The organism is Galbibacter sp. L-19 (genome assembly GCF_056857615.1).
In genome coordinates, this window is the sequence record NZ_JBSXNL010000047.1 from 1 (window position 1) to 115,343 (window position 115,343).

The window sequence follows — 115,343 nt, forward strand, 5'->3', positions numbered from 1 at the left end:
TATATTGAATTCTATAACACCAAAAGAAGGCATACTGAAATAGGAAAAGTACCACCTGATCAAATTTATAATACAAAAAGAATAGCATCATAAATAATTAGATATATATTTAAACTGTCTTACAGATGGGGAGTAGTGTAGAGGTCTTATATATTTACTCGTAGATTACTATTAAATTTATTACAATACAGTTTGTAATGTTCCTTCACGTACACATAACCAGAAATAATTAAAAAACGATTTTTGCTTATCTCTTTCTACTTTTATTTCTACTTTTTTATTATCATTTTTATCATTCTTCATAAAAAGATTAGCAACGTTTGTAAAGAATTTATTAACTACATTTTTGTTTTTCTTTTTAATAGTTATTTTAAAATCATCATATTTTAATTCAAAGGATCCATTTGCAACATTTTCATTTGCATTTACATTAAAAACAATGCTTTTTATTTCCCCGCTTGTTTCTACATTCATGTTTGGCTCCACAAAATCATTTATCTGATGTGCACTTAAATTTTTCATATTTCCATGTAGTGTAAAGAAGTCAGCTTTGTTATTAATATTAAAATTCCATAATAATTTAAAATCTGCATTATCCATAAATTTGGAATTTATTTCGATTTTTGTTTCACCATTTCCTTCCATGGAATTTATATTTTCAATGGTACTATTCACTTCTGTAAATACTATATTTCCAGGCTCCTCGTAATTTTTTACTCTTTCAGCATATTTTATCCTACTGTTTATAATTTCTAAATGCTCAATATTTAGTTTAAATGGTAAATTTCTAAGTGCTTTACTATATAAAGGTTTGTATTTTGTAGGTTCTGGGAGTAATTTATTCTTATATATTTCTATATTTCCTTTATATATTTTTAAATTATTAGCCTCATATAAAGCACTATCTCTATATGTATTATGTTGGTATTTATCTATTAAGATGGAATCAATATCTAGGTTAATCCAGTCTGTTTGTACTGTTACATGCTTTTGTAGTTCCTTTTTTGAATATAGCGTCTTTATACCTACGTTGCTAGCTTTTATATACTGTTTATCTGCCTTTATTTTGCCTATCTTGAAATTTAAATGATTGTTTATTGGTAGTTCTATATTCTCTGCAGTTAATAGGATTTTTTCATATTTAAAAACTTGTTTAAGATTATGGTTTGTATTTATAATCACTTCATTTAAAATTACGCCTATATTTTCCACTTTTATAGGTTCTTTTTCTACTGCTGTATTATAACTTAGATTGGTATTTTTTACTTCAATTTCGTTAATCTTTATTTTGAAGTTCTTCTGTTCATTATTTTTTTTAGCTGAATTTTTCTTACTAAAATACCCGTCACCATTTTCAACATATATTTTTTCTATTTCAAAATTATTTTTGCTGAAAAGATTATTAATTGATATTCCAGAAATTTCTACTTTTTTAATAGATGCTGAATCTTTCGATTTTGAATGAATTATAACATTTTTTAAAGTTACAGTTCTTGTTAAGATGTTAGTATTCACATCTGTTATTTCAAATGAATAATCAGAATTGTTTTGAGCTATTCTCTTTTCAATAAAATTTGTAATCAGTAAATTGGCTACTATAATGAGGGTTGCCAAGACAGTAACAACTAGGAAGATTATTTTTATATACTTCTTCTTCAAGAATTTAATTTTATTGATAGCTCAATTGAAGATACAAAAAAAGACGCTTCTTAGAAGCGTCTTAACTTTTTGTTGTGCCAAATATTGTTTAACTACAATTATTCTGACTTATAATCGTCGTTGATAGCTTTTAAAACATCATTGGTAATATCTTTAGATTCTTCTCCGTATAATACACTTCCTGCATCATTAGAACCTAAAACAAAGGTGTATCCTTTTTCTTTACTATAGTCTTTTACAAAAGATCTTACTTTTTTGATTAAGCTATCAATTTCTTGCTGACTCTCTTGGGAAAGTTTTTGCTCTTCCATTTGAAGTTGCTGTCCCATAGTTTGTCTTTTTTGCATAAGTGCATTGTATTTTTCTTGGGCAACACTTTGAGCTAATTTCTCTGCTTCTGTTTGGAAAGCTTGAACTTCTGCTTGAAAAACTTTACCTATACTATCTGCTCTTTTATCAAAAGATTCAATTTTGGTTTTGTATTTAGCTTCGATGTCAATTTTCTCCTGATACTCATTTATCAATTTTGTATTATCTACAAAAGCTATTTTATTTTGTTGACATGATATTGTTGCTAAAGCAACAACTGCGATTAAAATAATTTTTTTCATTTTTTGGTCTAAAAATTTGTTCCGAACAAAAATAGGAAAGTAAATGGATTTTCCCCTTTTTTCTGTTCTGATATTAATAAATAGTAATTACTTATATTTTTTTGTTTTATAATAGTTATATCTTATTAAAAATGGCTTCTTATAAGTCGTTTTAAGCCATAATTATATTATTTTAATGTAATTATATTAGTTAGTATTCTAAACAGGCATGAAAACGCTTAAAATAATTTTTTTACTGTTTTTTGGCTATATATATAAGAGAAGAATATTCACCAGTGGATTTTGCCTTCACATTTGATTCTAAACCAATTCTAAGCGCTTTTATAAAATTTGTATTGCCTGTTTTTATTTTTTCTGAAAGCATACTTACATAAAAAGAATCAAAAATTAAAGGTAAGATTTTTACTACAAATAAATTATTCTCTTTTAATATTGTTTTCATTGAATGTTTATTAAAATGCCATATATGTCTTGGTACATCATAAGCAGCCCATGCCTCTTTATAATGTTCCGCATCATAAGATTTATAGTTTGGAACTGCAATTATGGCAATTCCATTTTCATTTAGCATTTCATGTATTTTTTTTAATTGTATTTCCAAGTCATGTACATGTTCTAATACATGCCACATGGAAATAATATCAAATTTTTTTACTGGTAATTCTTCTATTTTTTCAACTACTTTATTGCCTTTTTTTAATGATAATTCTCTTGCATTTTTATTAGGTTCTGTACCATAGCAATCAAAATATTTATTGCAATAAAAAATTAAATCACCTGTTCCGCTTCCAATATCTAATAATGTTTTAGCTGTTGGATTGTATTTTTTGAATAATTTATTTTTCCTTTTTAATGAGTATGATTTTATTATTTGATATAGTTTATCAATAAAAGTTTTTGTAGAATCTGTATGTGAAATATAATTTTCACTTTGGTAATAATTTCCAATTTTATCTTCAGAAGGAGTAGGGGATGTTTTTAATAGTCCTTCAATTTTAGTTGCTATAATTTCAAATTCTTCATTTGAAACTAAGCTATCTTTTGCTCTTAGATGAATTTTATTTTCCAAGGAATTGCTCATATAAATTAAACATGTGCAAGATACTATTTATTGATTTAGAGTAATAATTAAGGTATAAATATTAATCAAATAAAAAGGGTTCCACGTGGAACCCTTTTGTAAATATATTTTCAGATTTAAAATTATCTCCCCATATAAACTAACATCACACTTATGTCGCTTGGAGAAACTCCACTTATTCTTGATGCTTGAGATAAAGTTCTTGGCTTAATTTTCTTTAGCTTTTCTTTAGCCTCAAATGATAAAGATTTTAGCTTACTATAATCAAAATTTTCTGGAATTTTTATGTCTTCAAGTCTATTTAATTTACTTGCATTATTTTTTTCCTTTTCAATATAACCTGAGTATTTAACTTGTATTTCGGTTTGATCTAACACTTCTTGATCTAAATTGTTTTCTTTAATATAAGTGTCAACATCTTCAACCTTTCTCATCAAATCTAAAGTAACATTTGGTCTCGCAAATATCTTAAACATTTTATCAGATTGCTTCATCGGGGAAGATGCTACTTCTTCCAGAATAGGATTTATTACTTCTGGTTTTACACTCGTTTCTTTAAAGAAATTTACAAAACCTTCAGATAATTTTTCCTTTTCTTCCATACGTCTCAGTTGCTTTTCAGAAGCTAAACCTATTTCAAAACTTCTAGGAGTTAAACGTAAATCTGCATTATCCTGTCTTAATAAAGTTCTGTATTCTGCTCTAGAAGTAAACATTCTGTATGGCTCTTCAGTACCCTTTGTTATTAAATCATCTATTAAAACTCCAATATAAGCCTCATCTCTATTTAGTATAAATGGGTCTCTTTCTTGTACTTTTAAACTTGCATTTATTCCTGCCATTAATCCTTGAGAAGCTGCTTCTTCATATCCAGTAGTTCCATTTATTTGTCCTGCAAAATATAAACCTTCAACCAATTTGGTTTCTAAAGTATGTTTCAATTGCGTAGGAGGGAAGTAATCGTATTCTATCGCATAGCCGGGTCTAAAAAACTTTACATTTTCAAATCCAGCAACAGATCTCAATGCTTTAAATTGTACATCCTCTGGTAGGGAAGTTGAAAATCCGTTTATATAATATTCAACCGTATCCCACCCTTCTGGCTCTACAAAAAGTTGATGCCTGTCTTTATCTGCAAAACGATTTATTTTATCTTCTATTGATGGACAATAACGTGGTCCAATACTTTTAATTCTTCCGTTAAACATTGGAGATCTATCAAAACCTTCTCTTAATAAATCATGAACTTCATTACTCGTATAAGACATATGACAATCTCGTTGATGTGTCAAAGGTTTTGTCTCATCAGAATAAGAAAATTTTTCAGGTTTTTCATCTCCAGGTTGTACCGTCATTTTACTAAAATCTAACGATCTTCCATCCACTCTAGGTGGTGTTCCTGTTTTCATTCTTCCAGCTTCAAAACCGCAATTAATTAAATCTTCTGTAATTCCAGTTGCTGCTCTTTCACCTGCACGTCCTCCTCCAAATTGTTTTTCACCAATATGAATTAATCCATTTAAAAAAGTACCATTAGTTAGCACAACAGATTTACATTTAACTTCTATTCCTAGAGAAGTTCGTACGCCTTTAATTTTTCCGTTTTCTATAATTAAACCAGCAACCATTTCCTGATAGAAATCTAAATTTTTGGTTCTTTCCAGCATTAATCTCCATTCTTCTGCAAAACGCATTCTATCACTTTGAACTCTTGGAGACCACATTGCTGGCCCTTTAGATTTATTGAGCATTTTAAATTGTATGGCAGTTTTATCACTTACAATTCCAGAATAACCTCCCATTGCATCTATCTCTCTAACTATTTGTCCTTTTGCAATTCCTCCCATAGCTGGGTTGCAAGACATTTGTGCAATGTTTTGTAAATTCATTGTAATAAGTAGGGTAGAAGAACCCATATTTGCCGCAGAAGCTGCTGCTTCAGAACCTGCATGTCCACCACCTACAACTATAACATCATATTCTTTATCAAACATAAAAATGAATTTCTAAATTAATCCCACGTATGGGGTTGGTTTATTGACGCTTCCGTCTAAATTGTTATTTTGAACTCCTCTTTATTTGCTAAGAGGTTTTTATTCGTTCCACGTGAAACAGCTTTGTTAGCCCCCGCTATTTCAGTGTTTGTTCTTGTAGTCTATTTAAATAATGCTATTTTTTCCTCTTCTTTTGTACGCATTATTTTTGTATCTTCTTCGGTTTTGTCTTTATATCCACAGTAATGAAGAATACCATGTGCCATAACCCTTTTTAATTCTGTGTCAAAACTTACGCTATATTCGTCGGCATTTTCTTTAACCCTTTCAACAGAAATAAAAATATCTCCAGCTATTGTATGCGCATCCGAATAATCAAAACTGATAATATCTGTCAGCGTATCGTGATTCAAATAGTCAACATTAATTTTATGCAAGTATTCATCATCACAAAATATATAGTTTATTTCACCTAATTCTTTGCCTTCAGATTTGATAGTTTTAAGTATCCAATCCTCAAAACTTTTCTCGTTTTCAATCTTAAATTCGGTCTCGTAATTAAAACTAATCATCCTTTCTAAAATAAGCGTTTACTTTTTGCTTGTAATTTTGCCGCAAAGGTAAGGCTTGTCTATTTAATATTTCAACTTCATTAAAATATTGTTGTATTTCAGGTAAATTATTTGTAGAAGAATTTTCAAATTCCTTAGTATTTGTATTACTTTCCCTTTCTTCTTTTTGTCCTTGTTTTAATGTAGCATCTTCCAACTTTAATAATTGATGCTGTAATTGTAACATTTTTTGTTGAGTAGCTTCATTAAAACCTTTTTCTAACAAATTGTTTTCTATCTGCTCCATTTCGTTTGCTAATTTTTTAGCATGTTGTTTCTCACCAGCACCGTTTATATTTTCTAGTTGTTTTTCTAATTCATTTCTTAATTCTTGTTGCTGCTTATAAATTTCAAAAACTTCTCCAGACATCTTTTCATTTCCTAAACCTTCTCCTTTTTTCATTCCTTTTTTATCTCCATTTTGTTCTTCTCCTTCATTTCCCTCAGAAGGTTTTTGTCCTTCTTTTCCCTTTTCCAAGCCTTGCTGCATTTGTTTATTTAATTCTTCTTGCGACTGAATAATATCTGGTAATTGAAAACTTTTACCACTACCTCCAGATTGACCAGAAGCCATACTTTGTTGCATATTATTCAAAACATCACTTAAAAAATCTGCTAATTCGTTTGTTGCAGTTAAGGTATATTGCTGATGAGAAATTCCTTGATAATATTGATTTTCGGCAAATTGCTCTAATGTTCTATCAATGTTATAATAGATGCTCTCAATGTTTTCATTTATTTTTTCTGATATTTTTGGTTGCCTCAAAGACAGGGCAAATAAACTATCATCTACATGTTCAAAGAGGGTACGTAATTCATTTTGCTTTCTTAAATATACCGATAGGTTTGAATTTTGTTCATTGTAGTTTTGAATACGTTTCATAATCTCTTCCTGATCAAAAGAAAACACTAATAGATTATCTAAAATTTGACGCAATGATTCCATATCTTCAATCATTCCTTCCTCACTCCCTGCTTGCATCATACTTCCCATTTGTTTTGCCAGTTCCTCAATTTTCTTGGCTGCCTTTTGTTGTTTTTGCTTAGCTTGATTTTCAGATTTATTGTCTTCAGAATTATCAGTAGATTTTTCTTCTAATTTTTCTGTTGCTTCTTTTTGTGTAGCTTTAATTTCTTCCTCTTTTTTTGTATCTGTTCCAAGCTCCATGGGTTTCTCAAGCTTTTCATTTTGCTCTTTTAAATCCTTTATTTCTTCCTGAATATTTTCAAAATCAGTATTTAATTGTTCTTGTTTATCAACACTATTTTCTTCTTCTGTTTCATTAGATAAATCACGTTGTTTCTTAGCAAGATCTTCTAAATCTTTTTTAATTTTCTCAGCTTTAGCAGTAGTATAATACCTTTTGGTTAGTTCTAATAACTGTTCTAAATTTCTGCTATCTTTTTTCTGCTGCTTAGCCATTTGTTCCAATCGCTTAGACAACTCTTCTTTATTAATTTTATGAGAAATTTCCTTCAATTGTTCCATCAGCTTTTCATTTTTTTCCATCTCTTTTTGCTGTCGCTCTAAGCGTTCTTGCAATAATTTATTCAGTTCAGATTTTTCTTTATTTCCCTTTTGAAATTCTTCTAAATTTTGTTGTAGTTCCTCATGGTATCTCTTCATCATTTGATCTTGCTGCTGTTGTCTTTCTAAATAATTAGCTATTTTCTTTTTATCATTATAGTTCAGTTGGTTTTTTTGTTTATTTGTTTCGCTAATTTTATCTAATTGTTTTTCTTGAGATTCTATTTGGTTTAAAGAATTCTCCATTTCCTGGATATTCTCTTGTTGCTTTTTTAACTGTTGGTTTTTTAATTCTGAATTTGTAAGCTTTCGATATCCATAAACATTACTTTTAGCTTTCTTTCCACCATTAATTGCGTCATTATCTATTACTTCAAAATAAAACTTGTAGGTAGTTCCGGCATTTAAATTTAAATTTTCTGGAAATATGTATGCAAATCTGTCGTAACTTCCATTTTTAGTAGGTATTGCTAGCTTATTTATACTATCTGTTCCTTGTGGATAATAGACTAGATTTAATTTTTGTAAGCCATAATCATCTGAAATCTGACCTATATAAATTCTTTTTTCATTATGTAAACTATCTACTTTTTCTTCTACTTTAATCTCTGGGTATTGATCTTTTATAACAGAAATTGAATAGCCTAAGTTTTCATAATTCTTTAAATTCTTATTACTGGTAGAAATGGTATAATTAAGATTTGAATATATATTTTTAGATAATTCAAACTGATTTTCATTTTTGTTGAAATTAAGAACAGTGTCTTTAAGTTGTAACGAAACTGCATCTGTTTTGGTAGTTTTAAGCAGCCATTTTATAGCTGTTCCTTCGGGAATTGTTGCATTTCCAGTGCTTTTTAAGATTTCAGATTTTTTTCCTGTATACTTTGGATATTCTAATAGCATTTCAAAAGAAACTAATGAAGGCGTTGAAATTACCTCTAAACTATATTGATGAGATGAAACATTATTTGCCGTAAGATTAAATTTAATGTCTTTTTTAGGTTGAGAAAATTCATACTCAAATGTTCCTATTGTTTTTTGTTGCATAAAAAATAAATTTCCATCAACGTTAATCTGTACATTCTCAGGGATATATTTTCCTGCAGTATTTACTTTTAATGTATAACTCTGTCCTTCAATAGCTTGTAAAGAATCATTTAAAATAAAAAACTGAAAAGGAGCTGGAGGTGTATATGCCGTTTTATAATCTATAACTCTTTTATAACTCTCTGTAAACAAGTTGCTTTTTCCAATAATTATAACAATCAGTATAAAAAATATTGGAGCTAATGCATACCATACATATTTTAAATTTGCTTTATAGTTTATTGCAGTTTGAAAGGGAATGGGAGTAAGAGTTCCACTTTTCTGTTCAATACTAGCAAGGAGTAAATCGGATTTTTCCGCATTTTCCGAAAGTTGTAAAACATTTAAAAGCTTGTCGTTAACCTCTGGAAAATGATTTCCAATAATTGAAGAAGCTGTTTTATAATCGATCCCTTTTCTAATTTTGAAAAGATATAATAACGGACTCACAATAAATTTTAGAAATAATATGGTTTCTATAGTTATAAAAAGCCAAAATAAAATAAGACGACCAGCAGTACCAAACCAAATAAAATATTCTAATAAAACCGTTAATATAAAATATAATAATCCAATTCCAATAAACAAAAAAGTCCCTTTTATCAGTTCATTCACATAATATTTACGTAAAAAACCTTCTAATTTTTGTTTTATGTTCTCTAGTGCATTCATTCGTTACAATTGGGATATTCAAGTATTTTTTATGTTAGTCGAAATTAACAAAAGCAACTTCTAATATTTTAATGTAAATTATGAATTTTAAACGAGTTAGAAAATAGGGTTATTTTAACTGATTTTAATTTTTCTTTGAAGCTGTTTCTGTAGATTTTCAATACTTTTTAAATCAGTTTTGACTTTTTTGTTTCGTTTTTGTATCAAGACAAAAATGAAATTAGGTTTAAGTAATTGAAAAGAAAATAGTTAATCCTATTCTATATTTAGATTTATATCGAACTCACGTTTTTATATTAAATCGCTGTACATGTTTGGTTTTCATATAAATATTCTGCTATTTTTATACAGAATTTTAATTATACAAAATATGGCTTCAGGGATTTTTGCAATTCTAGACGATATTGCTACGCTTATGGATGATGTAGCTGCAATGAGCAAAGTAGCTGCAAAAAAAACAGCTGGAATTTTAGGAGACGATTTAGCTGTTAATGCCGAAAAAGCCTCTGGTTTTGCTTCATCTAGAGAAATTCCTGTATTATGGGCAATTTCTAAAGGATCTTTAATTAATAAATTGATTATTCTCCCGGTTGCTTTTCTTTTAAGTGCTTTTTTACCATGGGCTATTAATATTATTTTAATAATAGGAGGGATATACTTAGCCTTTGAGGGTGCCGAAAAAATATATCATTTTTTTGTACCACACCATAATTCTAAAGCTGAAGAATTAAAAGAAGTGCAAACAAAAGAAGAAATTTTAGCAATCGAAAAAGAACGTATTAAATCGGCCATTATAACCGATTTTATTCTTTCTGTGGAAATTGTAATTATAGCGCTCGGAACCGTTGTTGGTCAAGAAATATGGAATCAAATTATTGTAGTTAGTATTATTGCGCTTATTGCAACTGTAGGAGTTTACGGAATTGTAGCGCTCATTGTAAGAATGGATGAAGCAGGCTATAAACTAATTGCTAAAAGTAAAAGTGAGAAAAGTTTTTTGCATAAAATTGGTCAGTTATTAGTAAATGCCTTACCTAAAGTTATTCAGGCTTTGAGTGTTATTGGAACTATTGCTTTGTTGTTGGTTGCGGGAGGAATTTTTAATCATATTGAATTTATGCATCATCTATTTCCATGGATGCCAAGTATGTTAAAAGATTTTCTTGCTGGTTTGGTTGTAGGGTTTATTGCATTTTTTGTGTTTCAAGTTGTTCTTAAAATCTATCATAGAATTGCTAAATAAGCTGGCTATATTTATTTTATTAACTTCTTTTAAGTAGCGTGTAATCAATTCATTTTTTGATTACACATAAAATTTATACCAAAATTGTTCTTTTAGCTATTTTCCTTTTTAACTTCCTATCCATAACTTCGTAACTCAATCCAAATAAAGTATCTTTGCCAAAAATTTAAATGATGAGTACAAAAGTACGTGTGCGTTTTGCGCCTAGTCCAACAGGTCCACTACATATTGGTGGAGTTAGAACTGCTTTATTTAACTATTTATTTGCAAAAAAACATGGAGGAGATTTTCTTTTACGTATTGAAGATACCGACCAAAATAGATATGTAGAAGGTGCTGAAGAATATATTGTAGCTGCTTTAAAATGGTTGAATATTCCTTATGATCAAGGACCCAGTTCTTCCGAAGAAATACAAAAAAAATACGGTCCTTTTCGTCAAAGTGAACGTAAGGATTTATACAAAAACTATGCTGATACATTAATTAATAATGGTTGGGCATATTATGCTTTTGATACAGCCGAGGAATTAGATGAGCACCGCAAAGACCATGAAGAAAAAGGGAAAACCTTTATTTATAATTGGCACAATCGTTTAAAATTAAAAAATTCTTTATCGCTTTCTACTGATGAAGTTCAGAAAAAGATAAATGCTGGAGAAGATTATGTTATTCGTTTTAAATCTCCTCAAGATGAAAAACTTCATTTAAAAGATATTATCCGCGGAGCTATTGAAATTGACACTAATATTTTAGATGATAAGGTGTTGTTTAAAAGCGATGGAATGCCAACCTATCATTTAGCAAATATTGTAGACGACCATTTAATGGAAATTACCCATGTTATTCGTGGTGAAGAATGGCTTCCTTCAATGGCATTACATGTGCTGCTTTATCGTGCTTTTGAATGGCAAGCTCCTGAATTTGCACATTTACCACTTATTTTAAAACCAACAGGAAAAGGAAAATTAAGTAAACGGGATGGTGATAAATTAGGATTCCCTGTTTTTCCTTTAGAATGGAAAGATCCTACAACAGGAGATGTTTCACGTGGATACAAAGAAGATGGATATTTTAATGATGCAGTGATTAATTTCTTAGCGTTTTTAGGATGGAATCCAGGGACTGAACAAGAGATTTTTAATTTAGATGAATTAATAAATGCCTTCGAATTAGAAAAAGTACATAAAGCTGGAGCTCGTTTTGATCCTGATAAAACCAAATGGTATAATCACCAATATCTTCAACAAAAAGAAGATAAGGAATTGGCTGCACGTTATATGCCAATGCTGGTAGCTCAAGGAATTAATGTGGAAGTGGATTATGTAGAAAAAGTAGTTTCACTTATAAAAGAGCGTGCTAGTTTTGTTTCTGAATTTTGGGAACTGAGTAGCTTTTTCTTTACTGCTCCATCTACTTATGACGCTAAAGCTAGTAAAAAGCAATGGAAAGAAAATACTAATGAGTATATAAATGAACTTGTTCCTGTGATTAATGAAATAGGCGAATTTTCTTCTAAAAATATAGAGGCAGTAGTAAAACAATGGATTTCCGACAAAGAACTTGGCTTCGGACAAGTAATGCCACCCTTACGTTTAGCCTTGGTTGGAGAAATGAAAGGACCTCATGTTTTTGATATTATAGAACTTATTGGAAAAGAAGAAACCGTAAACCGACTCCAAAAAGCTGTTGAAGTTTTAGGATAATTACTTCTTTTTTAACCATACTAAACCCCGAAGTTGTATAACAACTTCGGGGTTTGTTTTTTCATTAATGTGTATCCTTTATTAGATATCAATTATTTTCTAATATTTTATTTACAATTCTTTAATTATTCGTAATTTACCAACGTCAATCATTTACAAATATTTATAATTATGATTTTTCTAATACCTATTTTTTTCTTCGGAATTATTATTCTTTTTAGTTCCTTTTTCGTTGTAAAACAACAAACAGCCGTAACCATTGAGCGTTTTGGTAAATTTCATAGCATTCGAAACTCCGGACTTCATTTAAAAATTCCATTAGTAGATAAAATTGCTGGGCGTTTAAGTTTAAAAATTCAGCAGTTAGATGTTATTGTAGAAACCAAAACTTTGGATGATGTTTTTGTAAAGCTAAAAATATCAGTTCAGTTTTTAGTGCTGAAAAATAAAATTTATGAAGCGTTTTATCAATTAGAATATCCGCACGAACAAATAACATCTTATGTTTTTGATGTAGTACGCGCAGAAGTTCCTAAGATGAAATTAGATGATGTTTTTGTTAAGAAAGACGATATTGCTATTGCTGTAAAAGAAGAATTACAAGATGCTATGCTAGATTATGGTTATGACATTATTAAAACGCTTGTAACGGACATTGATCCTGATGCGCAAGTAAAAGCAGCTATGAACCGAATTAATGCGTCAGAGCGCGAGAAAATTGCTGCTCAGTTTGAAGGAGATGCCGCTAGAATACTTATTGTTGAAAAAGCGAAGGCTGAGGCTGAAAGCAAAAGGCTACAAGGACAAGGTATTGCAGATCAACGAAGAGAAATAGCACGTGGTCTTGAAGAGTCTGTTGAAGTTTTAAATAAAGTTGGAATTAACTCTCAAGAAGCTTCTGCTTTAATTGTGGTTACTCAACATTATGATACGCTTCAATCTATAGGTGAAGAAACTAATAGTAATTTAATTTTACTTCCAAATTCTCCACAAGCGGGGAGTGATATGCTAAACAATATGGTAGCCTCGTTTACTGCAAGTAATCAAATTGGAGAAGCTATGAAACGCCAGCGAGAGGAGCAAGATAGAAAGAATAATAAGTAGACTAAAGCATGATGTTCAATAAAATAATTTACATTTTTTTAAGCATTTTAGCTATTGGAAATATTGCTTACAGTTTTTTTGGTGAAATGGAATCGCCTACTTTTATTGGTCAAGAAATTAATATTTGGTTATACAGACTTATATGGGTTGGGTTTGCAGTCTTGTTTACAACAAAATTTTTTCAGCTTAAAAACAGGAAGAATTAAAGCAGAGTTTACAAGAGTCTATTAAAATATAAAAAGCGTTGTTGGAATTCAATTCCAACAACGCTTTTTTCTTCCAGTGACTACATTTTCTATGCATGGAAGTTATTTTTTAGCCAAATATTTTTTTTACAACTTTTAAGGCTAGGGCTCTTTTTAAGATAAATCCTGCAGTTCTACCAACTACATTTAGAAATCCAAGGTCTTCTTTTAAGCCTTCAAAATTCAGCTTTATCTCTTCCTTGGAAATATCTTTTTGTAACCGTAATACTTTTAGGTCTTTATCTATTTCTTCAAATGAAGTATAAACTTTCATATGTTTACTTTTATTGTTTTAATGCCTCATAGCTAGGTCTAATTCTTCAAGGCTCATTTATATAATATTAATCGCCATCAAAAAAATCTTTCGAAGCTTTTACCAATACTTTTCTCTCGATTGTTTTTCTGAAGCCATAATAAATTATGAGGGCAATTATAATATAGAATGCTCCAAGAATTAAAAATCCGAGCCCTAAATTATCTAACCAAGCTCCTATAAATAAGGCTATTGCAAATGTTAGTAATAACATAGCTCCAAAAAGAACAGCTCCAATGATTATAAACATAATCATTGAAGTAGTTCCTTTAGTTATCTTTTTAAAAGCGCTAAGTCTGTAGTAATCGTAATTATGCTCAATATATTCTTGAGCACTTTTATGAAGATTTTCAGCGTTTTCAGAAATATTGTTTAAAGACATATATGGAGTCTATTTAGTTGCTTTTGCTACTTTCGATTCAATTTTATTTACAATCCCGTCTTTTTGAAGTTTAGCATTTTTTTCTCTTAACTCTTCTAATTTAGCTTCTAAAGCTACTAAAATATCATCGGCTTTGTAACTCATAGAAGATAAAGTGTCTTCAAGTTTAGATTCAAAATCTACTCTAGCTTTATCCGCTTTAGTGCTTAATTGAGACGTTGTTTTTTTTAATTGCTTTTCTAACTCTTTCTGAGTTTTTTTAGCATTTTTCTGAATTTTTTTTCTAGTAACATCTCCTTTTTCTGGAGCATATAAAATACCTATTCCTGCTCCAATTGCTGCTCCTGTTAATAATGCTAATAATGTATTTCCTGTGTTGCTTGACATAGTTTTATTTTTTTTGAATTAATATATGTTGTGTGTTAATTGATAGTACCTAAGATACATAAAATGAGAGAATTTTACGAATAAAACGTCGTAATTAGCCTATTATTAACACTCTATGTTAAAGAAATAAAAAAAGCACTTTGAGAAAAGTGCTTTTAAATATAGAATTTATTATTCTTTTATGATTTATCAATCTTGGCCCAACTGTCTCGAAGTCCTACAGTTTTATTAAATACTAATTTTTCGTTGGTAGAATCTGGGTCAACATTAAAATACCCAATGCGTTGGAATTGAAAATGGTCGCCTATTTTGGCTTCTTCCACACTTGGTTCTACATATCCTTTTATAACTCTTAAAGAATCTGGGTTTACAAACTCTAAGAAATCTTTTCCTTCATGTCTGTCTGGTTCTGCTTCTGTAAACAAACGGTCGTATTCTCTAACTTCTACTTCTTTAGCATCTTTAATAGAAACCCAGTGTAGTGTACCTTTTACTTTACGCATACTTTCTTCGGTGCCACTACCACTTTTACTTAGTGGGTCGTAAGTACAATGAACTTCAATTATATTACCATCTTCATCCTTAATTGCTTTTTCAGCTTTAATGATGTAGGCATTTTTTAATCGAACTTCCCCTCCTAATTTCAAGCGGAAGAATTTTCTGTTAGCTTCTTCTCTAAAATCTTCCTTTTCTATATATATTTCTCTTGAAAAAGGTACTTTTCTGTAGGTAAGAACTTCATCCTCAGGATTATTTTCAGAGTCTACATACTCATCGGTATTTTCAGGATAATTGGTTATAACTACTTTTAAAGGGTCTAAAACTGCCATTATTCGTGGCGCTTTTTTATTTAGATCTTCACGAGCGTGGAATTCTAATAAAGAAACATCAATTAAGTTTTCTCTTTTTGCAATTCCAATTGTTTTGACAAAATTCTTAATAGATTCAGGAGTATAACCTCTTCTTCTAAGGCCAGAAATTGTTGGCATTCTTGGATCATCCCATCCATTTACAATACCTTCTTCTACCAATCTAAGCAGTTTACGCTTGCTTACTATAGTGTGACTCAAATTTCGTCTCGCAAATTCGCGTTGTTTAGGCTGCACTTGGTTAGGATTGCTAACTTGCTCTAAAAACCAATTGTACAATTCTCGGTGCATAGCAAATTCTAGTGTACAAAATGAATGAGAAACTTGTTCAATATAATCACTCTCGCCATGTGTCCAATCGTACATTGGATAAATACACCAATCGGTATTAGTTCTGTGGTGAGCCTTATGAAGAATACGATACATTATAGGGTCTCGCATAAGCATATTAGAAGAACTCATATCTATTTTAGCACGTAATACGTGGGTTCCAGATTCAAATTCTCCATTTTTCATGCGTTGAAAAAGGTCAAGATTTTCTTCTACTGAACGATTTCTGTATGGACTATCTGTTCCTGGGGTAGTAGGAGTTCCTTTTTGAGCTGCAATTTCTTCTGAAGTCTGACTGTCAACATAGGCTTTTCCGTTTTTGATAAACTCTACAGCCCAATCAAATAGTTGTTGGAAATAATCTGACGCATAGCGCACTTCACTCCATTTATAACCTAGCCATTCTACATCTCGCTTAATGGCATCCACATATTCTTGCTCTTCTTTAGCTGGATTTGTATCGTCAAATCTAAGATTTACAGGAGCATCGTATTTTTCGCCAAGTCCAAAATTTAAACAAATAGAACTTGCATGACCAATATGCAAATAACCGTTTGGTTCTGGAGGAAAACGAAAACGTAGTTTTTCCTTATCGAAGCCTTCTTTTAAATCGTCTTCAATAATATGTTCGATAAAATTTAATGATTTTTCTTCTTCTGCCATTTTATAAAAACTTATGCCCGCAAAATTACGTAATTTTTAGAGTGAATTAGAATGTTATTCTCTATTTAAATGTTCGAACTTCGTTCTAAATGATAATTTTTCGGTTAAAGAATCATTTTCTTCTATCAAGAAGATAGTTTTTGTGTGGAAAATCATTTCCTTTTTTCGATTTTCACCTCCTTCATTTTTGAGTTATTAACAAATTTGAGCTTAATTTTCCTTCAAACCCTAAAAGTATCAAAATGTTTAAAAAACACCGTGTTTATTGTTTTTATGCCATAAACCGATTAGTATGTTTTGATCTGAAATTGTGAATAACTTTATGAAAAGCATAGTTGGCATATAAAAAACCTCATTTCACCACAAAAGCAAAAAAGTGTTGAAAAAATCTTATAACTTTGGTTTTCTATTATAGAAAGTTGTTACTTTGTGATTGCCCAAATTAAAACATGAACGAATGAATAGAACTTTACCCAAAAAATCTATTCGTCTTTGTCTACTTTCGCTCCTTCTAGGGGCTTCTAGTATGCAAGCACAAGATTTAAAAAAGCCTGTTTTAGGTTTTTCAGATGCGTGTGCTTCCAAAGGCTTCAATAGTTTTTCCGCACAATTTAAGTGGGATCCTACGCCTATCGTAGCATCCAACAATGAGTTTATTCTAGAGCTTTCCAATGCCAACGGCAGTTTTTCTACCCCAACTACACTAGCAACCTTAACAGATAAAAATACAGTATTCGACTTTACTATTGAATTTGAAATGCCCGAGACTGTGCATGGCGAAAATTACAAAGTACGTGTTCGTAGCACGAATCCAGCTAAAACAAGTCCTTCAAGCGATCCTTTTGGTGCTTATTACCTTACAGTTCAAGAACCTCTAGTGGTTAATAATTTTGAAGAAGCTTCCGTCTGTGAAGCTACCACCGTTTATTTAGAGGTGGATAATTATCCTAACCAAGAAGCATACAATTGGTACAAAGACATGGCCTTGATTCCCGGAGAAAACGGCCCTTCAATTGAAGTTTCTGAGCCAGGAATTTATTTTGCTGAAATAGATTATGGGAGCTATTGTTCTACTTCTACCGCTTCAAATTTAGTTGAAGTTTATATTGAAAATTCTCTCGGAGTAGAATTAATAGGAGCCAAGAAAGTATCGCTTTGCGAAGATCAAACCTATACACTAACAACAGATTTAGCCGATGAAACCATGACGTATGCTTGGTATAAAGATGGCGAATTATTGGTTAGAAATAATAGTAATACGCTGGAAGTTAAGGGTAATGACCCTGGTTTTGCAGGCGATTATTATGTGCAAATTGAAAGACCGGGTGGATGTAACGAAAAAACATCTACTGTACAGATAGAAGCAGGCGGTTTTGAATTATCACTTGAAAGTCCGAATGGAACTTTAGTGCTTCCTCAACAATCTATTAAATTAACAGCAAATACTACAGCTGTATCGCCGAGTTTTGAATGGTATAGAAATGGAACTTTATTAGCTAATGAGATTTCTAAGGAATTAGTAGTTTCTGTAGCTGGAGATTATTACGTTAAAGTTACTCAAAGCAATGGTTGTACTGCCAGTAGAACTACAAATGCAATTTCTGTTACAGAGCCATCTGCCTATACGGCTTCCATCAATGCAGCTAATTATTCAGATTGTAGTAATAGTTCTGCTGTTTTAAATCTGGATAAAATTGAAACTACAAATTCAGACGGAACTCCCTATGTACTTCCTCAATCTGCTTTAACAAATGCTAAATACCAATGGGTATATAATCAAAAAGACTTGGCAGGAGAAACGTCAGAAAGTATAACTATTGCTAAGGCTTCCTTGAATGGAGCGTATGCTTTAAAGGTTTCCTTAGAAGGAGGGAAAGAAATTATATCCAATGTATTTAATGTAAAATTAGGATTGTCTGAAACACCAGTGCTTTCTGGAACAGGAACAGTTACTTGTGAAAATGGCAATATGATTGAAATAGCATCTTCAGTAAAAAATAGCGAATACCAATACAAATGGTTTAGAAATAATGTTGAACTTACAGAAACTAAACCAACATTTACTACAAACCTTTCAGGAACTTATAAAATGGAAGTATCCGCTTACGGATGTTCTGTAGCTTCAAATGAATTTGTGATAAACGATTTTGATACTTCTGTAGTAACATTGGATGCTTCAGGAACAATTGCAATTCCAGAGGGAGATTCTAAAGTAGTTACAGCCTCTGGAGGAGATTCTTACCAATGGTTTAATACTAAAAATGAATTGATAAGTAATGGACCTTCTGTAAGTTTATCTGAAGAAGGAGAATACATTGTTTTAGTTGCGGTAGGAGATTGCCAGCTTTCTAAAACCATAAAAGTTACCCATGTATTGAGTTATGTGGTGCCTAATGTTATAACACCAAACGGAGATGGCTTTAATGATCTTTGGATTATTCCAAATTCGTATGCGTATCAAAAAGATATTACCATTAATATCTATGAGCAGTCTGGTGCAACAATATATTCAACAAACGATTATCAAAACAATTGGCCAGAGTCATCCAGTATAACATATTCTGGGAGTAGACCTCCAATTTATTATTACAGAATTACTAAGGGAAAAGAAACGTTAAAGCAAGGAACTATAACAGTTATTAAATAAAAAATGAAGCTCAGGTTATTATACATCCTACTTATATTAAGCACCTGCCTTTTTGCGCAGGAGGATGCACCTGTGGCTTCTATTGACATTCCTGCTCAAAACTCATTAAAGTTTAATCGTTTTTTAATCAATCCTACTTTTTCAACGGTTAACGAAGATTATTCTTATTTCAATCTTTATCATAGAAATCAATGGGTAAACTTTGAAGATAATTATCAAACGTATTTAGGAAGTTATTCAGGAAGAATAAGTGATCGTTCAGGATTAGGATTAAGCGTTTATCACCAACGTTTTGGAACCATCTCCAATTTTGGAGTTATGGCGAATTACGCATATGGAATCCGACTATCAGAAAAAAGTAACCTTACTTTTGGTTTCAACTTGTCTTATTACAATAGCGGTGTTGATAAAAGCAATATTAATCCGTCGCAACCAGACGACCCAACTATTGCAGATTTACAAGATGGCTCTTTGCTTTCTTTTCAGCCAGGGATAAATCTTTCTATTGGAAGCTTTGATGTTGGTATTTATGCCGAGAATGCATTTGATTATAACTTAAGAACCAATGAGTCTTTAACCGATTTTAACGATAAAACTTTTACAGGTCATTTAATGTATACCAATCGGTTTAAAAATGGTGTTGGTATTATGGAAGATGCCAAGCTAACTGCATTAACAAGAGTTAGAAGAGTAGGAGAAGAAGATTTAAATCTATCAGGAAGTTTAATATTAGACTTACCAAAATTAGGATGGATACAAACAGGTTATGATGACTATTATGGAATTGCAGCTGGGTTAGGATTTAATATCACCAAAAGACTGTCGTTAGGCTATACAATGGAAAAAGGGGTAAGCGGACAAGTATCTAATTTTGGGCTAACCCACGAAATAAACTTTGCGTATTCTTTCCAACCAACCTTAAGCGAGAATAGGGTTTTTGAAGATTTAGAAGAAGATGAAGAACTACTTTTAGTAGAAAACGAAACCCCACAAGATACAATTACCGATAAAGATGCAGAGATTGCTAGACTACGTAAGTTAGTTGCTGAAAATAACATGATTATTGATGAAATGATGTTTAAGCAAGACTCTATGGAAGAAGCACGAAAAAATGATGTAAATAAGCGCTTTGCATATATTATTAAATATGTAAATGACAATAAAGGAAAAGGGAATGAGCAAGAAGTAAAAGCACGTGCCGTTGCCATGATGAAAGAAATTGATGAAGAAGCTTATGAGAAAGCTCAAATAAAATACACTAATGATTATAACAATATAGGAACGTCAAATAAACGATCTTACGCTAAGAATACACAATCTAAAGACAGTGAGGTTTCCCCAAAACCTGTTGGTAGCACTAACGTAAGCTCTGATAAACGAATAACTGCATCAGCAACAACAACAAACCTAGCAAATGTAGATGATGGAGCTTACGTTATTGCCAACGTATTTAAAAAGGACGAATACCTTAATAAATTTTTAGAGGAGTTAAAAAGTAAAGGAATTGATGCTGATTACTTTGAAAAGAACGGTTTAAAATATGTTTATATAGAAAGATATGCTACTGTAAAAGAAGCGCAACAGGCACAACAAGATAATTTTAATGGAACTTATTCTGATGCGGTTTGGGTTTTAAATATTGACAACAATAAAAACGGAATCCCATCATCTAATACAAATAAAGCCTATGCTTCCAACAGCCGGAATAAAGCTGATAAAGTTCGAAAGTATAATTCAGAAATAAACACTGAAATTGATTATTTAGAAAATGGATTGAGTCAATGTACTGATAGGTATGTTACTAGAATTTTTCAGTCGGATGAGTTAGGTTATTCTGATGAGATGGTAGTAGAAAAACCATCCAAAGTTAAACCACAAAGCAAAGGATATTATATTATAGCGAATGTATTTTCAGAAGAAAAAAATGCAAGGAACTATGTTGATAAATTAAAACAAGAAGGTTACGATGCCAATATTTTTATTAACCCTAAAAATAATTATAAATATGTGTACTTAAACAAATATGATAATTGGCAGAACGCCATGAAATCATACCGAGCCAGTATTAATTATAAAAATGATATTTGGATCATGCCTATGAAAAGTACATAGCATATTATATAAAAACATACATAAAATAAATTAATAGTAACAAGTCCCCAAAGCTTAACACTATGAAAAAAAACTACTTTACGCTAAATACGTACATTCTGTTCGCATGCATATTCTTTGCATGTGTTTCCTCTTTATCAGCACAGGTAAAAAATGATTTTGATGTTAGATTTCAAAATAACATAAGGGGAGAACTTACCTTTATTGCTAACAATATAGTAAATAGGGATACTAATAATAGAGACCCAGAAGTTCCTTATAATGCTACAGGAAGTAGTTCTAGCTATAATGATGATCTTAATATGCAATACATCGATATTGATAATGATGGTTCTACATTTAGTTCAAGTAGTGCTGTACTTTCTGTGCCCGATCCAAATTGTAGCCGTATTGTTTATGCTGGGTTATATTGGTCGGCAGTGTATACTGAGAGTGACAGGAGCGATTTTAATCAGGTAAAATTTAAAATACCAGGGAGCGCATACCAAAATCTTACAGCCGATGAGGTGCTATTTGACGGTTATAATGACTCTGATTTTGGTGATTATGGACCGTACGCTTGTTATAAAGATGTTACTTCTATAATTAATACTATGGCAAATCCTGATGGAGAATATGTTGTAGCTAATGTTAGGGCGAGTTCTGGTAGTTCAATTAGAGGAGGTATTTCAGCAGGGTGGACTATGGTTGTTGTGTACGAGAATCCAACATTACCTGGAAAGTATATCACAACATTTGATGGCTATGCAGGTGTAAAAAGCGGAGAAAGCGTTGATATTCCCTATAATGGTTTTATAACGCTTCCGCCACCATTCCCAGTATATGCTAAAATGACCGTTGCTACTTTAGAAGGAGATAATCGAATTACTGGAGACCAACTTTCCATTAAGGCTAATAGAAACGCTACTTTCACAACTCTAGGTAACAACACTAATCCAAGTAATAATTTCTTCAATAGTAATATAACCATTGAAGATAATCTTGTTACAACAAGAACACCAAACAGTACTAATACACTAGGTTGGGATGTTGATTTATTCACCATAAACAATCCTAATAATTCTGTTATACCAAATGACGAGACTGGAGCAGTCCTTCGTGCTAGTTCAACAGGAGATAAATATGATATCTTTTTTAGTTCTTTTTCTGTTGAAGTAATAGAACCGGATATGCAATTGGCAAAAGGAGTTTTTGATACTGATGGAAAAGATATACAAGGGCAAGAAGTAGCTTTAGGACAAGAAATTCAATATTCACTAAGTTTTGATAACATTGGAAATGATGATGGAACCAATTTTACTATTAAAGACATTCTTCCGGTTAATGTTGATTTTATAAATGCCGAATTGCCACCTACTATCGGGGGCCAACAAATTACATACACACATGATATTACAACGAACGAATTAATATTTACCATTCCCGATATTTATGTGGAAGTTCCACGAGATGATTATACCATTAAGATAAATGTTCGGGTGCAAGAGGATTGTGATAAATTACGGGATGCATGTTCCAATATAATTCAAAATCAAGCGTATGCAACATACCAAGGTGTATTAAATGATAATGAAATATCAGACGATCCTAGTGTATCGGGTTTTGATACTTGTAATTTTGGAATACCTGGATCTACAAATTTTCTACCAAACTTAGATGAGTGTAATTTCGAAAGAGAAATTGCTATTTGTGGAGATTCTATTGAATTAATTGCTGGAGCAAACTATGATACGTATCAATGGTTTTTTCAGAATCCAGACGGAACTTACAGGGCATTAACAGGAGTTGTTAATGGAGCTTTAGGACAAACGTATACAGCTACTAATTATGGAACTTATAAGGTTGAAAAGAAAATAACCGAACCATGTAAAGATTATGATGAGTTTATTACAGTTGTACCAAGAAGTAATGATTTAACAAGTCCGTTTGCTTCTGTGGCCGATCAAGTAGTTACATGTCCGAATGATGGGACTTTATTGCCAAAATTTTTCTTATGCGGAACTAATGATGACCGAATGCTTAATGTAAGTTTTCCGGATGCAGTGGCTTTAGTTTGGCAAAAGTTAGATGACAACTGCTCTGCAGCCTCTATTGAAGACGATTGCCCTTCAAAGGATAATTCGTGTACTTGGAATGATGTTGGAACAGGGGATCAATACGAACTTTCAGGTCCAGGAGAATATCGTTTAGAAGTTCGTTATCAAAACAATTGCTTTAACCGTTTTTACTTTAAAGCTTACGAAAATTCGGTAGACCCTACTATTACAAAAGAGGATATTATTTGTGACACAAAAGGTAGAATAGATATTTCGGGTATAGGTAAAGGTTATGAATATGCTATAGCTTTATCATCTAATGTTTTTGATCCAAACACGGCTACATGGCAAGACGAAACTTCTTTTGAAGTAGAAATTGCAGGTACTTACAATGTATACATTCGTCAGGCAAATATTGATTTAGAAGATGGAGACAGAGAGCCATGTTTGTTCAAATTTGAAAATGTAGTTATTACCAAAAGAGAATTTGCTGTAGATGTAACTGTAAACAACCCTACTTGTAGTAATGCCAAAGGATCGTTCGATATTAATGTAAGTGGCGCAAGAGCATGGTACACCTACGTGATAAAAGATGAGGCAGGAGCTGTTGTTGATGATGAAAATCAATCGGATGATAATTTTCATCAATTTGCAGAGCTTGATCCTGGGACTTATTCTATCGAAGTTACAACAGAAGATGGCTGTACTTTTTCTGAACCTTATACAATTATAGCTCCAGAGAATATGGAGCTTAACGCTGTTGTTTCTCAAAATGTTAGTTGTAGAGAAGGAAATATTTTATTGAATGCAACAGGAGGAAAAACACCATATAATTACGCTATTTGGAGTTATATTGATGAAAATGGAAACGGAGGAGATTTATATGCTTCTGTAGATGACATCCCCGCAGATGCTTACCAAACAAGAAATATTTTTGATATATTTCTTGGAGAACAAGGACAATATGAGTTTATAGTTTTAGATAGAAATAATTGTTATGTCATTTCAAATAGAGTAACCATTATTGTAGAACCTGATGTAGAATTTTCTGTCGACCATACAGACGAAATATGCTTTGGTTCAAATGACGGAACAATAACAGTAAATTTAATTAATGCTAATGGTTATAAAGTATTATATAGCATAGATGGGGAAGAATTTGATGCAAATCCAAACTTTAATAATTTAGAGCCTGGAGAATATAATGTAATTGTAAGAGGGAGTAAAGGTAATAGAACTTGTGATTTTGATACTATAATAACTATAGAAGAGGGAGTTCAAATTTCAGCTGATGCAAATCTAACAAACGATTATACTTGTTTAGAAAATGGACAAATTACTTTTGGTAATGCAACTGGTGGTTCAGGAATTTTTGAGTATTCTATTGATGGTGTAAATTGGCAGGACAGTCCTGTTTTTAATAATCTAACAGCTGGAACTTTTACTCCTAGCTATAGAGATAAGAATAATCCAGATTGTGTTCAAGAAACTAATGAAATTACAATAGATCCTTTAACTCCTCCTACAGATATTAGTTTTAATACAACTGTTCCTCAATGTCCGGCACAAACGTCTAATGTTACACTTTCTGTTGTTGGTGGAGCGGGTTTAATTAATTATGAAATTATTGCACCTGCATCTTCTGTTACTGTTAATGGAACCAATAACATATTTAATGGTTTAGCAGCAGGTAATACATATACCTTTAAAGTAACAGACGAAAAAGGCTGTACTTATAATGAAAACCTAACTATTCCTCTATCAACTCCAATAGGAGTAGTAGGGCAGTTAATTAGTAATGTAAGTTGTGTTAATGGATCAGATGGAGAAATAAGATATACTGTAAGCGGATTCATTACTAATTATAATTATACCGTTGTAGATGCATCAAATACAGAAGTACAATCTTCGGCTACACCACAAACAAATTCAATAATAGATATTACTGGATTAGAAGCAGGAGTTTATACAATTACTGTAACAGACCCTCAAACAGATTGTACAGATACCGATACTGTTACCATAGAAGAACCAACTTCACAATTAGTATTGGGCACTCCAGATATAACACATGAGAGTTGTTCTCCATCTGGTGCAGTTTTAGGATCCGTAACTATAACTGCATCTGGAGGATGGGGAAGTTATACATATAACCTTTTAGATAGTTCAAATACTTCAATAACTAGTAATACTTCAGGATCCTTTACAGGACTTTCTTTTGGAAGTTATACTATTGAAGTACAAGATGCTAATGGATGTAATGTAGCAACAAGTAATTTTAATATTGATGCAGCTATTCCACCAGTACTTTCTATTTCTGCAAATGATGTTTGTTATGACGCCACAACAGGATTAACATTAACAGCTTCTGTAATTTCTGGTGGTTCTGGGATTTTAAGTTATACATTAAATGGAGGGAGAACCAATACAACAGGAAGCTTTGATAAGTTAGGTCCCGGAACTTATACAGTTACAGTAACTGATGAAAAGAATTGTACCGATACAGAAACCATTACGGTTAATCCGGAGTTGGATGTAATAGCTTCAGCAAATCCGATTTCAGCTTGTGGGACATCAACAGATGTAACCATTACAGCAACGGGAGGTGATGGAAATTATGTATATGCTATTGTTCCTGATGGCATCACACCAAATTCTTTTTCAACAACCAACCCCGTAAATATTACCACAGCTGGAGATTACGATGTATATGTAAGAGATCATGCTGGAGGAACTGGATATTGTGAAGCCAAATACGATATTACCATTACTGCCGACCCTGAGCTTAAGGTAACAGCTTCAAATACAGAAATTTTATGTAATGGAACAACATCTACGTTAACCATAACTGCAGGAGGAGGTTCTGGAAATTATACTGGATATTCTATTGATAATGGCTCAACGTTTCAACCATCAAATGTATTTAATAATCTTATCTCTGGAAACTATAATATTGTTGTAAAGGACTCCCAAGGATGTGAAGTAGATTTATTTTATACGATAAACCAGCCGCAAGAGTTAACAGCTTCAGCAAATGTGGCAGCTTTAGTAGAATGCAATCCGAGTGTTGGTGCCGATGTTAGAATTACCAATGCACAAGGAGGAACAATTCCATATGAATATAGTTTTGATGGTGGATCAAGTTATGGGGCATCTGCGACTCAAAATTTAATGCCGGGAACATACGAATTATATATAAAAGATGCTAGCGGATGTATTTTTGGACCTATGCCAATTACGGTAGAAGAAGGACCAGAAGAGCCTGAATTAGATGCCCTAGTTGATTATAATTGCGATGGTACAGGAAGCATAACTGTTAACGCTTCACCTTCAACGTATGATTATACTTATCAGTTGAATGGAGGAACTGAACAAGTATCTAACGAATTTGAAGGGGTAGCTCCTGGAACTCACGATATAACGGTTAATTATATTAGTAATTTACCTGCTACTCCAAGTGTTTTATTGGTGGAAGATTTTGGATCGGGTCCGAACACAAGCATCCCAAGTATTGATTCTTCAGTTTACTGTTATGAAGATCAAATAGCTGGAGGAAATTGCGGATCTCAGGAAGATATAAACGATACTAGAATTAACGATGGTGAATATTCGGTAACTCAAAAAATAGCACAAGACTTTGGAGATTGGGTTGATGTTATAGATCACACAGGAAATACGAACGGTAGATTCTTAGCTATTAATATTGGGGGTGTTGCCGGAATGGGTGGTGTTATTTACAGAAAGCCAATAAAAGATTTCCTTCCCAACCAAGATGTACAAGTTTCTATATGGGGACAAAATTTAATGGAATCTTTTACAGGTTCTAGTAAAGGAGACCCTAATATTGTAATTCAATTAGTAGATCCAAGTAATGATGCTGTTATTGCTCAAGACTTAACAGGTATTATTCCTAAGTCAGAACAATGGGAGCAATTTATTATAGATTTAAATCCGAATGGTCATACTGAGTTAGATTTGGTGGTTAGAACCAATTCAACAGTAGAAGATGGAAATGATTTAACTATAGATGATATTTTAGTAACTCAAATACCAGAAAAATGTCCTTTAAGTAAAGATATTAAGGTTATTGTTGAAGACGGTCACAAGTTTACAGCAGAAGTTATAGGTACAACTAGTGTAAGCTGTAATGGAGATAACAATAGTGAAGTTACCATTTCAGTAACCAATTTCGGTGCTAGTGGATATGAATATAGCTTGGATAATTTTGCTACTTCCGCATTAGGAACATCAACCAGTGCTACAGAAACAATTTCTGTAGGATTAGGAGCAGGAACGTATACATTATCCGTTCGGGATATTGATAATCAAAGTGCTACCCCTTCTCTTGCGTGTAGTAAAGATTTACTTTTTATCATTACAGAACCAGATCCAGTAGTGGTTACTGCACAAATAACTTCAGAAATAACATGTAATGTAGCAACAGCTACCATAACTGCAACAACAGCCACTGGAGGAACACCTGGATATACATACCAGTTGGAGGATACAGCAGGAATCTCTATTGCAGGATATGAGTTTGCTGCTAATGGGACGAATAGAGTTTTTAGCAATTTACCAATAGGAGATTATATAGTACGTGTAAAAGATAGTAATAATTGTGAGGGAGTATCAACCGCAGTATCAGTAACCGCTCCAAACCCTATTACTTTTACTGCCATTCCAACAACTTGTTACGCTGGCGATAACAATGCTACAATTGAAATTGAGGTAACAAATGGAAATGGAAACTATCAAGTAAGTATCAATGGAGGAATCTTTAAGGGTTTTAATATTGATGCCACACATCATACTATTTCTGGACTTGTACCAGGAGATTATGATATTACAATTAAAGACGGATTTGGATGTAGTCTTACATTAGATGATGTTACTATAACGGAAAAATTAGATGCAGTAGTTGTCCCAACAGATATAGCTTGTAACGATGGATCTATTGAAGTAACAGCATCGGGGGGAGACGGAAGTTATGAGTATGCCTTTATGGATGATGGAGTTATACCAACAAATGCAGACTATATAAGCACAAATATTTTAACGATTACTTCTGGTAATGCAGGTTTATACGATGTTTATGTAAAAGATGGAAGCGGTGTATGTAATTACATGGAAACTGTTGAGGTGAAAGAAGTTACTTCAATAAGTACAGCTGTTACAGCTACACAACCTAAATGTCATGACGACAAGGGTTCTTTAGAATTAACTATTTCTGGAGGCGTAGGCCCTTTTGATATTGTTGTAAATGATGGAGTTACAAATGTAGCTACTGTAGATAATTTTACAGGGAATAGCAGAACTTTTTACAATCTTCCTCCTGCAAACTATACCATTACAGTAACCGATAATTATGGTTGTCCTGCTCCAGCTACTGCAGCAATTATAGCTCCAGATGAACTAACGGCAACTATTGATCCAATTTTACCAGCTAGTTGTGTGAGTGCTGTTGATACAGATTATGGGTTTGAATTTGAAAATTATACAACTACTATAGGTACTGTTGAGTTTAGTGCAGATGGAGGAATAACTTGGCAATCTTCACCTCAATTTACAGGTACAGATTATTTATCAGGGGAGATAGTATATCCATCTATTAGGACTGTAGATGGATCTGGAAATACTATTTGTCAAAAAGATTTTCCTAGATATATTATTCCTTATCCTTTAGATGATCTTAATATTACTATTGATGCTATTATTGTTAATTGTAATGAGATATTGGTAGATGTTCAAGGAACACAAGGAGCTCCTCCTTATGAATATACTTATACAGAGGATCCAAGTACTTTTAATCCAGCAACAGCTTCTTGGACTACACCAACTTCTGGAAATCATGTGTTTAATTCTTTAACACCAACAAACCCGCTAATACCAGGTAGAACCTATGTGTTTTATGTAAGAGATAATGTGGGTTGTGTACGTCAAAGCAGTAAAAATGTAAATGATATAGTAACACTCCCAATGGAGATTACAAGTACCTACGAGCCGGCTTGCTCAGGCAGTAATGATGCTGAAATTACATTTACAGTTACCGATACAGATGGAACAGTAGAAAATAGGATGCGTTGGGAATTATTTGATATTGATGGAAATGTTGTAACAACAAGTGGGGGAATAGTTCCTTTTACTTCTCCACAAGACATTACAGTAACTGGTTTGCCTCCTCACCAAGAATATTATATAACTGTTACTCAGGTTGATGATAGCGATAATGACAGTTGTGTTGGTGCTACTGAAAACATTCTTATTGAAGAACAAGACCCAATCTCAGGAAATCCTAATAACATAAGAGATATTACCTGTGAAACAGCAGGGTTAATAGAAGTTCCTGATATTACAGGTGGCGGTGGAGAATACACCTATATTCTTACAAGTACTAATTTTGATACGAATGGAGATGGTGTTAGTGATACTGCCGATGAAATTAGAACTACTAACAACCCAATGGAAGTTTCTATTGATGATGTTTTAGATCCATCAGTTGTTTCGATAACTATAAGTATATCTGTTGTAGACCAATTTGGATGTGAAGATTATATAGGAGATGTTACACTTAACATTTCTCAACCCCCATCTATTACAGACATAGTAACAGATAATTGTGACGGAAGTTCTACTATCACTATTATAGCAACTGGAGGATCAGGAGATTATTATTATTCTATCGATAATGGAATAACTTTTGGTCAGTTAAACGATAATGAGTTTACAAACCTTGCAGTAGGTAGTTATGATATTTTAGTAAAAGATACCAATGGCTGTATTACAACTGGAACTTCAGCAGTAAACATTTATGAACCGTTAACTGTTAAAGCGGATGTAAATGAAAAATTAGATTGCCAAATAGGGGATGAAGATGCTGAACTCATTTTTGAAGTAAACGGAGGCTCTTCAGGTTCTGCCCTTTCAAATATTACCTATACAATTACAGGACCAGCCGGATTTAGTAACCCTGCTACAAATGTTACCATGGTTACAAACCCTACAATTTTTACACAAGCAAATGTTCCTGGAACATATACAATTGCAGTAACAGATGCTGCAAATGGAGGGTGTACAGTTTCTGTAAATGTAGATGTACCAGTTAAATTAGAGCCAGTTCCTGCAATAGAAAATAAAACGGATGTAGATTGTTTTAATGCCGACAATGGAACGATTACTGTTTCGGCAGTAGACAATGGTATCGGGCCCTTTACGTTTGTTATTACGGAATTAAATGGATCTTCAATTACCAATATTCAACCAGATAATGCTGCGCCTTCATATCAAGCTACATTTAGTGGTTTAGCAGGTACAGTTGCTGGAAATGAATATACTATTGAGGTAATAGGAAATTCTAATAATCAATGTTCTTCCACCATTACAGAAACTATTTATCAGCCTGAAGTACTTGAAGACTTAACATTAAATGTTACTGAGTTTGCTTGTACCACAGGAAATTCCTTGAATAAAGCAACAGTTACGGCGAGTGGAGTTAATGGAGGTACAGGAGATTATACCTATGAGTTTATTTACGATAATGGAACACCAGGAGATCCAGCCGATGACAGAACTCAAAAGGGAGATGAAGTATCTTTCAATGTTACAAATATTGCTGGGGGTAGTGTTGTTGTAAATGTTTATGACGAACATGGATGTTCTATTTCAGATACTGAAACAATTTTACCATATAACCGATTAGATAATATCGTGGCAATACCAACTAATCCAACTTGTAGAGGTGGAGATGGAGAGATTAAAGTAGACGCTACCTTATCTCTTGGAATAGGTTCGGATATATTAATTTATACACTTTATGATACTGCTGGCAATGAGTTGGATACACGTACTGCGAGTTCAGACACACATACTTTTACAGGACTAGATATTGGAAATTATCAAATAAAAGTTGTTAATGATAATACAGGTTGTGAATTAAACACTACAGCTGAACTTACCGATCCAAATACTTTTGAAATCGACTTAAATGTTACTTCTAGTGTAGTTTGTTTTGGTTCTGCAACAGGAGAAATAGAAATAGAATTGGTAGATCCAACCTATATAGGAGACGTTTTCGTATATATTTATAATACTAATGGCACTCCAAATGATAGGACTGATGATGGAACTCCTATAAAATCGGATACTGGTATAGCAAATACAATAATTACATTAGATCAGTTTGATGCAGGAGTTTATTTAGCTGAAGTAGTTCAAGATAACGCTCCTTATTGTACTCAAACTACAATATTTACCATTGCTACACCATCGGTTGATATAACTGCTACGGCAAGTGCAACAGCGCAAACGTGTAGTTTAAATGATGGCATCATAGAAATCACTAATGTATCTGGTGGTTGGGGTGGCTATAAATATTATGTAGACACAACGCCAATCGCAGATGAAAATGATATTACTAATTATTCTGATAGCCCTCGTTTTCAAGGCTTGGCTACAGGTACATATGAAATATGGGTAATCGATCAAAAAGGTTGTTCAGTTCAATTACCTTCTGAAGGAATTATTAATCCAACACCAATTATTGGAGATATTAATGCTTCAACTCAAAATTGTGAAGGATTGAGTGGAGAAATTACAGTAGATAATGTTACTGGAGGTTCAGGAGGACTTTATACATTCCAATTGATTAAAGATGGAGTTGATTTTGGGGCTCCTCAAACAGGAATGACAACAGTTTTTACAGGCTTAGGTGCAGGAGATTACGAAGTTAGAATTTCTGATAACTGGGATTGTTCTGTGGTTTTATTAACTCCAATTACTTTATATGAAGAAATAGCACTAAATTATACTATAGATAGTAGTATATCATGTGATGCCTCTAATAATAATCTTGGAGGACAAGTTACAATCAATGCAATTGGAGGAAATGGTACATACACATTTGAAGTTGAATATCCTGATGGAACTACAGCAAACAACGGAAGTATAGCTACCTTTACAGGTCTAGATCAAGTTGGAACCTATATATTTACAGTTACAGATGGTGTGGGTTGTGATGAACAAATAGATTTAGAGCTTGAAGCCCCTATAATTCCGGAATTAATAATATCTAAGAAAACAAATGTTTCTTGTGAAGGATTAAGTGATGGAACTATTAAAGCAACTGTAAACTCTTCTACATCTGTAAACCCTCCTTATACATATGTATTAACGGGTCCAAATACGGCTACGAATACAAGTGGATTATTTACAGGATTGCCAGTTGGAAACTATACAATTACGGTAAGTTCAGTTTTAGGATGCTTTGATGAAGAGATTGTAGAAATTACTGAGCCATCCGCTTTAGATTTTATGGCCGTGGTTACTACAGAATTTTCATGTAACCCAGATAATACTATTGCAGTAGGGCAAATTACAGTCAATGTAGACCCTATTACAGGAACAGCACCTTATTTATATAGTATAGATGGGACAAATTATCAAAACAGTAATGTTTTTGATGTAGTTGATACTGGAAACGATGAAACCTATACATTATATGTTAAAGATGCAAATGGGTGTTTTGATACTTACCCAGTAACAATAAATACACTTCCTAAAATTACAGCGGTAGGAGTTACACCAGTAAGAGCCATTACATGTGCTAATACTGAAGAAGTTGCCGTTACAATAGATGGAGGTTCTGGAGATTTTTCAGTTGAATTACTACCTGTAGGGCCGACAAAACCATTAATTGGACAAACAATAAACTTTGATTTGCCAACACCAGGAGATTATGTCTTCCAAGTAACAGATAATGTAACAGGATGCTTCTTTATTACAGCTCCATATACAGTAAATCCTTATAATACTATCAAAGCTACGGCTAATGCGAGTTCATCGGTAAGCTGTATTGGTTCCGCAACAGGAGAAATTACTATTAACGTAAGCGATTATATTGGAGATTATACTTATGAAGTGTTTGCTAGTAATGGAACATCTATTGGGGTGACAGGATCAGGGATAGCTTCAACGCCAATAGCTATAAGTGGAATTCCAGCAGGGAATTATTATGTTGAAGTTATTGCTCTAGATTCTCCTTACTGTCCAGCTACATCTAATACAGTAAATATAAAGTCCCCTACAAAAGGACTAGATCTAAACGCTGTGGTTACAGAAGATTTGAGTTGTATTACAAATCAAGCTGAGATTGTTGCTACTGCAACCGGAGGATGGGGAAGCTATCAATATGCCTTAGTTTTACAGGGAGCTACTCCTTCAACTGGAGATTATAGCGTAAATAATATTTTCACGAATGTTTCAGCAGGAATTTATGAAGTATACGTAAAAGATGCTGAAGGTTGTGAAGAGATAGAAACAGTTACGCTAACGCAACCTACTCCTATTAATGCAACAGCTACTGCAACTTCTATTGATGTGCTTTGTGAGGGAGATAAAACAGGAAGTATAACGGTTACAGGAGTTACTGGTGGTAGACCTGATTTTGATGCTACGGTTGAGTATTTGTATATCTTAAATAGACTTGACCAGAGTGGAGGAGTTATTTCTAGCTCTGCACCACAATTGTCAAATGTATTTAATAATCTGGGAGCAGGAGATTATAGTGTAACAGTTACCGATAATCACGATTGTGATTTTGTCACTCTTCCAGTTTCAGTTACAGAACCAACGGAGGTATTTGCTTCATTACGTTTAGTAGCAGGTAATACGTGTACAACAGGAGCTACGTTAGAATTAACTGTAACAGGTGGCACAGGTTCGGGTTATGAATACAGTACCTCAGCAAATAGTGGTTGGATGAGTATGAGTGGCAATAGCATTCAAATTGATGTCCCAGAACCCATTACAACAACAGAAATGCATCAATATTATGTAAGAGATTCTAATGGTTGTATTTCAAATATTTCAAATAGTGTAACAATATCTCCAATACGTCCTCTAGAAATTACACCTACTGTAGTTGCAGATGTAAGTTGTTATGACGAAGCAACAGGCTATATTAAAGTTGATGTAACCGGTGGTTTAGGAGATTATTTATATACGTTGTTCGATGTTTCAGGAAATGTAGTGGTAAGACCACAGCAATCAGGAAATACATTCTCAGATTTACCTGCTGGGGTTTATTTTGTTGAGGTTGAAAGTGGCGATTGTATAGCGCAAGAGCGTATTCAGATTGAAGAAGGGGAGGAACTAACCTCTAAAGAACCTGTAATTTTCAATCCTATATGTTCAGACGATTTAGGTAGCATAGAATTAGAGCTTCAAGGAGGTTCTGGAGTATATCAATATGCAATATCTCCAAATCTAGATCAATTCCAAAACAAAAATGTTTTTGAAGACTTAGAGCCAGGAACGTATACCATTATTGCTCAGGATTCTAAAGGTTGTAACCCATTTGTTTATAAAAAGGAGATTGTTGCACCAAGTCCAGTTGCTGCTAAGGCCAATATTTTGGAGAAAGAGTTTTGTGCTGGAGACAAAACAGCAAGCTTTGAAATTAATATTGAAGGGGGTACGCCTCCTTATTATACCGCTTTAAATACGCAAGAAGACGATAAGTTTATAGAAAACAAAACAATGTTTGACGGTTTAGAGGGGGGAGAAACTTATGTTGTTTTTGTTAAAGACGCCAATGGATGTTCTACAAATGTTATTGTAACATTGGATAAATCGGTTGATCTTTCTCCAAGAGCAGAGATGAGTCAGAATTGTTTTGACAATAGTGCGGTTAATGAGGTTACAATTATGTTGGCTCAAGATAATTTAGAAGATGTTATTTACACTTTGGATGGAGGAGTAGATCAGTTTGAAAATAGATTCTCAAACCTTGCCCCAGGAAAACATACGGTTACTGTTTCTTACTTTGGATGTGAGAAAACTGTGGATTTCACAGTAGATCCAATAGTTCCTTTAAACCTTTCGGTAGGAGAAAGTAATATTAACGAGTTTACCATTTTACCTACTGGTGGAGCTGCTCCGTATGAGTATTTTATTGATGGGGTTTCTAATGGAAACGATTCCAAATATGTTATTAGAGAAAGTGGTGTTTATGAAGTTAAAGTTATAGATGCTAATGGGTGTGAAGTTGTTGCGCAGATTGAGATGGAATTTATAGATATAGATGTTCCAAATGTATTCACTCCAGATGGCGATAATAATAACGATACTTGGACTCCTAAAAACACGCTCTTATATCCTAAAATAGTTACCAAAATCTATGATCGCTACGGAAGGGTGGTTGCAGAACTTCGTGTTGGAGACGAATGGGATGGACGTTATAACGGTGCCTTATTACCAACAGGAGATTACTGGTATGTTATTAAGCTGAATGGTGCAGAGGACGATAGAGAGTTTGTTGGACATTTTACACTTTATAGATAAAGAAAAATTGATAAGACTCAAACAGAATTATTTTTTGTTTGAGTCTCATCATGATAAAAATTTTAAAATAAAATGAAAAAGTATCTTTTTATAATTGCAATAACGGTAGGCTTTTCTGTTAAAGCTCAGGAATTAACACTTCCTACATTTACACAATATTTAGCAGACAACGAATTTGTAATTTCCCCTACCTATGCCGGAATTGGAGATTATGTAAAAATACGAGGGAATGCCTTAACGCAATGGGTGGGTATTAATGATGCGCCAGATACCCAAACCCTTGTGGGAGATGTTCGTGTGGGCGATAAATCTGGGGTTGGTGCTTTGTTTTATAATGATAGAAATGGAAATACACAGCAAATGGGAGCGAGACTCTCTTTTGCTCACCACCTTACTTTAGACGAGTCTGAAGATCGTTTTTTGTCCTTTGGAATCTCCTATAATATTAATCAGTTTCGTTTAGATATTAATAATTTTGATGCGGATGGAGATGGTATTCCAGACAATACAGATCCTAGCATTACCGATAATCGTTCTACTACAAATCATAATTTTGATGTGGGAGTTTTATTAAGGAGTGGAGGTTTTTTTGCAAGTTTAAATGCTTCGAATATCTTAAATAAAGATTTAAATGTCTTTGCTATAAACGAACCTAATAGACTCAGAAATTATTATGTGTATTCTGGATATCGATTTAAAAAGAATATACGTTCTAATTTTGAATGGGAACCATCAGTGTTTTTTCAACTTTATGAAAGTGACGGAAGATCGAGTACCGATATCAACATGAAAGTTAGGTATTGGGACTTTGAGGATTATTATTGGGCAGGAATTAGCTACCGTTTCTTAAACGATCAATTTATGGATCCATTAAATGTTGGTCCTATGATTGGGATGAAAAAGGGAAGTTTTTACTTTGCTTATTCCTACCAAGTTATTCTCAACGAGATACAAGCGTACAGCACAGGAACCCACATGATTACCATTGGGGTAGATATTTTCCAAGGATTGGGTCCTTGCCGTTGTACAATGCGGTAGTTATGCTAGCAGGTAATAAAAGTGTTTAGTAAGGGTACTAAAACAGCTATTTCTTAGCTTTATTTAGTTCGGAGACTATACTTCTTACATTTTTAACAAGTAGTGGAAAGGCAGGTTCTGTCATTCCGTGTCCGTAACCATCCATTTCGTATAGGGTAGTATTTTTGTGTCCCGCAACTTTCATCATTCGCATTAAATAAGCATTTTCTTCATAGCGCCCTAGCATTTCCATTTCTCTATCGCCAGTAATTAATAATAATGGAGGAGCATCTGCTCGAACATGATATAAAGGAGCCAAACTATCAACTATAGGTTGTGTTCCTGGAATGCCACGTTCTTTTCTGATGGTAAAATGAGTAATTGCGTGTCCGCTAAATGGAATGAGTCCTGCAATAGCATTAGCATCTACATTAAATTTTTCCAAATACGATTTGTCTAAACCAATCATACTTGCTAAATAACCGCCTGCTGAATGTCCAGAAACAAATATGAGGGAAGAATTCCCTTTATAACCCTCAATATTTTTAAAAACCCATGCCACAGCAGCAGCTGCATCTTCAATGTATTTAGGCGATTTTACTTTTGGGTTTAAACGATAATTAACCCCAACAACTGCTATTCCTTTATTTTTTAGAGCTTCAGGTATTTCTTTAGCTCCACCTGTAAGTCCGCCACCATGAAACCAAACTACTGTTGGGTAGTTTTCTATGTTTGTAGGATAGTATAAATCTAGCACACAGCGTTCGTTAATATAGGCATCCGAAGCATTTGTAGCGGCATCATAGTATTGAATATTGCTTTTAGTGGTATAGGTTGTCTCTTGTGCTAAAAGAGAAGTAATATTCAGTAGTAAAAAAAGAGAAACAACTATTTTTTTCATTGTGGTTGATTTTTAATCCCTCATAGAGGGTTTTATTTCCCAGAGCCTGTCCTGAGTTTACCGAAGGGCTCTAAGTCTAAATGGATTAAATTATTTTCTTTTCAATACCTCGTAGCTTGCCTCGAGGTAGTTGATTTTGTATTTTAATCAATAATCTCGATGTAGAGCCCTTTGGAAAGCTTAGAATTAAGTCCATGAGGTATTGATTAGGGTTTTAAAACCTCTTCTATTTTATTAATAATATGCTGAGGTAATATAGTTCTCATAACCTCTTTATAATCTTCTGGGGCTTTATTTCCATAGATAGAGGTTGGAATAAGCGGGTACTTTTCTTTATCAGAAAGTAAGGCATATTCCTTAGGTTGTTTGTAAGGATAAAATCCAGCGTATGGGTGCGTAACGCCCCAAAGTGTAATTACTTTTACCCCATACATTGCTGCTAAGTGTCCGTTGCCACTATCCATAGAGAGCATTAAATCTAAGTGAGCAATGAGTTGTAATTCTTCTTCAAACGTAATTTTTTTGAAAGTAAAAACGGTATTTGGATAGGCTGTGCTTAACCTTTCTAATTCAGATTCATCTTTAGGCCCTCCAAATAGAATAATTTTAAAAAAGTTGGTTTTTGAGAGGTACTCAATAACCTGTTCCATTAAGTCTATCGGATACATTTTTGTATCAAAAAAAGCAAAAGGGGCAATACCAACCCATTTTTTGGAGTCTCTTCCTAGTAAATCATAAATTTTGGAGGGTAAATCGGGGTTTTTAGGAACAATATCTTTTGAAAGGTCTACTTGGCAGCCTAAAGCTCTAAAAACAGCTGCATAACGCTCTATGGTAGTTTTAAGAGGTTTAAATTCTTTCCCCGCAACTAAATTCCTCTTTTCAGTTCTTCCTTTATCAATAGTTTTTGAAGAAACATTTTTCAGTTTAAAAAGAGATTTAATTACAGTGCTTCGAAGAGAGCCGTGTAAATCGGCAATTTCAGTATAATTATTTTCTTTTATTTCTGAATAAAATTTTAGTAAGCCTTTAAAACCTTTATGTTTTCCACGAATGTGAGCAGTTACCACATCCACACCTTTTACCGTTTCAAAAACAGGTTTTAAAAATGCCTTGGTAGCAACGGTAATTTTGATGTTTTTATTTTGCTGAAGCACACACCTAAGTACGGGCACAGCAATAGCGGCATCACCAATGTCCGAAAAACGGATTACTAATATATGTTTTGTAGGATTCATTTTACTCGATAATCGAGGTTTTTATGTTTCATAGCCTGCCCTGAGTTAACGAAGGACTTAGGTAAAATATTTTTCAGTTTTTCTAATCCCTCTGGTTTGCTTCCAGATAGTTTACTAGGATCTTATTTCCAATAATTGGCTACCCATTTTGCAGGGCGTACGTATCGATACCATTTCCCACGACCTCCTTTGATTGCTTTATGCGGATTTATTTCCCCATGAAAAATAATAATTTTTGCGCCTTCAGGGATTTCTGGAACTTTCCAAAATGCAAACGGAATCCTAGAAACACAATCATATTTATAACTTGGGCACCATTCGGTTGGCCAATAATTTAATAATCCTTTTTCATGAACTGCCCACGAAAGGTATTCTTGCTCATTTCGATGGTCTTTTCTTATAGTATCGAAATTTTCAACAAAATAATCGTAAACATAACCATGTTTGCCAATTTCAAACCGATAAACCGATGAGTTTCCTGTAATTCGCCATTGTTTGTTATAATCTTTAATAATCATAAAGGCGTTATCATCTTCAAAAAAACAATCGATATTATCTACAATAACTACATCTAAATCTAAAAATAAAGCGGTTCCTTGTAATCCATAAAGGTCTTCTTTTAGCGTAGTTAGCTTTTTCCACATCCGCTCAGGAAGGTTGGAGTTTATTTTAACTTCTGGAATGGGAAAACATTTAATATCTTCATCAATTCCAGTTTCATCATCTGTAAAACAAACCATGGTAAAAGGGAGCGTTAAATTGCGCTTTACCATACTGTGCAAACGGTTTACATAGGTAGCATCGTAAAGTGTACCCCACTTCATGCAAAAAATATGAATGTCTTTTTTATTACTCATCTTTAGTTTATTTCTTGTAAAGTACAGGGTTTAAGTTTTCGTCGTTGTACATTTTCATCTGTTTGTACACTTTCATATATTTTTTCCCTGTTTCTATATCATTTAAAAGCTGATCAATAGCCAATGAAAGGTCTTTTTTTTGTTCTAGGAGAATTGTTAGCTTTTCTTGACATTGTTTTTTATGATTTTCTGAAGCATCGGCACGCGTAACTTCTTCTTTCATATGATAAATTTTCAATGCCAAAATTGAAAGTCGGTCAATAGCCCAAGCAGGACTTTCCGAATTGATGGTAGCATCGGGTTGTACAGAAACGTCTTTATATTTCTGAAGAAAATAACTATCAATATATTCTACCGTATCGGTCCGATCTTGATTTGATGCATCTATTTTTCGTTTCAATACCAAGGCTTCTTTCTCATTAATATTTGGATCACGAATAATATCTTCGTAGTGCCACTGTACGGTATCAATCCAATTTTTGCGGTATAAAAGATGGGATATATCATCTTTTGGATACGGATTTTCAAAGGGTTGATTTACCGTATCTTTTATATGATAGGTAAGAATACTCTCTTCAAAAATTTTAAAAGCAAGTTCGCTAAACATTCAATTTTTACTTTAAACCACAAATATACTTATTTAAAGACGGATGAATTTAGAGAATGTGTAAATTTGAGAGAAGAATTAAAAGAATTGTTTTGATGAAGGTCCATAATTTAAGTGAAACAAACTCTGTTGTTAATCATTTTTTAGCTGAAATAAGAAATGTCAACATTCAAAATGATAGGATGCGTTTTAGAAGAAACATTGAGCGTATTGGAGAAATTTTAGCTTATGAAATGAGTAAAAGTTTACATTTTTCTTCGGAAGAAATACAGACTCCATTGTCAGAAATTAAAGCAAACTTGATTGATGACAAGGTAGTTGTTTGTTCTATTTTGCGTGCAGGGGTTCCGTTGCACAACGGAATTTTAAATTATTTTGATTGGGTAGATTCTTCATTTATATCTGCATATCGTTATCATATTTCAGAAACAGAATTTGAAATTAATGTGGAGTACCTTGCTTCACAAAACTTAGATAATAAAGTGCTTATTCTGGCCGACCCAATGCTGGCAACTGGACAATCATTATTGGCAACTTTTGAAGCACTCACAAAGGTGGGCTTACCTAAAGAAGTGCACATAATTTCTGTTATTGCTGCACAGCCAGGCATAGATTTTTTAAAAGATAAACTTCCACAGGAAACTCAGCTTTGGATTGGCGCTATTGATGAGAAGTTAAATGATAAGGGTTATATTGTTCCAGGCCTTGGCGACGCTGGAGATCTAGCCTATGGAGAAAAGCTACAAAAATAAAATTATAAAAGGCAAGATTATAAAAGACCACAAAAAGATCTCTTTTATCCATAGTTTTTTAATATTCTCCACATTTTTTGCAATAATTATGGAGAGTGGAAAAATGGAAAATATAACTTCAGAAGTGTTTGCACTTTCCGAAATTATAGCCACTAAAATTGCTAAGATGAGCATGAGAAAAATTAAAATCCCAGGAACTCTAGTAACAAAAGACTTGCTTTGCTTCCTTAAAAAAAATGCTATAGTGCTCCAAATCCCCATTACACAAATAAATAGTAGCGGAATGATATAACGGATGTCTTCATATTTTTCTATGGTAAATTCTGGCGCAAAATAAACTAAGGAATAGAATTTTTCTAGATGATTTGTTAGGTAATAAAAAGTGAATGCCAACACAAGAACTACCGATAATGCTACAAATGGAATAAGTAAATTTCGATAATCATTTTTTTTATAAAGAAAAATTCCAGCAAAAACTAATAGAATAAATAGTAGCGACCAGCTATAAAAAAAAGTGGCGACAAATACCCAAAGAGAGGCATCAAAAATTTTAATTTCTATATCTCTATTTGAACGAATACTAACCAATCTTCTAAAAGACATTAAAATAAACACATTGGATATAAGAAGATTTGTTTGGTTAAATATCTTTGTAAACAAACAGAATATCAGAACAAAGAAAAATAAAGTAAAAGAATTACTCTTTGTCAAAAAGTTTTTTCTGTTAATAAAATCAATTAAAAATAAAGAGGTTATTATGATGATAAGTGACTGAAACAGTTTGATTAAAACCTCTAACGTAAACGGCACTTCTAAATACAAAAAAAAGCCTCCAATAAGAAATAAGGAGATAAAAACACAAAGAATTATGAAGTTTATAGGATTAGTTCTTTCAAAAATGCTTGATATCATGTCAGGTTTTTGTATTTTTGCGCTGTAAATTTAATATATCTTTTACTGATGAGTGACTTTTTCTATGGTATTCAGGATTTATTTGAGAACGTTTTGTTCATTCCTTTAGATGCTTTACGCTTTTTAAACAGTTGGTGGTTGTCAAACATAATCAATTGTATTTTTATAACTATTGGTTTCATTGCTTTCTTTTATTGGATGAAACAAATGAAAATATATAGTGAAGAAGAAAAGGATACTTACAAGACTATTCAATAAGAATTAATAATACCTTATTTTTCGATATAAAAAAATCCTATCAAATTTAATTTGATAGGATTTTTTAGTGTTTATATGTTTGCTATTATTTTTTATGTTGTTCAGCAGCATACTCTTTCAAGAATTTATTTAATTCTAATAAAGATAAGCCAAGTAAAACAAGTCCTAATAAAGTAATAGGAAGTAAAAACATATATCTTTTAAAGATGCTTTTGGCCTCTACACCCCTTCTTGGGAAGTCTGAAATAACATTTACAATTTCAGATTTATTAGCTCTTTCTTCGTTTAATTGAACCAAGTCTTGTTTTATTAAATCAACTTGTTTAATTAAAGCAAGTTCTTTATTTTGTTCTGTATTTCCACCTTCACCTAAACTAATACTGGTTCCTTGCATAGGTTTATCAGCTTCTTTCTCCATAACTCTTTTATACAAGCCTTGTAAAGAGTCTATTTCAACAAGCTGTCTCTTTAAGATACTATCTTGCATGGTTAAGTTAAGTTCTCGAATATTCTTTTGAACCTTGAAATAATCATTTCTAGAGATAGATTGAATAATTGGCCTTTGGATTTTTTTAGCAACTCTACTATCCGTAGCTTTTACAATAACAGTATGGAAACGAGCATCAAAAGAATTAAAGTTTTCTAGATACTTCTCCATATCAATAGCTTTCTGCGTGGTGGTATCTAAGCTTCTTACAAATTCGTCAAATAATTTTACTTTTTGATTTTCATCAGAATAAGATTCTGCTTCAATCTCTTTAATACTAGCAGCCTCATGGACATCAATTTCAAAAGCCTCAGCCAATGCTACAGAGTCTTCAGCTTCTGCTAATTCATTATAAAAATTTATATTATTATAAAGCTGTTGTACACTTTGGAAGTTTGGTTCTAAAACCATAGTAGAAACGTAAACAGGCTCTTTTCTATAATCTAAATAGCCTCCAATTACTACTCCAATTACACCTGCAATTATAAATTTAATAATGTGTAGTTGGATAAAAAGCAAGAAGGCAATTATGATTCCAAAAATGCCTTTAATAATGTTTCCGATAAAATTGAAGAATTTGCGAAATCCATCTCCAATCATTTTGAAAAGTTGTCCTAAATCTATTTCCTCGGAATTGTTGTTCTGGTTAGGTTGAACATTCTCGCTCATGCTAGTTAGTTGTTTTTAAAAATTTGTTCTAAAATCTTTTTCGTTATTAAATAAGTAGGCTTTACACCCGTAATTCCTAATCCACCAGATGCTAAGGTACTTCCCGTTTCTAAAGGATTATCTGAAGCGTAATAAGCGTAACGCACTTTTACATCTTCAGAAATGCTCTTTCTAATTTTAGAAGCAGATTGTATAGCTTTTTGATAATGTGCTCCTTCCATTTCTAAACCAATTACATTCCAAGTACTATCGTAAAAGAACTTTAAAATATCCTTATTCTGAAGCGAAGTTCCTAGAACACTAATCATAGTTCCTTCAAACACTTGTAAACCATTTCCTTCAAAATCTTTGGCACATAATTCGTTTTTAAAAGGATAATTATCTGCCGTTCCCTCAAAAATATGCGCGCTAGGAATCATTAAATCTCCTTTTCCTCCTTCTAAAATCCCAGCTTTTCCCATTATAGATACCGAATCTATATTTAAAAATTCTTTATCTTCTCCTTTAGCTTTATAGGGTTTTAAAAGCTCATCAATGGTTTCATAAGCTTGCTCTCCAAAAGCATAATCCATTACAAAAAGAACAGGCATCTGATCTTTTTCAATGTTGCTGTCAAAAGTAAAATTTATTTTGTCAAAATCAATCTTTGAGGTGTCAAAAATTTGAACATCTATATTGGTGCCAGATGTATCGTCAATACTAATCATACCATTCTTTTCGGCAAAAGCTTTTACTTTCCCTCTTAGAAAAGAACTTTCTGGCTGACTCAACATCTCGTAAACGTCATAATCGTTTTTCTGACTACTAAATTCTTTCTTTAAAACTGCCGAGGCGAATAAAGAATTCATCACACTGTGCATGTTGGCACTTATAATATGAATAGGGCGGTGTAGGATATTATTTTTTTTAAGAATTTTTTTTATGTTGTTGGCCCAAATTTCTCCGTGAATATGGTGACCTAAACGTTCTCTTAATACAGGACTGAAAGTGATGGTTCTTTTATTACCATCTATTAATTCTTCCAGAGCAATTTTTCCCATCCAATACACAATTTCTAAAAATCTTTCGGGGCTGTCTTTGATGGAGAATAATTTATGAGCTGCTAAGCATTCTTCAAAAGTTCTTCCTAAAATACTTGCTGCATGGCTAAGTGCTATTTCTCTTTCAGGCTGTGTAAGTTTATTTTTTAAAACTGCTTCTTCTAACTTCTGCCAATCTCTAATAGTTTGCCCAGATTCTTCTATAAAAACATTATCGGCAATTTTATGAGATTCAATAAATAGAAATGTAAGATGTGTTAAAATATCGTAGATGTCTGAGCGCCCTCTTGTAATCTCAATATTCATTTGGTCGTTGTCAATGCGGTAGCAATTTCTCCTCCTTTTCGGTGGAATAATTACCTTAAAACTAGAATTTTTGTATCCCTCTTCCGAAGTTAAATTTATATATCTGCATTGTTCTATCCCAATAGGAAGCCTATCAAGAATATAAACCAACCCATTAAGTTCTACTTTTTCTTCTGCAACAGAACCGTAGATTTCTGGACGTAATTGTAATAAAGATTCTCGTAATGTTTCTCCAGACACTCCCATTGGTTTGTAAAAACCACGATTAAATAGGTGTCTCATAGCGATATACATTCGCTCTATTGCTCCTGAAGATTCTTGAGCTCTTGTTCTAGATTTTATTTTACTCATAAGATATTTTACTGAGCAAAAATACAAGTTCTTTTTGAAATTACTTATTTTTTGTGCAGATAAGCTTCATTTTATGAAGTATAATGCTTATGAAAGCGAAAATTAACTCTCTCAATTCCTTATAAAGAGTTTTTTGTTTAAAGTCTGCCTTTATTTTATTGAAAGCTTAACATCAATTAAATATGATTTTTTGAAGCAAGAAATTAAGTCATTAGAATGATAATTTTTTATCTTTTTATAAATTCTTCTAAAGCATCAGCAATTTTTCTGTCGTTGGCAAGGCGTTGTATTTTATTTTGCCCCCCAAGTTTTCCTTTAGATTTCATAAAATTGGTAAAAGCGCCAGAATCAAGACTTGTAATTTTTAATTGCTGAAGTACTTTTCCTTGAATTAAATCAAAATAATAGCTGTTTTGCTGTTGTAGTGTTTCGTCTATTTTTTTTGCAAAACCCTCCATATCGGATGGTTTTTCTTCAAATTCAATAAACCATTCATGGTAAGGTAATTCGTTGTTTTCTGGATTAATCTGTGGTGCAACCGTAAACTCATTTATAGAAGCTCCAAATGCTTGAATAGCTTCTCGCATGGACTGTTCTACTTCTTTTGCAATAACATGTTCCCCAAAGGCAGATATAAAATGTTTTATTCTCCCAGAAACAATAACTCTGTATGGTTTTAATGAAGTAAATTGTATGGTATCTCCAACATTATAACTCCATAAACCAGCGTTTGTAGAAATTATCATAACATAATTTACATGGAGTTCAACCTCTTTAATAGTTAGTCTTATTGCAGCTTCCGAATTAAAGTCGTCTGCTTTTATAAACTCGTAGAAAATCCCAGAATTTAGTAATAATAGCATTCCTTTTTCACGCTGAGAATCTTGATAAGCAAAAAAACCTTCACTAGCAGGGAAGAGTTCAATGCTGTCTACTTTTCTTCCTATTAAAGCTTCAAACTTTGCTCTATAAGGCTCAAAATTTACACCACCATAAATAAAGAGATTGAAGTTTTTAAATACATCTCCTACTTTTTTTGAGGTTTTCTGCTGAATTCTCTCAAAGTACATTTGCACCCACGAAGGAATTCCACTAATTACCGTCATATTTTCTGGGAGCGTCTCTTCTACAATAGCATCTACTTTGGTTTCCCAATCTTCAATTTTATTTGTTTCCCAGCTAGGGAGTCTATTTTTCTGAAGATACCCAGGTACGTAATGTGCTACAATTCCAGATAATCGTCCGAGTTTAATTCCGTTTTTCTCGTCTAATACGGGACTTCCTTGTAAGAAAATCATTTTACCATCTACAAAATCAGCGTTTCCTGTTTCATAAATGTAATTTAGAATAGCATTTCTTGCTGCTTCAATATGATGCGGCATGGAATCTTTAGTAATAGGAATGTATTTAGCTCCAGAGGTGGTTCCAGATGTTTTTGCAAAATAAGCAGGCTTTTCTGGCCATAAAATGTTTTCTTCGCCTTTTACAACACGCTCAATATAGGGTTTTAATTCTTCGTAATCTCTAACAGGAACTCGCTTAGCAAAATCAGAAAAGGATTCAATTTTCTCAAAATTATGATCTTTACCAAATTGTGTGTTTTTTGCTCCTTCAATTAACGCTTTGAAAACTTTTTGTTGTGTTTCCACAGGAGAATTAATCCACTTTTGGTTTTTATAGTGTATATATTTGGCAAATATTTTGGCAGCAAATGCTTTTAGTGACATATAGTTTTATTCAAAATCGATATAATCGGTTGGGTTAACAGGGTACCCTTCGCTCCATAATTCAAAATGTAGATGAGGTCCAGTGGTAAGTTCTCCTGTATTTCCTATAATAGCAATAACTTCACCAGCTTTAACTTGATCGCCTTGACTTACACTTAAAGACGAATTGTGTTTATAAACCGAAATTAAACCAGAACCATGTTCTATTATACATACATAACCCGTTTCTGCGGTCCATTCTGCAAAAATAACCATTCCATCGGCAACCGATTTTATGGGGGTGTTTTTTGGAGCTAGAATATCTATTGCGTAATGTTTTTCTTTGGCATTGTATTGTTGAGATAGCGTCCCGTTTACTGGAGGAAATAGCACATAATCTGAAGTAGCAGAAGCCGATTCAAATAAATTGTATTTATCTTCATTAGCAACACGTTCTCTTAGGAGCGAATCTTGTTTGTTTGGTAATAGGCTTATTTGAGACGTATCTCTTCTAACTTCCTCTAATAAAGAGTCTTTATGAATTTCTTGAGTGTTAATCTCTCCTTTTAATACTTTTTGAATTTTATCGTAATATAATTCGTTTGCTCTAAGTTGTGCGGTTAAAGAATCTGCTTTATACGTAAGATCCATAGCGGTTCTTTTTAAAGAGGTAGAAGAATAACCTGGGATGTATTCTCGTAAAGGAGTAAAAGCAATTAAAATTGTTGTAAAAGCAATGATGAAAACAGAAAATAGTGTCCCCAATACAAAAACATTTAACCTGTTTAATTTAAATGAAAGCTTTTCTTCAAAAGTATCTTCATTTAAAATAACAAGTCTATACTTGTGGAGCAGTTTTTTTTTAATCTGCTTTCTTTTCTTTCTTTTTTTATTCATCATCACTAGCAAATATAAATATTAGGACGTTACAATGCTTTCTGTTTACAGATATTTGTTTTTTTTTAACGTGAAAAACCTCTTTACTATAAGTCGCAAAGTGGTAAAAGTGACGATTTTAAGAAAAAATATGATTTATTGTATACATTTCTTATTACATTTGTTTTCTAAAATTTATTAAAATGATATCATTAAACATTTTTCTAGGGATGATTGGCCCATGGCAAATAGCAATAGTAGTTATTTTAGTACTGTTATTGTTTGGAGGTAAGAAAATACCTGAATTAATGCGTGGACTAGGAAGCGGTATCAAAGAGTTTAAAGATGCCTCAAAAGAAGACGAAGAGCCTACAGTTGATCAGAAAAAAGAGAATATCTAATATTCTTTTTAAAATAAGATTAATCAAAAAGCCCATTTGTATCAATACAAATGGGCTTTTTGATGTTATAAAGTTATCTTTTATTCTGATTTTATTGCAAGATCCTTTTTAGGACTTGTAAATTTTAGTGTTTTTAATACAGCTTCCAGTTCAAACATATAATCTCTTTTATTGGTTGAAGGAGCAAAAGTAAAACCTTCTAAAACTAATAAGCGATTATTAGGTTTGTCTGTAACAATGTAATTTATAAAAGGTCCTGCCATAGCAAAGTTCTTAACTTCCCACATTCCTTTGGTTTCAATTGCTTTTCTTCCAGCAATTTCAGCATCAAACACATAAGGGGCATACGCTTTTTCAGTAATCATATACATACCTTCTCTTCTCCCTGGAATATATTTCTCTCCTATAGAATCTCTCATTTTAATAATGGCGTCTACACGGGTAGAATCGTCTGGAATACTATTTAAAGGCATTTCATATACCAAAATATTCATGGTTCCTTTACGGATTTGACGTTCTATCCAAAAGAAATTTCCTTCTTGCTTTGCTATTTTATAAATGGAAGGCATGGTTAAAGAAACTCCTAATTCTTCTGAAAGCGCAGTTTCTCTGTTCAAGGAACGGGTAAATCGTTCCTGACTTTCAAGAATATCATTCTTTTTAAAAGCATTTATAATTTGGGGAGCAGTTTCTGCTATTTTCTGAATGATTTCATCCTCTGTTGGAGCTTTAATAATCCCTACTTTTTGTGGCTTTGCATATAAATCTGTTCTTAGTCCAGCTACTTCCGCAGTATCTTTTTTTACTACTAAAACATTACGACTATTTCTAGTTGCTCCTGAAAAAACTTCAAACGGTATTTGATGTATAGTGAATAGAGGTTCTACCACAGGAAGTCCTAAAACTTCATCTGCATAATATTTCCGAATAGAATCGCCAACGCGACCATTCCACATATCGTTATCAATTACTATTGACAATGTATTGATGGCGCCAACAGAATTTGGAAGAAATTTTTCTTTTTTATCTTCTTTACATGAAAGAATCAATAAAAAGACCATAATTCCCATTAAAATTTTTTTCATCATTTTAGGTTTTAGTGTAATTAAACTTAATGAACACAACTTAACTTTTTAGTTTAAACACAAAGAGTTAAGATGAGTTCAATGTAAATACATCCTAATCTAGTGGATTAACATTTACAAAGAACCAGTTTTGTTCCTGGTTTTAATTTACTCCCACTAATATCGTTCCATTCTTGAATATTTTTAATAGAAATTCCAGGAAATTTATTTGCAATGCTCCAAAGTGAATCGCCATTTCGAACAATATATTCCTTGGAAGCGCTTGTTTTACTGGTTTTATTGCTAGTTGTAGCGATGGGTTTTTTAGGGTAAATAATTAGGCGTTGCCCAATACGAATATTGTTATTTCTTAATCCATTCCATCTTTTTAATTCGCTTACACGTACCCCATACTTTTCAGCAATTTTACCCAAAACATCACCACTTTTTACACGATACCTAATTTGATCGCTTGTTTCTACCAATTCTGGAAGGGGTTTTTCTCGTAATTTAAGCTCTTTATCCACACGTGCGTATATAGAATCTTCATTTGCTACAAATCTTCCGATAGCTTCTCTAGGGAGTCTTAAACTATAATTTTTATCATCTATAAGTGGAATAATATCGAGTTTATAGGATGGATTAAAGAATTGAACTTGCTCTCGGTCTATTTGTAGATACTCCGATATTTGATCAAATGTAATAAGTCTTTTTATTCTTATCGTATCTGTTTCAAAATAAGCAGCTCTCGTTTTATAATCTTCAAAACCATGTTCTTTAGCATATTCCATAATATACATAGTTGCTAAAAATGCTGGTACATATCCTGCAGTTTCTCTAGGTAGATACGTACGCAGATTCCAATAATTAGTAGAGCCCCCGCTTCTTCTAATTGCTTTATTTACATTTCCTGGGCCTGAGTTATAGGCGGCCAATGCTAAATCCCAGTCGCCAAACATTTCATAAAGCTTACCCAAATATTTACAAGCGGCATCTGTAGAGCGTATGGGGTCGCTACGTTCGTCAACATAACTGCTTACTTCTAACCCATATGCCTTCCCTGTTGGGTACATAAATTGCCAAATTCCTGTTGCGCCAACCCTAGATTTTGCTTTCGGATTTAAAGCAGACTCAATAACTGCTAAATATTTCATTTCTAGCGGGATATCATGGTTGTCTAAAGACTGCTCAAATAGAGGAAAATAAAACTGACTCCTAGCCATTACTCTTGTTAGAAAACCACGTTTATTCTTTAAAAACATTTTAATAACGCTTTCTAAAGACGGGTTGTACTCAACATTAAAAGGAGTTTTTTGGTTTAATTTAGCCAAACGAACTTTTAAGGTATCTGTAGGGAGGTCAATATAATCAACGGGTTCAAATTCTAAATTGGTAATATCTGTGTAGATAGTATCATACAAACCAGCATTTAGAAATTCATTCATCCAAATACTATCTATTTTTTTTGCCTCCGGATGGTCTGCATACCCATAGGGAATTATTTTTTCTTCAGCAATAACATATCGCTTTCCGTCTATTAGCACTGAATCTGTATCCTTAAGAATTTCTTGGTCAACAAGATTTAGGGAATCGCTAGAAATTTCTATTCCTTGTATATTCTTATGGAGATTACTTAAAGGTTGTTGGGCGAAGGCGGGGGAGCCAAAAGCGCTGAATAACAGTGCGGTAATAACTTGCTTCATCAATCAATATGGGTTTTCATTTAAACGAACAATTTGTAAAAATCGTATTTTTTTCATTTATAAACATATCAAATTTGTTAAAAAAATAAAGCCCTTCAATTTTGAAGAGCTTTAAGTATAATTTTTTAAAAGAAATACTAATCTAGTATCGCAGCAATACCAGGAAGTGTTTTTCCTTCTAAGCTTTCAAGCATTGCACCACCACCAGTAGAAACGTAGCTTACTTTATCTTCAAAACCAAATTGTTTAACAGCCGCAACAGAATCTCCACCTCCTACAAGAGAGAAAGCGCCATTTTTAGTAGCCTCTTCTATAGAACTTCCGATAGCGATAGTTCCTTTTGAGAAAGTTTCCATTTCAAAAACTCCAACAGGACCATTCCATAAAATGGTTTTAGATTGAAGGATTACTTTCTTAAAATTCTCTAATGTTTCTGGACCAGCATCTAAACCTTGCCACCCGTCTGGAATTTCATTTACTGGAGAGAATTTTGTTTCTGCATCGTTACTAAAATCATCAGCAGCAATTACATCTACAGGTAAATGAACTTGCACTCCTTTTGCTTCTGCTTCTTTTAATATATTAAGCGCTAGCTCTTGTTTGTCGTCTTCACAAATAGAATCGCCAATTTTTCCTCCTTGTGCTTTTACAAACGTATATGTCATTCCACCACCAATAATTAAGTGGTCTACTTTATCCAAAATATTTTCAATGATAGTAATTTTAGAGGATACTTTAGAGCCTCCAAGAATAGCTGTTACAGGCTTTTCTCCAGTTTCCATTACTTTGGTAATAGATTCTATTTCTTTAGCCATTAAATATCCAAAACATTTGTTTTCTCCAAAGTACTTCGCAACTACTGTTGTAGAAGCGTGGGCACGGTGTGCTGTACCAAAAGCATCGTTTACATAAATATCTCCAAGCTTAGAAAGTCCTTCTGCAAAAGTATCGTCTCCCTTTTCTTCTTCTTCATGAAAACGTAAGTTTTCTAGTAATAAAACTTCTCCTGGTTGTAAGGCAGCTACAGCTTCTTCTGCAACTCTACCTACACATTTGTCGATAAATTTGACTTGAACTCCAATGATTTCAGAAGCTTTATTAGCGAGATGTTTTAAAGACATATCATCTCTAACTTCTCCTTTTGGTCTTCCTAGGTGACTCATTAAAACTGCACTTCCTCCGTCTTCTAAAATCTTAATTATTGTTGGTTTTGCTGCTTCGATACGGTTTGTATCTGTAATATTAAACTCAGCATCCAAAGGCACATTAAAATCTACACGGATTAAAGCTTTTTTATTTTCAAAATTAAAGTCGTCTATCGTTTTCATCTTACTTAATGGGTTTATTAAAGCGCTAATTTAATTATTTATAGTTACCTAAGAAAACACAATAAGTTATATAAAGTTAAATCGATATTAAATTCGTTAGAATGTTGTTTCTTAAAAACCTTGAATTATTCTTTTAATGCTTCATTGAGGGGTTAATTCCCTTACATTTTATGTCGAAAAAGATTAAATTATTTTCTTTTGATTAGTTTGTGGTCTTTGTCTACCCAACTGCGCTTGGATGGTTGCCGAGGTAGTAGATTAGCTTGTATAGCAACTACCTTGAATTGAGTTTGCTATGTATTAGAAAGAAAATTTAAAAAATATTTGGACAGGAATCGTGTAGCAAATCAGGAAAAGGTTTAGGAAGTTCAAATCTCAATGATCTAGCAAACTAATTTATAGGATCACTTGTGGAAATAAAACAGAAAAGTTACTTTCACACCATAAAGAAAAAAGTATGCTTTTCAGCGAAGTTTTAGGGCAACCTCACATTAAAAAACATTTAACGCATAGTGCCGATAACAATAGAATTTCTCATGCACAATTGTTTGTTGGGCCAGAAGGAAGTGGTGTTTTGCCAATGGCTATTGCTTATGCACAATATGTTTTGTGTGGAAATTCTGACGCAGAAAATACTACAGGGAATGCTTCTTGTAATTTAAAATTTAATAATCTTACGCATCCCGATTTACATTTTGCTTTTCCTGTTGCAACCACCGATAAGGTGAAGAAAAACCCTGTTAGCAATCATTTTTTAACAGAATGGCGAACTTTTATAAAAGAACAGCCTTATGGAAACCTTTTCGATTGGTACCAAGTTTTAGAAGTTGAAAACAAACAAGGGCAAATAGGGGTAGATGAAGCTCAAGAAATTGTAAAATCATTATCGTTAAAAGCCTATGAAGGGGGTTATAAAGTAATGATTATTTGGATGGCTGATAAAATGAATACCGCTGCTTCCAACAAGTTACTCAAGCTTATTGAAGAACCGCCTAACAAAACTTTTTTTATTTTAATAGCGGAAGATGAAGAGCAGATTATACAAACTATTCGCTCCCGTTGTCAGATTTTAAACTTTCCTCCGCTGGCAGAAAATGTAATTACCGAAGCCTTGCAAGCTAAAGGAATTGATGCTAATACAGCGCTTAAAATTGCACACCAAGCCAATGGAAATTACAATAAGGCAATAGACTTAGTAAATCGAGATTCCGAGGATTTAGTGTTCGAAAAATGGTTTGTAAGTTGGGTACGTTCTGCATTTAAAGCCCGAGGAAACAAAGCTGTAATTCACGATTTGCTTTCTTGGAGTGAAGAAGTAGCTAAAACAGGGCGTGAAACCCAAAAGAAATTTCTTCTTTTTTGTATGGATGTTTTCCGTCAGGCAATGTTGATAAATTACCAAGCTAAAGAACTTGCTTTTATGGACTTTTCTGTGGAAAATTTTCAGTTAGAAAAGTTTGCTCCTTTTGTACATGGAAATAACATCCTTGAAATTACTCAAGAACTCGAAGATGCAATTTACCATATTGAACGTAATGGGAATTCTAAAATTATTTTAACCGACTTATCCATTAAATTAACCCGCTTATTACATGTTAAATAGGTTCTTATGAAGGTTTAACATGTTTTAAATCAGTTTTATAATATCAATTTTCAAGTGTTTTTATATTCCGCAGTCATGTTAACCAGCGGGAGACATCTCATTCCCGAGAATACCTTTGAGTTAAAAAGTAGGGGTGTGATTTCTCCTTTCCGTCGAAATGACTAGATTAATTCATTTCTTTTAAATCCTGAAGTCATGTCAACCAGCGGGAGACATCTCATTCCCAGAAATACCTTTGAGTTAAAAAGTAGGGGTGTGATTTCTCCTTTCCGTCGAAATGACTAGATTAATTCATTTCTTTTAAATCCTGAAGTCATGTCAACCAGCGGGAGACATCACATTCCCAGAAATACCTTTGAGTTAAAAAGTAGGGGTGTGATTTCTCCTTTCCGTCGAAATGACTAGATTAATTCATTTCTTTTAAATCCTGAAGTCATGTCGACCAGCGGGAGACATCTCATTCCCGAGAATACCTTTGAGTTAAAAAGTAGGGATGCGATTTCTCCTTTCTGTCGAAATAACTAGATTAATTCATTTCTTTTATATCCTGAAGTTATGTCGACCAGCGGGAGACATCTCATTCCCGAGAATACCTTTGAGTTAAAAAGTAGGGATATGATTTCTCCTTTCCGTCGAAATGACTAAACTACAGGTTTATAACTTTAACTTTAGAGTTTCTGAGTTAACTGTAAATAGGTTTTCTTAAAGTTTCCCGAAACAACTCATTCCAATTGGAGATCCATCTGGTATTTTAGGAGATTTTGGAATATTAAACTTCTCTGGATTCTTATAGAATTGAGTAATTCTATAGGCTATTTCAGCCTTATTTGCATCGTTGTTATTGGTGTACTTTTCTTTTATAGTTTTTAGTGTATGGTTGGCTATAGCGTTTACCTGTGGTAGTACATCTTCACTTTTAGCTAGTTTCATAATATGCCAAACAACTCTATAGTTTACAGTGTTTTGAACTTCATTTAAGTAACTATCTTTTTCCGTTTTATATACGGTTTCTTTCAGTAATTCATCTAAAACATCTTGTAATGAAAGCTGATTTTTATCTAATGCTTTTTGCTGAATTAATCGAGAAGCTTTTTCTTCATTCAGTAATAAATTAAGGGTCATTTCAGCTGCGGTTTCGGCTGCAGAAAGGGCGTCAAAACCAATATTGAATTTACCTTTTAAAGATTCTCTTGATGCGCTGTATCCAAAAGCTCTTGGTGGAAATAGATTTAATTTCTCTTGTGGAACGGCAATAACTGTTGCATCTACAGTTTTTAATACTGCATTGAGCGCTGCTTCTTGTTTGTTTTTACTTACTAAAGAAACCACTTCTTGATTGCTCCCTTTCACAGCATAAGAATAATTAAGTCCGCCAATTTGTTTTACAGCCGCTTCTGTTTGATAGCGATGGAAAAGATAAATAGGTACAAAAACATCTTCTAGAACAGTATAAGGTTCATCACTTTTAATATTATCTACAGAAAACTGCTTTATTGCAACCTCTCTAACTTTGAGCATTTGTTCTAGCTCTTCGGTAGCGTCTGCTCCATTATCCCAAAGGTGCGCATAAGGATGAGCACCACCATTTGGACGTGCATCTTGATCTGTTATATAGCGATACCCGTTTTGTGTAGCTTCTTCTAAAATTGTTTTTAAGGCTTTTTCTTCATCTACGCCTTCTTTAAAATCGGAGTACGAATAAGCAACTGTTATTTTATCCCATTCCCCAATCCCTACAGCATAAGCATTTGATAAATCGATTTGCTTATTTTTTAAAGTAACTTTTGGGTGAGGGTAATCCATTACCGAAGCGTTGTTATTGGTGCTTGCCGCAAAATTGTGGGCAAAACCTAAGGTGTGACCTATCTCATGAGCCGATAATTGACGGATTCTTGCTAGGGCCATTTCAAGCATGGGTTTATAATTTTCGTTGGTTTCGGCAAATGGTTGATTCATTAAAGCTTGTGCAATTAAAAAATCCTGACGGATGCGTAAACTACCTAAGCTAACATGACCTTTTAAAATTTCTCCCGTTCTAGGATCTACAATACTGCTTCCGTAGCTCCAACCTCTAGTGGCACGGTGTACCCATTGGATTACATTGTATCTAACGTCCATTGGATCGGCATCGTCGGGTAATATTTTTAGTTGAAAAGCATTTCTATATCCTATAGCTTCAAAAGCTTGATTCCACCATTTTCCACCTTCTAATAAGGCGGAGCGAACTGGTTCTGGAGTGCCGTTATCTAAATAATAAATAATAGGCTCTTTTGCTTCGCTAATTGTAGCATTGGGATCTTTTTTTTCTAGACGATGCCTCACAATATATTGTTTAAGGGTAGATTCTTGAACAGGTGTTGCATAATCGTAGTATGAGAATGGAAAAGAACCGCTTCTGGGGTCGAATGCTCTCTTTTTAAATTGGTTGTCTGGTAATTCTATAAATGAATGATGTTCTGAAACCGTTACCAATGACGCATTAGGAGTAACAGAGCGAATGTAAGATCCTTTGGGTTCTCCTTTAAAGGTAAGCGTTACATCAAACTCCACATTTTTTGGAAATGCTTTGGTGCGTTCCAAGTTGAAAGCGCTTTTTGAAGTATCTAGTTTATAATCTCCTTGATTGCTACTTTTTAGTCTTTTGGCCACTCCATGCGTATCTTGCATTAAAAAATCGGTTGCATCGATAATGTAAGTGCCGCCTTTTTCATTTTCAATTTTGAAGCCAAATAATACAGATTTTGCAAAAGCTTGTTCAACCGATTTCTTTTCAAGTTCATTATCGGTAATGGCTCTGTATTTTGTGTTTGGTTGGATTAATAATAATTTGTTTCCTGCCTTTTTAAAATAGACTACTTGTTCGTTTCCTAATTGTCCTCTATCAAGACCAATATCGTTACTTCCAACACCATTGCTTAAAGAGTATACATATAGAAATTCTTTTTCTAAATTGGTTACCTCTAAGTAAATTTTATCATTGTCTTTATCGTAATAAAAACCAAAAAGCCCAGTATATTTTTCGTAGTCATTATCAGAATTATAGTTGTCTTGAGATTGAACTGTAATTACAGATAAAAAGACAAAAAGGAACAGGTAGTTTTTCATAGGATGATTAAGTTGAAAAGATAAATTTAAGTAAAAATGATTTCTTTTAATAAAAATTATAAACTATAAAGCCATTCAAAATTTTGAATGGCTTTGTTTTAAACTATTAGCTGTTGAGTTATCCCTTTTTTGATTCCTTTATGGCATGATCACAAGCTCTAGCTGTTAAAGCCATATAAGTTAAAGATGGATTTTGAGTAGCAGTTGAGGTCATACAAGCGCCATCTGTTACATATACGTTTTTACAAGCATGTAATTGGTTCCATTTATTTAATAAAGATGTTTTTGGATCGTTCCCCATACGTACGCCTCCCATTTCGTGAATATCTAACCCTGGAGCTTTGTTAGGGATGTCGTGTGCTTTTATATTTGTAAAACCAGCAGCTTCAAACATTTCTGTAAACTGTTCTACATAATCGGCAATCATTTTTTCATCATTATCATCGTAATCTAAATTGATACGTAACTGCGGAATTCCGTATTGGTCTGTTTTTTCCGTATCTAAACTAAGGGTACTTTCTTCTTTAGGGATAGTTTCTCCCATCATATGCGAGCCTACTCTCCAATTTCCATATTCAGGATTTACTAAACCTTGTTTTAAATCGGCTCCCAAGCCATCGGCATGTTGAATAATTTGTCTGTTAGCACCAAAACCTGCTGCATAACCCCTTAGGAAGTCGGTTTCTTGCTTATGAATATTTCTAAATCTCGGAATATAACCACTTGTAGGGCGTCTTCCTTCGGTAGTAAGATCTAAATTTCCATCGTATTCGGCACTTATACTTACTCTATAATTATGGAAAGCGATGTATTTTCCTAAAAGTCCATTGTCGTTTCCTAAGCCATTTGGAAAACGATTCGATTTAGAATTCAGTAAAATCATATTCGAATTAAAAGCACTGGCATTTACAAAGATGATAGGTGCAAAATATTCGGTTGTTTCTTTGGTATTGGCATCTATAACTAATACTCCCGTAGCTTTTTCTTGTTTATCATCATAAACTATGGAGTGAACCACGGCATTGTGTTGCATGGTTAAATTTCCAGTTTTTTGAGCCCAAGGAAGGGTGCTCGAATTGCTACTGAAATAACCCCCAAACGGACAACCACGGCGACATAAATCGCGCGTTTGACACATAGCTCTTCCTTGTTTCATAAAGATGTCCTTGTTTTCGGTAATATGAGCACAACGCCCATAAATTACATGGCGCTGGTTATTGTATTTTTCAGCAACTACTTTTTTAAAGTATTCTTCTGTGGGATTTAATCCCATCGATTTTAAAAATTCTCCATCTGGTAAAGTCTCTAAACCATCATATTCACCAGAAATTCCAACAAATTTTTCTACATAACTGTACCAAGGAGCAATATCTTTATAACGAATAGGCCAATCTACCGCAAAGCCATCACGAGCAGGTCCTTCAAAATCGAAATCGCTTAAACGCTGTGTTTGTCGAGCCCAAAGCAACGATTTTCCTCCTGTTTGATACCCTCTAATCCAATCAAAAGGCTTTTCTTGTATATAAGGTTGCTCTTTATCTTTTGTAAAAAAGTGCTGAGAATCTTCCTTGAAATTATAACATCTTGCAGCAATAGGATTTTCTTTTTGCGTATCAAAAGTGGTATTATTTGCATGTTTTAATTCCCATGGCATCATATTGGTGGTAGGGTAGTCTTTTATATGAGTTACATCTCTTCCACGTTCCAAAACCAATGTTTTTAATCCTTTTTCGGCAAATTCTTTAGCAGCCCAACCGCCACTCATTCCAGAGCCAATAACAATGGCATCATAAGTATTCTTTTTTGTACTGTCAATATTAAAATTAGGCATTGATATTTATTTTATCAGTTGGGTTAATCGTTTTAGTTTTATAAGAAAAAGCACCAGGAATTAATTTGTATGGCATCAAATTCGTCATGTAATATTCGCTGTTTTTATAGCCCCAAACAGCAGTTTGTTTAGTAGTGTGGAGAAAAGTAGAAACATCAGTATTTAAACTTTCACTCTGCATCATTGCTAGAAGTGTTGTTAGTTTTTCTTCTGAATTTAAGTCGGAAAAATCCTCGTCAAAATTTTCTTTTACGGTTGACTTAAAAAGTCTAAGTCCTGCCAAAAAAGTATCTTGTTTTTCTTTATCAGCACAATCGTCGAGCATTACCCAAACAAAATTTTGAATTTTTAGAGAAACACCACCTGGAGTTTCGGTTTCAGGGAGCATGGTATCAATAATTTCTTCTAAAAGAATTTCCTCTTCTTCCGTTATTTTAAGCTTATGAAGAACAATTGGAGTTCTTTCATCTAAAAAATTACAGGAAGGCATTAGCACTAAACCTGTAGTTATAAGTCCTAAGCTTTTAATAGCATTCCGTCTTTTCATTTATTTTGCTTTAGGTAGTTTATTTATGATGAATTAGCAGTAAATATAAATATTATGTCTTATATAACTAAATAGTGTGTATTTTTTTTAATAAAATGAAAAAAATAATGCTAAATTTTTGAAGTGATAGGAGGGTGTTGGAAGCAATATTAGTAAAATAAAAAAATCCATCTGTATTAGATGGATTTTTTGTTGAGGCATCGAGCGGATTCGAACCGCTGTACAAGGTTTTGCAGACCTCTGCCTAGCCACTCGGCCACGATGCCTTTTTACGGATGGCAAATGTAGTAAAAATATTGTTCTTTAACCAAAAGTATTTTTAAAATTGAAAATACCTTTTTTTATTCTTTTTTGATATTAGCGTGTAAGTGTCATTTCAATGGTTACTTGCTCTACATTTCCGCCAATAGGAGGATTTATTTTTGAAACTTCAACGGTAGCTTCTTCTGCAATCTCAATTTCATTAAGAATTCTATCTAAAATACGCTTTCCCACATGCTCTAATAACTTTGAACGAATAGCCATTTCTTCTTTTACAATTCTATTTATCTGTACATAATCTACCGTATCCTTAAGATGGTCGCTGGCTGCAGATGGCTGCAAGTTTGCTTTTACGGCAACATCTACACGGTAATCGCTTCCTATTTTCCCTTCTTCAACCAAGCATCCGTGGTAGGCATATACTTGTATGTTGGTAACTTTTATAATTCCCACAATATTTGTTTTTATGCAAAAGTAAAAAAGTTGAAAGTAAAAAGTTATGCTGTTACAAAGAAAAAAACTACCAACTGAGCACTTTCCTTTATATTGAAAAATTTAAAGATTGAAGGATTGAAAAAGTCAGGAGTCCGAAGCCCGAAGTAAAAAGTTACGTTGTTACAAAGAAAAAAACTTCCTAAATCCTACTGAATACAAGATTCCCAACTCCCGACTCCCGACTTCGGTCTTCTGACTTTTTTTCATTTCCAAATCTTCAAATCCTCAAATTGAGGTATTTACATCTTTGCCCCTTTGCCACATTGAACCAAAAAGTTATAAAGTTATCGAGTTATGTTGTTACGATGTTACAATGAAAAAACTGCATACTGTAACTGTCAACTGAACACTCCCGTCTTCATTTCATTTCCTCATTTCCAAATTAGCAAATTTATAACTTTGCATCTTTGAGTCAAAAAGTTAATAAGTTATTGAGTTATATTGTTGTGATATTTCAGAAAAACTTTTTTTTTGCCTAAAGCCTAAAGCCTAAAGCCTAAAGCCTAAAGCCTAAAGCCTAAAGCCTAAAGCCTAAAGCCTAAAGCCTAAAGCCTAAAGCCTAAAGCCTAAAGCCTAAAGCCTAAAGCCTAAAGCCTAAAGCCTAAAGCCTAAAGCACCATCCCAGGACTTCTAGTTTCAGAACCTTCGGTTTTGGTTAAGGCATCTCCTAATTCATTTCGCTTTTTATTGGCTAACTCAATTATTGTTTTAACAATTTCAGGGTGTTTTTCAATTACATTATTTTGCTCTACGGAATCTATGGCAAGATTATAAAGTTCCATTTTTTTAAGGTCGATATGTTTGTATTCGCCTGGTAAACCATCTTTTCCCTGTGGTTGTCCTTCCATAGTTCTGTATTTATGTGGAAAATATAGTTTCCAATCTTTATAACGCACGGCATGCAATTCGTTTACTCTGTAATAATAGTAGAACGCTTCATGTGGAGTTGTAGTTGTTTTTCCTGTAAGAATATCCCACACGTTTTTTCCGTCTATTTTTTTCTTCGGAAGCGTGCTGTTTGTAAGCGCTGCAATTGTTGGAAAAATATCAATACCCATTACAGGCGTTGTTATGGTTTTGTTCTGCGGAAGTTTTCCAGGGAAACGCGCTATAAATGGAACCCGTTGTCCGCCTTCCCACGAGGTTCCTTTTCCTTCTCTAAAAGGTTTTGCCGAACCAGAATGATTTCCGTACGACAACCACGGGCCATTATCAGAAGTAAAAATAACAAGCGTATTTTCGTCTATTCCTTCTGCTTTTAGTGTTTTTAGAATCTCCCCAACACTCCAGTCGATTTCCATTATAACATCTCCATACAAACCTCTTTCCGATTTTCCTTTAAATTTATCAGAAACAAAAAGTGGAACATGAGGTTGTGGATGCGCAACATATAAAAAGAAAGGGTTGTTTTTGTTTTTCTGAATAAAAGAAACAGCATGTTCTGTAATTTGCGTGGTTAGTAGGGATTGGTCGTTGAGTGTATCTACTACCTTTTCATTTTGATATAAAGGAAGCGGATCGAAATTAAAGATAGGTCCTTGTTGTGGATGATGCGGCCACATATCATTAGAATATGGAATACCAAAATACTCGTCAAACCCCTGTTTTGTAGGCATAAATTCTGGGGCATCTCCCAAATGCCATTTTCCAAAAATAGCAGTGTTATAGCCTTGTTCTTTAAGCATGTCTGCTATGGTAATTTCCTCAGGATTTAATCCAATTTTTGCATCCGGCATGAGTGCATTATGAATACCAATTCTATTGGGGTAACAACCTGTTAAATAACTAGCTCTAGAGGCTGAACATACGGGCTGCGTAGCAGAGAAATCGATTAACTTAATCCCTTCTTTAGCCATTTGGTCGAGATGGGGTGTTTTAATAGCTGGAGCACCAAAACAACCTACATCTTCAAACCCTTGATCGTCGGTAAGAATAAAAACAACATTAGGTTTTTTATGCTTTTCCACAGCAGAATTTTCAACAGATTCCGATTCTGTTTTCTTACATGAAACAAATACTGTAGCGACAGCTAACATATAAAGGAAGCGGCTTGAGAGTGAAAGAAATTTCATAGTAAAATGGTTTTGGAATGGTATTTAAAACAAACATAGCTTAAAAACGCGAGGTTTAAAAGCTATGTTTACTTGTTGTATATAAAATATTCCGAAACAATTTACTCGGTAATCGAGATTTGAATCTCTCATTGAGAGTTTTATTTTCCAGAGCCTGTGCTGAGTTTACCGAAGGGCTCTTCGTTGAAATGAATTAAATTTGTTTCCTTTGAATCCTTCATAGGCTTGCCTCGAGGTAGTTTACTTATACATCATCAAAATCAATCGAAATAGAATCAGAAGTTGGGTGTGCCTGGCAGGTTAATATTAATCCTTCTGCAATTTCTCCATCGGTTAGAATTTGGTTTTTTACCATTTCTACTTTTCCTTCGGTTAATCTAGCCACACAACTACTACAAACGCCACCTTGACAAGAGTATGGAGCGTCAAGATCTTCGGCTAAAACAGCATCTAAAACACGCTGCTTTCTATCCATTACAATTTCTGTCTCCTCGTCATCAATTAGTACTTTCACCTTTGTTTTTCCATCTCCAATAGAGTCTGGAACTTCAGAATGGTCGTCCGAAGTGGTGAAATGTTCTACATGAATTTTATTTTCTTCTATGCCATTTTCTTTTAATGTTTCCGAAGTACTTTCAATCATGGCTTCAGGGCCACAAATATAGAAAGCATCAAAAGGAGTCTCTTTGTGCTTATTTTTCAGAATATAATTAATGGTAGAACGTTCAATACGCCCAAATAAAGAACCTTCTTCTTCTGTCTGACTGTAAACAAATTGCGCGCTAAATCTATTTGGGAACTCCTTTAATAATTCCATTAAATCTTGATGGAACATCGTTTCTGAAAGCGATTTATTACCGTAAACGAGCATTAAATTTTTGTCGGTATTATGCAAAATATCTTTTGCAATACTCATAATAGGTGTAATCCCACTACCGGCTACAAAAGCAGCTACATTTTTTCCTTCGTAATCTGTAGCTTCAAAGGTAAAACGCCCTTCTGGCGGATGAACTTCTAATACATCCCCAACTTTAATGGTTTGTGCATATTTAGAAAAAGTTCCGTTAGGCATTTCTTTAATTCCAACAGAAATGTTTTTTTCGTCTTTTCCAGAGCATATGGAATAAGAACGACGCAACTCTTTCCCGTTGAATTCTTTCTTTATAGTGATGTATTGACCAGGAATAAATTTATAAAGGTTTATAAGGTCTTCTGGTATTTCAAAAGTTATTACTACAGCTTTTGATGTGATATTATTTATTGCTATTACTTTAAGCGAATGAAAATGAGTCATCAATAAAATTTTTGGCAAAAATAGGCATTGCATTCACTTTAAAAAATGTGATTAAGAAAAATTTATACATAATATTCTTATGTATAAAATTATTTACTATATATTTGAGGGAAGATTAATGTTAAAATGGGTAATTCAAAATTATATAAGGGCAGTTTAAATACTATTATTCTAAAATTGTTAGAAAAGAATGATAAAATGTATGGTTATGAAATTACGCAAAGAGTAAAAGAGCTAACTAAAGGGGAGCTGGAAATTACGGAAGGTGCGCTATATCCTGCATTGCATAAGTTGGAGTCGGAAGGATTGCTAGATGTTGAAGTAGTAAAAGTGGATAATAGAATGCGTAAATATTATAAGCTAACACAAAAGGGTACTACAGAAACTGCAAATAGATTGGCAGAGTTAGAAGCATTTATAAGAAATATGGAGCATTTGGTAAAACCTAAATGGAGTATTGATTAATAAGATTGTTGAAATGAAATTAACACAGGAACAAATACAGGAAATTGAGTATGCTTTAAACAAAAGAGGCTTAGACTATATTGATTTAAAGTATGAGTTGCTCGATCATATTGCTACTGATATTGAACAATTAATGACTGAAGATAAAACAATTTCTTTTGATGAAGCTTTTAATCAAGCTTTTTATAAATGGAAGGATGCTTTAAATAATTCAAGTAGTTTTTGGTTGGGACCTGCCAATTATATTCCTACTATTCTTCTTGATAAATGTATAACTTATATAAAAAGATACGAACTAACACTCATAGCAGGAGCATTGCTTATTGCATTTTCATTGTATCCCATTAGAGAAGAAGTTCTTAGTGTAATAAAGGAATTTGATTTTGTTATTGGAGGTGTTTACATTTTGTATTCCCTAATTGTTGTAGCTGGGATTATCGGGATTAAAATGTTTAAGTATAATACTACTTATAGTTATTTGTTTAAATTAAAATCATTTCCCTTTTTATTAATATCACTTCAATTTAATAATTTGATTTTTGGTCATTCATTTTATTATGAAGGAACGCAGGTATGGATTCATATTATGAACTTTTCAATACATATTATGATAATTTTTGGCGGATTTTATATGATAAGATTACTGCAAAACCATTTTAAATTACGAGAAAGAAAAGTATCTGTATCATGAGTTTAACTGTTGAACAAATACAATTTATAGATAATTACCTTAAAAATGAAGGGATTGAATACCTTGATATAAGGGTTGAAATGATAGATCATGTTGCTTCTGGAGTGGAAATAGAAATGAAAGAACATGGAACATTATTCTATGAAGCCTTTAAAAAATATATGCTGCTTCACAAAAAAGGATTACTTAATAGTAACCGAAAGTTTTTAAGGAGTGTTGATATAAGGTTACTCAAGAATTTTTTTTCAAACGCATGGAGCCTTCAATGTATATTGGTTTTTATAATGGGCTATATAGGTATGAACTTTTTAATTTCTAATTTATATTCATTTAAAGCTATAAATATGATTTCGACAACTATTTCAATAGGGGGAGGATTTCTGTATTTTATATTGTTTTTGAAAAGAAAGAAATGGTTTAACTTCTCTGCTATTCAACGGCTTGGATTGTTTTTTGTGTTGATAAGTCAATTAGGGACAAGTTTTGGAAAATATTTATTTGCATTGAATTCTTTGCAAGAACTTAGCGGGAATAAGTTTTACATACTATCGGTTTCAAATGCATTATTATTTACAGCATATTATTTAATGCTTGTAACTGGGATTCAATATAAGAAGGCTTATAAAAAACAATTTATAGCACTTTAGACAATGAAAATCAGTTCTGAACAAATACAAAACCTCTATAAATTCACACAAAAACATTATGTGGAGTATTTTGATTTGCAAACAGAATTGGTGGATCATTTAGCCAATGGAATAGAAACTCAATGGCAGCAAAACCCTCATATTTCTTTTGAAGATGCCTTGGAAAAAGAGTTTAAAAAGTTTGGTGTTTTTGGATTTATGGAGGTGGTTGAAGAGCGACAAAAAGCCTTAGGGAAGAAATATTTAGGAATTATTAAAAAAGAATTTTTGTCATATTTTTCATGGCCTGAGTTTATTAAGTTCGCTACACTTTGGGCAGTTTTGTTTGCAGGACTGTATTGGGTTGGAAACAAAGAAATGCTTGTTGTAAGTCTGCTTATTATAATTTTTGTTGTGATGTTGTATATGCTTTTTAAACTCAACCATACAATAAAACAGCGTAGAAGAAACAGTAACAAAAAATGGATGCTAGAGCAACATATTTTTAATTTAGGAGGTGTTGTAGGAGGGATGTTTATCCCACTTGAATTGGGAGCTCAACTTCGATTATTCGAGCTTTTTTCATGGTCTGTTTTAACAATAACTTTTGTGAGCTTAGCAATTACGATTTATGTGTTTTTACTGTATATTATGATATATAAAATTCCTAAAAAAGCAAGTATTTACTTAACTGAAACCTATCCGGAATACAATTATTCCTAATAATTGTAACAAAAACATGCTAAACAACACTTATTAATTAAATAACAACCACCTAGCTATATGATTAAACATTTTTTCGCTCTCCAATGGAAAGCCTTTTTTAGATCGGCTTCCTTTTCTTCTAATTTGGTAATGAAAATTTTTATGGGCTTTATGGCACTTTATATGATTGCTACTTTTTCAATCATGGGCGGAGCCTCTTATTATTTTATTGAAGAAGAATTCAATTTAAATGCCTTTGAAGTTATAAACAGGTTATTTATTTATTATTTGGTAATGGATTTGCTCTTTAGGTATATGCTGCAAAAAATGCCAGTGGTAAATATTAAACCGTTGTTGTATTTACCGTTTAAAAAGGGAAAAATAGTGCAATTCAGTTTATGGAAAACGGTATTTTCCTTCTTTAATCTCATTCACGCTTTCTTTTTTATTCCTTTTTCAGTAGTGTTAATTATAAAAGGATATCCGCCTTTACAAGTGTTGGCTTGGCTTATGGGGATTTATGCGTTATTGTATTGTAATAATTTTATAAATATATTTTTAAATGGCGTAAATACGTTTTTATTTGTTGTCTTTGGAGCTATTATAATATTAGGAGGACTTCAATATTATGGAGTATTTGACATAACTCTTTATACAGGGCCTATTTTTGAATTAATGTATGGGATTCCATATGTAGCGTTCATTCCTGTTTTGTTGTTGGTTGGTTTGTACTATGTAGCTTTTAATTATTTTAAAAAGAATTTATATCTCGATGCTGGTTTAGCTAGCAAACATCAAGAGGCAAAAGAAGAAAACTTAGATTGGTTAAATCGTTTTGGGAGTATTTCTGTGTTTCTTAAAAACGATATCAAACTGATAAAAAGAAACAAGCGCTCCAAAACAGCAGTTTTTATGAGTTTTCTATTTGTTTTTTACGGACTCTTATTTTTTACAAATGCTATAGAAGCTTATCAAGGAGCTCCTTGGCGAATATTTGCTTCTATATTTGTTACAGGCGGGTTTTTATTTAGTTTTGGGCAGTTTGTACCAAGCTGGGACAGTTCTTACTATCCGCTTATGATGAGTCAGAATATACGTTACCGAGATTATCTCGACTCCAAGTGGTGGCTTATGGTAATGGCAACTATTCTTACCACAATTGTAGCATCTTTCTATTTATATTTCGGTTGGGAAATTTATTTAGCTATTATAACGGGTGCTATTTACAATATTGGTGTAAATGCGCACATGGTTTTATGGGGTGGTGCGTACGTAAAAACGCCTATAGATTTAACAAGTAATAAAAAAGCCTTTGGAGATTCTCAAGCGTTTAATGCTAAAACTCTTTTACTTACCATACCAAAAATGATTCTTCCTGTATTGTTATATGCACTTGGGCATTATACGGTTGGACCATTTCTAGGATATTTACTAGTTGTTCTTGCCGGAATTTTAGGATTTGCCTTTAAAGAAAAGGTATTTAATAAAATTGAAAAAGTTTATAAAACAGAGAAGTACAAAACATTAGTCGCTTACAAACAAAAAAACTAAGATTATGATTACTATAGAAAACCTTTCAAAAACATATAACGGAAATACAGTTTTATCCATAAACGAACTTCAAATTCCTAGCGGACAAATATTTGGGTTGGTAGGAAATAATGGAGCTGGGAAAACTACACTTTTTAGCTTGCTACTAGATTTAATACAGCCAACTACCGGATTTGTATTGAATAATGAAATTAAAGTAAATGAGAGTGAAGATTGGAAGCCTTTAACCTCCGCTTTTATAGATGAAACTTTTTTAATTGGCTATTTAACTCCTGAAGAATATTTTTATTTTATTGGGGAGCTACGCGGACAGAATAAAGAGGATATTGATAAATTTTTAGTGGATTTTGAAGATTTTTTCCATGGGGAAATTCTAGGCGGGAAAAAATATCTGCGAGATTTATCCAAAGGAAATCAGAAGAAAGCAGGGATTGTAGCCGCTTTTATTGGAAGCCCAAAAGTGATTATTTTAGATGAGCCTTTTGCAAATCTCGATCCAACTACTCAAATAAGATTGAAGAAATTGATTACAAAATTTAAAGACGATGCCGATGTTACTGTTTTAGTTTCTAGTCACGATTTACTTCATGTAACAGAAGTTTGCGAGCGTATTGTAGTTTTGGACAAAGGAAAAACAGTAAAAGATATTCAGAAATCCGAAGCAACGCTAAAAGAACTCGAAAGTTTTTTTGCTGAAGAGATTTTAAATGAATCTACTTCAGTAGAAATAAATTAATGATAAGCGTTTTTAATGCAAAGGATTATTATTGCAATTTTTTTGATGCTATTTTCTCACGCTCAATATGCTCAAAACATAGTGAGCGGAAAAGTTATTGATGCAGCCACAAAGGAGGCTATTCCTTATGTACACATTGGGATTGCAAATAAAAATTATGGAACTATCTCTACCGACGATGGAAACTTTCAGTTAAAACTTCCAGAAAATGTAGATTTAAAAAACATATCGATTTCATTTTCCTGTATTGGCTATAAGTTAGTGTCTGTAGCTGCTTCAGCAATTAAAAAAGAAAATACCGTTTTGCTTCATCATGATATTTTAGCATTAGATGAGGTAGTGATAACTAAAAAGCAGCGAAAAATAAAATCGAAAAAAATAGGTGCGTATCGTAAGTCGATTTTTAATCTTGGGGAAGCTAATACCAATAATTATGGAGTAGGTAAGGAATATGGAATTGCTATTCCCTATCCTAAACATGACTATCGAGTTAAGAGCATTAATTTTCAGTTAAGTGAAAACACAATTGATAGTGTTTTATACCGTTTGAATATTTATAAAATTTCTTCAGATGGAATGCCAAAGAACTCCATTTTGAAAAAGCAACTGTTTGTAAAGAGTTACTTCGGGGAAAAACTTATCATGCTTGATGTTACTTCAGAGGCTATTCAGATTGAAGAAACTATAGTAATTACAATAGAGCCAGTGCGTTTATGGTATGAAGAAGATGATGATAATTTACTTTTCTACAAGCATGCTAAAGGATATTCTGAAGCAACATACCATAGAAAGTCTAGTTTATCTCCGTGGTTGAAGGATGAAATCCCTGTTCTATCCATATTTTTGGATGTAACTTATGAGAAATAAAAAACTCTTTTTAATTCATTTTTTATCATTGTTACCCGATAAAAGTCAATTCTAACAACTTTTTTATCTACTTCTAATTTTACAGTATTTTAATATGTAGTCTCTGTGCAGTTTTCTTATAGCTAAGCTGTCTTGTATTTTATTTGGATGGTAGATTGAAACTATAGAAAACGTAGCAGTTTACGTTTAATAGCTATCTTTATACGTAGGCAAACGTATGCGCATACGTTTGTTGCCCAAATTTATACGTTTCAAACGTATTTCTATACGTTACTTACGTATAGTTTTACGTACCAAGACGTATTCGTTTACGTCTGAGACCTAAAATTATACGTTGCCATACGTAAAAACATGAGTAAATTATCCCAATGGAAGCCTTTGGGCAAACTCAGGACAGGTTTTGGCGCATTCAAATCTCAAGTATCAAGTAAAACACCGCTAATTATAGGTTGACGTACCTATGCAATAAGAAGAAATAACTATAATTATTGTTGCCGATAAAAGTGAATTCTAACAACTATTTTTATCTACTTTTAATCCTTCTTAGAGGGTCTAATTCCCCAAAGCCTGTCCAGAGTTCGAAGGACTCTGCGTCGAAATGAGTTGAATTTGTTTTCTTTGAATATCTCACAGGCTTTCCCCGAGGAAATTAATTTTTTTAGTAGTTAAGATTTAGTCTCTATGTTGTTTTCTTGTAGACAAGCGGTCTTGTATTTTTATTCGAATCTTAATGATTTTTTACAGTAATATTCCATAGAAAATGGCATGAACAAAAAAATAATGTATTTTTACCTCATATCAGCAATAAATAGGCTTTGAATAAATACCTAAAAATACTTACTTTTTTGCTTCTTTTGGTACTTGTCTCTGTGGCGTGTTCTACCAAAAAGGATGCTTTTTTAAATAAAAATTGGCATGCTTTAAACACAAAGTATAATGTGTTGTTTAATGGAAAAGAAGCACTTGCAGTAGGTCAACAGGAACTTATAGATAATTATGTAGATAATTATTGGGAGTTACTTCCTGTGGAGCGAATGGAAATTCGTGATGAAATAATTATCGATACAGCCCAACTCAATCCTAATTTTAGAAGAGCCGAAGAAAAAGCTACCAAGGCTGTACAAAAGCATGGAATGAATATAGGTGGACAAGAGCGAAATCCGCAAATCGATGAAGCGTATTTATTGCTTGGAAAAGCACGTTATTACGATCAACGTTTTGTTCCTGCTTTAGAAGCTTTTAATTACATCCTTCGGAAATATACAGCTAGCGATATTATCCACCAAGCGGCAATATGGAGAGAAAAAACCAATATCCGAATGGAAAATGAAGAGGTTGCTATTACAAACCTCAAAAAAGTATTGCAATTAGATATTACCGAACAAGAATATGCCGACGCTTCTGCAATGTTGGCGCAAGCATACATTAATTTAAAACAAAAAGATAGCGCTATTTACCGATTGAAATTGGCTTCTAATGTCACCAAAAATAACGAAGAGAAAGGACGCTACAATTACATTATTGGGCAACTTTATAACGAAAAGGGAGAGTTAGATAGTGCTAATATAGCTTTTGATAAGGTAATTGATTTAAAGAGGAAATCGCCACGCATTTATATGATGAATGCCTATGTGGAGAAAATTAAAAACCTTTATCTGCAAGGGGAAGAGGATTCTACCTTATTAGCAGCATTGGATAAAATTGAAAGAAACCGTGAAAATCGACCTTATTTAGGGAAATTATACCGATTGAATGCTGTTTATTATTTAAAAAATCAACAATTTGATTTAGCGCAGTTTTATTTAAATGAATCCATAAAAAATACTGAAAACGATCCGAATTTATTAGCGTTGGACTACGAGGATTTGGCAACCATGTATTTTGATAATGCGTATTATAAAGAAGCAGGAGCTTATTACGATAGTACACTTACAAATTTAAATGAAAACTCTAAAAAGTTTAGAATTTTTACTCGCAAAAGAGAAAACTTAGAAAGTGTAATTAAGTATGAAGATATAGCACATAGAAATGATAGTATTCTTACTGTTGTGGCTATGCCAGAAGCAGAAAAAACAGCTTTTTATCAAAGACATATAGATTCTATAAAAGAGGTGGATGCAATGGAGCGAGAGCGAGCAAAAATTGCAGAGTTACAAAATAATAATTATGGAACTTTAGGAGGTTTAAAAGGTAATAAAAGTGATAAAGCATCCGATTTTTATTTCTATAATCCTACAAGTGTTCAATATGGGGTGCAGGAGTTCAGAAAAATATGGGGTAATAGAACTTTAGAAGATAATTGGAGGTTAGGAAATAAAACAACTACAACACAAGGTGAAACCGCAGTTGCAGAGGTTGTTAATCCAGAAGATGTGCCGTATTATTCTTTAGATTTTTATTTTGATCAGCTTCCAACAACACCAAGAGAAATAGACAGTATTAAGCAAGAGTATAATTTTGCTAATTATCAATTAGGTTTAATTTATAAGGAGAAGTTTCAAGAGTATGAATTGGCAGCCAATAAATTAGAAAAACTCCTTGATAATAACCCAGAAGAGCGATTAATACTCCCAGCAAAGTATAATTTGTATAAAATATATGAACTCTTGGAGTCGCCATTGGCAGCAGAATATAAAGCAGATATTATAGCAAATCATTCCGATTCTCGATATGCTGAAATATTGAAAAATCCAGCAGCTGTATTAGCCGACGACGGTTCGAGTCCAAATGCTGTATATGCATCGCTTTACAAAGATTTTGAAAATCAGCAGTATGATAAAGTAATTACGGAAGCCGATGAAAATATTTCAAAATATAATGGAGAAGAGGTGATGTTGAAGTTTGAAATGTTGAAAGCTTCCGCAAATGCAAGACTATATGGATATAATTCCTATAAAGAATCTTTAAGCAATATTGCTTTAAATTATCCTAATTCTGAAGAAGGAGCAGAGGCTCAAAATATTTTAGAAAAAACGCTTCCTTTGGTAGCAGACTCAACGTTTAATATGGATCCAATTTCTTCTAATCAATGGAAGGTTATTTATCCGTTTAAAAGAAATAATAAAGCAGGGGTTAAAGAATTGACTGATAAAATAGATGCTTCGTTAAAGGACTTAAAATATACGCACGTAAAATATTCAGAAGATATTTATAATCCAGGCACAATATTTTTAGTAGTTCATGGTTTTGATACAAAGTTGCATGCCGAGGGATATGCAGAGCTATTAAAGATTAACAAAGATTATTTGGTTGATAATGAGAAATTTGTAATTTCGTCTGCAAATTATAAAAAAGTTCAAATCCATAAGAATCTGGATACTTATTTAGCTGAAAATAAAATTGATAACTTAAATAACCCAAATCTAAATAATTAATAAAATGTTTGCAGAATCCAAAAAAAACAGAGTAGAGCCTTTAGCAGGACAGACCAATAGAATTGTTGAAAACACAATAATTAAAGGAGATTTAATTTCTGAAGCAGATATCCGTATTGATGGAGAATTGGAAGGAAGCATTACTGCAAAAGGAAAAGTTGTTATTGGAAGGGCTGGAAAGGTAAGCGGTAAAATACAATGTATGAATGCCGATATTGAAGGAAAGTTTGACGGAGACCTTAAGGTAGAAAATGTATTGAGCTTAAAAGGAACTGCGGTAATAGAAGGAGATGTAGTAGTAGGGAAATTAGCGGTAGAGCCTGGAGCAACTTTTAATGCAGCATGTTCAATGAAAGGAGCTTCGTTAAAAACTGTAAACGATAATGGACAAAAACAACCAAAAGCAGACGAAAAATCAGCTTAGTTCTTGGGTAAAATTTACTAATATTGGCTTACAAATGGCCATTATTATTGCTGCGGGTACTTTTTTTGGCGTTTGGCTGGATAAGAAATTTCCTAACGAATATTCCGCATATACCATAGTATTTTCTTTATTGGCTGTTTTTGCTTCACTTTATAATGTATATCGTCAAGTAAAAGCACTAGATGAAAAAGAAAGTTCGTCTAAAAAGTGAGATTTTAGTAATGGATTTTTTTAAAAAATCCAAACTCTAAATGTCATCCTGAGCTTGTCGAAGGATGGACTTCGATAGGTTTTCTAACAATTGAAATGTTAAAAAGTAATGTTGTCTAGCGTAATCATATAATATATTTATTCATTTGAAACATAAATTAATCCCTTATATAAGCGTATTACTATCGCTTAGCATACTACTAGCTTTGGCTCAGTATCTCATACAAGCTTATGTTTTTCCCGATGTTGAGTTCTTTTATTCCCTTTGGAGTATTTATGTGTTTAATTTTGTAATGGCACTTATAGTTTATGTGGGTATTTTAGCTGCACATAATATATTGCCAGAAAAAACAGGATTTACATATCTTGCAATGAGTGGTTTGAAGATGCTTGCGGCAATAGTTTTTTTAGTTCCCCTCTTTCAAGCTTCGATGGAAAATCCTATTCCTACAGTATTCAGTTTTTTTATTCCCTATTTTGTCTATTTATTTTTAGAGGTATTTTTTGTTATAAAACTCTTGAAATGAGCCTTTTTTGATAAAAAATATTCTTTTTCGCTCGTAACGAAAAAAAAATAGTTGTTAACTTCTTAATGTGAATAAAAAATGTACCTTTGCACCAAATTTTTGAGGAGCATATATTTTATCAATAAGAGGTATGATGATAGCACAGAAATCTGTCGAGAGATTTTTTCTTTTAGTATTATTTGTAATTAGTTTAGGGCTGAATGCTCAAGAACACGAAGACGCTCATAGTGAGGAAGCTACAGAGGAAGCTTTTAATCCAACAGAGTTAATTAATCATCACGTATCGGATTCTCATGAATTCCATATAGCAGATTGGAACGGGCACGCAATTTCTATGCCACTTCCAGTTATTTTATGGACAGAGAATGGTTTGGTTACTTTTATGTCTTCAGAATTTCACCACGACGAAACAGGTGAGGTTATCGTAGAGAAAAATGGTCAGAAGTTTGCGCGTGTGCATGATGAAATTTACTACGCAGATGGAGGTTTGAATTTTGACGAAGCGCATCATGTTACTAACAGTCGCCCTCTTAATTTTTCGATTACTAAAAATGTATTCACTTTAATGATTACAGCATTATTAATGTTGTTAATCTTTATTCCAGTAGCAAATTCATATAAAAAGAATCAAAAAGCACCAAAAGGGATTGCTGGTTTTATGGAACCATTAATTGTTTTTGTTAGAGATGATATTGCGAGACCTAATATCGGAGAGAAAAAATACAAAAAGTACATGCCGTACTTATTAACAGTGTTTTTCTTAATCTGGATTGGAAACCTTTTTGGATTAATTCCTTTCTTTCCTTTTCAAGGAACACTTACTAATGATATTTTATTTACTGGAGTTTTAGCAACTTTTACGTTTTTACTTACAATATTTAGTGGAAACAAAGCATATTGGGGACATATTTTTGCTACGCCAGGTGTGCCAAAATGGTTGTTGCCAATTATGATTCCTGTAGAAGTTTTAGGAATGTTTACAAAACCTTTTGCGTTAATGATTCGTTTGTTTGCAAACATTACCGCAGGGCATATTATTATATTAAGTTTAATGTCGCTGATTTTTATATTCCAAACGGCATTTGTTTCACCAATATCTATCGGATTCTCATTGTTTATGTATGGATTGGAGTTATTGGTAGCAGCATTACAAGCGTATGTGTTCACGTTACTATCTGCTTTATTTATTGGGCAGGCGGTAGAAGATCACCATTAATATTGAGTTTTATTTATTAACTATTATAAATTTTTAATTATGATTTTAGCTGGAATAGGAGCTGGATTAGCTGCCATCGGTGCAGGATTAGGTATCGGTAAAATTGGTGGATCTGCAATGGATGCAATTGCACGTCAGCCAGAAGCGGCTTCAAAAATTCAAACTGCTATGATTATTGCTGCTGCACTTATTGAGGGTGTTGCGCTTTTCGCGGTGGTTGTTGCGTTAATTACTAACGGATAATTTTTGAAAAAATTAAATAACGCTCTAACGGTTGGTTAGAGCGTTATTTACTCACTTTGTGAGTTTTTTGCTCTAAATGTTTGATTTAGAAATGATAAAGTGTCATTTTTACAATCGTTTTGAGGAGCAGTTAAATCATCTATCTCGTGGCAAGCCCAAGAGGTGTTGAAATAAAAAAACTAGAAAACGTTATTTAATATTTTTTATAATGAATATTACACATCCTGAAAGTCTAATTTTTTGGTCTATAATAGTTTTTATAATTCTATTTGTACTATTACGTAAATATGCTTGGAAACCTATTTTAGGAGCAGTTACTAGTAGAGAAGAGTCTATTAATAAGGCATTAGCTTCTGCTGAAGATGCGCGTAAAGAATTACAAAATCTTCAAGCAGATAACGAGAAGTTGCTTCAAGAAGCACGTGCAGAAAGAGATACTATGATTAAGGAAGCTCGTGAAATTAAAGATAAAATGATTTCAGAAGCAAAAGAAGAGGCACAAGCACAAGCAGATAAAGTAATTAAGCAAGCGCAGCAAACTATAGAAAGTGAGAAGCAAGCCGCTGTTGCAGAATTAAAGAATCAAGTAGCTTCTTTATCAGTAGAAATTGCAGAAAAAGTAGTAAAGTCAGAACTTTCATCTAAAGACAAGCAATTAAAGCTTGTGGATGATATGTTGAATGAAGTTACCTTAAACTAATTTGTAAGTAGGAACACCATGAAAGGTACCAGAGCAGGAGAAAGATACGCAAAGGCTGTTTTAGACTTAGCGCAAGAGCAAAAAGTTCTTGACGTAGTTAGTGCAGACATGAAAGATATCTTTAATACTATAAACGGCAGTGACGAGTTGAAAGACTTGCTTCAGAGTCCAGTTATTAAATTATCGGATAAGAGAGCGGTACTTAAGGAAATTTTTTCTGGAGTGCATGCAGTATCAACTGGTTTAATAGATATGCTTGTTGATAACAATCGTGTTGGACTCTTAAAAATAATTGCTGAAAAATATATTATTCTTCACGATAAATTAAGAGGAGAAGAGCTTGCAATAGTAACAACAGCAGTTCCTTTGTCTGAAGAATTAGAGAAAAAAGTATTGGCAAAAGTAAAAGAGCTTACTGGAAACAATGCAACCATTGAAAATAAAATTGACGAAAGCATTATAGGCGGATTTATATTACGTGTAGGAGATCTACAGTATAACGCAAGTATTGCCAATCAATTAAATAATCTCAAAAGAGATTTACATAACAACACATACGTTTCTTAAATAATAAAATAAAAGGTAGGATGTTTTAATTTTAAAGCATCTAAAATCTAAACACTAAATAAGATGGCTGAAGTTAAAGCGGCTGAGGTATCAGCAATATTAAAAAAGCAACTATCAGGATTTGAAGCGAAAGCTTCATTAGACGAAGTGGGAACTGTACTTCAAATAGGAGATGGTATTGCCCGAGTTTACGGATTGTCGAATGCACAATACGGAGAGTTAGTTCAATTTGAATCTGGCTTAGAAGGGATCGTACTTAACTTAGAAGAAGACAATGTTGGTGTTGTACTTTTAGGTCATTCCAAACAAATTAGAGAAGGGGATACTGTAAAACGTACACAGCGTATCGCATCTATTAAAGTAGGTGAAGAAATGGTAGGTCGTGTAGTTGATACATTAGGAAACCCTATTGATGGTAAAGGTCCAATTGGTGGAGATCTTTATGAGATGCCTTTAGAGCGTAAAGCTCCTGGAGTTATCTTCCGTCAACCAGTAACAGAACCATTACAAACAGGTATTAAATCTATCGATGCGATGATTCCTGTAGGTAGAGGGCAACGTGAGTTAGTTATTGGCGACCGTCAAACTGGTAAAACAACAGTTTGTATTGATACCATTATCAATCAGAAAGAATTTTATGATGCTGGAGAACCAGTATTTTGTATATATGTTGCTATCGGACAAAAAGCATCTACAGTAGCTGGAATTGCTAAGACTTTAGAAGATAAAGGCGCTTTAGCTTATACAGTAATTGTTGCTGCAAATGCATCAGATCCTGCTCCAATGCAGGTTTATGCTCCATTTGCTGGTGCTGCAATCGGAGAGTATTTTAGAGATACTGGTCGCCCTGCTTTGATTATTTATGATGATTTATCAAAACAAGCAGTTGCGTATCGTGAGGTATCATTATTACTTCGTCGTCCACCAGGACGTGAAGCATATCCTGGAGACGTTTTCTTCTTGCACTCTAGATTATTAGAGCGTGCTGCAAAGGTTATTGCTGATGACAATATTGCAAAAGAAATGAACGACCTTCCAGAATCATTAAAACCAATTGTAAAAGGTGGCGGTTCTTTAACAGCATTACCAATTATTGAAACACAAGCGGGAGACGTTTCGGCATATATCCCAACAAACGTAATTTCGATTACAGATGGTCAGATTTTCTTAGAATCAGATTTATTTAACTCAGGAGTTCGTCCAGCAATTAACGTAGGTATTTCTGTATCTCGTGTTGGAGGTAACGCACAGATTAAATCGATGAAGAAAGTTGCAGGTACATTAAAACTAGATCAAGCTCAGTTCCGCGAATTAGAAGCGTTTGCTAAGTTTGGTTCAGACCTAGATGCTGCAACAATGAATGTTATTAGTAAAGGTAAAAGAAACGTAGAGATTCTTAAGCAAGCACAAAACGATCCTTATACAGTTGAAGATCAGATTGCAATTATCTATGCAGGTTCTAAAAATCTTTTAAAAGACGTTCCTGTAGAGAAAGTTAAAGAGTTCGAAAGAGATTTTCTTGAGTTCTTAAATGCTAAGCATAGAGGTACATTGGATACATTGAAAGCAGGGAAACTTACCGACGAAGTAACCGATACACTTTCTGAAGTAGCAAAAGAAGTTTCAGCAAAATATAAAGGGTAAAAGCCCCACTCGGTCTCCTCTAAGGGGAGAAGATTAGGTTACATATTAATTTTTAAAATAGAACAAGTCCTCTCCCTTGGAGAGGATTTAGGAGAGGCTAAAATGGCAAATTTAAAAGAGATACGTAGTAGAATTACATCGGTTGGTTCAACCATGCAGATTACTAGTGCCATGAAAATGGTATCGGCTGCAAAGTTGAAAAAAGCGCAAGATGCTATCACAGCAATGCGTCCATATTCCGATAAACTTACCGAGCTTTTACAAAGCCTTAGTGCAACGCTAGATGGTGATGCAGGAAGTGTTTTTGCAGAACAAAGAGACGTAAAAAGTGTGCTTGTTGTTGCAATAACTTCCAATAGAGGTTTGTGTGGAGCCTTTAATACCAATGTTATAAAAGCTTCTAATAAACTTGCAGAGAGTACTTATGCAGGCAAAAAAGTAAGTTTTGTAACTATAGGTAAGAAAGGAAACGATATTCTTAAAAAGAACCATTACGTTACTCATAATAATAATGAAGTGTACGACGATCTTACTTTTGATAATGTCTCTGATATTGCTGAAAGATTAATGACACTTTATAAAGAAGGAGCGTATGATAAGATTGTTTTAGTTTACAATCATTTCAAAAATGCAGCTACACAGATTGTTAAGACAGAAGATTTCTTGCCAATAAAACCTATTGAAAGCGAAGAAGTAAGTTCTTCAGCCGATTATATTTTTGAGCCTTCAAAAGAGGAAATTATTGAGACATTAATTCCGAAGTCATTAAAAACACAATTGTATAAAGCTATTCGCGATTCTTTTGCTTCTGAGCACGGAGCACGTATGACGGCAATGCACAAAGCAACCGACAACGCAGCCGATTTAAAAGCAGAATTAACGCTTACATATAATAAAGCACGTCAAGCAGCCATCACCAACGAAATTTTAGAAATTGTTGGTGGAGCGGAAGCGTTGAACAATTAGACGTAGCGATAGCGGAGTCAAATTTTCAAAAAGATCGGAAGCGTTGAACAATTAGACGTAGCGATAGCGGAGTCAAATTTTCAAACTTGCCGAGGCATTGAACAATTAGCGACCAACGGGAGCAAATTGAACCCAATCGGAAGCGTTGAACAATTAGGCGTAGCGATAGCGGAGTCAAGTTTTCAAAAAGATTGTAAGCGTTGAACAATTCGCGAGCGCTTTAAATACAGAAAATATATCTTAAGCGGCTCTCTAAAAAGTAATTTGTAGTTGTCAAAGGAGCTTGTCGTTTTTAAAACTGAGCTTGTCGAAGTTTAAACAACTAACACTCAAAATAATCCTTCAACAAGTTCAGGATGACATTTAGAGTTTGGATACTTTTTAGAGAGCCTCTTTTTGTTTATAAAAATGATTTTCTTTGGTTAATCTTGTGTTTTTGATTGTTTTTCCTCGTTTTTAACCCAAATTCTGTTAAACCTTTGTGAACTTCTGAAGTTTATTCCTTGTTTATTTTTGAGTTCTCTATAATTATTTAATCTTGCCGCTTAGTATAATAAAAAAGAAATCACATGTTAACAGTAAAAAGATTAAAAATAGCACTCATATTCGTAGCCATTTTAGGAAGTGTAAATATGTTTGCGCAAGCACAACCTTCTGTAACTCCAGCAAAAGCAGAGAATGTTTCTGATGCAGAACTTCAACAATTTGCAGATGCTTACATGGCAATGCAAAAGGAGAATCAGCAAGCACAACAAGTAATGGCAAAAACTATAGAAGAGGAAGGTTTAGAGTTAGATCGTTTTAATGAATTACATAAGGCATCTATGGATCCTAATACGGAAATAGAAGCTTCAGAAGAAGAAATAGCAATGCATAAGGCAGCTATTGCTAAATTAGAAAAATTACAGCCTGAGTTTGAGGCTAAAATGAAAACTATTATAGAAGATAGCGGCTTGTCTTTAGACCGTTATCAAGCTTTAGGAGCAGCTATACAGGCGGATCAAGCTTTACAGCAAAAGCTTCAAGGAATTATGATGAAAAACGTTCAGGGATAGTAAATAATTGGTATAAAGCTAGAATTGAAAGATAATTTTATTCAACCCCCCAAAGGTTATACATCTTTGGGGGTTCTTATTTTAATTAATTCTATTGATATTTTCATCAACAGTTCTATTTTTAAAAGCTGCTTTTTTAAGCGCACCAAAGCTGTATTTTAAGGAGATTGATACTTCATGAGCATCAGCATAATAAAAGGTCTTAGAGTCGATGTTATTTATATTGTATAGCTCTTCGTAAGTCAGTCCTTTAAAAATATCATTAAAATTAATGGTAAATGTTAGATGTTGTTTTATTGCTTTACTTGCAAATATTCCCAAGCTAAAGAGGGCATTTCGATTAAAAACACCTTCATTTCTACTTGTAACACCCCAAAAGTTACACCCCAAGGTAAATGAATTGGGCAAATTAAAGGTGTGATTAGAATAATAATAAAGGTAAGGAGTTGGTTTTTGAATGTCTGCTGTGGTATCTGTAACTTTGGTTAACGCTACCAAAATGGTGTTCATGGATTCCCAAAATTTGTATTGCATTGGATAAGTTAATTCTATTTGATAATTAATCTCTTTATTAAAATTTGTAGGAGACATAATCAGTTGAGAATTATTTTCATTTTGAAAAATGCTATAATAAACAGGATTTTTTTCAGAAGAATAAATCAAAGCAATAGACTTATTACTTTTTTCAAACCGAATGGAGACTTCATCTTTAATAGAAGCTTGTAAATTAATGTTGTTGGAAAATTCTAAAAACGGATTTAAAAAAACTGATATTGCATTAGTCTGAGAATAAAGAGGTCTGTGGATGGTTTTTGCATAATTAAAGATGAGTTTGTCTTTCTCACTGATAGCATAAGAAACAGTCGTTTTAGGAAAAAATCGTAGCTGCTCACGATTAATATTAAAGTTTTCAGCTTCTTTATAACCCGCTTTAATTAAATTAGATTCCATTCTTAAACCTGCGGAAAATTCTAATCTATCGAAACTCCCAGCTATTTGCGAATAAGAAGCATAATTGTCTTCCTTGTAAATATAATCTGTTGTTTCAGAAGCCGAATCTTTTAGCTTAAAATGGGAAAAAGCGTTTGTTGTTCCTTTGGTTATGTTGCCACCAAGTTGCCATGTCAAGGAATCAAACAATTTTTTTTCAAAATCAATTCGACTATTAAAAACTTCAATAGCTGTTTGTTGATCTCTATACTGGTAAAATTCAGGTGTTGAATTGTCCGTAGCATTAAAGATATTGCTTTCTAAGTCTTTTTTGCGTTTTGAATATTGAATACCTATAAATAAGTTCCCATTAATATGTTTTAATCCTTTATTTAGACTAAGATTAGAAGTTATAAAATCACGATTTTCCTGACTATCATTACTGGTTCTACTCATTGTTTTCTCATCATTTTCTTGTATTGAGGAAACAGTATGTATAGGAGCAAAGTCTCTAAAAACCTGATAGTTTGTATTGATAGCTATGTAGGTATCTTCACTCCATTGATAAAAAGCACCCAGTCCTAATGGAATTTGTAGTCGTGGACCCGTTGAAACAGCTAAATAACTAGAAGTTTTATCATCTACATTAAAAGTAGAGCTATTACTCTCCCAATGTTTTAATTGATTATAACCGAAATTGCCTTGCAGTTCGAACTTCCCTTTTTTATAAGCTGAATTTATGCTCAGATAATTATTGAACCTACGTTTAAAAGAAGAAATTTCAGAAACAGAAGACTTTATCCCATCCTCGCCAGAGTTCTTAGTTGTAATAAGAATAACACTTTGTCCTTCTGCTTCGTATTTAACAGAGGGGTTTTGTAATAATTCAACACTTTTAATAGCATCAACAGGAATGGCATTTAGTTCGGTTAACGAAATACGTCTATTTCCAACATAAATTAAGGGAGTTCCCTTTCCAACAACCGAAATAGATTCCTTATCGGCACTTAATTGAATTTTAGGAAGCTTTGCCAATACATCAACAGCCTCAGGGAGTGTGCTTAAAGGAGTTCCTTCAATAATGGCTTTAACAGTTCCGTTTTTTTGGGTAATTGTTTTTTTATGTCCGGTAAGCACAACCTCGTCAAGATTAGTGGTACTTTCCTTTAAAGTGATTTCAATATTGGTGTCATCATTAATTGATAGTTCTTTTTGATAGTTTTCATAACCAAGTAATTCTACCGATACAATGTATGTTGCCGACGGAATCGAGTTAAAATGAAACGTTCCGTTTTCTATAATGCTATATAGTTTAGTATTATTTTTCTGCTGAAGGAAAACACTTCCGCTAGTAATTTTATTTCCGCCTTGATCGTTAATCGTCCCTGATAAAGTATAGTATTGTTGAGCAAATGATGAGACGCTACAAAACAATAAAAAGATAAATTTTAATGACTTCATTCAATAATTTTTGTCGTTGCAGACAAATGAATACAGAATGAAATTAAAATTCGACTTTTCAAGGTCTTGATTAAGGACTAGTACTGGTATGAGTTAATTTATAGCAAGCAATTCTTTCCGTCCAGATACATTCAATTTACTGTAAATACTAGTAATATGCGTTTTTACAGTACTCAAACTAATGTAGAGTTCACTAGCAATTTCTTTATTACTTTTTCCACTGATAATTAAATTCTTTATCGTTTCCTCTTGCTTGCTTAATGATGGATTTTCACTTTTTTTTACGCTAAATCGAAGTTGGCAGATTCTATAACCCATACCAATAATTAATACAATAGCTAAAATATTAAAACCTATACTGAGGGCGTAATTCTTTTCCTTGTCTTTTAGCTGAAGTGAATTAAATCTTCGTTCCAGAAAAAGATAATAGGAAGGATCTAAATCGCTGCTTTTTAATTTTTGTAATAGATCAGCATAATAAGTCTGATTATCAAGAATATCATCATCGAGCAATTTTTTTTCATTAAGTGTTTTAATGCTGAAAAGTTTTACCAACAATATTTTTGTAGAATCTTTGGTGTAATTATTTGCCTCTTTTAAAAAATCATAGTTTGTAATTTTTACTTGATTTTCAATACTATTGACATAATTATCAAACTTTTGCCATGTTATTTGTGTATCATTATCAATAGAATATAGTGTACTAAACTCGTCACTCTTTTTATAATGAATAGTATCATTGCCAATGGTTATGTAACCTATGGAGTTTTGTGGTAAGTGCTCTGTATTAATAAGGTTATTATGAGAAAATCCATGTAAACTAATCAATAAAAAGACGATTTTTAGAAAAGAAGACATAACAAATCAAATTTTGGTCTAATATAACTTTTTCAAAAGCGATAAACAATAGATAAAAGAGAACAAATATATTTCCAAGAGTAATCTGGCATCAATTTTGAAATCGTATATTTATATCGAACTGATTTAAAAAGTTCTTAAATAAAATTAATTAGTATGATGCGGTTATTAAATATAATCTTAGGAACAGTTATTATTATGGGGTTTTCGCAATGTGGAAGTTCACAAAAGCTAGTAGATAATCCTCCTTTTGTTTTAGGGGAAGTAAAAAGTGAGCCTTGGACTGCAGGAGCTAATAAAGAAGCTAATGGAGTTAACGTATATCTTCCAGTAGAAAATGAGAATGGGGCTGAATTAGATAGCTTATATTACCAAAACAAGGTTGTAAAGTTGGAAAGAATTAAAAAAGACAATTATTTAGTCTACATAGCACGCTATTCTTTTAATAAACAGCCTCAGGATATAATTATGCATGCCGACCCAAAAAAGGAGTTCGGAAATAAGCCGCCTCAAGTAAAAGCAATTATGCCTTTTGAATTGGAAGAAGGGGAAGCTATTGTGAGTTATACCGTTAATGGAAAAGTAAACTATTATAAAATTTCTGAGATTGAGCAGTCAACTTCCATACATTATAGAGAAGTTCCGCCATTAAAAAACTAATCCCTTGTTTTGTTGAGTCTTTATAAATCGATACTTTTAGCACTTTAATATAATTCGTTATTGGGAGCTTTAAAAAAATTATTTAAGCATACTTTTATTTACGGTCTAGCTACGGTTTTACCAAGGTTGTTGAGCTTTATTCTAACACCTATTTATACCGATAAACTTGCAACGGAAGATTATGGAATCTATGCTTCGTTATACGTTTATTTAATATTAGGAAATGTATTGCTTTCCTATGGAATGGAGACAGCCTTTTTTAGGTTTATGAATAAAAGTGAACGAAAGTCTGAAGTGCAATCTACTGCGCTTACGTCTATTTTTATTTCTTCTGGTCTATTTCTTATTATTTCATACCTATTAAAAGATAACATTGCATCTTTTTTAGAGTTCAAGCCTGAATTTATTTTATACGGTATTCTCATTCTCTTTTTTGATGCGCTTTGCGTTATTCCTTTTGCTTGGCTTAGAAACCAAGAAATGCCATTAAAATATTCATTTATAAAAATAGCAACCGTAGTAATTAACTTAGGCTTAAATTTATTTTTCTTTTTAGGCTTACCATGGTTAATTTCTAGAAATGAAGCCTCTAATTTAAATTTCTTTGTCTTTGAAAATAAGGTTCATTATATTTTTATTTCTAATCTAATAGCTAGTTTTTTTGGGTTGATATTTATCCTTCCTCTATATTTTAGAATTAGGTTACGACTCGATTTTTACCTTTGGAAACGAATGTTTCGCTATGCACTTCCTGTGCTTATATCCGGAATTGCATTTTCTGTAAATGAAGGGTTTGATAGATTAATGTTAAAATATATACTTCCTGAAAATATTGCTGAAGAAACTGTTGGGATTTATGCAGCATGTTATAAACTGGGTGCGTTTATGACCTTGTTTGTAACTGCTTTTAAATTGGGAGTTGAGCCATTTTTTTTCAGTAATGCCAATAAAAAGAATGCTAAGGAAATCTATGCAGATACCACGCTGTATTTTACAATATTTGGTTCGTTTATCTTTTTGTTTGTAGTTGTATATGCTGATATTTTTAAACGATTATTAATTCATAACGAAGCTTATTGGGAAGCACTTTGGGTAGTACCTTTTATTTTGCTGGCAAACTTATGCCTAGGAATTTATCATAACCTTTCCGTTTGGTATAAAATTACCGACCGGACTATTTTTGGAGCGTATATTTCTGTATTTGGAGCATTTATAACACTTATTATTAATTTTATATTAATTCCTGTTATAACTTACAAAGGCTCTGCTATTGCTACTTTGATAGCCTACGGAAGCATGATGCTTTTTTCTTATTATTTCGGACAAAAAAACCATCCAATTCCTTATAATCTAAAGAAAATTGGAAGCTACCTAGGAGTGTCCATTCTTTTTGTATTTCTATCTTTTTATGTATTCGATAGAAATCTAATTATAGGAACACTCTTACTTTTAGTATTTTTGACCTTGATATATAGATTGGAGAATAAAGAACTTAAGAAAATGATGAAATCAATTTCGATTAAAAAGACTAAATAATGACAGTAAAAATTGTAAATAAATCAACACATCAATTACCAAATTACGAAACTATAACCTCTGCGGGGATGGATATTCGTGCAAATATAGATGCTCCAATAGTGTTAAAACCCTTAGAACGTACCATAGTTAAAACGGGTTTGTTTATTGAGCTTCCAATAGGTTCCGAAGCGCAAGTACGCCCAAGAAGTGGTTTGGCTGCAAAAAAAGGAATTACCGTATTAAATGCTCCTGGAACTATAGATGCAGACTATAGAGGAGAAATTGGCGTTATCCTAATAAATCTTTCTAATGAGGATTTTACAGTAGAAAATGGAGAGCGTATTGCACAATTAGTTATTGCAAAACACGAACATATTAGTTGGGAAGAAGTAGAAATTCTTTCAGAAACAAAACGTGGCGAAGGCGGTTTTGGAAGTACTGGGGTGAAATAATTTTTGACTTCCTAGATTAGTAAAGTTTAATTTAAAATAAATACCCCGAGTTGTCGGGCATAACATATGAAAATAATTGTTCCAATGGCTGGACGAGGATCCAGACTTAGACCACATACATTAACAATTCCAAAACCATTAATTCCAATTGCTGGAAAACCTATTGTTCAGCGTTTGGTAGAAGATATTGCAAAAGTACTGGATCAGGAAATTGAAGAAATTGCTTTTATTATTAAAGACGATTTTGGAGCTGAGATAGAAGCTAAATTAAACGAAATTGCAGCAAGTTTAAATGCTAAAGGAACTATTTATTATCAAGATAAGCCTTTAGGAACTGGCCATGCTATTATGTGTGCCCAAGAATCGCTTTCTGGCCCTTGTGTAATTGCCTATGCTGATACACTTTTTAAAGCCGATTTCAATTTAGATAAAACGGCAGATAGTGTTATTTGGGTAAAACAAGTAGATAGACCAGAAGCATTTGGTGTAGTTGAATTGAATGAAGAAAAGAATATTTCTGGATTGGTAGAGAAACCCCAAGAGTTTGTGTCGGATTTGGCTGTTATCGGAATTTATTATTTTAAACATGGGGAAGCACTTAAGGCTGAATTACAAAAAGTGTTGGATGCTAATATTATTCACGGTGGAGAATACCAAATTAACGACGGTATCAAAGCTATGATGGCGCAAGGAAAGAAGTTTGTTCCAGGAAAAGTGGATGAATGGATGGACTGCGGAAATAAAAATGTTACTGTGGAAACCAACGGAAGAATGCTTCAGTTTTTGCAAGCAGATAAAGAAGATTTGGTATCTTCTTCAGTAAAAAATGAAAATTCTACCATTATTGAGCCATGCTATATTGGAGAAAATGTAGTACTTAAAAATGCAACTGTTGGGCCAAATGTTTCATTAGGGAATGATACTGTTGTAGAAAATTCAACAATAAAAAATAGCTTAATTCAGACGCAGGCTGTAATTAAAAACGCTAATTTAGAGAATGCTATGATTGGAAATTTTGCAAAATTTGATGGAAAGTTTACCGATGTAAGTATTGGAGATTATTCGGTATTAGAGTAAGTTGAAAGTTAAAAAGTTCAAAGTTGTACTTGATAGTCCAGATTTAAATGCTTTAAGGCTTGTGCTAAGGTAGTTTACTTTCTTAACTCGTAGAATTATGATAAGAAAAGGGTGTATTAAAACAATAATGCTAGTGGTTTTTACAACTGCAATGTTTGTTAACGCCCAAGAAACGAATGCAGATATTTCTCATCAGGCAAATGAGGATGCTTTCCAAGAGTTTTTTTACGAATCTCTTAAGCAAAAGGGAATTGAAAATTACGACAAAGCAATTACCGCATTGTTGGAATGTAAATTGCTGGAGCCAGAAAATGAGGTTATAGATTATGAGTTGGGCTTAAATTATATGTATCAACATAAATATGTAGAAGCACAACCGTACTTTGAAAAGGCAATTTCAAAAGATGCTGCAAATAAATGGTATTTGGACGCATTGTTAGATTGTTATAAAAACCAGCAAAATATTGAAAAAGCAATTGAAGTTGCATCAACATTGGCAGAACAGAATTCTAACTATAAAATAGTTTTGGTTGATTTATATATTGAAAACAAAGATTACGAAAAAGCAATGGGGCTTTTAGATCAAATGGAAGCTCAAGGAATAAGTAGATCTGAGGTTGTTCAACGAAAATCTAAAGTTGTAATGCTGAATAATATAAATGCTTTAGCAGATAATTATACAGCAGCAGAATCGAAATCTGTTTCTATAAATAACCCAATTGAAGATTATAAAAAGCAAATATTAAAACAAAAGCAGCGTACCGACTTTAATGAAATGCTTATTGTGAGTAGTGAAGCTTTAGATAATTATCCAACCCAACCAGAATTCTATTATTTAAAAGGGGTAGCTCTAAATAAGCTTCAGAAATTTGAAATGGCAAAAAATGTTTTAGAAGAAGGCTTAGGGTATTTGCTTGACAATAAACAGCTTGAAAACAATATTTATAATGAATTGGTGTTTGCTTATAATGGATTAAATAATGTAGAGAAAGCCAAAGAATATCAGCAAAAAATAAATTCCAATAATTAATAAGTAAAAGATTTAAATGAATATAATAAGAAAGACTTCTGTAACTATTTTTACAACAATCTTACTTTTTGCTACTTCTTGTGGTTCTAAAAATGTACTTGGAGTTGGAGAGTTGAAAAGCAACCTTTCAGCAAAAAGCATTATTGGGAATCATTATAAAAATGAATTGGATTTTGAAACGCTTACAGGAAGAATTAAAATTGATTATTCCGATGGGGAGAACTCTCAAGGGACTACTGTAAGTATTAGAATGAAGAAAGATGAGGCTATTTGGATGAGCGCTACACTTTCTGTGGTTAAAGTTTTAATTACGCCAACACGAGTTTCATTTTATAATAAACTTGACAATACTTATTTTGATGGTGATTTTTCTTACTTAAATAAGCTTTTGGGAACCGAATTAAATTTTGAGATGGTACAAAACTTATTATTGGGACAAGCAGTTTTCGACTTAAATAAAGAGCCTTATTATGCCTCTTCGGTTGCAAATAAATATCAGTTAAAGCCAGAAAAGCAATCAGAATTATTTAAAACCCTATTTTTGTTGGAGCCTACGTATTTTAAAATGTCATTACAGCAAATATCACAACCATCAAAAAATCGTTTATTGAGCATAGATTATAAAAATTACCAAACGGTAGATGGTAAAATTTTACCAAATGAGATTGAAATAAATGCGGTAGATAAGGAGCATAAAAATAGAATTGAAATTGAATACAATAGTGTTGAATTTAACCGAGATGTTTCTTTTCCTTACAGTATTCCAAGCGGATTTAAACAAGTAGAAATTAAATAATATGAGTCAGCGGAATTTTTTATTTTCAGCCGTTTTAATTGCTTTTATGTCGTTTGGCTCCCTCTATTCTCAAAGTGATGAGCAAAAGGAATTAGAAGCACGTAAATCGCGTTTACAAGAAGAGATTCAACAATTCAATACCTTGCTTTCTCAAAAACGTCAAGAAAAAACAAGTGTTTTGGAAGATGTGGAAGATTTAGATCATAAAATAAAAATCCGTAAAGAGCTTATAAAAGTCACCAATCAGCAAGCAAGTCTTATTAGTCGCCAGATAAATAATAACATTAATAAAATCTCTAAACTTCGAGACGATTTAAAAGAATTAAAAAGCGATTATGCTGAAATGATTCGCAAATCTTATAAAAACAAATCGCAGCAAAGTAGATTGATGTTTTTATTGTCTTCTGAAGATTTTTTTCAGGCTTATAAACGACTTCAGTATATGAAACAGTATACGAATTACCGAAAGGAACAAGCCGATGAAATTCAGTCTAAAACTAAAGAACTACAAGATTTAAATAATGGTTTGGTGGTACAGCGCGAAGAAAAAGAAACTTTAATTGCTGAAAATAAAAAAGAGCAAACTACTTTAGAAAGAGAATTAAATTCGCAAAAAGGACTTATTGCAAGTATTAAGGAGAAAGAAAGTGAGTATGCTTCTCAAATCCGCAAAAAACAAAGTCAAGCCGATGAAATTGATAGGCAAATAGATAATTTAATTAGAGAGGCAATTGCCAAAGCTAATGCTGCAAATAAGGAAACTACTAAGGAAACCAGAGAAAGCGCTACAAAATCTTCCAATTTTGCTTTAACTGCCGAAGCCAAATTGGTGGATACAGATTTTAAAGCCAATAAAGGAAAACTGCCTTGGCCGGTTGAAAAAGGGGTTTTAAAAATGCGTTATGGAAAACAACCGCATCCTATTGTAAAATCTGTTACTATACAAAGTAATGGGGTTAGAATTGCAACGGAAGCAGGTTCTAAAGCACGTGCAATTTACCGAGGAAAAGTATTAGCAGTACAAGCAATAAAAGGAGGAAATAAGGCGGTTTTAATTCAGCATGGTAATTATATTTCTGTATATAACAATCTTGGAAAGGTATATGTAAAAGAAGGAGATAATGTAGTTACCAAACAAGAAATAGGAGAAGTTTTTACTAGCCCAAGTAATAATGAAACAGTATTGAAATTTATGATTTATGATAACAATCACACCGATAATCCAGCAAATTGGATTTATAGAATGTAGAACGTGTGATTTAGTTTTAATGCGTAAACAATATAAAAAATGCTTTGATGAATTTTATCAAAGCATTTTTTAGTATAAGAAGTTATTCTGTAAACAGTGCTTTAAGCTCTGTTGCTTCATTAGGTTTCATTTTTCCTGCAAGCACTAAACTCAATTGTTTTCTTCTTAGAGCGGCTTCATAACGTTCTTTTTCTAGTTTTGATTCTGGAGAAATAGGAGGAACGGTAACTGGCTTTCCTGTATCGTCTACCGCTACAAAAGTATAAATAGCTTCATTTGCTTTGCTTTTATGTCCGTTTTCTCGGTCTTCAATCCAAACATCAATATATATTTCCATAGAGCTATTAAAAGCTCTTGAGACAGATGCTTCTACAGTTACAACACTTCCAAGTGGAATAGCGCGATTAAAAGCTACGTGGTTTACAGAGGCAGTAACAGTAACCCTACGCGAATGCCTTCTTGCAGAAATACTTGCCGCTCTGTCCATTCTAGCTAATAATTCACCACCAAATAAATTATTTAACGGGTTTGTTTCACTAGGTAAAACAAGGTCGGTCATTACGGTTCTAGATTCACTAGGTGTTTTTGCTTGCATTGTTTAAATTTTATGCAAAGATATCAGCAAATACCACAATATGAAAATTGTTTTAATAAAGTTCTTCTGTACTTATTATGGATAAAATACCTTGTCTAAAAAGTTTATAATTTTATGGATAGGCTCAATGGCATCCTTTTCAAAAGAATTTCCTAAAAACTCATTACTTCCAGAATCTAAATAAGCGTGATTTCTACCTTCGTAAACCCAATATTCTACTGATTGTCCGTTTTCTTCCAATTTAGCTACATATGCTTTAATAGATTCAGGGGTGGTAGTTTGATCTTTAGAGCCTACATGGCAAAATTGAGGAGGAAGCTTTCGGTCGTTTTTCTTGGGTATGGTGTATATTGGAGAGCAAATTTTGTAATAATTAGGATTGTCTTTTACGTTAATATCTTTTCCAAAAATTCCTCTTGCCTCAGCCTCGCCCATTTGCCAAAAGAAATTACTGCTACTTTCAAAGCCATTAACACCGTCTCCCAATGCGGCAGCGTATATATCTACTGCTGGGTAACTTAATACAGCTGCTTGAACAGCTAAGGCATCGGAAGTTTTAAGCTCTTCAAGAGTTTTATTTGGAGGTAAATAAGAAGGTGTAAAACTTAATCTTCCTGCCTCAAATCCTGTTTCAGAAATATTATCTTTTGCATTTACAACCATTGCTGCCAAATGTCCGCCAGCACTATCGCCAGTTACCGCAATTGCATTTGGATTCCCTTTGTATTTGGAAATATTCTCCTTAGTCCAAAGTACAGCGCCCAGAGCATCTTCAATAATTTCATTCATGTTGGTGGTATTATTATTTGCGGTAAGTAAACGGTAATTAACATTACAAACCACATATTCGCTATGAGAAGCAATGTATTGAGACATTTCATCCATAATAGATTTGTTGTTAATAAGCCATCCACCGCCATGGTAGATAATTAGCACAGGATATGTAGCCTTTTCTGTATTAGGGGTGTAAATATCCATTGTTAAATCATATCCTTTTGGACTAGCCCATAGGATATCTTTTTCAACTGAAAAGGAATGTTTTTTGGTTCCTTGTGCGGATAGTGTGACGGTTAATAATAGTACTATTAAGTTGAATAGTTGTTTCATTTTTATTTGTTTTTGATGTTAGTAGTTGTATAAAAATACATTAATACTTTAAAGTACACATAAGAATTTTTTCTGATGATATGATTTATGTCATTAATATTTTTTAGGAGTTGTAATAATTTTACCACATAAATTTATAAATATTCAAACAATGAGAAAATTATTTTTAAGTATGGTATTTGGGGTGCTTGCATCTGGTATTGTATGTGCGCAAGAGAGTGAAGAGAAGTTGTATTATAACGATTTTCATAAATGGCAAGTAAGATTGCGTGGGATATTAGTAACTCCTGATGAAAGTGCAAATATTGGTTTAATTGGAGGTGATGCAGCTATAAGTAAGTCTTTTATGCCAGAGTTAGATTTTACATATTACTTTACTAAAAATATTGCAGCTGAATTAATTTTAGGAACAACCAATCATGATGTCAAAGCAATTAATACAGCTGTAGGCAATTTAGATTTAGGAGATGTGTGGTTACTTCCACCAACTTTAACACTTCAATACCATTGGAATGTAGAAGAAAATGTACGTCCATATGTAGGAGCCGGTTTTAATTATACTATTTTTTATAATGCAGCTAATGGTCCAATAGCCGATAATGTTGATTATGAAAATAGCTTTTCTCCAGCAATGCAGTTTGGTATTGATTTTGACATAAGCAAGCGTTGGTTTATTAATATTGATGCCAAGTACTTGTTTTTAAGTACCGATGTAGAAGTAGATGCAACTTCGGCTTTGGGAGCTGTAGTAAACGCAGAGGTAGATATTAACCCATTTATTGCGGGAATTGGTATTGGGTTTAAATTATAGTTTGAGTTAGTAGTTTGGTTATGTAAAAGAAAAGGGCTTTGAAATATTTCAAAACCCTTTTTTTATTTTTATAATTTTTTAGTCTTCTATATTTTCATCTACTAAAAGCCAAGCTTCTTTGGACTCTTCACTTTTTACTTTTCGTAAAAAATCTAAAGCTTCAGGAACTTCAGCAAAACTAGCGTATGTAACTTGGTGTAAGCCATATTTATTTTCCCCAATCCGTTCAGCCTCATATCCTCTTTCTTTAAGCTGATCTACCTTTTTATCCGCATTTTCTTCAACTCTAAAAGCACCTGCTATAATATGATATTTAAGAGGTTGTTTCTCTACTTTCAAAGTAATTGAAGGGATCTCCAAAGGAGTTGTATCAAAAAATGTAGCTTTTTGAATATCGTTTTCAATTTGCTTTTGTGCTTCTTGTTGCGCTACTTGAATTTGATTTTCTTTCTGAATATCAACAAGTTTATAACCGATAGTTCCAGCGGATAAGGCAAGTAAAAATACAGCAGCATATTTTAAGTAAGAACGATTTTTCCTACGTTCAGGAGTAAATGCTATTGGAGCTTTTTCTTCTAATGTTTCTACTTCTTTCTTCAATTCCTCTCTTGTGATGGAAGGAGATACGAAAGAAGATAGTCCAAATGAAGAAGTTAAATAGTTTAAATGGTATGAAGGTTGGAAAAGAACTTTTTCATCTTCGCTCCACCAAAGATCTCCAATATTTTTAAGGGCTATTTTTTCTTTTGAAATTAAAGATTTTCTCCAGCTTAGAACGGTAGCTTCAATCCTAGTTGATGCTTCTTCATAACTAATATTTTGCGCTTCTGCAATGTACTTTGTTAGAAGTCCGTCATTAGATTTTAATTGCTCGTTAAAGGCAATAGATTTTGATGGCGGATAGAAAGCATTTGTATTATGATGCACTTTTGCAGGTTGATACTGTGTAATAAATGAACCAAACCCAGGTACAGTTACGCATTCATATCGGTATAATAAATCGCTTATGTAATTTTCTATTCGCATAAAGCAAAGATGTAAAAAAATCGAATTGATTTGAAAATACTTTTTCAGTTTTTATCAACAGTAGAATTTTTTCTGTACTTTTATTGCTGAAAATCACATGTTTAAATGACGGATAAAGAGCTTCTTTTTTTATTAACAATTCACAGAGCGTCCAAAATAGGGGATATAACTGCCAAAAAGCTCATAAAACATTGTGGTAGCGCTGAAGAAGTTTTTAAAGAAAAGCGAAATAACCTTCTTAAAATTGATGGTATTGGAGCGCATATTTTGAGTATGCTTAACAATAAAAACAATTTAATTGATGCTGAGAAGGAGCTTCAATTTATACGAGACCATAATTATGATGTGGTTTCTTATGAAGAAGAAGAGTACCCTAGAAACCTAAAACATTGTATAGATGGTCCTATTCTTATTTTTAGTAGGGGAAATATTAATTTGAGAAAGCAGCATCAGAAAATTATAAGTGTGGTGGGAACTCGTCAAATAACATCGTATGGAATTGCTGCTTGTGAAAAATTTATTGAGGAAATAACGCCATTCGATCCAATCATTCTTAGTGGTTTTGCTTATGGTGTAGATATCTGTGCCCATAATGCTGCTATTAAAAATGAATTACAAACTATTGGTTGTTTAGCGCATGGATTAAATCAGGTATATCCCAAATCTCATGCTAAATACGTGGATTCCATAATGCAAAATGGAGGTTTTATAACAGATTTCTGGAGTGATGAGGGGCCGGAGCGAAATAATTTTTTAAAAAGGAATCGTATCATCGCTGGAATGGCAGATGTTACTGTTGTGGTAGAATCTGCTAGTAAGGGTGGGAGTTTGGTAACTGCAGATATTGCAATTTCTTATAATCGAGAAGTTTTTACTTTTCCTGGTCGCAGCACCGATAAATATAGTGAAGGGTGTAATAACTTACTTAAAAGTCAGCAAGCGCATATGTTAACCTCAGCAGCCGATTTAGTGTACATATTAGGATGGGATTTTAATGAGGACTCTAATGCCTCGGTTCAGAAACAATTGTTTGTAGAGTTGGATAGTAATGAACAAACAATTTATGATTATTTGCAGAAAAAAGAAAAGCAATTACTAGATGTAATTGCTTTGGATTGTATGATGCCAGTTCATAAACTAGCGGCTATTCTTTTATCAATGGAAATGAAAGGCGTTGTGCGTCCATTACCCGGCAAACTTTTTGAGGTAATTTAATCCCTCAAAAAGTTTTAATACCCTATTTTGCTTCGTACTCTTCCAAGGACATCATTAGCAACTTTTTTTGCCTTTTCAGCGCCTACAGCCAATACGTCATCAATTTCATTAAGATTCTCCATATAATAGTTGAAGCGTTCTCTTTCTGTGGAGAATTTATCAAGAATTAATTCGAATAATGCTTGTTTTGCATGTCCATAACCAAAACCGCCTTTTTCATATTTTTGACGCATATCTACTATTTGTTCTGGCGTTGCAAGCAATTTATAAATTCCGAAAACCTTACATGTATCTGGGTCTTTTGGAGCTTCCAATGGAGTACTGTCTGTTTCAATACTCATTACTTGTTTGCGTAATTGCTTTTCAGGGAGAAAAATATTGATAAAATTATTTCTCGATTTACTCATTTTCTGCCCATCAGTTCCTGGAATATACATGGTTTCTTCTTGTACTTTTCCTTCAGGAATAACAAAGGTTTCTCCAATTTGAGTATGCATTCTTGAGGCTACATCCCGAGTAATCTCAATATGTTGCATCTGGTCTTTTCCAACAGGAACAATCTCAGCATCATACAACAAAATATCGGCAGCCATTAGCATTGGATAGCTAAATAATCCAGCATTCACATCATCCAAACGGTCTGCCTTGTCCTTAAAAGAATGTGCTAATGTTAAACGTTGGTATGGGAAATAACAACTTAAGTACCAAGTTAGTTCAGTAGTTTGAGGAACATCACTTTGTCTGTAAAAAACAACCCTATTTATATCTAATCCACATGCAAGCCAAGCCGCAGCAACATTGTATGTATTGTTTCTTAATGTTTCTCCATCCTTAATTTGCGTTAATGAATGCATATCTGCAATAAAAAGGAAAGAATCGTTTTCTGGTTTCTCAGACATTTTTATCGCTGGGATAATAGCACCCAACAAATTTCCTAGATGTGGAGTTCCTGTACTCTGTATTCCTGTAAGTATTCTTGCCATTTTTCTATTTTAAACAGTCGCACAAAGGTATGATGTTTTACGAAAAGTATAAACCAGTTTGTTGCAAATGTTTATTTTTGATTCCGTAAAAATCCTCATTAGAGGGTATTTTATATCCAAAGTAGTTGCCTGTACAAAAGCTTGTGGATAAAGCGTAAGTTTATTAGGTAGCAATTTCTTTCATAATTATATAATATATTTGACTTAAACGTATTCGTGTGAAAATAATAATAATTAGTTTTTTACAGCTTTTATATAGAGTTTGGTTTTATTTATTAATGTCAATACCGATTGTTATTTTATTTCCAATCCTATTGATACTTACTGTTAGCGAGAAATTATATCCTTTGTTTTTTTGGATTGCAAGAAATATTTGGGCAAATTTTGTACTGTATGGTATGTTTTTGTTTCCTTCTATTAAACGCCACCAAGAAATAAAAAAGGGAGAAAGTTATATGCTTATAGGAAATCATACCTCCATGCTTGATATTTTAATGATGTTAAAAGTGTCTAAAAATCCATTTGTATTTGTAGGGAAAAAGGAGCTAGCTAAAATTCCAATTTTCGGATTTTTTTATAAACGTGTATGTATTTTGGTGGACAGAAGCTCCGCTAAAAGCAGGACAGCTGTGTATAAAAGTGCACAACGCCGATTAACACAGGGGTTGAGTATATGTATTTTTCCAGAGGGTGGGGTTCCAGACGATTTGAATATTGTTTTAGATGAATTTAAGGAAGGAGCATTTAGATTGGCTATTGAACATCAAATTCCAATTGTTCCTGTTGTGTTTTTAGATAATAAAAAACGCTTTTCATATGAGTTCTTTAGCGGCTCTCCTGGAAGAACACGCGCTATAGTTATGAAATTTTTGAATACTCATGGTTTAAAATCTTCAGATGCTACTCAGATTAAGTTACATGCTAGGCAGGCTATTTATGATCATTTATCTTAAATACAAAAATCCCCTTCCAAGTGGAAAGGGATTTTCTTTAGGTAAAATGCAATTAAGCAAATAACCTAACCAACTATTTTTAATTTTTTAAGCAGGGTTTTATTTCCCCTGAGCCTTTACTGAGTTTACCGAAGGGCTCTAAAATGGATTAAATTATTTTCCTTTGAATACCTTGTAGGTTTACCTCGAGGTAGTTTATTCTCAAAGCATGCGTCAATTCAATCAAAAAGGCGCTGCTTAGAAAAAGGTCAAATGTTATGTTTAACTTTTTAAAATTTAAAACTCAGTCCTGTATACACCCCTAAGATATATGGCGAAAAACCACCATCTTCTCTTGAAAATGTATTTAGTTGATATTTAAACATAGGCTCTAAATTGAAAAGTAGTTTGTTTGATAATTGATAGTCCAAACCAACTCCAATGTTGGTACTAAAACTTAGGTCGTTTAAATTATTAGCTTCTCCAACCTCTGTAGTTAAAGAGCTGGATTGTATAGAAACTTCATTGCTGGTTAAAAACAAAGAACTCATCCCACCAATGATATTAATTCCAAATCGTTTATCTACCAATCGGTATTTTAATTCCATTGGAACTTCAATATATCCAAACTCTTGCTTCATGCTACCTTCAGAAACATTTTCAGTCTTAGCTTCAAACTGACTATTGGAGTTCGGGCTAAAGGAAGGAGACTTATCGCTACTAGATACATTTAATGAGGTTTCGCTACTTTTAAAATCTATAGTGGAAAGCGATTGTGAGGCTCCAAAAACAGCTGGGCCAAAATTAACATCATTGGTGCTATAGCCCATGTTTACATTGTTAATACCAGAACGCACGCTTAAACGTTTACTTACATTATAAGCTACATTAATTCCGTAGCTCATATTTATAACTCCTTCTTTAGCATTGGAAGAAAATTCGCTGTTTATAGGAGATCCTTTACTTAAAGAATTATAGTAAACAGGAGCAACATTTGGATTAACTGTCCATCTTGAATTTTTAGGTTCCTTAACAGCTACCAATTCTTTCTCTTTTTCCATTTCTGCAACAACATCTAGTAAAGACTTTTTCTCGTTATTATCTTTCTTTTCAGAAGGGCTTTCATCTTTCGTATTGTTTTCTGCTATCGACTGTTTTTCTATAATGTTTTTGTTGACAGTATTTTGTTCACTCTCACTCTTACTCTCTGGAGTTGTAGTGGCAACCAAATTATTTTTAACCAAATTGGATTCTTCGTCAGGTTTTTTAGGGTTTTTTATAGCAGTATTTCCATCTGAAGAATTTTGGACTGCAATTCCAGAATTTGTATTTGTTATTGCTGTTTTAGGATTGTTACTTTCACTATTCGTCAACTTCTCTTCACTAGTTTTGTTAGCGCTATTTGCTACGGCATCATTGGTTTTTATAGTAGAATTTTCGTCAAGAGTATTTTTTCCGTTTTCTTTGTTAGTTTCTTGTTCTGTGTTTGTAATAATATTTGAATTAGGAAGAGTGTTTTCAGAAGAATTAAAAAATAAATCTCCAAATAAAATCAATAATGCAATAGCTGCTGCACCTCCAAGTTTCCACCAAATAGGAATTACTTTTCTGTCTTGCTTTGCTTTTTTGTCCAAAGAAGCATCGATGCGCTCCCACATATTTTCTGGTGGAGCAGTATCGAAGTCTTTAAACTTCTCTTGGAATAAGCGTTCTATGTTTTTTTTGTCGTTCATTTTAACTTCAATACCAATAGGTATTTTATTTTATTATTGTAAAGAAAGTGTTTTATACTGAATTTATTTTTTTAATCCGTCTTACTTTATTCACTAGCACTTTACGTTAAATGTGTTATATTTTTTTTGTTTGAATACCTCGTGGGCTTCCCCTGAGGTAGTTTTTATCTTCTTCAAGCCTATTTCTTAAAGCCATTTTAGCACGTGCTAAATTAGATTTTGATGTCCCTTCACTTATACCAAGTATTTCGGCTATTTCTTTGTGAGAATATCCATCTAGTACATATAGATTAAAAGAGAGTCGGTATCTATCTGGTAATTCTTGAATAAGTTTCAGTAAATAATCCAATGAAACATTATCGGTAGTAACCTCTACAGAGACTTCATCTTCTAAATTGTTCGGAAGCGCATCAAAAGCGCCTTGTTTTCTATATTTTTGGAGCACGGTATTTACAGTAACTCGTTTAAGCCAGCCTTCAAAAGAACCTTTAAAATTATAGGTGTCAATTTTGTTAAAAATAACCATAAAGCTATCGTGCAGATTGTCTTCTGCCTCCACTTGATTGCGCGAGTATTTGAGGCACACACTAAATAATTTTCTACTGAAAAGTTTATAGAGTTCTTCTTGTGCCTTTCTATCTTGCTGTTTACATTGCTTTATGAGTTTATCTAGACTCACTCGTAGCTAAGTAGTTTTAATCCCTCATGGAGGGTGTAATTTGCCGATGCTCTTTGCATTGAAATTAATTAATATTTTTTTGTTTGCTACCTCGTATACTTACATCGAGGTAGTAGTTTCTTCGCCTGCTTCTCTTACAGGAACCTCATAAGTAAGATATTGTTTTTCGCCATTATCATCCTCTCCAATATAAAATTTAAAGGTATAGGTGTTTCTATATCTTACTTCAAAATCAAAACTATCAGTCCCTTCTGTGTCTGTTAAGGTTTCACAATCGGTTCTATCTAGTACTGTTGCTACTGCAAAGATAGTACGTTCAGTTTCACCAGTATGATTAAACTCAAAACCATTGTAGATATGGCAATCTGTAGGTCTTAAATAAGTAAAGTCAATTGGGTATACTTTTCCATACTCGAAATATTCTGGAAAATTAGCGCTTGTAATTTCCATGGTTTCGTAGTAAAAATTTGTTGCATCATCATCCGATAAGTCACAAGAACTAAAGCTTAGCAAAGTAAAAGTGCAAAGCATTAAAACAAAAAACTTTTTCATTTTTTTATACTAATTTTCTTAGTAGATGCATTTAGGATGAAAGGGTTGCGTTTTTCCATAAAAAAATCCCGAGAAGATAAATTCTCGGGATTTCCTACCTCATAGAGGGTTTGATTCCTCAAAGCCTATTCTGACTTTACAGAAGGGCTCTGTATCGAAATGAGGTAAACTTATTTTTATTACATACTTTGAGAACTTATCTCGAAGTAATTCTTAAAGGTGTTTTACAACAGTATTAGTTATCCATTGCTTTAATGCCTTCTTTTATTTTTCCTTCTAACTCATCTAAAAGTTCAGGGTTATCTTGTAAAATTGTTTTTACAGCGTCACGTCCTTGTCCTAGTTTGGTATCGCCATAACTAAACCATGAACCACTCTTTTTAATAATTTCGAACTCAACTCCTAAATCTAGAATTTCCCCAACTCGAGAAATCCCTTCTCCATACATAATATCAAATTCTGTAGCTTTAAAAGGAGGTGCTACTTTGTTTTTCACCACTTTTACTCTAGTTTTATTACCAGAAGCCCCACCATCACTATCTTTTATTTGTGTAGAACGACGAATATCTAACCGAACTGAAGCATAAAACTTTAAGGCATTTCCACCAGTTGTTGTTTCTGGGTTTCCGAACATCACTCCAATTTTCTCACGAAGCTGGTTGATAAAAATAACCGTACATTTTGTTTTGCTGATACTTGCTGTAAGTTTACGTAGAGCCTGCGACATTAAACGAGCATGAAGTCCCATTTTGGAATCTCCCATTTCTCCTTCAATTTCACTTTTTGGTGTTAATGCAGCTACAGAATCCACAATTACAATGTCAATAGCTCCTGAACGAATTAAGTTATCGGCAATTTCCAAAGCTTGCTCTCCATGGTCTGGTTGAGAAATAATTAAATTATCAATATCAACCCCCAATTTTTGTGCATAAAAACGGTCAAAAGCATGCTCCGCATCTATAAAGGCAGCAATTCCACCAGCTTTTTGAGCCTCAGCAATAGCATGTAACGTAAGTGTTGTTTTACCAGAAGATTCTGGTCCGTATATTTCTATAACTCTACCTCTTGGATACCCGCCAACACCTAACGCAATATCCAGTCCGATAGACCCTGTTGGAATAGCATCAACATCTTCCACAACACTATCTCCCATTTTCATCACCGCTCCCTTACCGTAGGTTTTATCCAACTTGTCTAAAGTGAGCTTTAGTGCTTTTAACTTTGCATCTTTTTCCGAACTCATTTCTTTGTATTCTTTTGTTTCGTGCTAAAATACTATTTCTTTTTTCAGCATACAATTTGCCACGCAACCTTTTTATTTTTTTCGTATCTAATAAAAAATGGAAGGCTGAGTAGCCCTAAAATTAATGGGGTTTACCCATTAGTTATTGTTTTGAAGGATTAAATTTTGAATATAGAATATAATTATCAACACAAAGGAAAGATACGTCTTTTATTTTAACATTATTTGATTTTTTATGGAATATCGCAATGTCTACATATGGAAATCGAATAATCCTGCCATAGCAATTCCTTGCAATGGTAAGATGGATGGTGGCTAGCTTCGTTGTTATTGCAATGATGAATATTTTAAATATTTAATAACAACGAATTAGCTAATTAAAGAGTTTCAGTAATTATTGAAGCTCTTTTTTTTGGTATTAAAACGAGAAATTCGAGAGAGAATTGGATAAGTCAGAAGTCGGAAGTTCGAAGCCCGAAGTAAAAAGTTACGCTGTTACGAAGAAAAAAACTGCTTATTGAACGCTTTTTTTATTGAAAAATTTAAAAATTGAAGTATTGAGAAAGAGAGAAGTCTGGAGTTGGAAGGAAACAAGAATAAAGAGAAGAAAATATAGATTTTTCTTGACTCTTGATTCCTGACTCTTGATTGAAAAGAGAGAAGTTGGAAGTCCGAAGCCCGAAGTAAAAAGTTACGCTGTTATGTAGTTACGATGTTACAAAGAAAAAAAACTGCTTATTGAACATTGAACACTGCATTCTGTCTCCCAACTCTCGACTTCAGACTTCGGTTTTCATTTCCTCATTTCCAAATTTATAACTTTGTCCCTCTGCCACTTTGAACCTTTGCCACTTTGAGTTGAAAGTAAAAATGTTACGCTGTTATGTAGTTACGCTGTTACAAAGAAAAAAACTGCTTATTGAACATTGAACACTGCATTCTGTCTCCCGACTCTCGACTTCGGTCTTCTGACTTTTTTCATTTCCACATCTTCAAATCAGCAAATTTATAACTTCACCCCTTTGCAAATCTACAACTCTACAATTTTACCAACTGCCAACTGCTTACTGAACACTGAACCCAGATTTCCTCCTAAAATTAAAAATCCTTACTTTTGCAAAAATATTAATGAAACAAATTCTTTAACTTAAAAAATTGGTATAGCATGCAACTGTACAATAAATTAAGCGCAGAAGAAAGAGCGGCACTTATTGAAGAAGCCGGAAAAGAGCGCCTTACAATTTCTTTCTATAAATACGCTAAAATTGGAAATCCACAAATTCTTAGAAATCATTTGTTCTTAGCTTGGGACGAATTGGAGGTGTTAGGAAGAATTTATGTGGCAAAAGAAGGGATTAACGCACAATTATCGGTCCCTGCAGAATTATTTAACGACTTTAAAAAACATTTAGATTCGATTTCTTTTTTAGAAAACGTACGTCTTAATATAGCTATTGAGCATGATGACTTTGCTTTTTTAAAGCTAAAAGTTAAAGTGCGTGATAAAATTGTAGCAGATGGGTTGAATGACGATGCTTTTGATGTTACCAACAAAGGAATTCATGTAGATGCGGCTACTTTTAACGAGCTTATAGAAGATCCAAATACCGTTTTGGTGGATATGCGTAATCATTACGAAAGTGAAATAGGTCATTTTAAAAACGCCATTACACCAGATGTAGATACTTTTAGAGATTCTTTGCCAATTATAGAAGAAGATTTAAAAGAGCATAAAGAAGATAAAAACCTTGTAATGTATTGTACAGGAGGGATTAGATGTGAGAAAGCTAGTGCTTATTACAAACATAAAGGGTTTAAAAATGTTTTTCAGTTGGAAGGCGGAATTATTAATTACGTACGTCAAATAGAAGCCAGTAAGCTTGAGAATAAATTTATTGGGAAGAACTTTGTTTTTGATGAGCGCCGTTCAGAAAGAATTAGTGAAGATATTATAGCACATTGTCATCAATGTGGAAAAGCTTGTGATACACATGTAAATTGTGCGAACGAAGCGTGCCATTTATTGTTTATTCAATGTGAAGAATGTGCAGCAAAGATGAATAATTGTTGCTCAACAGATTGTATGGATATTGTAGCTTTACCTTATGAAGAGCAAAAAGCGCTTAGAAAAGGAAAAGCAGTAAGCAATTTAATTTTTAAGAAAGGAAGATCGGAAGTGCTAAAGTTTAAAGAATAGCATAAGATTTTTCTTATATTTAGTTTTCTATTTCTGCTGAATTTTAAATTTTAAGATTGTAGAAATTTTAAACAGACTAAAAATAGTATCTTTACGTATTGAACTGGTTAAAAACTAGTTTATAAGTGAAGTATTTATGAACCTTAACCGAAGTGCTTTTAAGGAAGTTTCTTCGGTTCAATATATAAAATTATGGGATGTAGCAGTTGTTCAACCGGTAAGGATGGGCAACCACGTGGGTGTAAGAATAACGGTACTTGCGGAACAGATGGTTGTAATAAACTTACCGTTTTTGATTGGCTTTCTAATATGTCGCTACCCAATGGCCATGAGCCTTTTGATTGTGTCGAAGTTAGATTCAAAAATAGTAGAAAAGAGTTTTTCAGAAATAAAGAAAATTTAACCCTTTCCATCGGAGATGTGGTGGCTACAGAGTCTTCTCCAGGGCACGATGTTGGTGTTGTAACGCTTGTTGGAGAGTTGGTTAAAGTACAAATGAAAAAGAAAAAAGTAGATTTTAAAGATGAAAATCTACCAAAAATCTATAGAAAAGCCTCACAAAAAGATATTGATATTTGGCAAGCGGCAAGAGACCGTGAAGCAGCAGTTCAAAAGAAATCTCGAGAATTAGCGATTAGTCTTCAACTACAAATGAAAATCTCGGATGTAGAATTTCAAGGAGATGGTTCTAAAGCTACTTTTTATTATACTGCCGAAGAACGCGTAGATTTCCGTCAGCTTATAAAAGATATGGCACGCGCTTTTAGTACTCGTATTGAAATGCGTCAAATAGGATACCGACAAGAAGCTGCCAGACTTGGTGGAATTGGTTCTTGTGGGAGAGAGTTGTGCTGTTCTACTTGGTTAACAGATTTTAGATCGGTGAATACAGCTTCGGCTCGCTACCAACAGCTTTCTTTAAATCCGCAAAAGTTAGCAGGACAATGTGGAAAACTTAAATGTTGTTTAAATTATGAGCTCGATGCTTATTTAGACGCTTTAAACGATTTCCCTAGTCAGGAGCAACGACTTAAAACTGAAAAAGGAGAAGCTGTTTGTCAGAAAATAGACATTTTTAAGCAACTTATGTGGTTTTGTTACGAAGGGCAATGGGCAAATTGGTTTGTATTAACTACAGATCAGGTAAGAGAAATCATCAGTCTTAATAAAAAGAAACAACCTGTTGCTGGACTTGAAGAATATGCACTTGATTTAACTGCAGATACTAAAACAGAGTTTGAGAACGTTGTAGGACAAGATAGTTTAACACGTTTTGATAAGCCTAAAGCATCTAAAGGGCGTAGCAAAAATAAAAAAAGACGTACTAACAACAACAGAAGGAAAAGGTCTAATAATGCATAAGCGACTTGTTTTTTTAAGTCTTATGGCTTTAATGTTTGTAGCTTGTAGTTCCGATGCGAATGTTTTTGGAGAATATAAGCCTATTAAAAATGGATGGGATAAGAATGAAAAAGTCTCTTTTGAGTTTCAACCTAAAGATACATTAAATGCTTATAATCTTTTTATCAATCTAAGAAACGACGATAGTTATAAGTTTAGTAATTTATACCTAATAGTTAATTTAGATTTTCCAGGAGGAAAAACTGTTTCCGATACTTTGGAATATGAGATGGCAAAACCTAGTGGGGAGTGGCTTGGTAAAGGATTTTCCTCTTTAAAGGAAAGTAAGCTTTATTACAAAGAAAATGTTGTTTTCCCTACTATGGGAACTTATAATATTGCAATTGAACATGCAATGCGAAAAAATGGAACTGTAGAAGGAATAACATCCTTAAAGGGAATTACAGACGTAGGTATAAGTATAGAAAAATCAGCTGAAAAATAAAATGGCAAAGAAAGTATCAAACAAAAAAGCTAAAAATAAAAATCAAGGTTTTAGAAAATATATCTTATGGTTTTGGCGACTCTTCGCAGCAGGAATTCTCTTTGTAGTACTTATATTTTTACTAGCCTCTTGGGGAGTTTTTGGGAAATTACCTTCATTTGAAATATTAGAGAACCCACAAACAAACTTAGCTTCAGAAATTATATCTTCAGACGGAAAAACCTTAGGAAAATATTATTTAAATGATAATAGAACGCCTGTTGATTTTGAAGAATTGCCTAAACATTTAGTAAATGCTTTAATTGCTACTGAAGATGAACGTTATTACGATCATTCGGGGATTGATGCTTGGGGAACACTTCGTGCTGCTGTGTTTTTAGGAACTCGAGGTGGAGCAAGTACAATTTCTCAGCAGTTAGCAAAACAGTTGTTTACCGAGCAGGTTTCTTCAAATATTGTTGAACGGATTATTCAGAAAATTAAAGAATGGATTATTGCTATTCAACTAGAAAAACAATATACCAAAGAAGAAATTATTGCCATGTATTTCAATATTTACGATTTTGGTAATAATGCTGATGGTATTCGTTCTGCAGCACGTATTTATTTTGGAGAAGAACCTTCAAACTTAAATGTAGAGCAATCTGCAATGCTGGTTGGAATGTTTAAAAATTCATCGCTTTACAACCCTAGAAGAAATCCTGTTGGGGTAGAGAATAGACGAAATGTAGTGTTGAATCAGATGTTTAAAAATGAATTTTTAAATGAACAAGAACGCGATTCTCTTGCTGCAATTCCTTTAGAAATAGATTACCATCCAGAATCTCACCGAGAAGGGATAGCTACGTACTTTAGAGAGTATTTAAGAGATTGGTTGAAGCAGTGGGCTGCCGATGAAGATAATTACCGACCTGATGGCGAGAAATACAACATCTATCTTGATGGGTTAAAAATATTTACAACCATAGATTCTAGAATGCAAGCCAATGCAGAAGAGGCGGTAAGTGAGCATATGAAGCGTTTGCAAGCGGAATTTTTTGTGCAAAATACAGACAAGCGTAATCCAACAGCGCCATTTTTAGATGTAACTCCTGAGGAGACAAAACAAATTTATAACCGTTCGATGCGTCAATCAGAGCGTTGGAGACACATGAAATACGATCTTAAAAAACCTGAAAAAGAAATCATAGCTTCCTTCAAGAAAAAAATTCCAATGGAAGTTTTTACTTGGCAGGGAGAAAAAGATACGGTAATGTCTCCTTTAGATTCTATAAGGTATTATAAATATTTCTTGCGTACTGGAATGATGTCGATGGAGCCACAATCTGGTCATGTTAAAGCATGGGTTGGAGGAATTAACTACAAACACTTTCAATACGATCAAGTAAAACAAGGTCGCCGTCAAGCGGGTTCTACTTTTAAACCTTTTGTTTATGCTACGGCAATAGACCAATTGCATTTATCGCCTTGTGATGAATTTCCAGATATTTATACCTGTATCGAAGCTAATAAATACGGGAATATTTTACCATGGTGTCCTAAAAATTCCAATGGTAAGTATTCTGGAGATATGTACACCTTAAAGTATGCTTTGGCAAATTCTGTCAATACAATTACTGCTAGGTTAATGGATAAAGTAGGACCACAACCAGTGGTTAATCTTATTAAACGTATGGGGGTAGAGGCTACTATACTTCCTGTGCCTTCTATTGCTTTAGGAACCCCAGATATTTCGGTTTATGAAATGGTAGGTGCCTTTGGAACTTTTGCAAATCAAGGGGTGTATGTTAAACCAGTTATGATTACTCGTATTGAAGATAAAAATGGAACGGTTTTATATGAATCGGTTCCAGAAACTAGAGATGTACTAAGTAAAGATGTTGCTTATACTACCGTAAAATTAATGGAAGGAGTAACAGAATCGGGTTCTGGAGCAAGGTTAAGAGGAACTTGGCGTAAAGATATACAAGTTTATAAAGAGATTATTACGGGGTATCCATATGATTTAAAAAATCCTATTGCTGGAAAAACTGGAACAACTCAAAATAATTCCGATGGTTGGTTTATGGGAATGGTGCCAAACTTAGTAACTGGAGTATGGGTAGGTGGAGAAGATAGATCAACGCATTTTAAAAGTATAACCTATGGACAAGGAGCAAGTATGGCATTGCCTATTTGGGGACTTTACATGAAAAAATGTTACGCGGATGAAGATTTAGGAATTTCTACTGCTGCATTTGAGAGACCAGAAGATTTAAGTATCCGTGTGGATTGTGATGAACCAGCAGAGGCAGATCAAGATTCTATTAAAGTAGATTATAATGAGGGGGTAAATATCGATTTTTAATCCCCTCTAGGAATAGCTTTATAACATAAATTCTAATGAAGGCATTATTAATAGTAGATGTTCAAAACGACTTTTGTACTGGCGGAGTTTTGGCTGCAAAAGGCGGGGAAGAAGTAGCTCCAATTATTAATAAAATAGCTCCAAATTTTGATTTGGTAATTGCTTCTAAAGATTGGCATCCTATTAAAACAAAACATTTTGATAAGTGGCCGCCACATTGTGTGCAAGAAACGCATGGAGCAGAATTTCATTCCGATTTAAACACAGCAAATATTGATTTAGTTGCTTTAAAAGGAACAGGTACTATAGACGATGGCTATTCTGCTTTTGAAGCTACTAATATTAATCTTACCTCTTTTTTAAAACAAAATAAAATTGCCGAGCTCTATGTAAGCGGTATTGCAACCGATTATTGTGTATTGTCTTCTGCATTGGATTCGGTAAAAGAAGGATTTAAAACCTTTGTTGTAACAGATGCTATACGCGGGGTTAATGTTAATCCAAACGATTCGGAAATAGCATTACAGCAAATGAAAGAAGCTGGATGTATTTTAATTGCTTCTGAAGAGATTTAGGGGTATTAGTTTATATAATTTTTTATCTAGAAGCATATTTTAATCCCTTATAGAGGGGCTAATTCTCCAATCCCTGCCCTAAGTTTATCTAAGGGCTTTGCGTTGAAATAAGTTAAATATGTTTCCTTAGAATACCTTGCGGGTTTGTCCCGAGGTAGTTGATTACTTTCAATTTTTCGATACAAGAATTGGTCAATTCAATATTATTCACACATTATTAAAATATAATTTCTATTTTCTTGAAATATTCGTAATTTTCATCTAAAATATTACGAAATGATTAATAAGAAAGTAACATCTGTAGATGAAGCGCTTCAAGGAGTAAAAGACAACATGACTTTTTTGCTTGGAGGGTTTGGACTTTGTGGAATTCCTGAAAATAGCATTAATAAATTGGTAGCGTTGAATGTAAAAAATTTAACGTGTGTTTCTAATAATGCTGGGGTCGATGATTTTGGTCTCGGACTGTTACTTCAAAAAAGACAAATTAAAAAAATGATTTCTTCCTATGTTGGAGAAAATGATGAGTTTGAACGTCAAATGTTGAGTGGGGAGTTGGAAGTAGAGCTTATTCCGCAGGGAACTTTGGCAGAAAGATGTCGTGCTGCCCAAGCTGGAATTCCTGCTTTTTATACTCCAGCAGGGTATGGTACCGAAGTAGGAGAGGGGAAAGAAAGCAGAGTTTTTAACGGGAAACCTCATATTTTGGAACATGCTTTTGAAGCTGATTTTTCTTTTGTTAAAGCGTGGAAAGGAGATGAAGCTGGAAATTTAATCTTTAAAGGAACCGCTCGCAATTTCAATCCTGTTATGTGTGGTGCTGCAAAAATTACCGTTGCTGAGGTTGAAGAGCTTTTGCCAGCAGGAAGTCTAAATCCTAATGAAATACATATCCCCGGAATTTTTGTACAACGTATTTTTAAAGGTGAAAAATATGAAAAACGGATTGAACAATTAACTGTTAGGAAGAAAGAATAAATTTTATAATTTGAAAATTTGAAAATGAGAAATGACAAAGAAAATTTTATAGTTAATCACTCATTCAAGTTTTCACTTGCTATTATTCAATTTTCTGAAGAACTAAGAGGATTGTATAAATATGAAATGGCATCCCAAATTTTTAGATCTGGTACATCTATAGGAGCAAATATTGCTGAAGCACAAAATGCAGAAAGTAAAGCCGATTTTATACATAAGTTTAAAATAGCAGCTAAAGAAGCTGATGAGGTGAAATATTGGTTGAAATTATGTTTAGCGTGTCCTTATTATCCATGTCTAGATGGAATATTATTAGACGATTTGAAATCGATAATATTAGTAATAAGTAAAATTATAGCTACGAGTAAAAACAAGTAATTTTCAAATTACCTCATTTACTAATTAACAAATTAATTATGAGTTTAAATAAAGAACAAATAGCGCAGCGTATTGCCAAGGAAGTTAAAGACGGGTATTATGTAAATTTAGGAATCGGAATCCCTACGTTAGTTGCTAATTATGTACGGGATGATATTTCGGTAGAATTTCAAAGTGAGAATGGCGTTTTGGGAATGGGACCATTTCCTTTTGAAGGAGAAGAAGATGCTGATATTATTAATGCAGGAAAGCAAACCATTACTACGTTAAAAGGAGCTTCTTTTTTTGATTCTTCTTTAAGCTTTGGGATGATTCGTGGGCAACATGTAGATTTAACTATTCTTGGAGCAATGGAAGTGGCGGAGAATGGCGACATTGCCAACTGGAAAATTCCTGGAAAAATGGTAAAAGGAATGGGAGGAGCAATGGATTTGGTAGCTTCCGCAGAAAATATAATTGTTGCTATGATGCATACCAATCGTGCTGGAGAGTCTAAGTTATTAGAAGAATGTTCGCTTCCGTTAACGGGGGTTAAATGTGTAAAAAAGATAGTAACTAATCTTGCTGTTTTGGAGGTAACTAAAGATGGATTTCTATTGTTAGAACGAGCTCCTGGGGTTTCTGTTGATGAAATTAAAAATGCTACAGCTGGGAGGCTTATTGTTAATGAAAACACGCCAGAAATGGTTTTGTAAATCAATTATTAGGGTTTAACTCCTTGTAGTTTGTCTTATGTTTGCTTAAACTCTCTGTGTATAAATGAGTTAAATTTATTTTGTTTGAATGCCTACTGTCTGGGCTTACCAAGATAGTGTTAAGAACAGTTTTTTTAAAAGTGTATTTCATCGAATTTTTATATCTCTATATCCGATAATTCATTATTTATTTTAGATTTGCCACCGTCAAAAAGAGATTATTGTGTTAAAACACATAAAATTTTATTTTGACAACAAGATTTGAGAGATTCACAACAAAAATGTGTTTTTCCCAAGGAAGTGTTATAGTTTCATGTTCCTAAAGTCATAAAAATATTACTAACCTACTTAATTATTAAAATAATGACAGACCATGCTTTAACCTATGAAGACAACCAACAAAGTCAATCATTCTTTAATGTTTTAAGTGCAAATGTTAAAGGAACGATTACATTAATGAAAAGTTTAATGTTAATAGCCAAAAAACTTTTAATGTTCTAAATGCCCCAAAAAAGAACATTTCCCCCACTAGTTTTTGCTAATTAAAAAAGAGGTAACAGTTTTGTTGCCTCTTTTTATATACAATTATCTGTTAAATTGTTAATTTGATAATATTTTAATCTTCAAGAAGTCAAATTTTTAATTTTTTAATAAAAAAAATGTATTATTGTTTTTAAAATGATAATATATGAGTCAGCTTACTAAAGAAAGGTATTGGAAAGAGAATTTAAAATACCTTTTCATCTTACTTTCTATATGGTTTTTAGTCTCCTTCGGATTTGGAATTATTTTAGTAGACGAGTTGAATAAAATCAAGCTTGGTGGTTTTAAATTAGGCTTTTGGTTTGCTCAGCAAGGATCTATTTATGTTTTTATTATTCTGATTTTAATATATGTCGTTTTAATGAATCGATTGGATAAAAAATACAACCTAAACGAATAAACTACCTATGTCAGTTCAATTACTAACCTATCTACTTGTTGGAATTACCTTTGCGTTATATATTGGAATAGCTATTTGGAGTCGCGCAGGATCTACCAAAGACTTTTATGTTGCTGGAGGAGGGGTTTCTCCTTTAGCAAATGGAATGGCAACAGCCGCCGATTGGATGTCTGCTGCCTCTTTTATTTCCATGGCTGGAATTATTTCTTTTGCTGGTTATGATGGATCTGTTTTTTTAATGGGGTGGACAGGAGGTTATGTTTTGTTGGCATTATTATTAGCTCCTTACCTCAGAAAATTTGGAAAATTCACTGTGCCAGATTTCATTGGCGACAGGTATTATTCTAAAACAGCACGTTTAGTAGCTGTGGTATGTGCTCTTTTTGTTTCTTTTACCTATGTAGCTGGTCAGATGCGGGGAGTGGGAGTGGTTTTTTCTAGGTTTTTGGAAGTAGATGTCAATACTGGGGTCTATATTGGAATGGCAATTGTTTTGTTTTATGCCGTTCTCGGTGGAATGAAAGGTATTACTTACACCCAAGTAGCTCAATATTGTATTTTAATATTTGCTTTTATGGTTCCTGCAATTTTCATTTCTATTCAAATGACGGGAAATCCAATCCCACAATTAGGATTAGGGGGACAACTTGCAGATGGAACGTATTTATTAGACAAATTGGATGGACTTCAAGCAGAATTGGGATTTCATGAATATACTTCAGGGTCAAAATCCAAAATTGATGTGTTTTTTATTACCGCTGCCTTAATGATGGGGACTGCGGGATTGCCACATGTAATAGTTCGCTTTTTTACAGTTCCAAAAGTAAAAGATGCTCGTAAATCGGGACTTTATGCCCTTCTTTTTATAGGAATATTGTATACTACAGCGCCTGCAATTGCAGTTTTTGCTCGTACTAATTTAATTCAAACAGTGAGTAACCAACCTTATGGGAGCATGCCCGAATGGTTTTCTAAATGGGAAGCTACTGGGCTATTAACTTTTACTGATAAAAATAATGATGGCACCATACAATATGTTGCAGATACAACTATTAATGAGCTTGAAATAGATCGAGATATTATGGTGCTCGCCAATCCAGAAATTGCAGACCTACCAAATTGGGTAATAGCATTATTAGCTGCTGGAGGTTTAGCTGCTGCATTATCTACTGCAGCCGGATTGTTATTGGTGATATCCTCTTCTGTATCGCACGATTTACTTAAAAAGATGGTCATGCCCGATATTAATGAGAAACAAGAATTGTGGGCTGCTAGAGGCGCTGCATTAGTAGCCGTTTGTGTTGCAGAATATTTCGGGATTCATCCACCAGGCTATGTGGCTTCTGTTGTTGCTTTAGCTTTTGGTTTAGCGGCAGCTTCATTTTTTCCAGCTATTGTATTAGGTATTTTTTCTAAAAGAATGAACAAAGAAGGAGCAATAGCAGGAATGGTTGTAGGACTTGCTATTACCTTGTATTATATTGCTCGCTTCAGATTACATTGGATTGGAACGATTAATACTTCTGAAGAAAAAGATTGGTGGTTTGGAATTTCACCTGAAGGATTTGGTTCTATCGGAATGATTTTAAATTTTGTTACAGCAATTATAGTATCTAGATTTACCAAAGCTCCGCCTAAGGAGATAGTTGATATTGTTGAAGATATTCGTATTCCTAGTGGTGCTGGAGAAGCGGTCTCACATTAGTCGCTCAGCATAAGAGGTGTTTTTTATTTTTATGCTTTTGTTTAGTTGTGCTATCTTGCTTTAAAGTTTTTACCGAGTGAAAAGTAAGCGTATTACTACTAAAACTAAAAAACCATGGCCAACAAAAGATGCTATGGAACAGATCTATACATTAAATCTTTGGGGAGGTAATAATGCTGATTATTATTCTGGGGAGGGCTCTCATCGTCCAGAAATAGTAAAACCTTATATTGAAACTATTCAAACTTTCTTAAAGTCTTTTGATTTTCCTCCTGTGGTATGCGATTTAGGGTGCGGCGATTTTAATGTAGGGAAATATTTAGTAAAGTACACTAAAAGGTATATTGGAGTAGATATAGTTGAAGGACTTATTAAACGGAATCAAGAAGTTTTTACTCAAGATAATTTAACTTTTGAATGTTTGGATATTGCAACCGATAGTTTGCCTACTGCCGATATTGTTTTAATTAGGCAAGTGCTTCAGCATTTATCAAATAAAGAGGTTCAAAGTATAATAAGTAAATTATCAGCTTATAAATATGTTATTCTAACAGAGCATCTACCTAACGGTAGTTTTGAGCCCAATAAAGATATTATTTCTGGACAGGGAATTCGACTTAAAAAGCAGAGTGGTTTGAACTTATTGATACCTCCCTTCAATTTAAAAATAAAAAAAGAGAAACAATTACTATCAACTCCCTTAAAAGAAGGCAAAGAGGTTATTGTTACTACTTTATATGAAATGAGTTAAATATGTTTTCTTTGAATTTCCACCGAAGTAGTTGATTTTTACTTCCTAATTATTTTATGCAAGCCGTAGTTGCTTGCTTTTAAATAATGTTTTTATTTTCGAAATGTTTTATTTCGTTCAGTTCCAATTCTTTCGATTCTTTTTCTTCCTCAATATCAAAATCGTCTTGAATTCCAAGCCAGAATTTTGCAGAATTTCCAAAATATTTGCTCAATCGTAAAGCTGTGTCCGCAGTAATTCTGCGATTTCCTTTAATGATTTCCGAAATTCGGGTTTGCGGAATTTTCAAGTCCTTGGAAAGGCGGTATGCGGTGATTTCCAATGGTTCAAGAAATTCGTAATTCAAGATTTCTCCAGGATGTACATTTGCTAACTTTCCCATTTTTATATTTTTTAATGATAATCAATTATTGCAACTTCGCTTGCATTTCCTTTTTCCCATACGAATACAATTCGCCACTGTTTGTTAATCCGAATGCTATAAAATTCGTTTAATTTACCAGTTAGTTTTTCAAGTCGGTTTGACGGGGGAATTCGCAAATCTGTAATATCCTGCGAGTTATTCAACATTCTCAACTTTCGACGTCCGAGACTTTGAATTTCAATCGGCATTTTTTTGACTCGCATTCCGTTCCAAATTTGTTCGGTTTCTTTAGAGCCAAAGGATATAATCATAGTTTTGTGTTACGTTACTAACGTTAAAAGTAAGTATTAAATTTGATTTCTCCAAATGCTGCCTAACTCCTTAAAAAAGTTAATTACTAAACTTTTTTAATTTTACCTATTATAAGAAGTCCAGCTCCAATTCCTGTACTTGCTCCAATCCAAAAACCTTCTATATTCATAAAAAAATAAGTTGCAAGACTTAGAAGAAGAATGATTAATCCTACTATTTGTACTTTAATCATTTCAATTTATTTTTTTGAAGTAAAAATGTTTGAAACTAAAAAAGAGGTTTTTTGAAAAAGTAATATGTAGTTGTCGAACTGAGCTTGTCGAAGTTTCACAACTAACCCCAAAAGAATCCCTCGACAAGCTCAGGATAACATTTAGGGTTTATATACTTTTTTAAAAAGCCTCTTTTATATTAATGTATTTAATGCTTTATGTGCTTAATCTGAGGAATCTACTTTTTCATATTTGCTGAAAGATATTCTCTGTTCATTCGAGCTATGTTCTCAAGAGAAATTCCTTTTGGACATTCAATCTCACAAGCTCCAGTATTAGAACAGTTTCCAAAACCTTCCTCATCCATCTGTCTAACCATATTTAATACACGGTCGGTAGCTTCTATTTGCCCTTGTGGTAACAAAGCAAACTGAGATACTTTTGCTGATGTGAAAAGCATAGCACTTGCATTTTTACAAGCTGCCACACAAGCCCCACAACCAATACAGGTAGCTGCATTAAAAGAATCGTCAGCGTCGTCTTTATTAACTGGAATTGCATTTGCATCGATAGTATTTCCTGAAGTATTTACAGAAATAAAACCACCCGCTTGCTGAATTCTATCAAATGAAGAACGGTCTACAATTAAATCTTTAATTACAGGAAAAGCAGTTGCTCTAAAGGGTTCTATAGTAATAGTGTCTCCATCTTTAAACATACGCATATGAAGCTGACATGTAGTAACGCCTCTATCTGGCCCGTGTGGCTCTCCATTTATTTGAAGTGAACATGCACCACAAATCCCCTCTCTACAGTCGTGATCAAATTCTACAGGCTCTTCTCCTTTAGAAATTAATTCTTCATTTAAAACATCTAGCATTTCTAAGAAAGACATATCAGGTTCTACACCAGATATTGGGTAGTCTACCATCTTTCCTTTTGTGTTGGCATCTTTTTGACGCCATATTTTTAATGTAAGATTCATATTATTATATGTTGAAAGTTAATGGTTAATAGTTAATTGGACTTTGCGTTACTTAAATAGTTAATGTAACCATTCAATATTTTAATACAATCAATTACCATCAACCTTGTATCTTCATAAGTTTTATTGTCAATATAATTTTCATCAAGCACCGTAATTATTTGATCTAATATTTCATATAATGAGCCTCTTGATATCCTGCAAAATTGGGCATTTTCCTTAAAATGAAATCTGCCATAACCCTCTGCTATGTTATGAGTAACCGATCTAGAAGCCCTTCTCATT

General features: G+C 33.2%; 93 protein-coding genes and 1 tRNA gene (1 of these 94 running past the window's edge). 50 read left to right on the plus strand and 44 right to left on the minus strand.

The window, feature by feature from the left end; translation table 11 throughout:
- Nucleotides 1-180: 180 nt before the first annotated feature.
- The 6 genes from AC13CQ_RS06500 to AC13CQ_RS06525 form a co-directional block, all read right to left on the minus strand.
- Nucleotides 181-1,659, minus strand: a complete 1,479-nt coding sequence (locus tag AC13CQ_RS06500) for a hypothetical protein (protein WP_474506889.1) — start codon at nucleotides 1,657-1,659, stop codon at nucleotides 181-183.
- A gap of 98 nt (nucleotides 1,660-1,757) precedes the next feature.
- Nucleotides 1,758-2,270 carry an OmpH/Skp family outer membrane protein gene (locus tag AC13CQ_RS06505; protein ID WP_008611496.1) on the minus strand — a complete coding sequence of 171 codons (513 nt, stop codon included), beginning with the start codon at nucleotides 2,268-2,270 and terminating at the stop codon, nucleotides 1,758-1,760.
- A gap of 232 nt (nucleotides 2,271-2,502) precedes the next feature.
- Nucleotides 2,503-3,339 (minus strand): class I SAM-dependent methyltransferase, encoded by an 837-nt coding sequence (locus AC13CQ_RS06510; protein ID WP_474506887.1) that lies wholly within the window; start codon nucleotides 3,337-3,339, stop codon nucleotides 2,503-2,505.
- Nucleotides 3,340-3,473: 134 nt separating this feature from the next.
- Nucleotides 3,474-5,345 (minus strand): tRNA uridine-5-carboxymethylaminomethyl(34) synthesis enzyme MnmG, encoded by a 1,872-nt coding sequence (gene mnmG / locus AC13CQ_RS06515; RefSeq protein WP_008611498.1) that lies wholly within the window; start codon nucleotides 5,343-5,345, stop codon nucleotides 3,474-3,476.
- 161 nt (nucleotides 5,346-5,506) lie between these two features.
- A complete protein-coding gene (gene ybeY, locus AC13CQ_RS06520) occupies nucleotides 5,507-5,917 on the minus strand; it encodes an rRNA maturation RNase YbeY (protein ID WP_474506886.1) in 411 nt (136 codons plus the stop codon).
- Nucleotides 5,910-9,245: a hypothetical protein gene (locus AC13CQ_RS06525; protein ID WP_474507704.1), complete on the minus strand. Its 3,336-nt coding sequence runs from the start codon at nucleotides 9,243-9,245 to the stop codon at nucleotides 5,910-5,912. Before AC13CQ_RS06525 ends, ybeY begins: the two co-directional genes overlap by 8 nt.
- A 370-nt stretch (nucleotides 9,246-9,615) precedes the next feature.
- On the opposite strand from AC13CQ_RS06525, the gene AC13CQ_RS06530 reads away from it, so the two are divergent.
- The 3 genes from AC13CQ_RS06530 (at nucleotide 9,616) to AC13CQ_RS06540 (ending at nucleotide 13,295) form a co-directional block, all read left to right on the plus strand.
- Nucleotides 9,616-10,488 carry a DUF808 domain-containing protein gene (locus AC13CQ_RS06530; protein WP_008611501.1) on the plus strand — a complete coding sequence of 291 codons (873 nt, stop codon included), beginning with the start codon at nucleotides 9,616-9,618 and terminating at the stop codon, nucleotides 10,486-10,488.
- A gap of 173 nt (nucleotides 10,489-10,661) precedes the next feature.
- Nucleotides 10,662-12,191, plus strand: a complete 1,530-nt coding sequence (gltX, locus tag AC13CQ_RS06535; RefSeq protein WP_474506884.1) for a glutamate--tRNA ligase — start codon at nucleotides 10,662-10,664, stop codon at nucleotides 12,189-12,191.
- A 171-nt stretch (nucleotides 12,192-12,362) separates the two neighbouring features.
- Nucleotides 12,363-13,295: an SPFH domain-containing protein gene (locus tag AC13CQ_RS06540; RefSeq protein WP_474506883.1), complete on the plus strand. Its 933-nt coding sequence runs from the start codon at nucleotides 12,363-12,365 to the stop codon at nucleotides 13,293-13,295.
- Nucleotides 13,296-13,610: 315 nt separating this feature from the next.
- Here the strand turns inward: AC13CQ_RS06540 and AC13CQ_RS06545 are convergent, their stop codons facing one another.
- From AC13CQ_RS06545 to AC13CQ_RS06560, 4 genes are all read right to left on the minus strand, one after another.
- On the minus strand, nucleotides 13,611-13,814 hold the full coding sequence (locus AC13CQ_RS06545; RefSeq protein ID WP_008611505.1) for a DUF6327 family protein: 204 nt from the start codon (nucleotides 13,812-13,814) through the stop codon (nucleotides 13,611-13,613).
- Nucleotides 13,815-13,881: 67 nt separating this feature from the next.
- On the minus strand, nucleotides 13,882-14,235 hold the full coding sequence (locus AC13CQ_RS06550) for a phage holin family protein (RefSeq protein WP_008611506.1): 354 nt from the start codon (nucleotides 14,233-14,235) through the stop codon (nucleotides 13,882-13,884).
- A 9-nt stretch (nucleotides 14,236-14,244) separates the two neighbouring features.
- The gene (locus AC13CQ_RS06555; RefSeq protein WP_008611507.1) at nucleotides 14,245-14,622 is read right to left on the minus strand and encodes a YtxH domain-containing protein; all 378 of its coding nucleotides are present in this window, start codon (nucleotides 14,620-14,622) and stop codon (nucleotides 14,245-14,247) included.
- 179 nt (nucleotides 14,623-14,801) lie between these two features.
- Nucleotides 14,802-16,484, minus strand: a complete 1,683-nt coding sequence (locus AC13CQ_RS06560) for a glutamine--tRNA ligase/YqeY domain fusion protein (protein ID WP_474506882.1) — start codon at nucleotides 16,482-16,484, stop codon at nucleotides 14,802-14,804.
- 457 nt (nucleotides 16,485-16,941) lie between these two features.
- Here AC13CQ_RS06560 and AC13CQ_RS06565 point away from each other — a divergent pair, with 457 nt between their 5' ends.
- The 4 genes from AC13CQ_RS06565 to AC13CQ_RS06580 all read left to right on the plus strand — a co-directional run bounded on the left by AC13CQ_RS06565 (nucleotide 16,942) and on the right by AC13CQ_RS06580 (nucleotide 36,653).
- The gene (locus AC13CQ_RS06565) at nucleotides 16,942-19,131 is read left to right on the plus strand and encodes a T9SS type B sorting domain-containing protein (RefSeq protein ID WP_474506881.1); all 2,190 of its coding nucleotides are present in this window, start codon (nucleotides 16,942-16,944) and stop codon (nucleotides 19,129-19,131) included.
- Nucleotides 19,132-19,134: 3 nt separating this feature from the next.
- On the plus strand, nucleotides 19,135-21,243 hold the full coding sequence (locus AC13CQ_RS06570) for a PorP/SprF family type IX secretion system membrane protein (protein ID WP_474506880.1): 2,109 nt from the start codon (nucleotides 19,135-19,137) through the stop codon (nucleotides 21,241-21,243).
- A gap of 62 nt (nucleotides 21,244-21,305) precedes the next feature.
- Nucleotides 21,306-35,615: a T9SS type B sorting domain-containing protein gene (locus tag AC13CQ_RS06575; RefSeq protein WP_474506879.1), complete on the plus strand. Its 14,310-nt coding sequence runs from the start codon at nucleotides 21,306-21,308 to the stop codon at nucleotides 35,613-35,615.
- A 72-nt stretch (nucleotides 35,616-35,687) separates the two neighbouring features.
- A complete protein-coding gene (locus AC13CQ_RS06580; RefSeq protein ID WP_008611514.1) occupies nucleotides 35,688-36,653 on the plus strand; it encodes a PorP/SprF family type IX secretion system membrane protein in 966 nt (321 codons plus the stop codon).
- Between the two features lie 46 nt (nucleotides 36,654-36,699).
- Here AC13CQ_RS06580 and AC13CQ_RS06585 read toward each other — a convergent pair whose 3' ends face one another.
- From AC13CQ_RS06585 to AC13CQ_RS06600, 4 genes are all read right to left on the minus strand, one after another.
- Complete coding sequence (locus AC13CQ_RS06585; RefSeq protein WP_474507705.1) at nucleotides 36,700-37,533, minus strand: alpha/beta hydrolase; 834 nt, start codon at nucleotides 37,531-37,533, stop codon at nucleotides 36,700-36,702.
- Between the two features lie 206 nt (nucleotides 37,534-37,739).
- The gene (locus AC13CQ_RS06590; RefSeq protein ID WP_474506877.1) at nucleotides 37,740-38,771 is read right to left on the minus strand and encodes a glycosyltransferase family 9 protein; all 1,032 of its coding nucleotides are present in this window, start codon (nucleotides 38,769-38,771) and stop codon (nucleotides 37,740-37,742) included.
- Between the two features lie 122 nt (nucleotides 38,772-38,893).
- Complete coding sequence (locus AC13CQ_RS06595; RefSeq protein ID WP_008611517.1) at nucleotides 38,894-39,628, minus strand: hypothetical protein; 735 nt, start codon at nucleotides 39,626-39,628, stop codon at nucleotides 38,894-38,896.
- Between the two features lie 7 nt (nucleotides 39,629-39,635).
- A complete protein-coding gene (locus tag AC13CQ_RS06600; protein WP_008611518.1) occupies nucleotides 39,636-40,235 on the minus strand; it encodes a DUF4254 domain-containing protein in 600 nt (199 codons plus the stop codon).
- Between the two features lie 95 nt (nucleotides 40,236-40,330).
- Here AC13CQ_RS06600 and upp point away from each other — a divergent pair, with 95 nt between their 5' ends.
- Complete coding sequence (gene upp / locus AC13CQ_RS06605) at nucleotides 40,331-40,987, plus strand: uracil phosphoribosyltransferase (RefSeq protein ID WP_335587949.1); 657 nt, start codon at nucleotides 40,331-40,333, stop codon at nucleotides 40,985-40,987.
- Here the strand turns inward: upp and AC13CQ_RS06610 are convergent.
- The gene (locus AC13CQ_RS06610; protein ID WP_474506876.1) at nucleotides 40,976-41,899 is read right to left on the minus strand and encodes a DUF6427 family protein; all 924 of its coding nucleotides are present in this window, start codon (nucleotides 41,897-41,899) and stop codon (nucleotides 40,976-40,978) included. The genes upp and AC13CQ_RS06610 overlap by 12 nt on opposite strands.
- A 48-nt stretch (nucleotides 41,900-41,947) precedes the next feature.
- Here AC13CQ_RS06610 and AC13CQ_RS06615 point away from each other — a divergent pair, with 48 nt between their 5' ends.
- Nucleotides 41,948-42,157, plus strand: coding sequence for a DUF6341 family protein (locus AC13CQ_RS06615; protein ID WP_008611521.1), 210 nt, complete (start codon nucleotides 41,948-41,950; stop codon nucleotides 42,155-42,157).
- An 85-nt stretch (nucleotides 42,158-42,242) separates the two neighbouring features.
- Here the strand turns inward: AC13CQ_RS06615 and AC13CQ_RS06620 are convergent, their stop codons facing one another.
- From AC13CQ_RS06620 to AC13CQ_RS06635, 4 genes are all read right to left on the minus strand, one after another.
- Entirely contained in the window at nucleotides 42,243-43,313 is a 1,071-nt protein-coding gene (locus tag AC13CQ_RS06620) for a hypothetical protein (RefSeq protein WP_474506875.1), read from the minus strand.
- 5 nt (nucleotides 43,314-43,318) lie between these two features.
- Nucleotides 43,319-45,010 (minus strand): DUF6909 family protein, encoded by a 1,692-nt coding sequence (locus tag AC13CQ_RS06625; RefSeq protein ID WP_008611523.1) that lies wholly within the window; start codon nucleotides 45,008-45,010, stop codon nucleotides 43,319-43,321.
- Between the two features lie 227 nt (nucleotides 45,011-45,237).
- Nucleotides 45,238-46,737 carry a GH3 auxin-responsive promoter family protein gene (locus AC13CQ_RS06630; RefSeq protein WP_474506874.1) on the minus strand — a complete coding sequence of 500 codons (1,500 nt, stop codon included), beginning with the start codon at nucleotides 46,735-46,737 and terminating at the stop codon, nucleotides 45,238-45,240.
- A gap of 6 nt (nucleotides 46,738-46,743) precedes the next feature.
- Entirely contained in the window at nucleotides 46,744-47,613 is an 870-nt protein-coding gene (locus AC13CQ_RS06635) for a M23 family metallopeptidase (protein ID WP_040879527.1), read from the minus strand.
- Between the two features lie 182 nt (nucleotides 47,614-47,795).
- Here AC13CQ_RS06635 and tatA point away from each other — a divergent pair, with 182 nt between their 5' ends.
- Nucleotides 47,796-47,993 (plus strand): twin-arginine translocase TatA/TatE family subunit, encoded by a 198-nt coding sequence (tatA, locus tag AC13CQ_RS06640; protein WP_008611526.1) that lies wholly within the window; start codon nucleotides 47,796-47,798, stop codon nucleotides 47,991-47,993.
- An 80-nt stretch (nucleotides 47,994-48,073) separates the two neighbouring features.
- Here tatA and AC13CQ_RS06645 read toward each other — a convergent pair whose 3' ends face one another.
- The 3 genes from AC13CQ_RS06645 to AC13CQ_RS06655 all read right to left on the minus strand — a co-directional run bounded on the left by AC13CQ_RS06645 (nucleotide 48,074) and on the right by AC13CQ_RS06655 (nucleotide 52,088).
- The gene (locus AC13CQ_RS06645) at nucleotides 48,074-49,081 is read right to left on the minus strand and encodes a DUF4837 family protein (protein WP_008611527.1); all 1,008 of its coding nucleotides are present in this window, start codon (nucleotides 49,079-49,081) and stop codon (nucleotides 48,074-48,076) included.
- A gap of 104 nt (nucleotides 49,082-49,185) precedes the next feature.
- Nucleotides 49,186-50,760, minus strand: a complete 1,575-nt coding sequence (locus AC13CQ_RS06650; protein WP_474506873.1) for a LysM peptidoglycan-binding domain-containing protein — start codon at nucleotides 50,758-50,760, stop codon at nucleotides 49,186-49,188.
- 137 nt (nucleotides 50,761-50,897) lie between these two features.
- The gene (locus AC13CQ_RS06655) at nucleotides 50,898-52,088 is read right to left on the minus strand and encodes a phosphoglycerate kinase (protein WP_008611529.1); all 1,191 of its coding nucleotides are present in this window, start codon (nucleotides 52,086-52,088) and stop codon (nucleotides 50,898-50,900) included.
- A gap of 457 nt (nucleotides 52,089-52,545) precedes the next feature.
- Between AC13CQ_RS06655 and AC13CQ_RS06660 the strand changes: the two genes are divergently transcribed.
- Nucleotides 52,546-53,691, plus strand: coding sequence for a DNA polymerase III subunit (locus AC13CQ_RS06660; RefSeq protein ID WP_008611530.1), 1,146 nt, complete (start codon nucleotides 52,546-52,548; stop codon nucleotides 53,689-53,691).
- Nucleotides 53,692-54,393: 702 nt separating this feature from the next.
- On the opposite strand, the gene AC13CQ_RS06665 is transcribed toward AC13CQ_RS06660, so the two are convergent.
- The 7 genes from AC13CQ_RS06665 to AC13CQ_RS06695 form a co-directional block, all read right to left on the minus strand.
- A complete protein-coding gene (locus AC13CQ_RS06665; protein WP_474507575.1) occupies nucleotides 54,394-56,796 on the minus strand; it encodes a zinc-dependent metalloprotease in 2,403 nt (800 codons plus the stop codon).
- Between the two features lie 118 nt (nucleotides 56,797-56,914).
- The gene (locus AC13CQ_RS06670; protein ID WP_335589084.1) at nucleotides 56,915-58,627 is read right to left on the minus strand and encodes a GMC oxidoreductase; all 1,713 of its coding nucleotides are present in this window, start codon (nucleotides 58,625-58,627) and stop codon (nucleotides 56,915-56,917) included.
- Nucleotides 58,620-59,174, minus strand: a complete 555-nt coding sequence (locus AC13CQ_RS06675; protein WP_337901883.1) for a gluconate 2-dehydrogenase subunit 3 family protein — start codon at nucleotides 59,172-59,174, stop codon at nucleotides 58,620-58,622. Before AC13CQ_RS06675 ends, AC13CQ_RS06670 begins: the two co-directional genes overlap by 8 nt.
- A 195-nt stretch (nucleotides 59,175-59,369) precedes the next feature.
- Nucleotides 59,370-59,440, minus strand: a tRNA-Cys gene (locus AC13CQ_RS06680).
- A gap of 91 nt (nucleotides 59,441-59,531) precedes the next feature.
- Complete coding sequence (folB, locus tag AC13CQ_RS06685; protein ID WP_008611537.1) at nucleotides 59,532-59,888, minus strand: dihydroneopterin aldolase; 357 nt, start codon at nucleotides 59,886-59,888, stop codon at nucleotides 59,532-59,534.
- A gap of 650 nt (nucleotides 59,889-60,538) precedes the next feature.
- Entirely contained in the window at nucleotides 60,539-62,002 is a 1,464-nt protein-coding gene (locus tag AC13CQ_RS06690; RefSeq protein ID WP_474507324.1) for a sulfatase family protein, read from the minus strand.
- 244 nt (nucleotides 62,003-62,246) lie between these two features.
- Nucleotides 62,247-63,296 carry a ferredoxin--NADP reductase gene (locus tag AC13CQ_RS06695; protein ID WP_008611539.1) on the minus strand — a complete coding sequence of 350 codons (1,050 nt, stop codon included), beginning with the start codon at nucleotides 63,294-63,296 and terminating at the stop codon, nucleotides 62,247-62,249.
- Nucleotides 63,297-63,422: 126 nt separating this feature from the next.
- Here AC13CQ_RS06695 and AC13CQ_RS06700 point away from each other — a divergent pair, with 126 nt between their 5' ends.
- From AC13CQ_RS06700 to AC13CQ_RS06785, 18 genes are all read left to right on the plus strand, one after another.
- The gene (locus AC13CQ_RS06700; protein WP_337901881.1) at nucleotides 63,423-63,761 is read left to right on the plus strand and encodes a PadR family transcriptional regulator; all 339 of its coding nucleotides are present in this window, start codon (nucleotides 63,423-63,425) and stop codon (nucleotides 63,759-63,761) included.
- Between the two features lie 13 nt (nucleotides 63,762-63,774).
- On the plus strand, nucleotides 63,775-64,452 hold the full coding sequence (locus AC13CQ_RS06705; RefSeq protein WP_337901880.1) for a hypothetical protein: 678 nt from the start codon (nucleotides 63,775-63,777) through the stop codon (nucleotides 64,450-64,452).
- Nucleotides 64,449-65,099 carry a hypothetical protein gene (locus AC13CQ_RS06710; RefSeq protein WP_456868095.1) on the plus strand — a complete coding sequence of 217 codons (651 nt, stop codon included), beginning with the start codon at nucleotides 64,449-64,451 and terminating at the stop codon, nucleotides 65,097-65,099. Before AC13CQ_RS06705 ends, AC13CQ_RS06710 begins: the two co-directional genes overlap by 4 nt.
- 3 nt (nucleotides 65,100-65,102) lie before the next feature.
- Nucleotides 65,103-65,801, plus strand: a complete 699-nt coding sequence (locus AC13CQ_RS06715) for a hypothetical protein (protein ID WP_456868096.1) — start codon at nucleotides 65,103-65,105, stop codon at nucleotides 65,799-65,801.
- A gap of 60 nt (nucleotides 65,802-65,861) precedes the next feature.
- Nucleotides 65,862-67,334 (plus strand): DUF5687 family protein, encoded by a 1,473-nt coding sequence (locus tag AC13CQ_RS06720; protein WP_456868097.1) that lies wholly within the window; start codon nucleotides 65,862-65,864, stop codon nucleotides 67,332-67,334.
- 4 nt (nucleotides 67,335-67,338) lie between these two features.
- Nucleotides 67,339-68,070, plus strand: a complete 732-nt coding sequence (locus AC13CQ_RS06725) for an ABC transporter ATP-binding protein (RefSeq protein WP_456868098.1) — start codon at nucleotides 67,339-67,341, stop codon at nucleotides 68,068-68,070.
- Nucleotides 68,071-68,085: 15 nt separating this feature from the next.
- Nucleotides 68,086-68,937, plus strand: coding sequence for a carboxypeptidase-like regulatory domain-containing protein (locus AC13CQ_RS06730; RefSeq protein ID WP_456868099.1), 852 nt, complete (start codon nucleotides 68,086-68,088; stop codon nucleotides 68,935-68,937).
- 815 nt (nucleotides 68,938-69,752) lie between these two features.
- Nucleotides 69,753-72,311 (plus strand): type IX secretion system periplasmic lipoprotein PorW/SprE, encoded by a 2,559-nt coding sequence (gene porW / locus AC13CQ_RS06735; protein WP_456868100.1) that lies wholly within the window; start codon nucleotides 69,753-69,755, stop codon nucleotides 72,309-72,311.
- Between the two features lie 4 nt (nucleotides 72,312-72,315).
- Nucleotides 72,316-72,735 carry a bactofilin family protein gene (locus AC13CQ_RS06740; RefSeq protein WP_008611550.1) on the plus strand — a complete coding sequence of 140 codons (420 nt, stop codon included), beginning with the start codon at nucleotides 72,316-72,318 and terminating at the stop codon, nucleotides 72,733-72,735.
- Complete coding sequence (locus tag AC13CQ_RS06745; protein WP_008611551.1) at nucleotides 72,695-72,946, plus strand: AtpZ/AtpI family protein; 252 nt, start codon at nucleotides 72,695-72,697, stop codon at nucleotides 72,944-72,946. Before AC13CQ_RS06740 ends, AC13CQ_RS06745 begins: the two co-directional genes overlap by 41 nt.
- A gap of 145 nt (nucleotides 72,947-73,091) precedes the next feature.
- A complete protein-coding gene (locus AC13CQ_RS06750; RefSeq protein ID WP_040879535.1) occupies nucleotides 73,092-73,472 on the plus strand; it encodes a hypothetical protein in 381 nt (126 codons plus the stop codon).
- A 133-nt stretch (nucleotides 73,473-73,605) separates the two neighbouring features.
- Nucleotides 73,606-74,688, plus strand: a complete 1,083-nt coding sequence (gene atpB / locus AC13CQ_RS06755; RefSeq protein WP_335588780.1) for a F0F1 ATP synthase subunit A — start codon at nucleotides 73,606-73,608, stop codon at nucleotides 74,686-74,688.
- Nucleotides 74,689-74,727: 39 nt separating this feature from the next.
- Entirely contained in the window at nucleotides 74,728-74,931 is a 204-nt protein-coding gene (atpE, locus tag AC13CQ_RS06760; RefSeq protein ID WP_236957629.1) for an ATP synthase F0 subunit C, read from the plus strand.
- A gap of 208 nt (nucleotides 74,932-75,139) precedes the next feature.
- Nucleotides 75,140-75,631 carry a F0F1 ATP synthase subunit B gene (locus AC13CQ_RS06765; RefSeq protein ID WP_008611557.1) on the plus strand — a complete coding sequence of 164 codons (492 nt, stop codon included), beginning with the start codon at nucleotides 75,140-75,142 and terminating at the stop codon, nucleotides 75,629-75,631.
- 18 nt (nucleotides 75,632-75,649) lie between these two features.
- Nucleotides 75,650-76,198, plus strand: a complete 549-nt coding sequence (gene atpH, locus AC13CQ_RS06770; RefSeq protein WP_008611560.1) for an ATP synthase F1 subunit delta — start codon at nucleotides 75,650-75,652, stop codon at nucleotides 76,196-76,198.
- A 63-nt stretch (nucleotides 76,199-76,261) separates the two neighbouring features.
- Complete coding sequence (atpA, locus tag AC13CQ_RS06775) at nucleotides 76,262-77,842, plus strand: F0F1 ATP synthase subunit alpha (RefSeq protein ID WP_008611561.1); 1,581 nt, start codon at nucleotides 76,262-76,264, stop codon at nucleotides 77,840-77,842.
- Between the two features lie 102 nt (nucleotides 77,843-77,944).
- Nucleotides 77,945-78,808, plus strand: a complete 864-nt coding sequence (atpG, locus tag AC13CQ_RS06780; RefSeq protein ID WP_008611562.1) for an ATP synthase F1 subunit gamma — start codon at nucleotides 77,945-77,947, stop codon at nucleotides 78,806-78,808.
- Nucleotides 78,809-79,377: 569 nt separating this feature from the next.
- Nucleotides 79,378-79,863, plus strand: a complete 486-nt coding sequence (locus AC13CQ_RS06785; protein WP_335587020.1) for a DUF4168 domain-containing protein — start codon at nucleotides 79,378-79,380, stop codon at nucleotides 79,861-79,863.
- An 81-nt stretch (nucleotides 79,864-79,944) separates the two neighbouring features.
- Here AC13CQ_RS06785 and AC13CQ_RS06790 read toward each other — a convergent pair whose 3' ends face one another.
- Together AC13CQ_RS06790 and AC13CQ_RS06795 are read right to left on the minus strand one after the other, a co-directional pair.
- Complete coding sequence (locus tag AC13CQ_RS06790) at nucleotides 79,945-82,254, minus strand: TonB-dependent receptor domain-containing protein (protein WP_456868101.1); 2,310 nt, start codon at nucleotides 82,252-82,254, stop codon at nucleotides 79,945-79,947.
- 93 nt (nucleotides 82,255-82,347) lie between these two features.
- Nucleotides 82,348-83,112 carry a response regulator transcription factor gene (locus tag AC13CQ_RS06795; protein ID WP_456868102.1) on the minus strand — a complete coding sequence of 255 codons (765 nt, stop codon included), beginning with the start codon at nucleotides 83,110-83,112 and terminating at the stop codon, nucleotides 82,348-82,350.
- 156 nt (nucleotides 83,113-83,268) lie between these two features.
- Between AC13CQ_RS06795 and AC13CQ_RS06800 the strand changes: the two genes are divergently transcribed.
- The 7 genes from AC13CQ_RS06800 (at nucleotide 83,269) to AC13CQ_RS06830 (ending at nucleotide 89,894) form a co-directional block, all read left to right on the plus strand.
- Nucleotides 83,269-83,772 carry a hypothetical protein gene (locus AC13CQ_RS06800; RefSeq protein WP_008611564.1) on the plus strand — a complete coding sequence of 168 codons (504 nt, stop codon included), beginning with the start codon at nucleotides 83,269-83,271 and terminating at the stop codon, nucleotides 83,770-83,772.
- A gap of 60 nt (nucleotides 83,773-83,832) precedes the next feature.
- The gene (locus AC13CQ_RS06805; protein ID WP_456868103.1) at nucleotides 83,833-85,308 is read left to right on the plus strand and encodes a lipopolysaccharide biosynthesis protein; all 1,476 of its coding nucleotides are present in this window, start codon (nucleotides 83,833-83,835) and stop codon (nucleotides 85,306-85,308) included.
- Complete coding sequence (dut, locus tag AC13CQ_RS06810; RefSeq protein ID WP_008611566.1) at nucleotides 85,308-85,742, plus strand: dUTP diphosphatase; 435 nt, start codon at nucleotides 85,308-85,310, stop codon at nucleotides 85,740-85,742. Before AC13CQ_RS06805 ends, dut begins: the two co-directional genes overlap by 1 nt.
- Nucleotides 85,743-85,808: 66 nt before the next feature.
- Nucleotides 85,809-86,819 (plus strand): sugar phosphate nucleotidyltransferase, encoded by a 1,011-nt coding sequence (locus AC13CQ_RS06815; RefSeq protein ID WP_008611567.1) that lies wholly within the window; start codon nucleotides 85,809-85,811, stop codon nucleotides 86,817-86,819.
- 97 nt (nucleotides 86,820-86,916) lie between these two features.
- The gene (locus tag AC13CQ_RS06820) at nucleotides 86,917-87,849 is read left to right on the plus strand and encodes a tetratricopeptide repeat protein (protein ID WP_456868104.1); all 933 of its coding nucleotides are present in this window, start codon (nucleotides 86,917-86,919) and stop codon (nucleotides 87,847-87,849) included.
- A 16-nt stretch (nucleotides 87,850-87,865) separates the two neighbouring features.
- Nucleotides 87,866-88,645 carry a lipoprotein insertase outer membrane protein LolB1 gene (gene lolB1, locus AC13CQ_RS06825; protein WP_456868105.1) on the plus strand — a complete coding sequence of 260 codons (780 nt, stop codon included), beginning with the start codon at nucleotides 87,866-87,868 and terminating at the stop codon, nucleotides 88,643-88,645.
- A 1-nt stretch (nucleotide 88,646) separates the two neighbouring features.
- Nucleotides 88,647-89,894, plus strand: coding sequence for a murein hydrolase activator EnvC family protein (locus tag AC13CQ_RS06830; RefSeq protein WP_008611570.1), 1,248 nt, complete (start codon nucleotides 88,647-88,649; stop codon nucleotides 89,892-89,894).
- 82 nt (nucleotides 89,895-89,976) lie between these two features.
- Here the strand turns inward: AC13CQ_RS06830 and AC13CQ_RS06835 are convergent, their stop codons facing one another.
- Together AC13CQ_RS06835 and AC13CQ_RS06840 are read right to left on the minus strand one after the other, a co-directional pair.
- Nucleotides 89,977-90,489: an acyl-CoA thioesterase gene (locus tag AC13CQ_RS06835; RefSeq protein WP_456868106.1), complete on the minus strand. Its 513-nt coding sequence runs from the start codon at nucleotides 90,487-90,489 to the stop codon at nucleotides 89,977-89,979.
- A gap of 75 nt (nucleotides 90,490-90,564) precedes the next feature.
- The gene (locus tag AC13CQ_RS06840; RefSeq protein WP_456868107.1) at nucleotides 90,565-91,596 is read right to left on the minus strand and encodes an alpha/beta hydrolase; all 1,032 of its coding nucleotides are present in this window, start codon (nucleotides 91,594-91,596) and stop codon (nucleotides 90,565-90,567) included.
- Nucleotides 91,597-91,747: 151 nt separating this feature from the next.
- On the opposite strand from AC13CQ_RS06840, the gene AC13CQ_RS06845 reads away from it, so the two are divergent.
- Entirely contained in the window at nucleotides 91,748-92,407 is a 660-nt protein-coding gene (locus tag AC13CQ_RS06845) for an OmpW/AlkL family protein (protein WP_456868108.1), read from the plus strand.
- Between the two features lie 78 nt (nucleotides 92,408-92,485).
- Here AC13CQ_RS06845 and AC13CQ_RS06850 read toward each other — a convergent pair whose 3' ends face one another.
- Nucleotides 92,486-93,433: an HU domain-containing protein gene (locus AC13CQ_RS06850; RefSeq protein WP_456868109.1), complete on the minus strand. Its 948-nt coding sequence runs from the start codon at nucleotides 93,431-93,433 to the stop codon at nucleotides 92,486-92,488.
- 105 nt (nucleotides 93,434-93,538) lie between these two features.
- Here AC13CQ_RS06850 and dprA point away from each other — a divergent pair, with 105 nt between their 5' ends.
- A complete protein-coding gene (gene dprA / locus AC13CQ_RS06855) occupies nucleotides 93,539-94,648 on the plus strand; it encodes a DNA-processing protein DprA (RefSeq protein ID WP_456868110.1) in 1,110 nt (369 codons plus the stop codon).
- Between the two features lie 14 nt (nucleotides 94,649-94,662).
- On the opposite strand, the gene trpS is transcribed toward dprA, so the two are convergent.
- Nucleotides 94,663-95,631 carry a tryptophan--tRNA ligase gene (gene trpS / locus AC13CQ_RS06860; protein WP_335587028.1) on the minus strand — a complete coding sequence of 323 codons (969 nt, stop codon included), beginning with the start codon at nucleotides 95,629-95,631 and terminating at the stop codon, nucleotides 94,663-94,665.
- A 218-nt stretch (nucleotides 95,632-95,849) separates the two neighbouring features.
- Here trpS and AC13CQ_RS06865 point away from each other — a divergent pair, with 218 nt between their 5' ends.
- Nucleotides 95,850-96,584 carry a lysophospholipid acyltransferase family protein gene (locus tag AC13CQ_RS06865; protein ID WP_456868111.1) on the plus strand — a complete coding sequence of 245 codons (735 nt, stop codon included), beginning with the start codon at nucleotides 95,850-95,852 and terminating at the stop codon, nucleotides 96,582-96,584.
- A gap of 269 nt (nucleotides 96,585-96,853) precedes the next feature.
- Here the strand turns inward: AC13CQ_RS06865 and AC13CQ_RS06870 are convergent, their stop codons facing one another.
- The 4 genes from AC13CQ_RS06870 to recA form a co-directional block, all read right to left on the minus strand.
- On the minus strand, nucleotides 96,854-98,296 hold the full coding sequence (locus AC13CQ_RS06870; RefSeq protein WP_456868112.1) for an outer membrane beta-barrel protein: 1,443 nt from the start codon (nucleotides 98,294-98,296) through the stop codon (nucleotides 96,854-96,856).
- A gap of 115 nt (nucleotides 98,297-98,411) precedes the next feature.
- Nucleotides 98,412-98,975 carry an RNA polymerase sigma factor gene (locus tag AC13CQ_RS06875; RefSeq protein WP_008611584.1) on the minus strand — a complete coding sequence of 188 codons (564 nt, stop codon included), beginning with the start codon at nucleotides 98,973-98,975 and terminating at the stop codon, nucleotides 98,412-98,414.
- Between the two features lie 99 nt (nucleotides 98,976-99,074).
- The gene (locus tag AC13CQ_RS06880) at nucleotides 99,075-99,527 is read right to left on the minus strand and encodes a hypothetical protein (RefSeq protein ID WP_335587031.1); all 453 of its coding nucleotides are present in this window, start codon (nucleotides 99,525-99,527) and stop codon (nucleotides 99,075-99,077) included.
- Between the two features lie 235 nt (nucleotides 99,528-99,762).
- Nucleotides 99,763-100,770 carry a recombinase RecA gene (gene recA, locus AC13CQ_RS06885; RefSeq protein ID WP_335587032.1) on the minus strand — a complete coding sequence of 336 codons (1,008 nt, stop codon included), beginning with the start codon at nucleotides 100,768-100,770 and terminating at the stop codon, nucleotides 99,763-99,765.
- A 1,165-nt stretch (nucleotides 100,771-101,935) separates the two neighbouring features.
- Between recA and trhO the strand changes: the two genes are divergently transcribed.
- The 11 genes from trhO to AC13CQ_RS06940 all read left to right on the plus strand — a co-directional run bounded on the left by trhO (nucleotide 101,936) and on the right by AC13CQ_RS06940 (nucleotide 113,185).
- Nucleotides 101,936-102,967, plus strand: a complete 1,032-nt coding sequence (gene trhO / locus AC13CQ_RS06890) for an oxygen-dependent tRNA uridine(34) hydroxylase TrhO (RefSeq protein ID WP_008611587.1) — start codon at nucleotides 101,936-101,938, stop codon at nucleotides 102,965-102,967.
- 192 nt (nucleotides 102,968-103,159) lie between these two features.
- The gene (locus AC13CQ_RS06895; protein ID WP_008611588.1) at nucleotides 103,160-104,329 is read left to right on the plus strand and encodes a PSP1 domain-containing protein; all 1,170 of its coding nucleotides are present in this window, start codon (nucleotides 103,160-103,162) and stop codon (nucleotides 104,327-104,329) included.
- Complete coding sequence (locus tag AC13CQ_RS06900; RefSeq protein ID WP_008611589.1) at nucleotides 104,322-104,813, plus strand: gliding motility lipoprotein GldH; 492 nt, start codon at nucleotides 104,322-104,324, stop codon at nucleotides 104,811-104,813. The genes AC13CQ_RS06895 and AC13CQ_RS06900 overlap by 8 nt, the downstream gene beginning before the upstream one ends.
- Nucleotide 104,814: 1 nt before the next feature.
- Complete coding sequence (locus AC13CQ_RS06905) at nucleotides 104,815-107,160, plus strand: penicillin-binding protein 1A (protein WP_456868113.1); 2,346 nt, start codon at nucleotides 104,815-104,817, stop codon at nucleotides 107,158-107,160.
- Nucleotides 107,161-107,195: 35 nt separating this feature from the next.
- Nucleotides 107,196-107,735 (plus strand): isochorismatase family protein, encoded by a 540-nt coding sequence (locus tag AC13CQ_RS06910; RefSeq protein ID WP_335587034.1) that lies wholly within the window; start codon nucleotides 107,196-107,198, stop codon nucleotides 107,733-107,735.
- Nucleotides 107,736-108,011: 276 nt separating this feature from the next.
- Nucleotides 108,012-108,713, plus strand: coding sequence for a CoA transferase subunit A (locus AC13CQ_RS06915; RefSeq protein WP_337901855.1), 702 nt, complete (start codon nucleotides 108,012-108,014; stop codon nucleotides 108,711-108,713).
- A gap of 24 nt (nucleotides 108,714-108,737) precedes the next feature.
- Nucleotides 108,738-109,091, plus strand: a complete 354-nt coding sequence (locus tag AC13CQ_RS06920; RefSeq protein WP_456868114.1) for a four helix bundle protein — start codon at nucleotides 108,738-108,740, stop codon at nucleotides 109,089-109,091.
- Nucleotides 109,092-109,129: 38 nt separating this feature from the next.
- The gene (locus tag AC13CQ_RS06925; RefSeq protein WP_456868115.1) at nucleotides 109,130-109,786 is read left to right on the plus strand and encodes a CoA transferase subunit B; all 657 of its coding nucleotides are present in this window, start codon (nucleotides 109,130-109,132) and stop codon (nucleotides 109,784-109,786) included.
- A 688-nt stretch (nucleotides 109,787-110,474) separates the two neighbouring features.
- On the plus strand, nucleotides 110,475-110,729 hold the full coding sequence (locus tag AC13CQ_RS06930; RefSeq protein ID WP_008611599.1) for a DUF4212 domain-containing protein: 255 nt from the start codon (nucleotides 110,475-110,477) through the stop codon (nucleotides 110,727-110,729).
- A gap of 7 nt (nucleotides 110,730-110,736) precedes the next feature.
- Nucleotides 110,737-112,434, plus strand: a complete 1,698-nt coding sequence (locus AC13CQ_RS06935; protein WP_482882758.1) for a sodium:solute symporter family protein — start codon at nucleotides 110,737-110,739, stop codon at nucleotides 112,432-112,434.
- A gap of 76 nt (nucleotides 112,435-112,510) precedes the next feature.
- Nucleotides 112,511-113,185: a class I SAM-dependent methyltransferase gene (locus AC13CQ_RS06940; RefSeq protein ID WP_456868116.1), complete on the plus strand. Its 675-nt coding sequence runs from the start codon at nucleotides 112,511-112,513 to the stop codon at nucleotides 113,183-113,185.
- A gap of 79 nt (nucleotides 113,186-113,264) precedes the next feature.
- Here the strand turns inward: AC13CQ_RS06940 and AC13CQ_RS06945 are convergent, their stop codons facing one another.
- The 5 genes from AC13CQ_RS06945 to AC13CQ_RS06965 form a co-directional block, all read right to left on the minus strand.
- A complete protein-coding gene (locus tag AC13CQ_RS06945; RefSeq protein ID WP_008611607.1) occupies nucleotides 113,265-113,567 on the minus strand; it encodes a HigA family addiction module antitoxin in 303 nt (100 codons plus the stop codon).
- An 11-nt stretch (nucleotides 113,568-113,578) separates the two neighbouring features.
- A complete protein-coding gene (locus AC13CQ_RS06950) occupies nucleotides 113,579-113,860 on the minus strand; it encodes a type II toxin-antitoxin system RelE/ParE family toxin (protein WP_008611609.1) in 282 nt (93 codons plus the stop codon).
- A gap of 86 nt (nucleotides 113,861-113,946) precedes the next feature.
- Nucleotides 113,947-114,093 (minus strand): hypothetical protein, encoded by a 147-nt coding sequence (locus AC13CQ_RS06955; RefSeq protein ID WP_456868117.1) that lies wholly within the window; start codon nucleotides 114,091-114,093, stop codon nucleotides 113,947-113,949.
- Between the two features lie 218 nt (nucleotides 114,094-114,311).
- Nucleotides 114,312-115,058 carry a succinate dehydrogenase/fumarate reductase iron-sulfur subunit gene (locus AC13CQ_RS06960; RefSeq protein WP_008611612.1) on the minus strand — a complete coding sequence of 249 codons (747 nt, stop codon included), beginning with the start codon at nucleotides 115,056-115,058 and terminating at the stop codon, nucleotides 114,312-114,314.
- 32 nt (nucleotides 115,059-115,090) lie between these two features.
- On the minus strand, nucleotides 115,091-115,343 hold the 3' portion of the coding sequence (locus AC13CQ_RS06965) for a four helix bundle protein (protein ID WP_456868118.1). Its footprint extends 122 nt past the window's final position; only the last 253 of its 375 coding nucleotides appear in the window; its start codon lies off the right edge, out of view; the stop codon is at nucleotides 115,091-115,093.

Bases quoted from the DNA above. Each gene is read 5' to 3' on its own strand.
- AC13CQ_RS06895 (WP_008611588.1), top strand. From the start codon at position 103,160: ATGGGATGTAGCAGTTGTTCAACCGGTAAGGATGGGCAACCACGTGGG.
- AC13CQ_RS06565 (WP_474506881.1), top strand. From the start codon at position 16,942: ATGAATAGAACTTTACCCAAAAAATCTATTCGTCTTTGTCTACTTTCG.
- AC13CQ_RS06580 (WP_008611514.1), top strand. From the start codon at position 35,688: ATGAAAAAGTATCTTTTTATAATTGCAATAACGGTAGGCTTTTCTGTT.
- recA (WP_335587032.1), bottom strand. From the start codon at position 100,770: ATGAGTTCGGAAAAAGATGCAAAGTTAAAAGCACTAAAGCTCACTTTA.
- AC13CQ_RS06835 (WP_456868106.1), bottom strand. From the start codon at position 90,489: ATGCAAGCAAAAACACCTAGTGAATCTAGAACCGTAATGACCGACCTT.
- AC13CQ_RS06710 (WP_456868095.1), top strand. From the start codon at position 64,449: ATGAGTTTAACTGTTGAACAAATACAATTTATAGATAATTACCTTAAA.
- AC13CQ_RS06915 (WP_337901855.1), top strand. From the start codon at position 108,012: ATGATTAATAAGAAAGTAACATCTGTAGATGAAGCGCTTCAAGGAGTA.
- atpE (WP_236957629.1), top strand. From the start codon at position 74,728: ATGATTTTAGCTGGAATAGGAGCTGGATTAGCTGCCATCGGTGCAGGA.
- AC13CQ_RS06660 (WP_008611530.1), top strand. From the start codon at position 52,546: ATGCTTTTCAGCGAAGTTTTAGGGCAACCTCACATTAAAAAACATTTA.
- AC13CQ_RS06555 (WP_008611507.1), bottom strand. From the start codon at position 14,622: ATGTCAAGCAACACAGGAAATACATTATTAGCATTATTAACAGGAGCA.
- AC13CQ_RS06625 (WP_008611523.1), bottom strand. From the start codon at position 45,010: ATGAGTAAAATAAAATCTAGAACAAGAGCTCAAGAATCTTCAGGAGCA.
- AC13CQ_RS06930 (WP_008611599.1), top strand. From the start codon at position 110,475: ATGAGTCAGCTTACTAAAGAAAGGTATTGGAAAGAGAATTTAAAATAC.
- AC13CQ_RS06540 (WP_474506883.1), top strand. From the start codon at position 12,363: ATGATTTTTCTAATACCTATTTTTTTCTTCGGAATTATTATTCTTTTT.
- AC13CQ_RS06870 (WP_456868112.1), bottom strand. From the start codon at position 98,296: ATGAACGACAAAAAAAACATAGAACGCTTATTCCAAGAGAAGTTTAAA.
- atpH (WP_008611560.1), top strand. From the start codon at position 75,650: ATGAAAGGTACCAGAGCAGGAGAAAGATACGCAAAGGCTGTTTTAGAC.
- AC13CQ_RS06675 (WP_337901883.1), bottom strand. From the start codon at position 59,174: ATGAAAAGACGGAATGCTATTAAAAGCTTAGGACTTATAACTACAGGT.
- AC13CQ_RS06525 (WP_474507704.1), bottom strand. From the start codon at position 9,245: ATGAATGCACTAGAGAACATAAAACAAAAATTAGAAGGTTTTTTACGT.
- AC13CQ_RS06630 (WP_474506874.1), bottom strand. From the start codon at position 46,737: ATGTCACTAAAAGCATTTGCTGCCAAAATATTTGCCAAATATATACAC.
- AC13CQ_RS06545 (WP_008611505.1), bottom strand. From the start codon at position 13,814: ATGAAAGTTTATACTTCATTTGAAGAAATAGATAAAGACCTAAAAGTA.
- atpG (WP_008611562.1), top strand. From the start codon at position 77,945: ATGGCAAATTTAAAAGAGATACGTAGTAGAATTACATCGGTTGGTTCA.
- AC13CQ_RS06560 (WP_474506882.1), bottom strand. From the start codon at position 16,484: ATGGCAGAAGAAGAAAAATCATTAAATTTTATCGAACATATTATTGAA.
- AC13CQ_RS06765 (WP_008611557.1), top strand. From the start codon at position 75,140: ATGAATATTACACATCCTGAAAGTCTAATTTTTTGGTCTATAATAGTT.
- AC13CQ_RS06700 (WP_337901881.1), top strand. From the start codon at position 63,423: ATGGGTAATTCAAAATTATATAAGGGCAGTTTAAATACTATTATTCTA.
- atpA (WP_008611561.1), top strand. From the start codon at position 76,262: ATGGCTGAAGTTAAAGCGGCTGAGGTATCAGCAATATTAAAAAAGCAA.
- AC13CQ_RS06955 (WP_456868117.1), bottom strand. From the start codon at position 114,093: ATGATTAAAGTACAAATAGTAGGATTAATCATTCTTCTTCTAAGTCTT.
- tatA (WP_008611526.1), top strand. From the start codon at position 47,796: ATGATATCATTAAACATTTTTCTAGGGATGATTGGCCCATGGCAAATA.
- dprA (WP_456868110.1), top strand. From the start codon at position 93,539: ATGACGGATAAAGAGCTTCTTTTTTTATTAACAATTCACAGAGCGTCC.
- AC13CQ_RS06745 (WP_008611551.1), top strand. From the start codon at position 72,695: ATGGACAAAAACAACCAAAAGCAGACGAAAAATCAGCTTAGTTCTTGG.
- AC13CQ_RS06880 (WP_335587031.1), bottom strand. From the start codon at position 99,527: ATGAAAAAGTTTTTTGTTTTAATGCTTTGCACTTTTACTTTGCTAAGC.
- gltX (WP_474506884.1), top strand. From the start codon at position 10,662: ATGAGTACAAAAGTACGTGTGCGTTTTGCGCCTAGTCCAACAGGTCCA.
- atpB (WP_335588780.1), top strand. From the start codon at position 73,606: ATGATAGCACAGAAATCTGTCGAGAGATTTTTTCTTTTAGTATTATTT.
- AC13CQ_RS06800 (WP_008611564.1), top strand. From the start codon at position 83,269: ATGATGCGGTTATTAAATATAATCTTAGGAACAGTTATTATTATGGGG.
- AC13CQ_RS06650 (WP_474506873.1), bottom strand. From the start codon at position 50,760: ATGAAGCAAGTTATTACCGCACTGTTATTCAGCGCTTTTGGCTCCCCC.
- AC13CQ_RS06740 (WP_008611550.1), top strand. From the start codon at position 72,316: ATGTTTGCAGAATCCAAAAAAAACAGAGTAGAGCCTTTAGCAGGACAG.
- AC13CQ_RS06785 (WP_335587020.1), top strand. From the start codon at position 79,378: ATGTTAACAGTAAAAAGATTAAAAATAGCACTCATATTCGTAGCCATT.
- AC13CQ_RS06900 (WP_008611589.1), top strand. From the start codon at position 104,322: ATGCATAAGCGACTTGTTTTTTTAAGTCTTATGGCTTTAATGTTTGTA.
- AC13CQ_RS06705 (WP_337901880.1), top strand. From the start codon at position 63,775: ATGAAATTAACACAGGAACAAATACAGGAAATTGAGTATGCTTTAAAC.
- mnmG (WP_008611498.1), bottom strand. From the start codon at position 5,345: ATGTTTGATAAAGAATATGATGTTATAGTTGTAGGTGGTGGACATGCA.
- AC13CQ_RS06530 (WP_008611501.1), top strand. From the start codon at position 9,616: ATGGCTTCAGGGATTTTTGCAATTCTAGACGATATTGCTACGCTTATG.
- AC13CQ_RS06935 (WP_482882758.1), top strand. From the start codon at position 110,737: ATGTCAGTTCAATTACTAACCTATCTACTTGTTGGAATTACCTTTGCG.
- AC13CQ_RS06715 (WP_456868096.1), top strand. From the start codon at position 65,103: ATGAAAATCAGTTCTGAACAAATACAAAACCTCTATAAATTCACACAA.
- trpS (WP_335587028.1), bottom strand. From the start codon at position 95,631: ATGGCAAGAATACTTACAGGAATACAGAGTACAGGAACTCCACATCTA.
- AC13CQ_RS06570 (WP_474506880.1), top strand. From the start codon at position 19,135: ATGAAGCTCAGGTTATTATACATCCTACTTATATTAAGCACCTGCCTT.
- AC13CQ_RS06910 (WP_335587034.1), top strand. From the start codon at position 107,196: ATGAAGGCATTATTAATAGTAGATGTTCAAAACGACTTTTGTACTGGC.
- AC13CQ_RS06550 (WP_008611506.1), bottom strand. From the start codon at position 14,235: ATGTCTTTAAACAATATTTCTGAAAACGCTGAAAATCTTCATAAAAGT.
- AC13CQ_RS06590 (WP_474506877.1), bottom strand. From the start codon at position 38,771: ATGAATCCTACAAAACATATATTAGTAATCCGTTTTTCGGACATTGGT.
- AC13CQ_RS06830 (WP_008611570.1), top strand. From the start codon at position 88,647: ATGAGTCAGCGGAATTTTTTATTTTCAGCCGTTTTAATTGCTTTTATG.
- AC13CQ_RS06595 (WP_008611517.1), bottom strand. From the start codon at position 39,628: ATGAGTAATAAAAAAGACATTCATATTTTTTGCATGAAGTGGGGTACA.
- AC13CQ_RS06840 (WP_456868107.1), bottom strand. From the start codon at position 91,596: ATGAAACAACTATTCAACTTAATAGTACTATTATTAACCGTCACACTA.
- ybeY (WP_474506886.1), bottom strand. From the start codon at position 5,917: ATGATTAGTTTTAATTACGAGACCGAATTTAAGATTGAAAACGAGAAA.
- AC13CQ_RS06795 (WP_456868102.1), bottom strand. From the start codon at position 83,112: ATGTCTTCTTTTCTAAAAATCGTCTTTTTATTGATTAGTTTACATGGA.
- AC13CQ_RS06600 (WP_008611518.1), bottom strand. From the start codon at position 40,235: ATGTTTAGCGAACTTGCTTTTAAAATTTTTGAAGAGAGTATTCTTACC.
- AC13CQ_RS06845 (WP_456868108.1), top strand. From the start codon at position 91,748: ATGAGAAAATTATTTTTAAGTATGGTATTTGGGGTGCTTGCATCTGGT.
- AC13CQ_RS06585 (WP_474507705.1), bottom strand. From the start codon at position 37,533: ATGAAAAAAATAGTTGTTTCTCTTTTTTTACTACTGAATATTACTTCT.
- AC13CQ_RS06815 (WP_008611567.1), top strand. From the start codon at position 85,809: ATGAAAATAATTGTTCCAATGGCTGGACGAGGATCCAGACTTAGACCA.
- lolB1 (WP_456868105.1), top strand. From the start codon at position 87,866: ATGAATATAATAAGAAAGACTTCTGTAACTATTTTTACAACAATCTTA.
- AC13CQ_RS06615 (WP_008611521.1), top strand. From the start codon at position 41,948: ATGAGTGACTTTTTCTATGGTATTCAGGATTTATTTGAGAACGTTTTG.
- AC13CQ_RS06960 (WP_008611612.1), bottom strand. From the start codon at position 115,058: ATGAATCTTACATTAAAAATATGGCGTCAAAAAGATGCCAACACAAAA.
- AC13CQ_RS06945 (WP_008611607.1), bottom strand. From the start codon at position 113,567: ATGGGAAAGTTAGCAAATGTACATCCTGGAGAAATCTTGAATTACGAA.
- AC13CQ_RS06635 (WP_040879527.1), bottom strand. From the start codon at position 47,613: ATGAATAAAAAAAGAAAGAAAAGAAAGCAGATTAAAAAAAAACTGCTC.
- AC13CQ_RS06620 (WP_474506875.1), bottom strand. From the start codon at position 43,313: ATGAGCGAGAATGTTCAACCTAACCAGAACAACAATTCCGAGGAAATA.
- AC13CQ_RS06645 (WP_008611527.1), bottom strand. From the start codon at position 49,081: ATGATGAAAAAAATTTTAATGGGAATTATGGTCTTTTTATTGATTCTT.
- AC13CQ_RS06665 (WP_474507575.1), bottom strand. From the start codon at position 56,796: ATGAAAAACTACCTGTTCCTTTTTGTCTTTTTATCTGTAATTACAGTT.
- AC13CQ_RS06925 (WP_456868115.1), top strand. From the start codon at position 109,130: ATGAGTTTAAATAAAGAACAAATAGCGCAGCGTATTGCCAAGGAAGTT.
- AC13CQ_RS06730 (WP_456868099.1), top strand. From the start codon at position 68,086: ATGCAAAGGATTATTATTGCAATTTTTTTGATGCTATTTTCTCACGCT.
- AC13CQ_RS06950 (WP_008611609.1), bottom strand. From the start codon at position 113,860: ATGATTATATCCTTTGGCTCTAAAGAAACCGAACAAATTTGGAACGGA.
- AC13CQ_RS06695 (WP_008611539.1), bottom strand. From the start codon at position 63,296: ATGACTCATTTTCATTCGCTTAAAGTAATAGCAATAAATAATATCACA.
- upp (WP_335587949.1), top strand. From the start codon at position 40,331: ATGAAGGTCCATAATTTAAGTGAAACAAACTCTGTTGTTAATCATTTT.
- AC13CQ_RS06720 (WP_456868097.1), top strand. From the start codon at position 65,862: ATGATTAAACATTTTTTCGCTCTCCAATGGAAAGCCTTTTTTAGATCG.
- trhO (WP_008611587.1), top strand. From the start codon at position 101,936: ATGCAACTGTACAATAAATTAAGCGCAGAAGAAAGAGCGGCACTTATT.
- AC13CQ_RS06655 (WP_008611529.1), bottom strand. From the start codon at position 52,088: ATGAAAACGATAGACGACTTTAATTTTGAAAATAAAAAAGCTTTAATC.
- AC13CQ_RS06920 (WP_456868114.1), top strand. From the start codon at position 108,738: ATGAGAAATGACAAAGAAAATTTTATAGTTAATCACTCATTCAAGTTT.
- AC13CQ_RS06610 (WP_474506876.1), bottom strand. From the start codon at position 41,899: ATGATATCAAGCATTTTTGAAAGAACTAATCCTATAAACTTCATAATT.
- AC13CQ_RS06790 (WP_456868101.1), bottom strand. From the start codon at position 82,254: ATGAAGTCATTAAAATTTATCTTTTTATTGTTTTGTAGCGTCTCATCA.
- AC13CQ_RS06820 (WP_456868104.1), top strand. From the start codon at position 86,917: ATGATAAGAAAAGGGTGTATTAAAACAATAATGCTAGTGGTTTTTACA.
- AC13CQ_RS06905 (WP_456868113.1), top strand. From the start codon at position 104,815: ATGGCAAAGAAAGTATCAAACAAAAAAGCTAAAAATAAAAATCAAGGT.
- AC13CQ_RS06575 (WP_474506879.1), top strand. From the start codon at position 21,306: ATGAAAAAAAACTACTTTACGCTAAATACGTACATTCTGTTCGCATGC.
- AC13CQ_RS06505 (WP_008611496.1), bottom strand. From the start codon at position 2,270: ATGAAAAAAATTATTTTAATCGCAGTTGTTGCTTTAGCAACAATATCA.
- AC13CQ_RS06725 (WP_456868098.1), top strand. From the start codon at position 67,339: ATGATTACTATAGAAAACCTTTCAAAAACATATAACGGAAATACAGTT.
- dut (WP_008611566.1), top strand. From the start codon at position 85,308: ATGACAGTAAAAATTGTAAATAAATCAACACATCAATTACCAAATTAC.
- AC13CQ_RS06670 (WP_335589084.1), bottom strand. From the start codon at position 58,627: ATGCCTAATTTTAATATTGACAGTACAAAAAAGAATACTTATGATGCC.
- AC13CQ_RS06690 (WP_474507324.1), bottom strand. From the start codon at position 62,002: ATGAAATTTCTTTCACTCTCAAGCCGCTTCCTTTATATGTTAGCTGTC.
- AC13CQ_RS06850 (WP_456868109.1), bottom strand. From the start codon at position 93,433: ATGCGAATAGAAAATTACATAAGCGATTTATTATACCGATATGAATGC.